The sequence below is a fragment of the Marinitoga piezophila KA3 genome, assembly GCF_000255135.1.
Lineage (GTDB): Bacteria > Thermotogota > Thermotogae > Petrotogales > Petrotogaceae > Marinitoga > Marinitoga piezophila.
In genome coordinates this window covers 634387-749729 of record NC_016751.1, presented here as the reverse complement: position 1 = coordinate 749729, position 115343 = coordinate 634387, and the positions used below count along the sequence as shown (strand labels likewise).

General features: G+C 30.5%; 99 protein-coding genes, 6 tRNA genes and 3 rRNA genes (2 of these 108 only partly in view). 59 read left to right on the top strand and 49 right to left on the bottom strand.

What is annotated here, in order from left to right; genetic code table 11:
• Positions 1-27, top strand: the 3' portion of a protein-coding gene (locus tag MARPI_RS03640; protein ID WP_014296242.1) for an NUDIX domain-containing protein. The gene continues 510 nt to the left of window position 1, outside the view; the window shows 27 of its 537 coding nt (coding positions 511-537); its start codon lies off the left edge, out of view; the stop codon is at positions 25-27.
• Positions 28-63: 36 nt separating this feature from the next.
• On the opposite strand, the gene MARPI_RS10665 is transcribed toward MARPI_RS03640, so the two are convergent.
• Positions 64-885: a thermonuclease family protein gene (locus MARPI_RS10665; RefSeq protein WP_014296241.1), complete on the bottom strand. Its 822-nt coding sequence runs from the start codon at positions 883-885 to the stop codon at positions 64-66.
• A 140-nt stretch (positions 886-1025) separates the two neighbouring features.
• Between MARPI_RS10665 and MARPI_RS03630 the strand changes: the two genes are divergently transcribed.
• The 7 genes from MARPI_RS03630 to rrf all read left to right on the top strand — a co-directional run bounded on the left by MARPI_RS03630 (position 1026) and on the right by rrf (position 8146).
• Positions 1026-2174, top strand: a complete 1149-nt coding sequence (locus MARPI_RS03630) for a hypothetical protein (protein ID WP_014296240.1) — start codon at positions 1026-1028, stop codon at positions 2172-2174.
• Between the two features lie 34 nt (positions 2175-2208).
• Positions 2209-2973 (top strand): hypothetical protein, encoded by a 765-nt coding sequence (locus tag MARPI_RS03625; RefSeq protein WP_014296239.1) that lies wholly within the window; start codon positions 2209-2211, stop codon positions 2971-2973.
• A gap of 29 nt (positions 2974-3002) precedes the next feature.
• On the top strand, positions 3003-3131 hold the full coding sequence (locus MARPI_RS11285) for a hypothetical protein (RefSeq protein WP_014296238.1): 129 nt from the start codon (positions 3003-3005) through the stop codon (positions 3129-3131).
• Positions 3132-3384: 253 nt separating this feature from the next.
• Positions 3385-4925 (top strand): 16S ribosomal RNA (locus tag MARPI_RS03620).
• Between the two features lie 48 nt (positions 4926-4973).
• Positions 4974-5049 (top strand) — tRNA-Ala (locus tag MARPI_RS03615).
• Positions 5050-5079: 30 nt separating this feature from the next.
• Positions 5080-7998: ribosomal RNA gene (locus MARPI_RS03610) — 23S ribosomal RNA — on the top strand.
• 34 nt (positions 7999-8032) lie between these two features.
• Positions 8033-8146, top strand: a 5S ribosomal RNA gene (gene rrf, locus MARPI_RS03605).
• The 16S, 23S and 5S rRNA genes sit together here with 1 tRNA gene alongside, the layout of an rRNA operon.
• 46 nt (positions 8147-8192) lie before the next feature.
• Here the strand turns inward: rrf and mfd are convergent.
• The 26 genes from mfd to MARPI_RS11080 all read right to left on the bottom strand — a co-directional run bounded on the left by mfd (position 8193) and on the right by MARPI_RS11080 (position 32005).
• Positions 8193-11108 (bottom strand): transcription-repair coupling factor, encoded by a 2916-nt coding sequence (gene mfd / locus MARPI_RS03600; RefSeq protein WP_014296237.1) that lies wholly within the window; start codon positions 11106-11108, stop codon positions 8193-8195.
• Positions 11109-11143: 35 nt separating this feature from the next.
• A complete protein-coding gene (locus tag MARPI_RS03595; protein ID WP_014296236.1) occupies positions 11144-11464 on the bottom strand; it encodes a hypothetical protein in 321 nt (106 codons plus the stop codon).
• Between the two features lies 1 nt (position 11465).
• Positions 11466-12152: a FliA/WhiG family RNA polymerase sigma factor gene (locus MARPI_RS03590; RefSeq protein WP_014296235.1), complete on the bottom strand. Its 687-nt coding sequence runs from the start codon at positions 12150-12152 to the stop codon at positions 11466-11468.
• Between the two features lie 153 nt (positions 12153-12305).
• Positions 12306-12779 (bottom strand): chemoreceptor glutamine deamidase/glutamate methylesterase CheD, encoded by a 474-nt coding sequence (gene cheD / locus MARPI_RS03585; protein WP_014296234.1) that lies wholly within the window; start codon positions 12777-12779, stop codon positions 12306-12308.
• Positions 12780-12783: 4 nt separating this feature from the next.
• Positions 12784-13410, bottom strand: a complete 627-nt coding sequence (locus MARPI_RS03580; RefSeq protein WP_014296233.1) for a chemotaxis protein CheC — start codon at positions 13408-13410, stop codon at positions 12784-12786.
• Positions 13407-14066 carry a hypothetical protein gene (locus MARPI_RS03575; protein WP_014296232.1) on the bottom strand — a complete coding sequence of 220 codons (660 nt, stop codon included), beginning with the start codon at positions 14064-14066 and terminating at the stop codon, positions 13407-13409. The genes MARPI_RS03580 and MARPI_RS03575 overlap by 4 nt, the downstream gene beginning before the upstream one ends.
• A gap of 5 nt (positions 14067-14071) precedes the next feature.
• Positions 14072-14938: a MinD/ParA family ATP-binding protein gene (locus MARPI_RS03570; protein ID WP_014296231.1), complete on the bottom strand. Its 867-nt coding sequence runs from the start codon at positions 14936-14938 to the stop codon at positions 14072-14074.
• Positions 14935-16404, bottom strand: coding sequence for a flagellar biosynthesis GTPase FlhF (gene flhF / locus MARPI_RS10660; protein ID WP_014296230.1), 1470 nt, complete (start codon positions 16402-16404; stop codon positions 14935-14937). The genes MARPI_RS03570 and flhF overlap by 4 nt, the downstream gene beginning before the upstream one ends.
• A 10-nt stretch (positions 16405-16414) precedes the next feature.
• Entirely contained in the window at positions 16415-18550 is a 2136-nt protein-coding gene (flhA, locus tag MARPI_RS03560; protein WP_014296229.1) for a flagellar biosynthesis protein FlhA, read from the bottom strand.
• Between the two features lie 13 nt (positions 18551-18563).
• Positions 18564-19652, bottom strand: a complete 1089-nt coding sequence (flhB, locus tag MARPI_RS03555) for a flagellar biosynthesis protein FlhB (RefSeq protein WP_014296228.1) — start codon at positions 19650-19652, stop codon at positions 18564-18566.
• The gene (gene fliR / locus MARPI_RS03550) at positions 19616-20389 is read right to left on the bottom strand and encodes a flagellar biosynthetic protein FliR (protein WP_014296227.1); all 774 of its coding nucleotides are present in this window, start codon (positions 20387-20389) and stop codon (positions 19616-19618) included. The genes flhB and fliR overlap by 37 nt, the downstream gene beginning before the upstream one ends.
• Before the next feature lies 1 nt (position 20390).
• Positions 20391-20657 carry a flagellar biosynthesis protein FliQ gene (fliQ, locus tag MARPI_RS03545; RefSeq protein ID WP_014296226.1) on the bottom strand — a complete coding sequence of 89 codons (267 nt, stop codon included), beginning with the start codon at positions 20655-20657 and terminating at the stop codon, positions 20391-20393.
• 2 nt (positions 20658-20659) lie between these two features.
• The gene (fliP, locus tag MARPI_RS03540; RefSeq protein WP_014296225.1) at positions 20660-21442 is read right to left on the bottom strand and encodes a flagellar type III secretion system pore protein FliP; all 783 of its coding nucleotides are present in this window, start codon (positions 21440-21442) and stop codon (positions 20660-20662) included.
• Positions 21423-21818, bottom strand: coding sequence for a hypothetical protein (locus tag MARPI_RS03535; RefSeq protein ID WP_014296224.1), 396 nt, complete (start codon positions 21816-21818; stop codon positions 21423-21425). The genes fliP and MARPI_RS03535 overlap by 20 nt, the downstream gene beginning before the upstream one ends.
• Complete coding sequence (locus MARPI_RS03530) at positions 21815-22180, bottom strand: response regulator (RefSeq protein ID WP_014296223.1); 366 nt, start codon at positions 22178-22180, stop codon at positions 21815-21817. Before MARPI_RS03530 ends, MARPI_RS03535 begins: the two co-directional genes overlap by 4 nt.
• Positions 22181-22211: 31 nt before the next feature.
• On the bottom strand, positions 22212-22640 hold the full coding sequence (locus MARPI_RS03525; RefSeq protein WP_014296222.1) for a chemotaxis protein CheW: 429 nt from the start codon (positions 22638-22640) through the stop codon (positions 22212-22214).
• Between the two features lie 12 nt (positions 22641-22652).
• Positions 22653-24728 carry a chemotaxis protein CheA gene (locus MARPI_RS03520; RefSeq protein ID WP_014296221.1) on the bottom strand — a complete coding sequence of 692 codons (2076 nt, stop codon included), beginning with the start codon at positions 24726-24728 and terminating at the stop codon, positions 22653-22655.
• An 11-nt stretch (positions 24729-24739) separates the two neighbouring features.
• Complete coding sequence (locus tag MARPI_RS03515) at positions 24740-25948, bottom strand: nicotinamide-nucleotide amidohydrolase family protein (RefSeq protein WP_014296220.1); 1209 nt, start codon at positions 25946-25948, stop codon at positions 24740-24742.
• 129 nt (positions 25949-26077) lie between these two features.
• Complete coding sequence (glgX, locus tag MARPI_RS03510; protein WP_014296219.1) at positions 26078-28246, bottom strand: glycogen debranching protein GlgX; 2169 nt, start codon at positions 28244-28246, stop codon at positions 26078-26080.
• Positions 28243-28485 carry a DUF3783 domain-containing protein gene (locus MARPI_RS03505; protein ID WP_014296218.1) on the bottom strand — a complete coding sequence of 81 codons (243 nt, stop codon included), beginning with the start codon at positions 28483-28485 and terminating at the stop codon, positions 28243-28245. Before MARPI_RS03505 ends, glgX begins: the two co-directional genes overlap by 4 nt.
• A gap of 72 nt (positions 28486-28557) precedes the next feature.
• Complete coding sequence (locus tag MARPI_RS03500; protein WP_014296217.1) at positions 28558-30006, bottom strand: NAD(P)/FAD-dependent oxidoreductase; 1449 nt, start codon at positions 30004-30006, stop codon at positions 28558-28560.
• A 716-nt stretch (positions 30007-30722) separates the two neighbouring features.
• Positions 30723-30799 (bottom strand) — tRNA-Met (locus tag MARPI_RS03495).
• Between the two features lie 10 nt (positions 30800-30809).
• A tRNA-Met gene (locus tag MARPI_RS03490) sits at positions 30810-30886 on the bottom strand.
• A gap of 29 nt (positions 30887-30915) precedes the next feature.
• Positions 30916-31004: transfer RNA gene (locus MARPI_RS03485), tRNA-Leu, on the bottom strand.
• A 67-nt stretch (positions 31005-31071) separates the two neighbouring features.
• Positions 31072-31827 (bottom strand): ATP-binding cassette domain-containing protein, encoded by a 756-nt coding sequence (locus MARPI_RS03480; protein ID WP_014296216.1) that lies wholly within the window; start codon positions 31825-31827, stop codon positions 31072-31074.
• Between the two features lie 4 nt (positions 31828-31831).
• Complete coding sequence (locus MARPI_RS11080) at positions 31832-32005, bottom strand: hypothetical protein (RefSeq protein WP_014296215.1); 174 nt, start codon at positions 32003-32005, stop codon at positions 31832-31834.
• A gap of 317 nt (positions 32006-32322) precedes the next feature.
• Here MARPI_RS11080 and MARPI_RS03475 point away from each other — a divergent pair.
• Positions 32323-32410: transfer RNA gene (locus MARPI_RS03475), tRNA-Leu, on the top strand.
• 13 nt (positions 32411-32423) lie between these two features.
• On the opposite strand, the gene MARPI_RS03470 is transcribed toward MARPI_RS03475, so the two are convergent.
• The 5 genes from MARPI_RS03470 to surE are packed head-to-tail and all read right to left on the bottom strand — an operon-like array spanning position 32424 to position 35899.
• Complete coding sequence (locus MARPI_RS03470) at positions 32424-33428, bottom strand: lysylphosphatidylglycerol synthase transmembrane domain-containing protein (RefSeq protein WP_014296214.1); 1005 nt, start codon at positions 33426-33428, stop codon at positions 32424-32426.
• A 15-nt stretch (positions 33429-33443) separates the two neighbouring features.
• Entirely contained in the window at positions 33444-33659 is a 216-nt protein-coding gene (locus MARPI_RS03465; protein WP_014296213.1) for a heavy-metal-associated domain-containing protein, read from the bottom strand.
• 4 nt (positions 33660-33663) lie between these two features.
• Positions 33664-34611: a methionyl-tRNA formyltransferase gene (gene fmt, locus MARPI_RS03460; RefSeq protein WP_014296212.1), complete on the bottom strand. Its 948-nt coding sequence runs from the start codon at positions 34609-34611 to the stop codon at positions 33664-33666.
• Positions 34608-35138: a peptide deformylase gene (gene def / locus MARPI_RS03455; protein WP_014296211.1), complete on the bottom strand. Its 531-nt coding sequence runs from the start codon at positions 35136-35138 to the stop codon at positions 34608-34610. Before def ends, fmt begins: the two co-directional genes overlap by 4 nt.
• A complete protein-coding gene (gene surE, locus MARPI_RS03450) occupies positions 35138-35899 on the bottom strand; it encodes a 5'/3'-nucleotidase SurE (RefSeq protein WP_014296210.1) in 762 nt (253 codons plus the stop codon). Before surE ends, def begins: the two co-directional genes overlap by 1 nt.
• A 268-nt stretch (positions 35900-36167) precedes the next feature.
• On the opposite strand from surE, the gene MARPI_RS03445 reads away from it, so the two are divergent.
• The 5 genes from MARPI_RS03445 (at position 36168) to MARPI_RS03425 (ending at position 42936) form a co-directional block, all read left to right on the top strand.
• Positions 36168-38105 carry a hypothetical protein gene (locus MARPI_RS03445; protein WP_014296209.1) on the top strand — a complete coding sequence of 646 codons (1938 nt, stop codon included), beginning with the start codon at positions 36168-36170 and terminating at the stop codon, positions 38103-38105.
• A 5-nt stretch (positions 38106-38110) separates the two neighbouring features.
• Positions 38111-39202 carry a BMP family lipoprotein gene (locus tag MARPI_RS03440; protein ID WP_014296208.1) on the top strand — a complete coding sequence of 364 codons (1092 nt, stop codon included), beginning with the start codon at positions 38111-38113 and terminating at the stop codon, positions 39200-39202.
• Between the two features lie 190 nt (positions 39203-39392).
• Positions 39393-40931 (top strand): ABC transporter ATP-binding protein, encoded by a 1539-nt coding sequence (locus MARPI_RS03435; RefSeq protein ID WP_050899175.1) that lies wholly within the window; start codon positions 39393-39395, stop codon positions 40929-40931.
• Positions 40932-40939: 8 nt separating this feature from the next.
• Positions 40940-41989 (top strand): ABC transporter permease, encoded by a 1050-nt coding sequence (locus MARPI_RS03430; protein ID WP_369804767.1) that lies wholly within the window; start codon positions 40940-40942, stop codon positions 41987-41989.
• A complete protein-coding gene (locus MARPI_RS03425; RefSeq protein ID WP_014296205.1) occupies positions 41986-42936 on the top strand; it encodes an ABC transporter permease in 951 nt (316 codons plus the stop codon). The genes MARPI_RS03430 and MARPI_RS03425 overlap by 4 nt, the downstream gene beginning before the upstream one ends.
• Positions 42937-42988: 52 nt before the next feature.
• Here MARPI_RS03425 and MARPI_RS03420 read toward each other — a convergent pair whose 3' ends face one another.
• The gene (locus tag MARPI_RS03420; RefSeq protein ID WP_014296204.1) at positions 42989-44122 is read right to left on the bottom strand and encodes an amidohydrolase; all 1134 of its coding nucleotides are present in this window, start codon (positions 44120-44122) and stop codon (positions 42989-42991) included.
• 222 nt (positions 44123-44344) lie between these two features.
• Here MARPI_RS03420 and MARPI_RS03415 point away from each other — a divergent pair, with 222 nt between their 5' ends.
• From MARPI_RS03415 to MARPI_RS03385, 7 genes are all read left to right on the top strand, one after another.
• Entirely contained in the window at positions 44345-46216 is a 1872-nt protein-coding gene (locus MARPI_RS03415; protein ID WP_014296203.1) for a ribonucleoside triphosphate reductase, read from the top strand.
• A gap of 4 nt (positions 46217-46220) precedes the next feature.
• Positions 46221-46865 (top strand): anaerobic ribonucleoside-triphosphate reductase activating protein, encoded by a 645-nt coding sequence (locus MARPI_RS03410; RefSeq protein WP_014296202.1) that lies wholly within the window; start codon positions 46221-46223, stop codon positions 46863-46865.
• 68 nt (positions 46866-46933) lie between these two features.
• The gene (locus MARPI_RS03405) at positions 46934-47854 is read left to right on the top strand and encodes a diacylglycerol/lipid kinase family protein (RefSeq protein ID WP_014296201.1); all 921 of its coding nucleotides are present in this window, start codon (positions 46934-46936) and stop codon (positions 47852-47854) included.
• Positions 47855-47876: 22 nt separating this feature from the next.
• The gene (locus tag MARPI_RS03400; protein WP_014296200.1) at positions 47877-48545 is read left to right on the top strand and encodes a DUF554 domain-containing protein; all 669 of its coding nucleotides are present in this window, start codon (positions 47877-47879) and stop codon (positions 48543-48545) included.
• Positions 48546-48555: 10 nt separating this feature from the next.
• Positions 48556-49185 (top strand): N-glycosylase/DNA lyase, encoded by a 630-nt coding sequence (locus tag MARPI_RS03395; protein WP_041638477.1) that lies wholly within the window; start codon positions 48556-48558, stop codon positions 49183-49185.
• Between the two features lie 22 nt (positions 49186-49207).
• Entirely contained in the window at positions 49208-50095 is an 888-nt protein-coding gene (locus tag MARPI_RS03390) for a GGDEF domain-containing response regulator (RefSeq protein WP_014296198.1), read from the top strand.
• A gap of 26 nt (positions 50096-50121) precedes the next feature.
• The gene (locus MARPI_RS03385) at positions 50122-51024 is read left to right on the top strand and encodes an MBL fold metallo-hydrolase (RefSeq protein ID WP_014296197.1); all 903 of its coding nucleotides are present in this window, start codon (positions 50122-50124) and stop codon (positions 51022-51024) included.
• 34 nt (positions 51025-51058) lie between these two features.
• On the opposite strand, the gene MARPI_RS03380 is transcribed toward MARPI_RS03385, so the two are convergent.
• A complete protein-coding gene (locus tag MARPI_RS03380) occupies positions 51059-51706 on the bottom strand; it encodes a 4Fe-4S binding protein (protein ID WP_014296196.1) in 648 nt (215 codons plus the stop codon).
• Positions 51707-51936: 230 nt separating this feature from the next.
• Here MARPI_RS03380 and MARPI_RS03375 point away from each other — a divergent pair, with 230 nt between their 5' ends.
• From MARPI_RS03375 to MARPI_RS03345, 7 genes are all read left to right on the top strand, one after another.
• Entirely contained in the window at positions 51937-53130 is a 1194-nt protein-coding gene (locus tag MARPI_RS03375; protein ID WP_014296195.1) for an FprA family A-type flavoprotein, read from the top strand.
• A gap of 153 nt (positions 53131-53283) precedes the next feature.
• Positions 53284-53991, top strand: a complete 708-nt coding sequence (locus MARPI_RS03370) for a nucleic acid-binding protein (protein ID WP_014296194.1) — start codon at positions 53284-53286, stop codon at positions 53989-53991.
• 483 nt (positions 53992-54474) lie between these two features.
• Positions 54475-56688, top strand: coding sequence for an AAA family ATPase (locus tag MARPI_RS10655; protein ID WP_014296193.1), 2214 nt, complete (start codon positions 54475-54477; stop codon positions 56686-56688).
• Between the two features lie 2 nt (positions 56689-56690).
• The gene (locus tag MARPI_RS03360; RefSeq protein ID WP_202945939.1) at positions 56691-57077 is read left to right on the top strand and encodes a hypothetical protein; all 387 of its coding nucleotides are present in this window, start codon (positions 56691-56693) and stop codon (positions 57075-57077) included.
• 93 nt (positions 57078-57170) lie between these two features.
• The gene (locus MARPI_RS03355; RefSeq protein ID WP_014296191.1) at positions 57171-57869 is read left to right on the top strand and encodes a metal ABC transporter solute-binding protein, Zn/Mn family; all 699 of its coding nucleotides are present in this window, start codon (positions 57171-57173) and stop codon (positions 57867-57869) included.
• Between the two features lie 54 nt (positions 57870-57923).
• The gene (locus MARPI_RS03350; protein WP_014296190.1) at positions 57924-59126 is read left to right on the top strand and encodes a BaiN/RdsA family NAD(P)/FAD-dependent oxidoreductase; all 1203 of its coding nucleotides are present in this window, start codon (positions 57924-57926) and stop codon (positions 59124-59126) included.
• A gap of 5 nt (positions 59127-59131) precedes the next feature.
• Entirely contained in the window at positions 59132-61201 is a 2070-nt protein-coding gene (locus tag MARPI_RS03345; protein WP_014296189.1) for a metallophosphoesterase, read from the top strand.
• Positions 61202-61316: 115 nt separating this feature from the next.
• On the opposite strand, the gene arcC is transcribed toward MARPI_RS03345, so the two are convergent.
• Both arcC and argF read right to left on the bottom strand, forming a co-directional pair.
• Positions 61317-62258, bottom strand: coding sequence for a carbamate kinase (gene arcC / locus MARPI_RS03340; RefSeq protein ID WP_014296188.1), 942 nt, complete (start codon positions 62256-62258; stop codon positions 61317-61319).
• A 24-nt stretch (positions 62259-62282) separates the two neighbouring features.
• Positions 62283-63263 carry an ornithine carbamoyltransferase gene (gene argF, locus MARPI_RS03335; protein ID WP_014296187.1) on the bottom strand — a complete coding sequence of 327 codons (981 nt, stop codon included), beginning with the start codon at positions 63261-63263 and terminating at the stop codon, positions 62283-62285.
• Between the two features lie 242 nt (positions 63264-63505).
• Here argF and MARPI_RS03330 point away from each other — a divergent pair, with 242 nt between their 5' ends.
• Together MARPI_RS03330 and rbsK are read left to right on the top strand one after the other, a co-directional pair.
• Positions 63506-64570 carry a hypothetical protein gene (locus tag MARPI_RS03330; RefSeq protein ID WP_014296186.1) on the top strand — a complete coding sequence of 355 codons (1065 nt, stop codon included), beginning with the start codon at positions 63506-63508 and terminating at the stop codon, positions 64568-64570.
• Positions 64567-65487 (top strand): ribokinase, encoded by a 921-nt coding sequence (gene rbsK, locus MARPI_RS03325; RefSeq protein ID WP_014296185.1) that lies wholly within the window; start codon positions 64567-64569, stop codon positions 65485-65487. The genes MARPI_RS03330 and rbsK overlap by 4 nt, the downstream gene beginning before the upstream one ends.
• A gap of 37 nt (positions 65488-65524) precedes the next feature.
• Here rbsK and glgB read toward each other — a convergent pair whose 3' ends face one another.
• The 4 genes from glgB to MARPI_RS03305 form a co-directional block, all read right to left on the bottom strand.
• Positions 65525-67723, bottom strand: coding sequence for a 1,4-alpha-glucan branching protein GlgB (gene glgB / locus MARPI_RS03320; RefSeq protein WP_014296184.1), 2199 nt, complete (start codon positions 67721-67723; stop codon positions 65525-65527).
• A gap of 388 nt (positions 67724-68111) precedes the next feature.
• Positions 68112-69362: a glycerate kinase type-2 family protein gene (locus MARPI_RS03315; protein WP_014296183.1), complete on the bottom strand. Its 1251-nt coding sequence runs from the start codon at positions 69360-69362 to the stop codon at positions 68112-68114.
• 68 nt (positions 69363-69430) lie between these two features.
• Entirely contained in the window at positions 69431-70021 is a 591-nt protein-coding gene (locus tag MARPI_RS03310; protein ID WP_014296182.1) for a transglycosylase SLT domain-containing protein, read from the bottom strand.
• A 9-nt stretch (positions 70022-70030) separates the two neighbouring features.
• Positions 70031-71482 carry an alpha-amylase family glycosyl hydrolase gene (locus MARPI_RS03305; protein WP_014296181.1) on the bottom strand — a complete coding sequence of 484 codons (1452 nt, stop codon included), beginning with the start codon at positions 71480-71482 and terminating at the stop codon, positions 70031-70033.
• A gap of 60 nt (positions 71483-71542) precedes the next feature.
• On the opposite strand from MARPI_RS03305, the gene MARPI_RS10650 reads away from it, so the two are divergent.
• A complete protein-coding gene (locus tag MARPI_RS10650; protein WP_014296180.1) occupies positions 71543-73288 on the top strand; it encodes an HD-GYP domain-containing protein in 1746 nt (581 codons plus the stop codon).
• A gap of 23 nt (positions 73289-73311) precedes the next feature.
• Here MARPI_RS10650 and MARPI_RS03295 read toward each other — a convergent pair whose 3' ends face one another.
• Entirely contained in the window at positions 73312-74493 is a 1182-nt protein-coding gene (locus MARPI_RS03295) for an S-layer homology domain-containing protein (protein WP_014296179.1), read from the bottom strand.
• Between the two features lie 209 nt (positions 74494-74702).
• Here MARPI_RS03295 and aspS point away from each other — a divergent pair, with 209 nt between their 5' ends.
• The 26 genes from aspS (at position 74703) to MARPI_RS03165 (ending at position 106899) form a co-directional block, all read left to right on the top strand.
• Entirely contained in the window at positions 74703-76463 is a 1761-nt protein-coding gene (gene aspS, locus MARPI_RS03290) for an aspartate--tRNA ligase (RefSeq protein ID WP_014296178.1), read from the top strand.
• 11 nt (positions 76464-76474) lie between these two features.
• Positions 76475-77143, top strand: coding sequence for a (d)CMP kinase (gene cmk / locus MARPI_RS03285; protein ID WP_014296177.1), 669 nt, complete (start codon positions 76475-76477; stop codon positions 77141-77143).
• A 5-nt stretch (positions 77144-77148) separates the two neighbouring features.
• Positions 77149-78000, top strand: coding sequence for a 4-hydroxy-3-methylbut-2-enyl diphosphate reductase (gene ispH, locus MARPI_RS03280; RefSeq protein ID WP_014296176.1), 852 nt, complete (start codon positions 77149-77151; stop codon positions 77998-78000).
• Positions 77993-79552, top strand: a complete 1560-nt coding sequence (locus tag MARPI_RS03275; RefSeq protein ID WP_014296175.1) for a S1 RNA-binding domain-containing protein — start codon at positions 77993-77995, stop codon at positions 79550-79552. Before ispH ends, MARPI_RS03275 begins: the two co-directional genes overlap by 8 nt.
• A gap of 15 nt (positions 79553-79567) precedes the next feature.
• Positions 79568-80899, top strand: a complete 1332-nt coding sequence (gene der / locus MARPI_RS03270; protein ID WP_014296174.1) for a ribosome biogenesis GTPase Der — start codon at positions 79568-79570, stop codon at positions 80897-80899.
• 13 nt (positions 80900-80912) lie between these two features.
• Positions 80913-81509, top strand: a complete 597-nt coding sequence (plsY, locus tag MARPI_RS03265; protein ID WP_014296173.1) for a glycerol-3-phosphate 1-O-acyltransferase PlsY — start codon at positions 80913-80915, stop codon at positions 81507-81509.
• Positions 81509-83263 carry a hypothetical protein gene (locus MARPI_RS03260; protein WP_014296172.1) on the top strand — a complete coding sequence of 585 codons (1755 nt, stop codon included), beginning with the start codon at positions 81509-81511 and terminating at the stop codon, positions 83261-83263. The genes plsY and MARPI_RS03260 overlap by 1 nt, the downstream gene beginning before the upstream one ends.
• On the top strand, positions 83253-83711 hold the full coding sequence (locus MARPI_RS03255) for a tetratricopeptide repeat protein (RefSeq protein WP_041638471.1): 459 nt from the start codon (positions 83253-83255) through the stop codon (positions 83709-83711). The genes MARPI_RS03260 and MARPI_RS03255 overlap by 11 nt, the downstream gene beginning before the upstream one ends.
• Positions 83712-83731: 20 nt before the next feature.
• Positions 83732-86623, top strand: a complete 2892-nt coding sequence (locus MARPI_RS10645; protein ID WP_014296170.1) for a polysaccharide biosynthesis/export family protein — start codon at positions 83732-83734, stop codon at positions 86621-86623.
• A 130-nt stretch (positions 86624-86753) separates the two neighbouring features.
• A complete protein-coding gene (hslU, locus tag MARPI_RS03245) occupies positions 86754-88148 on the top strand; it encodes an ATP-dependent protease ATPase subunit HslU (protein WP_014296169.1) in 1395 nt (464 codons plus the stop codon).
• A 26-nt stretch (positions 88149-88174) separates the two neighbouring features.
• Positions 88175-88861 (top strand): response regulator, encoded by a 687-nt coding sequence (locus MARPI_RS03240; protein ID WP_014296168.1) that lies wholly within the window; start codon positions 88175-88177, stop codon positions 88859-88861.
• Positions 88851-89282 (top strand): NAD(P)-binding protein, encoded by a 432-nt coding sequence (locus MARPI_RS03235; protein WP_014296167.1) that lies wholly within the window; start codon positions 88851-88853, stop codon positions 89280-89282. Before MARPI_RS03240 ends, MARPI_RS03235 begins: the two co-directional genes overlap by 11 nt.
• On the top strand, positions 89279-89962 hold the full coding sequence (locus MARPI_RS03230; protein WP_014296166.1) for a potassium channel family protein: 684 nt from the start codon (positions 89279-89281) through the stop codon (positions 89960-89962). Before MARPI_RS03235 ends, MARPI_RS03230 begins: the two co-directional genes overlap by 4 nt.
• A gap of 6 nt (positions 89963-89968) precedes the next feature.
• Complete coding sequence (locus tag MARPI_RS03225) at positions 89969-91474, top strand: TrkH family potassium uptake protein (protein ID WP_014296165.1); 1506 nt, start codon at positions 89969-89971, stop codon at positions 91472-91474.
• A gap of 10 nt (positions 91475-91484) precedes the next feature.
• The gene (gene hisS, locus MARPI_RS03220) at positions 91485-92750 is read left to right on the top strand and encodes a histidine--tRNA ligase (protein WP_014296164.1); all 1266 of its coding nucleotides are present in this window, start codon (positions 91485-91487) and stop codon (positions 92748-92750) included.
• 4 nt (positions 92751-92754) lie between these two features.
• Positions 92755-93609: a hypothetical protein gene (locus MARPI_RS03215; RefSeq protein WP_014296163.1), complete on the top strand. Its 855-nt coding sequence runs from the start codon at positions 92755-92757 to the stop codon at positions 93607-93609.
• 112 nt (positions 93610-93721) lie between these two features.
• A complete protein-coding gene (gene acpP, locus MARPI_RS03210) occupies positions 93722-93976 on the top strand; it encodes an acyl carrier protein (protein ID WP_014296162.1) in 255 nt (84 codons plus the stop codon).
• Between the two features lie 86 nt (positions 93977-94062).
• The gene (locus tag MARPI_RS03205; RefSeq protein ID WP_014296161.1) at positions 94063-95646 is read left to right on the top strand and encodes a CTP synthase; all 1584 of its coding nucleotides are present in this window, start codon (positions 94063-94065) and stop codon (positions 95644-95646) included.
• A 7-nt stretch (positions 95647-95653) separates the two neighbouring features.
• On the top strand, positions 95654-96256 hold the full coding sequence (locus MARPI_RS03200; RefSeq protein WP_014296160.1) for a CPBP family intramembrane glutamic endopeptidase: 603 nt from the start codon (positions 95654-95656) through the stop codon (positions 96254-96256).
• A 92-nt stretch (positions 96257-96348) separates the two neighbouring features.
• Positions 96349-96843: a J domain-containing protein gene (locus MARPI_RS10640; protein WP_014296159.1), complete on the top strand. Its 495-nt coding sequence runs from the start codon at positions 96349-96351 to the stop codon at positions 96841-96843.
• An 11-nt stretch (positions 96844-96854) separates the two neighbouring features.
• Complete coding sequence (locus MARPI_RS03190) at positions 96855-97532, top strand: DUF47 domain-containing protein (protein ID WP_014296158.1); 678 nt, start codon at positions 96855-96857, stop codon at positions 97530-97532.
• A gap of 56 nt (positions 97533-97588) precedes the next feature.
• The gene (locus MARPI_RS03185; protein ID WP_083635706.1) at positions 97589-98761 is read left to right on the top strand and encodes an inorganic phosphate transporter; all 1173 of its coding nucleotides are present in this window, start codon (positions 97589-97591) and stop codon (positions 98759-98761) included.
• A 127-nt stretch (positions 98762-98888) separates the two neighbouring features.
• A complete protein-coding gene (locus MARPI_RS03180; protein WP_014296156.1) occupies positions 98889-100100 on the top strand; it encodes a 6-phosphofructokinase in 1212 nt (403 codons plus the stop codon).
• Between the two features lie 105 nt (positions 100101-100205).
• Positions 100206-103571 carry an outer membrane protein assembly factor BamB family protein gene (locus tag MARPI_RS10635; RefSeq protein WP_014296155.1) on the top strand — a complete coding sequence of 1122 codons (3366 nt, stop codon included), beginning with the start codon at positions 100206-100208 and terminating at the stop codon, positions 103569-103571.
• Positions 103572-103657: 86 nt separating this feature from the next.
• On the top strand, positions 103658-105631 hold the full coding sequence (gene uvrB, locus MARPI_RS03170; protein ID WP_014296154.1) for an excinuclease ABC subunit UvrB: 1974 nt from the start codon (positions 103658-103660) through the stop codon (positions 105629-105631).
• 17 nt (positions 105632-105648) lie between these two features.
• Positions 105649-106899: an MFS transporter gene (locus tag MARPI_RS03165; RefSeq protein WP_014296153.1), complete on the top strand. Its 1251-nt coding sequence runs from the start codon at positions 105649-105651 to the stop codon at positions 106897-106899.
• A 33-nt stretch (positions 106900-106932) separates the two neighbouring features.
• Here the strand turns inward: MARPI_RS03165 and MARPI_RS03160 are convergent, their stop codons facing one another.
• From MARPI_RS03160 to MARPI_RS03140, 5 genes are all read right to left on the bottom strand, one after another.
• Positions 106933-107385, bottom strand: a complete 453-nt coding sequence (locus MARPI_RS03160; RefSeq protein WP_014296152.1) for a SoxR reducing system RseC family protein — start codon at positions 107383-107385, stop codon at positions 106933-106935.
• A 1-nt stretch (position 107386) separates the two neighbouring features.
• Positions 107387-107593, bottom strand: coding sequence for a hypothetical protein (locus tag MARPI_RS03155; RefSeq protein WP_014296151.1), 207 nt, complete (start codon positions 107591-107593; stop codon positions 107387-107389).
• On the bottom strand, positions 107590-108150 hold the full coding sequence (locus tag MARPI_RS03150) for an RNA polymerase sigma factor (protein WP_014296150.1): 561 nt from the start codon (positions 108148-108150) through the stop codon (positions 107590-107592). Before MARPI_RS03150 ends, MARPI_RS03155 begins: the two co-directional genes overlap by 4 nt.
• Before the next feature lie 105 nt (positions 108151-108255).
• Positions 108256-110271, bottom strand: a complete 2016-nt coding sequence (locus tag MARPI_RS03145; protein ID WP_014296149.1) for an LVIVD repeat-containing protein — start codon at positions 110269-110271, stop codon at positions 108256-108258.
• 107 nt (positions 110272-110378) lie between these two features.
• Positions 110379-110454: transfer RNA gene (locus MARPI_RS03140), tRNA-Pro, on the bottom strand.
• Between the two features lie 101 nt (positions 110455-110555).
• On the opposite strand from MARPI_RS03140, the gene MARPI_RS03135 reads away from it, so the two are divergent.
• Positions 110556-111662 (top strand): MFS transporter, encoded by a 1107-nt coding sequence (locus MARPI_RS03135; RefSeq protein ID WP_014296148.1) that lies wholly within the window; start codon positions 110556-110558, stop codon positions 111660-111662.
• Here MARPI_RS03135 and MARPI_RS03130 read toward each other — a convergent pair.
• The 3 genes from MARPI_RS03130 to MARPI_RS03120 are packed head-to-tail and all read right to left on the bottom strand — an operon-like array spanning position 111648 to position 114340.
• Positions 111648-112868: an alkaline phosphatase family protein gene (locus MARPI_RS03130; RefSeq protein ID WP_014296147.1), complete on the bottom strand. Its 1221-nt coding sequence runs from the start codon at positions 112866-112868 to the stop codon at positions 111648-111650. The two genes, MARPI_RS03135 and MARPI_RS03130, sit on opposite strands and share 15 nt — an antisense overlap.
• A 13-nt stretch (positions 112869-112881) precedes the next feature.
• Complete coding sequence (locus MARPI_RS03125) at positions 112882-113154, bottom strand: acylphosphatase (protein WP_014296146.1); 273 nt, start codon at positions 113152-113154, stop codon at positions 112882-112884.
• A gap of 19 nt (positions 113155-113173) precedes the next feature.
• Positions 113174-114340, bottom strand: coding sequence for a chromate transporter (locus tag MARPI_RS03120; protein WP_014296145.1), 1167 nt, complete (start codon positions 114338-114340; stop codon positions 113174-113176).
• Positions 114341-114470: 130 nt separating this feature from the next.
• On the opposite strand from MARPI_RS03120, the gene MARPI_RS03115 reads away from it, so the two are divergent.
• Positions 114471-115343, top strand: partial view of an LVIVD repeat-containing protein gene (locus MARPI_RS03115; protein WP_014296144.1) — the start only. The gene runs 1104 nt beyond the window's last position; the window shows 873 of its 1977 coding nt (coding positions 1-873); it begins with the start codon at positions 114471-114473; its stop codon lies off the right edge, out of view.

The following is a 115343-nucleotide window of genomic DNA, read 5'->3' as shown; positions in this document are numbered from 1 at the left end:
CGAGCTAAACTTTTAGGAGAAATATAATATAATAATAAAATAACCAGTGCTTAATTGCACTGGTTATTTTATTACGACAAATTCAAATTCGGCGCGTGCAAGGATTTCAAATTTTCCATATTTATCTTTCCAGACTTCTCCATAAACCTTTATTTTTTTATCTTTTAAATCATAAATATTTAAACTATCAAAAAAAGCATTGTATTCATTTCTTCTTATAGTTACATAAAAACTACTATCCTGGGATTCTATTTTTAAGAAACTTCCTGAACTACTTACATTTTTTACATTAAATATTACCCATCTAATTTTTCCAATATCCTCTCTTGATAATTGTGTGTCTAAAACCTCTCTATCTTTTGAATCGTAAAAAGAAAAAATACCTTTTCTATTTTCGAATGCACTTTTGTATGCTTTGATAAAATCTTCTTTATGTTTTGAGGTGTCGTCATAAAAAAGAGGTCTTGCATAGCCATTTTCCATTATTTCCTTATTTAAAAAATGCAAATTCCCTTCTTTATCTTTATAATACACATAAGCTAATAATCTTCCATAATATCCAGATTTATCAGAATCAAATTCAAGAAAAACACGTGATTTATTAAGGTTTTCAGTATTGATTTTATTTCTTGTAAACCAATAAGCCTTTTCACCTAATTCGCCAAGCGGTTTATCGCCACTGTGTGTTTCTGGTGTATCAATACCTATGAATCTAACAGATACTTCATCACCTTCATAAAATACTCTTATAGTATCTCCATCAATAATTCTTGAGACGTAATAACTTTTTTCAAAAGAAATTTCAGATGTGGATTGTTTGGAACAAGAGATAGTTACAAGTAATAATGACAGAATAACAGTAAATATAAGAAGCTTTTTTATCAATTTAACATTCCTCCTTTTAAAATTTTGTGGTATAATGTAATGTTAAATTCATGTTGCCTGAATATTATATCATAAAAATGATGAATGTCAATAAGGTAAATAAAGTAAATTAGCAACAACAAAATAGAGGAGGTTGTTCAATGAAAAAAAGTGTATTGTTTTTATTAATTGTTATTTCATTTATTACAATTTTCGGGGCGTTTAGTGGTACAAAGTTTTCTATGTTGGGGATATATACAATGAATCTTGATGATTCCAGGAATTTTGTTGATGTTTTTCCAATTGCATATTTTGATATTGGATTAACAGATAATCTTTCTTTGCGTTTCAATGATTATATTACTTTATCTTCTTCTACTATATCCATTGATTATAACGAAGATGAAACATTAGATTTTAAACTTCCAAGATATTATTATTTACAATATAAGGTTGGATATGATGCATTATTAATGTTTGGAAAGTTTAAATTTAAAGATTATCCTTACGATATGAGAAGATATTATTCTTTTAGAATTGGAGGGTTTAGAGACGATTTAGGAGATAGTAAATATGATTTAGATCCTATGAAAATGGCAATTGGGGGATATATAAAACCGATAGGCGATTTGAAGTTTGGAGGAGCATATAGTTTAGAAGATAAATCAATTTATGCATATTTGGGGTTAGATGAAAGATATAAAAAATATATGTTCTATCTTTCTCAGGATAATAAGCACGACAAACTTTCAGTATCATTAGCTGGATACAACTCAATTAGATGGAATAGAAAATTAATAACACAATTATTTTATAGTGCTGGATATGCTGTAAATTCAAGTGTTGAAAAATTTTCAGAAATTGTAAGCAACTTTGATAAAATAATTGAAATTTTACCAATACCAAAAGTTGTTGTAGGTGGTAAGGTAAATTATTATCCATATTATTTAAAGGGAATAGTATATTACAATATGGATGAAAATGGTGATAATCAATATTATTTAGATGTTGATGCAGCAACTAATAATCCTATAGGAAAAACATGGTTATATGAAGTAAGATTTGGATATTATTTACCAAAACCATGGAAAATGGAAGTCTTTGCGCAGGGAAATTCATTAGATGAAGGAATACTTACAGATTACATAGTAAATTATGGTGTGGAATTAATAGGAGAAAACATCTCATTAAAAATTGCCGCTGAAGATATAAATGGTAGAGCCGATGGAAATCAAAGAATAGTATTGGGTTTTACAACATGGACAGATTTTATTATTACAGAAAGATCTTTAATGAATATAATCTTTTAAAACTTTAAATTAATCTTACAAAGGGGGTAGAGGTATGAAGAAAACATTGGTATTTTTATTGGCAGGTATTCTTGGAATCTTTTTATTAACAGGTTGTTTGACAAAAGAGAAGGTTGTTGAAGATGAAGGAGAAAAAATTTCAAATGAAGCAACAACCACGGTATTTAGTCTTTCTAGTATAAAGGAAGAAATTAAAGAAAACTATGAGAAGAAAACAGAAGGTTGGGATACTGGAAGTCCAGATTTTGTACCTTTAAAAAAAGTTAGCGATGTTATAGTTGTATATGATGGATCAAAATATGGATATGTATATGGAGTTACTAATGATGGGACAGGTATGTATTTTAAAGTAGATAAAGCATTAGAAATATCATTAAAAGATACTTTTGAAGCAACTGGAAGACCATATTATACAGAAAGAGATAAAGATAATGGATATTTTGAGTATAGGTTTACAACTACGCAAGATGATGCAGAGATAAAAATTACTAAAAATAATGTTGAAATTCCGTGGGATAAAGCAGAAATTTTGACAGTTAACAATTTGCCTGGAATGAATAATATAGGTAATTTAGTAGTTTTTGAAGGTAAATATTTAAAAAAAGATGATCATGGAAATTTTGAATTTGATTTAAATGATGATGGAAAGAGTGATGTGCTAATAGTAAGTTATTGTTCTTCAATATTAGATGATGCAGGTGTTCAGGTGGGTAATAAATATGAAATAAAGGGAGTAATAGGATATAATTATGGGTTTAAAGTGTTTGTTGGTGATGCATCATTTATAACTAAGAAATAAAAAGAAAGCCCTTAAGGGCTTTCTTTTTTATGAGTAAAATGCGTTTTTTGCTTATAGTCAATGGTAGAGAAACTAAAGAAGATAAATTATATGATGGATATAGTTATGGTAATGATAGAATTTTGATGTTAAATATAATCAAATGGTTAATTGATTAAAGAGGCAATAAAAAAGTATTTTAGAAAATAAGATAAGTTATTATAAACTAAAAAATGGTATTGATTCACTGATGCTTAACGAAATTAACGAAACTGTAAGTTGACAAAAGAGGAAGAAGGTGGTAATATATATACTCGGACGCGGGTGAGAGCGTCTGGAAGAAAAAGAGAGAAGGAAGAGAAGCTCCTTGACAAGTGAACAGAGACACCCAGCGGAAGTAGATTCAAAGAGTTAAGATCGAACTCGAAATCTTGGATGGAGGGTTTGATCCTGGCTCAGGGCGAACGCTGGCGGCGTGCTTAACACATGCAAGTCGAACGAGGAGGCAGCCTTCGGGCTGTAGTACTAGTGGCGAACGGGTGAGTAACGCGTAGGAAGGTGTCCTCCAGACCGGGACAACCACTGGAAACGGTGGCTAATACCGGATGAGCCCGAGAGGGGAAAGCGAGCTAAGGCTTGGCTGGAGGAGCTGCCTGCGACCCATCAGGTAGTTGGTAGGGTAAAGGCCTACCAAGCCGACGACGGGTAGCCGGCGTGAGAGCGTGGCCGGCCACAGGGGCACTGAGACACGGGTCCCACTCCTACGGGAGGCAGCAGTGGGGAATATTGGACAATGGGGGGAACCCTGATCCAGCGACGCCGCGTGGAGGAAGAAGTCCTTCGGGACGTAAACTCCTGAACTTACCGAACAATAAGGATGGTAGGGAATGGCCATCTGATGAGGGTAGGTAAGGAAAAGCCCCGGCTAACTACGTGCCAGCAGCCGCGGTAATACGTAGGGGGCGAGCGTTGCCCGGAATCACTGGGCGTAAAGGGGGTGTAGGCGGTCTAATAAGTCAGATGTAAAAGGCCCTGGCTCAACCAGGGAAATGCGTCTGAAACTGTTAGACTTGAGGTTGCTAGAGGGAGACGGAATTACCTGTGTAGCGGTGAAATGCGTAGATACAGGTAAGAAGGCCGGTGGTGAAGACGGTCTCCTGGGGCAAACCTGACGCTGAGGCCCGAAAGCTAGGGGAGCAAACCGGATTAGATACCCGGGTAGTCCTAGCCGTAAACGATGCCCACTAGGTGTGAGCGGTAGTACCGTTCGTGCTGAAGCTAAGGCGATAAGTGGGCCGCCTGGGGAGTACGTCCGCAAGGATGAAACTCAAAGGAATTGACGGGGACCCGCACAAGCGGTGGAGCGTGTGGTTTAATTCGAAGCTAAGCGAAGGACCTTACCAGGGCTTGACATATAGGTGGTACTCTGCAGAGATGCAGGGGACCCGGTACTTCGGTACCGGGAGCCTATACAGGTGGTGCACGGCCGTCGTCAGCTCGTGCCGTGAGGTGTTGGGTTAAGTCCCGCAACGAGCGCAACCCTTGCCGTTAGTTGCCAGCACTTAGGGTGGGAACGCTAACGGGACAGCCGCCGACGAGGCGGAGGAAGGAGGGGATGACGTCAGGTAATCGTGCCCCTTATGTCCTGGGCGACACACGCGCTACAATGGTAGGGACAGAGGGCAGCGAGGCCGAGAGGTGGAGCGAATCCCAGAAACCCTACCCCAGTTCAGATTGCAGTCTGAAACCCGACTGCATGAAGCCGGAATCGCTAGTAATCGCAGGTCAGCCACACTGCGGTGAATACGTTCCCGGGTCTTGTACACACCGCCCGTCAAGCCACCCGAGTTGGAAACGCCCGAAGATGGTGAGGCTAACCGAAAGGAGGCCAGCTATCGAGGGTGGAGTCAGCGAGGGGGGCTAAGTCGTAACAAGGTAGGTGTACCGGAAGGTGCGCCTGGATCACCTCCTTTCTAAGGAGAAAAAAGGAATGGGTGTCTCTGTTCAGTAGTGAAGGAGTAGGGGTAGTAGCTCAACTGGGAGAGCGTCTGCCTTGCACGCAGAAGGTTAGGGGTTCAAGTCCCCTCTACTCCACCAGCTCATTGACAAGTGCATAGTGAAAGATAAGGTCAAGGTAAAAAGGGCTTACGGCGGATGCCTAGGCGACGGGAGGCGAAGAAGGACGTGGCAAGCTGCGAAAAGCCACGGGGAGCTGCAAGCGAGCGTAGATCCGTGGATGTCCGAATGGGGGAACCCAAAAGATCCCGAAAGGGAGGCGAACCCGGGGAAGGGAAACATCTTAGTACCCGGAGGAAAAGAAATCAAGAGAGATTCCCTGAGTAGTGGCGAGCGAAAGGGGAGGAGCCCAAACCATACTGGTGTAAAAGGGTGCTGCCGTTGCCAGTATGGGGTAGCGGGACATAATCGGAGCCGACAGCACGAGGCTCGGTCACGAAGCATGTATAGCCGAAATACCTGGGAAGGTATGCCGGAGAGGGTGAAAGCCCCGTAGGCGAAATACATGTGAGTGGCTGGATTATGATCCCAAGTAGCGTGGGACACGAGGAATCCTGCGTGAATCAGGGTGGACCACCATCCAAGGCTAAATACTACCCGTCGACCGATAGCGTAGAAGTACCGTGAGGGAAAGGTGAAAAGGACCCCGGGAGGGGAGTGAAAGAGAACCTGAAACCGTAAGCCTACAAGAAGTGGGAGCTCATAGGAGTGACCGCGTGCCTTTTGATTAATGTGCCCACGAATTGCATGTACTGGCGAGGTTAAGCCGGGAGAGGCGAAGCCGAAGTGAAAGCGAGCCTGAAGAGGGCGGATAGTCAGTATATGCAGACCCGAAGCCAGGTGAGCTATCCATGGGCAGGGTGAAGTTGCGGTGAAACGCAATGGAGGCCCGAACCGGTATGCAGTGAAACGCATTCGGATGACCTGTGGATAGGGGTGAAAAGCCAACCGAACCTGGTGATAGCTGGATCTCCCCGAAACGTGTGTAGGCACGGCCTCGTACAAGACTAACGGGGGTAGAGCACTGATAGGCGTAGGGGGGTAACCTCCGAAACTTGTCAAACTCCGAATACCGTTAGTTGATGTACGGGAGACAGACTGTGGGGGAAAAGCTCCATGGTCGAGAGGGAAACAGCCCAGACCGCCAGCTAAGGTCTCGAAGAGACGGCTAAGTGTGAAAGGTAGTGGACTGCCAGAGACAGCCGGGATGTTGGCTTAGAAGCAGCCATCATTAAAAGAGTGCGTAACAGCTCACCGGTTGAGGCGGACTGCGCCGAAAATGTAAGGAGGCTGAAGCCGTACGCCGAAGCTGCGGAATCTGCGGATTGGTAGGGGAGCATTGTGCAGTAGGGAGAAGGTAATTCGTGAGGATTACTGGACGAAGCACAAGAGCGGATGTGGGCATGAGTAACGAGAGGAGGGTGAGAATCCCTCCCCCCGAAAGCCCAAGGGTACCTGGGGAAGGGTCGTCCGCCCAGGGTAAGCCGGGACCTAAGGTGAATCCGAAAGGAGTAACCGATGGGAAACTGGTAAAGAATCCAGTGCCATGTATATACGAGATAAGAGGGGGGACGCAGAAGGCGAAGCCTCGTGAGCAAGTGGCACGCTCATCCAAGCGCAAAGGACAGAGAAGGTAGTAGGTAAATCCGCTACTGGAGTCTGAAGCGTGAAGGGGAGGACATAAGTCCAACGAGGTGGTAGCCCGGCTGCCAAGAAAAGCCTCGCTTATCGTTGAGTATATACATGCCCGTTCCGAAAACCGACACAGGTGGGTGAGCTGAGAAGGCTAAGGGGAGCAGGCTAACCTCCGCTAAGGAACTCGGCAAAATAGCCCCGTAACTTCGGGAGAAGGGGTGCTCCTTGGTGTGGGCAACTGCACCGGGGAGTCGCAGTGACAAGGCCCAGGCGACTGTTTACCAAAAACACAGGACTCTGCGAACTCGGAAAGAGGAAGTATAGGGTCTGACGCCTGCCCAGTGCCGGAAGGTTAAGGGGAGTTGTGAGAGCAACGAACCGAAGCCCCGGTAAACGGCGGCCGTAACTATAACGGTCCTAAGGTAGCGAAATTCCTTGTCGGGTAAGTTCCGACCTGCATGAATGGCGTAACGATTTGGGCACTGTCTCAGCGGAGGGCCTGGTGAAATTACAGACTGGGTGAAGATGCCCAGTACCCGCAGTTAGACGGAAAGACCCCGTGGAGTTTTACTGTAGCCTGACATTGTAACTTGTCATGTTGTGTACAGGATAGGTGGGAGGCAGAGAAACCTGCTCGCCAGGGTAGGTGGAGCCGCCGGTGGGATACCACCCTCAGCATGATGGGTTACTAACCATTGAGTGTGAAGAGCACTGATGGGACAGTGTTAGGTGGGCAGTTTGACTGGGGCGGTCGCCTCCTAAAGAGTAACGGAGGTGCGCGAAGGTAGGCTCATGTGGGTTGGAAATCCACAGGAGAGTGTAAAGGCAAAAGCCTGCCTGACTGCGAGACTGACAGGTCGAGCAGGGTGGAAACACGGTCTTAGTGACCCGGCGGATCCGAGTGGAAGGGCCGTCGATCAACGGATAAAAGTTACCCCGGGGATAACAGGCTTATCGCGCTCAAGAGTTCATATCGACGGCGCGGATTGGCACCTCGATGTCGACTCATCGCATCCTGGGGCTGAAGTAGGTCCCAAGGGTTGGGCTGTTCGCCCATTAAAGCGGTACGTGAGTTGGGTTCAGAACGTCGTGAGACAGTTCGGTCCCTATCTGCTGCGGGCGTAGGAAACTTGAGGGGGGTCACACCTAGTACGAGAGGACCGGTGTGAGGGTACCACTGGTAAATCAGCTGTTCCGCCAGGAGCAGGAGCTGAGTAGCCACGTACCTGACCGATAACCGCTGAAAGCATCTAAGCGGGAAACGGGCCCCGAGATGAGGTTTCCCACTCCATATGGAGGTAAGGGCAGTTCGAGACTAGGACGTAGATAGGCCGGAGGTGTAAGTACAGTGATGTATTGAGCCGACCGGTACTAATAGCCCGAGGCCTTGACCTTATTGAGTAACTATGCACATGTGAATGAGAGATTGAGGGGTGCAGATACCGGATATGGGAACACGCGGACCCATCCCGAACCCGACCGTTAAGCATATCCGGGCCGATGGTAGTATGGCTTGTCCATGCGAGAGTAGGTAGCGCCCCTCTTTTTATTTTTCCCCCAGTCTCATAGACTGGGGGTTTTTGTTTATGTTATTCAAATATTTTAAATAACGATTCTTCTGGATTTTTTGTATATATTACTAATTCTTTTTTGTTTTCAAAATGATTGAAGTGGTGTGAGTATTTTTTGAGTTTTAATATATCTATATCTAAATATTTTGAGTATTTTATTATAGCTGTATTGTCATATATTTCTATTTCTTTTGCGCCTTTTTTATATGCGTTTATTCTTAATATACTATATTTTATTAGATTGTTAAGTTCTTCAGGTATTTTTCCAAATTTATCTTCTATTTCTTCTTTTATTTTTTCAAAGTTTTCTATTTTTGTTTCATTTGCAATTGTTCTGTAGATTCTCATTCTTTCTATTGGGTTTTCTATATAATTTTCTGGAATTGTAATGGGCATGGTTATCCCTTTTATGTCAAGGTCTATTTTTTCTTTGATATTTTCTTTGTTTATTATTTTCTCTTTTGAATATATTTCTATTATGGCTTTATTTAGAATTTCTTTGTACATGTTTAAACCAATGTTGTTTATATGTCCTTTTTGTTCTATTCCAAGTAAATCTCCAAATCCTCTTATTTCTAAATCCTGTAATGCAAGTTTTAAACCGCTTCCAGGACCTACTATTTTTTTTATTGCTTCTAATCTTTTTTCTGTTTCTGGTTTTAATTTGTTTTTGTAAAGGAAATATGCAAATGCACGTTTTGAGGAACGACCTACCCTTCCTCGTAATTGGTATAATTGGGATATTCCGTACCGCTCCGCATCGTCAACTATTAATGTGTTCGCGTTTGGTATGTCTATTCCATTTTCTATTATTGTTGTTGCAATTAATACGTCTATTTCGCCATTATAATACATTTTTATTATTTTTGAAAGATAACGTTTTTGCATTTGACCATGTGCTGATACTACAGAAACTTCGGGAATTAATTCTGATAATTCTTTTTCTACCTCTTCAATATCATTAACTCTATTATGAATATATAATACCTGACCGCCTCTTGATTTTTCCCTTAATATAGCTGTTCTAATTATTTTTTTTGAGTATTTTGATACAAAGGTTTCTACTGGTAATCGTCCAATTGGCGGTGTGGATATTACAGACATATCTCTTAAACCGGAGATTGAGAAGTATAATGTTCTTGGAATTGGGGTTGCACTCATTGTTAATACGTTTATTCCATGAGATAATTCTTTTATTTTTTCTTTTTGGAATACTCCAAATCGTTGTTCTTCATCTATGACAAGTAATCCAAGTTTTTTGAATTTTATATTTTTGTTTAATAGTGCATGAGTACCTATTATTACATCTAATTTTCCGGAGTTTATTTTTTCTGTTATTATGTTTTTTTCTTTTTGAGTTTTGAATCTGTCGATTAATTCTACTGTTATTCCAATTTCATCAAATCTATATTTTACATTATCATAGTATTGTTGAGCAAGTATTGTTGTTGGAACGAGTATTGCTGCCTGATATCCAGAACTTACAGTTCTTACTACAGCTCTTAATGCAACTTCTGTTTTTCCAAATCCAGCATCTCCAGCAATTAGACGGTCCATTGGTTTTGTTGAAGCTAAATCGTTTAATACTTCTTCAATAGCTTTTTCCTGATCTGCTGTTTCTATGTATGGGAATGTTTTTTTGAATTTTTCTTCTATTTCTTCATCACCCTGTAATGATATACCTGTTGTATGTTCTCTTAAAGCATATAGTTTTATTAGTTCTTGGATTTTTGAACGTATATTTTCTTCTACTTTCTTTTTTCGTCTTTCCCATGATGATGAGCCGATTTTATCAAGTTTTACTATGTCTTTATCTCCAACGTATTTTGAAATTTTATCTATTCTTTCTATTGGAAGATATACTTTTGCATTGTTGGCATATTCAAGCATTATTAGTTCTTTTTTTCCGTATTGAGTTTCTATTTTTTTTAATCCTTTATATATACCTATTCCATAGTTTTCATGAACTATTAAATCTCCAATTTCTAAGTCTTCCCATTCTAATAATGGAATTTCTTTACTTTTCTTTTTTGAGGATATTTTTTTTATTATGAAATTTTGTTTATTTATTTCTATGTTTTTATAATTTATTTTTGAGATAAAATTTTCAAGAGAATCTCCAGAATAATTTTTGTACAATTTTTTTAGATTATCAGAATAAATGAATTCAAGGTTTTCTCTTTCTCGGGTAAATGATGAGGATATACTTTCTTTTTCATTTATTATGAATATTTCACTGTTTTTTATGTCTATATAATCTAATAATGTTTCTTTTTTTTCATAATATATTGCTGGTATTGTATCTATTATTTCTAATGTATTATTTGTGTTTGGATATTTTGAAAGTATTTTTTCTGCATTTTCCTGATATTTCATTAATATTTCTGAACCAGGTATAAATGTGAATGAGTTTAATGATTCTATACTTTTTTGAGTGTTTATATCGAAATAATTTATTCTTACAATTTCATCATCAAATAGTTCTATTCTTATTGGATTTTCATATATTGGAATGTACATGTCCAATACAAAACCTTTTTTGGAATATTCGCCATATTCATATACATTCCATTTTTTTTCATAGCCATAATAGAATGGATTTATGTTGAAGGTTGAATCTATGTTAAATGAAAATATATTTTTTTTCAGTATAGAATAAGGTATGGTGTATCTACTTAAAGAATGTAATGTGGTTAATATGATTATATCTTTATTTTTTAATAGATTATATAATGTTTGAATTCTTCTTGATAGGATTTTTTTAGAGGGTTTTATTGATTCAAATGGAAATACATCATAATCTGGATAGATAGATATATTTTTATCAAATAGGAAATTTTCCAGGTTCCATGTTTCTGGAAATATTATGATTTTTGTCTGTTTTTTTGATTTTTTTATTATGTTTAAGAGTTCGTTGTTGTTTATTTTTATCACCCCATATACAAAAAAATTACGGACTTAAAGTCCGTTTAAATTCTAATATCAAGGGTATGACCACGATATTCATCAACTACTATATGATGCTCTTCATTTGAAGAGTTTCCTTTTTTGTTTTTTTCTCTTTTTTGTGATTCCTGATGGAAGTTGTTTTTGTTCTGGTCTTTTATTTCTTTACTTTGAGCATATTCGTTGGCTGTGTTAACCTGTGATTGAGCTTCTTCATTTTTTCTTACCTGTTCTTCAAGATCTGTACTTTTTGCTGCAACCAATGCACTATTTAGATGTTGTATGTTGTTAGAAACATCTACATTTGCAATATAGGATATACCTAAATTGATTGGCTGTGGCATTTTAATCACCACCTAATTTTTTCTTTAATTTTGCGATTATTGCCGAATGAATTTGTGAGACCCTGGATTCAGATATTTCAAGAATTTTTCCAATTTCTTTAAAGGTTAGTTCTTTTTCATAGTATAATGATAGTATTAGTTGTTCTTTTTCGTTTAGACTTAAAATAGCTTTTTTTAGTTCTTGTTTTAACATATCTTTATACGCAAGAATTTCCGGGTCGTTTTCTTCATTATCTGATTCTACATTTAGTTCATTGTTTCCTATTAAGTATGAATCGAGACTTAAAATCTGACTTCTGTGTAATTCCGCTTTTAATTTTTTTACGTCTTTTACAGAGATTTCAAGTTGTTCTGCCAGTTCTTCATCACTAATATAATCGTCTATATTTTGTTCTGCTAAAATTTCTTCGAGTTTTTTTATTTTATGTCTTAAATCTTTTGGAAGCCAATCTATTTTTCTTAGATAGTCTAACATAGCCCCTCTAATTCTTTTTACTGCAAATGAATAGAAGGTTACTCCTTTATTTGGATTGTATTTGTCAAGTGATTGAAGCAAACCAATAATCCCTTCCTGTATTAAATCATCAAGTTCTACATTTTTGGGAAGGGTTGATAATAGGTTTAATGCTATATATTTTATTTTAGGAAGAAAATTTTTTATTATATCTTCTCTGTTGAGATTTTTCATGATTTATTAATCACTACCTTCACTATGGTGTTGAGTATTATTATGACAGCAGTGCTTATTATTGAGCGTAAAACAGAGGTTATGAAAAAGTTTTTTGAGATAAAAAGGTTTATAAATAGGAATATGAAAAATAAAGAAGTATAAAATATAAGTTCAGTATTTGAAAATTTCAACTTTTTCACCGCCACCTACCTTTTTAACGAGTACTTCTCCAGTTTCAAGGTTAAATTCTATACTTCTTGCTCTGTTTCCGCCTGTGTCTTCTGCAATTATTCTAATGCCATTTTTCTTTAGATGTTCTTTTACAGCTGCAACATTTTTGCTTCCAATGTCCATTGAAGAGCCTTTGAACATTGCAGAACCACCAAATATTTTTGCTGTTAGACTCCCTTTTGCGCCGAGTTTTTTTATATCTTCTAATAATAGTGGGATACCTAAGTCAGCATATTTTCCAGGTTTAGGTGCATTTGGAGAATTTGATTGAGGCAGCATAACATGAATTAATCCACCAACTTTTGTGGTTTTATCCCAAATACAAACCCCCACACATGAACCTAATCCTAAAGTTACAAGAACATCAGGTGTTTTTGAGGCTTTATATTCTCCAATTCCGATTATTTTTTTCATATGATTAACCTCCATAGAAAATCTTTTTTACGAATTCAAACAATTTGTTTCTGTTTTCTTCATTCATTAAGAATACGATTTTTCCTTTAATAATATTTTCCCAATCTTCAACCTGTATTTCTGTTTCTGTAAGTATAACTTCATCTTCAAATGTAATACTCATTACTATTGATTCTGCAATGAGAGCAGCAAATGTGTCAACTGCAACCTGTGGAGGGGTAACCTGAAGATTAAGTTGTAAAAATTGTGATATAGCACTGGTATATGAACCAAACATAATATTTCCCAATTCACCAATCATTGAGGTGGATAATTCGTCGAGATCCGTAATATCAGGAATTTCCATTCCAACACTTTCTTTTATAAGACGTTTTACAGAGTCTTTTTCAATTAAAAATACCAGTGATGAGTTTAATTCACCCTCCATTTTTACATATGAACATGCATAGATCTCGTCTGGATCTTCCATGTTTAAGAATATGTCCGATAATTTTATAACTTCAAGATTAGGGACCGATATATCAACCTTTTTATTTAACATCATTGAGAGTGAACTAACGGCATTTCCCATTCCAATATTTGTAATTTCTCTAAAAGCAGACATAAAAAATTCTAAGTTTTCTTCATTCATTGTTCAGCACCTCCGCTATTTTCCTCTTCTTCTATTTCTTTATTATGAAATACATTTTCTCCTATAATTTGATTTAAATATTGACCAAATAGTCCTGTAGGATCCTGCATAATTTTTATTTCAAAGATAAATTTACTTAGATTAAAGAATTCCTGTCTTATTTTTATTATTGTTCCGTGAAAGGTTATATTGAAATCAGGTATGGATAATTTAACGCTTACGTTTTTTTGAATTTCGTATATGTATTCATTTAAGGTTACTATGCCCAAAAACATTTCATTAAAATCCCATATTACGCCGTTGTATTTGTCTTCTATTAGTATTGGTATTGAAACATAATGTCTTTCCATTGAACGCTTGGTTTTTATTCTAAAATTACTTTTTAGATTTAGAATAATAAGGTTTTCAGTTTCACTAAAATCTCGTATGTCACTTATTTGAAAATCCGCCTGATAGTATGCCCCTTCAAATAATGATTCGAGCATTACTTCATCTCCGAGTTTCATATCTTCAAATTTCGGAGAAATAAGTGTTATTTCCTTTCCCTTGAAGGATTTTATTTTTGCTTTTAGGATGTTGTCTTTATGAAAGATTCTTATACCATTTCCCGGAAAAAAAACAAGGAATATTCTTTTTATAAAGTTTTTTTTATTCATTTTTTTCACCTGTTGTAAAATCCAAATAGTAACAATAATTTTTTTAATAGATTATCATTACTTTTAGAGGGTTCAGTATCACTCATGTTTTCAAGTTTTTCAGCTATTGAGAATAGATCATTTGCAACGTTTGAGGAAGGTTTAAAACTTGAAATTGGTACCTGTGATTTTACACTGTCGTGAACTACATGATCGAAATTTATATAAAATACATTTCTTATGTCAGTATATAAATATTCTTTTATGGTTTTTCTTAGAACCTGTTCTGCTGTATTTGCTTCAGATTTTTTTCTGATCATGTTTATTACCACATCAATTATACCATCTACTTCTAAAAGAGATAAAGCTTTTATAACTGTATATGCGTTTACAATTGCAGTTGGTTCAGGGGTTGTAACTAATAGTATATTGTCTGCAGCTATGTAAAATGGTTTTAAGTTTTCATTATAACCAGCACTTACATCAATTATAACATAATCATGTTCTTTTGCAATTTGAAAAAATTCTTCTATGGCTTTTCTGGTAAAATTTTTCTGGAATGAAAGCCAGTCTTTTATGTCCATACCTGTGCTTAATAGTTTAATGCCATAGGGAGTTTTTATTATACATTCTTCAAGGGTTAATTTTTTGTCAAAGTAGTCTTTTATACTAACAGCTGGAGTAACTCCTAAAAGTATGGATGCATTTGCAAAGCCAGCATCTGTATCAAATATTAAAACTTTTTTGTTTAGTTTGGCAAGATTTACTGCGGTATTAACAGCAACTATTGATTTTCCAACTCCACCTTTTCCACCGGTTACAAGAACTATTTTTGTTTTGTTTTTGGAAAAGGTTTTTCTTAAGTTTTCTGCCTGATCTTTTATTACGCTCATGATATCAACTCCTCGTAGAAGAGGGAGAATATTTTATTTACGTTTGGAATTTCAATATCATTTGGAACTGTTTGACCTGTTGTAATATATATTAAAGGTAATTTTGATGCGTTTAATATAGAGGGTATTTGCCCATATGAAGATGTTTCATCTAATTTTGAAATAATAAGATGAGTTGGATTGCATACAGAGAATTTATTGTATACGTCAATCATATCTTTTAATCGCATGTTAGCAGAGATTACAAGGAATATGTATTGCGGTTTTATTGAGTCTATATACATTTTTAATTCGCCAATTTGCATGTCATCTTTATGGCTTCTTCCAGCAGTATCAATTAATATTAAATTATTGTTTTTAAGGGTTTCTACAGTAGCTTTTAATTCAGTTGGTGTATAACATACAGAAGCAGGGATATCCATTATTTCTGCGTATGTTTTTAGTTGTTCTGTTGCAGCGATTCTATATAGGTCTATAGTGGCAATTGCAACACTTTTATTGCTGTGCAATTTATTTAAAGCAGCAATTTTAGCTAAAGTAGTGGTTTTCCCCACTCCTGTTGGTCCAATGAACATTATTGTGCCAGTGAGATCTGGAATATCTAAATTGAAATTGTTTTTAAATATATTGAAAAGTTGATTTTTAAATTTTTGATTGAATTTCCAGTTGTCTTTGTTTAAATCATTTGGGATGTTATTAATTATGTCTTCTATTAAGTCATCAGATAGATCCTGATGTTTTAAGGTTTCAACCAATTCGGAAATCAAAGGATTTGCACCATTTAAGATAACTCGTTTTGAGAGTTTTTCAATTAATGTTTTTATTTCATCTAATTCATTTTTTGTTGAACCAGAAGAAGTGGTTTTGGAATGAGATATGTGTTGTTTCCTGTTTTGCTGTAATGGATTTTGATTAAGATTGCGTTGATTTAATTGAGGGTTAGGAATGTTTGAATAGGTTATTTTTTTATAGTTTAAAGGTTCAAATGGTTCTTCATGTTCCATTCCTTTTTGTGAATAAAATCTATCGGCATCTTCATCTATAAGTCTTGATACTTCTCTTTGTTCTTCTATTAATTTTAATATTTCATTTTGCGCTGATTTAACAAATTTGTCTTTTCCAGGAGTTAATATTTCATCAATTGAGTCCATTTTTTTCATTTTGTTTATACGCTGTTCTAATCGTTTATTTCTTTCTACCAGTTCATTTATTTCTTTTACTTTTCCTTTTGTATTTCCACCAATTCCTGGTAGATCAGGTTTTTTCATGGTTTTTATTATATTTTGTGGTTCATCTTCATCGTCGAGAACAGCGGTTACTTCTAAATATTTTTTTCCTCCTATTCCCAGAAATCCGCCTTTACTAATTCTTTTTGTGTCAAGTATATAAGCATTATCGCCAAGTTCCTGGCGTATTTTTTCCATAGCTTCTGTAATTGTTGATACTACATATTTTTTTACTTTCATTTAACCACCTCTACGCTGTTATATTACCATCAGCGGAAATAGGAATTTCCTGGATGATTTCGTTATATGATATAACGCTAACATTTGGTATATTAGGCAAAAGCCATCGCGCAAAATAGAATCTTAAAGGAGAACTACATAATATTACAGGATTATATCCCTGCATAATCTGTGATTCTAATTGCTGACTTATATTGTTTAATAAATTATTTGACATTTGTGGAGATAGAGCCAATGTATAGTTTCCACCATATTCAATTGTATAATTGTTTAGATTGTTTTCAAGGTTTTTATCGAGAACTAATACGTGTAAAACACCATCTCCAGATTTTAAGTTTTCACAAATCTGTCTTCCTAATGCACTTCTTACACCTTCAACTAAAGAGACTAAATCTTTTATTTCATTGTTTCCAAGTTCTGTAAGTTTTTCAAATATAATAGGAAGATTTCTTATTGAAATTCTTTCATATAGTAATTCTTTTAATACATTTCTAATTTCAAATGTTTTAAATACAAGAGGTGTAAGCTCTTCAACAAGAGAAGGTTCTTTTATTCTTAGACCTTCAATGAGCATTTCTGTTTCTTTGTTTCCAAGAATTTCGTGTGCATATTTCTTGATTATTTCTGATAAATGAGTTGCAAATACACTTGGTGAATCAACAACGGTATAACCTGCATTAACAGCATCTTCTTTTTGTTCTTCATCTATCCAGTAAGCATCGAGATTAAATGATGGTTCTTTAGTATGAATTCCTGCTATTTCTTCAGTGGCCATACCAGAATTTATCGCTAAAAGCTTGTCAGGGAATAATTCAAACCTTCCTACTTCAACGCCTTTTAGTTTTATTACATATTCATTTGCACTTAATAATACACTATCTCTAACCCTAATAGGGCTTATTACAATACCAAGTTCGTAAGCGATTTGTTTTCTCACCATTGTTATTCTTTCTAATAGATCTCCACCCTGAGATGGATCGGCCAAAGGTATTAATCCATATCCAATATCTATTTCAAGCACGTCGCTTTGTATTATTTCGGACACTTCTTCTGGTGAAGTTAAAGGTGGTCCTGATGGTTTTGGGCCACTACCGCTACCGCCAGATGTTCCACCACCCGGTTCTCCGCCAGAAGGTGTAGCACCACTGCTTTCAAATGTTTCTCCAGATGGACCACCAGCGGTAACCGGTTGTTTGATATAGCCTTTGGTTGTTAAATAAGCAAGTAATAAAATACCTCCGCCAAGTATTAATGAAGGCGCAACAGGTAAAGGTGTTGCAATTCCTAATAACAGAATAACTCCACCGGTTAAATATAATACGCGTTTTTCTGAAGACAATTCTCTCATTAAATCTTTTCCAAGATTTTCTTTTGAAGCCGCTCTTGAAACTACTATACCTGTTGCTGTAGAGATTAATAAAGCAGGAATTTGTGCAACGAGTCCGTCACCTACGGTGAATAAGGTATATAATTGTGCGGCTTCTCCCATGCTCAATCCCTGTTGTAAAACACCTATTGTTAAACCACCGAGGATATTTATTATGGTTATAATAATGCCAGCTACTGCATCACCTCTAACGAATTTTGAAGCACCATCCATTGCACCGTAGAAATCTGCTTCACGTCTTATATCTTCCCTTTTTTGCTTTGCTTCTTCTTCGGTAATGATTCCAGCGCTTAAATCAGCATCTATACTCATTTGTTTACCAGGCATAGCATCAAGTGTAAATCTTGCTGCTACTTCTGCAATTCTTTCTGCACCACGTGTAATAACAACAAATTGAATTACTACGAGTATAAGGAATATAACAATACCAACAACATAATTACCTCCAACAACAAAATCACCAAAAGCTCTTATAACTTTACCTTCGAAATTTTTTCCTTGAAGAAGAATTAATCTTGTTGAGGTAACATTTAGAGATAATCTGAATAATGTTGTTATAAGCAATAAAGTTGGAAAAGCAGATATTTCAAGAGGATTTTTAATGTACATTGTAACTAATAACAGGATAATGGCTAAGGTGATATTAGCCATTTGCAAAAAGTCCAGCATAAATGCTGGTATAGGAATAACCATTAATATAACAATTCCAACTATTAATAATGGAACAGCTAAATCTATATTTTTAAGGAAATTACCCAATTTATTTCACCTTCTAAACATTTTTTAGAACAGCAGTTAGTATTTTTGCTACAATTGCGTACATTTCTTCAGGGATTTCATCACCTATCTCCACAGTTGCATATAATTGTCTTGCTACAGGAGGATTCCTGATAATAGGTACTTTACTTTTTATAGCTATATCTTTTATTCTAAACGCAATTTCATCAACACCTTTTGCAACTACAACTGGAGCTGAATGAGTTTCTTCATCATATTTTAATGCAACTGCGTAATGAGTAGGATTTGTAACAACTACAGTGGCTTTTGGAACTTCTTTCATCATGTTTTCGTTGATAATCTGTCTTAACATTCTCATACGCTGTCCTTTGATTAAAGGATCACCTTCGACGTCTTTCATTTCTTCTTTTACTTCCTGTTTTGTCATTCTTAAATTTTTTATGTAATCTCTTTTTTGGTACCAGTAGTCAAATCCACCAAGTATTAACATTAGAAATCCCAGTTTAAAAAATACTTCAAGTATAATGGAAACCAGTGTATTTAATGCAGTGGTTGTATCTGAAAAGGGTAATCCTATTAATACATTCCATTTACTTTTAATAATGCTATAGGAAACGTAAGCAACTAATGAGATCTTTACTATAGACTTTAAAAGTTCAAATAAAGTTTTCATTGAGAAAATACGTTTAAAACCGCTAATAGGGTTTAATTTGTTAATATCGAATTTTAAAGCACCAGGTGCAATTAAAAATTTTGTCTGCAACATACCGAGTATCAAACTTGTTAATGCAGCAGAAAAAAGGAATGTGGAAACTTTGAAAAATAGATCTTTTTGTTGAAGTATTAATGTAAGTAAAGCATTTTCATCCAAAAATGATGTATCAAGAGTTAAATATCTTTGAAAAGCTGCTTTTAGTCCAATATATAGTGATTTCGACATTACAAAAAATACGCTTGCCACAGCTAAAAATGAAAAAGCAGTAAGCAATTCCCTCGAAACAGGGACGTTCCCTTCTTTTCGAGCTTCCTGTAATCGCCTTGGTGTAGGCTCTTCTGTTTTACTTGGATCAGCGAATAATTGAAGATTTATTTCAAAATCATATTCATTAAGGAGTTTATCCATTTTACTATCTCCACCATGTTATTATTGAATATTTCAACCCATACGTCTATTATTGTTATTAATAGAATTGTTCCTACAATTATATTTAAAGGAATTCCAACTATAAATACATTTACCTGTGGAATCATTCTTGAAACTATTCCAAGACTTAAATTTACAAATAACATAAATGCACTCATTGGAATTGATAGTTGTAATCCAATTTCAAAAACTTTTCCAAACATGGATATTATTTCAGGGAAAAAATGTGTATTTATAGAAAAAACTAAAGGGATATTTGAAAAGGAATTTATTATTGTCTGGAATAATACAATATGCATTTTAAATGATAAGAAGGCAAATATTCCAATTAAAAAAGATAATTGCCCTATAATAGGAGATTCTTCTCCACTTATTGGATCAAATATACCAGCCATTGCAAATCCCATTTGAAATGCAAAGAATTGACCGGCGAATTGCAAAGCCGCAATGGGAATATATGAAATTAATCCTATTAATATTCCCAGTAACATATTGATTAATAATATTGTTATTAGATAGAATACAGGTAAATCTGTAATTGTTTCATTTACTAAAGGTAATGTAATCCAGGATAGAAATAAAGCTGAGAAAACCTTTAACTTTGCTGGTATAGTTCTTGATCCTATAACTGGAGCCGAAATTGTCATTCCGGCAATTCTAAAAAATATTATAGCCCATACCCAGAAACGGGTTTCTAAAAAGGTTACCACATCCATTTTAAATCATCCCAAAGTATGTTGTTAATATTCTAAATGTAAAATCCATGATTTTTTGAGCGATCCATCCAAATAAGAGGCCAACAACTAAGAAAGTAATAATAATTTTAGGAGCAAATGTCAGAGTTTGCTCATTTATAGAGGTTATTGTTTGAAATATACTTATAATTAACCCTACAGCAAGACTAACCAATAATATTGGAGTTATAACTGTTAAAAAAACAGATATACCATCTCTGAAAATGTCAATAAAAACTTCTATAGTCAAGATTATAGACCTCCTGATGTCTGGAAGCTTCTTATTAATCCGCCAATTAATAAGTCCCATCCATTTACAAGTATAAATAGTAATAGTTTAAATGGCATTGATATCATTATTGGAGGTATCATCATCATACCCATGGATAAAAGAATACTTGCAACTACCATATCAACTATTATGAAAGGTATATAAATTAAAACCCCCATTTTAAAGGAGATTTCCAGTTCACTTAAAGTAAATGCGGGGATTAATATTTCAGGTGGTGTATCGTTTATATTTTCAACTTTTTTATTTACGCTTGAAGCTAACATAAATATGTTATCCTGATTATGGTGAGCAACTATTTCATTGATCATAAATTTTTTTACTGGTTCCCAGGTTTTTTCAAAAAATTCTGTATATGAAATTTTTTCTTCGGTATATGGAATAACAGCATTTTGATATATGTCATTAAACACAGGTGTCATTATTAAAAATGTAAGTATTAAAGAGATCCCTATTAATACCTGATTTGGTGGTGCCTGACGACTTCCCATGGCTGTTCGTAAAAATGAGAGCACTATTACAATTCTCATAAATGATGTAAACATCATTATTAAAGATGGAGCAAGAGTTAATATTGATAATAATAACAAAATTTCCAGTGTTGGAATTAATGTGTCAGGGCCAGGAGTTCCGCCACCAATATCAATATTTATTTCAGGTATAGGAACTGGTTCTTGAGCAATACCTGTTACAAAAATTAGTAAAAATATAGCTATTATGAATTTTTTAGAAAGAAGTTTTCTCATTTTCTTTTTTCTCCCTTTTTAATGCTCCAACAAATGAATCCAGAAAATCTCTTTTTCCTTTTAGTATTTCAGAAAGTTTTTCATAATCTATTTTATCCAGATAAGCTATAGAATTATGATTGGATAATACTAAATAATAATCATCCAACACTTTTATAATATTAAGTGTCATATTATGGTCTATATAAAATTTTTTAACAACCCTAACCTTTGGTGTTGTGATTACCCCTTTGTTAATCAATTTTTTCTGGATGAATATTAATAGGAATATAAATATAACAAAAAAGAATAATAATAAAAAAGCCCAGATTGTCCAGTTGGTAAGATTAGTAGTTGTTGTTGCAGTAGATGAAAAAGTAAGGGGCGTTTTAATCACCCCCTAACAACTTTTTGTATTGCTTCTATAACCCTATTTGCCTGGAATGGTTTAACAATAAAATCCTTTGCACCAGCCTGTATAGCTTCTATAACCATTGCCTGTTGTCCCATAGCACTACATACAATTATTTTTGCAGCAGGGTCCTGTTTTTTTATTTCTTTTATTGCCTGAATTCCATCCATTACAGGCATTGTAATATCCATTGTAACTACGTCAGGTTTTAATTCCATGTATTTGGTTACTGCATCCTGACCATTTGCAGCTTCTCCTACAACTTCCATCCCCGCTTTAGTAACGATGTCTTTTAACAACATTCTCATAAATGCAGCATCATCTACAATTAAAACTTTAATAGCCATTTATAAAGCACCTCCACAATATGTTTAAATTTTATTTTGTTTCCAATGATTCAAATAACTTTTCAAGATTTAAATATACAATAAGTCGATTGTTTATTTTTAAAACACCATTTACTTTCCCAACGAATTTACCGCTTTTTGCAGGTAAAACATCAAGTTCCTCATCATCAAAAGAGATAACATTATTTACTTTGTTTACCAAAATACCAATTTCTTCTTTTTCGTGTTTCATTATTATAATACTATCAAAAACAATATCTTCTGGTACTTCTAAATCTAATATTTTTGTTAAGTCAAATACAGGAACTATACGCCCCCTTAAATTAACCACACCTTCAATAAAGACTCTTGAGTTAGGAACAGGTGTAATTTCTTCTTTTTCTATTACCATTTCAACATAATCTACGTCAATTCCAAATTCCTGATTAACAACTTCAAAAGAAAGTATTTCCTTTTGCATTATATCACCCCATTATTGTTCGTTTAAATTGGTTATATCGAGTATCAAAGCGATTCTACCGTCACCAAGTATAGCGCCACCACTGAATTCTTTTACACTATTAAGATATTTTCCAAGTGATTTTATAACAATGTCATCCTGTCCAAGTAAATTATCAACTACAACACCATATTTTCTATTTGCTGTTTTTACAATAACAATTTTTTCAACAAAATCTTCTTCTTTTGGAGGCATTTTGAATAATTCTCTTAATCTAATAAGAGGAATTATTTCGCCTCTTAATACAAATACTTCGTTACCCTGAACAATTCTTATTTCTCCATCTGTAATTTTTTGTGTTGTATCAATGTTTGCAATTGGAATTGCATATACATAATCGTCAAGTGTAACTAATAATACCTGAATAATAGATAATGTAAGAGGTAATCTTATGGTGATTTTTGTTCCAACATCTTTTTTGGATGATATTGTAACAGAACCATTTAATGATTCTACTACTGTTTTTACAACATCCATTCCAACGCCACGACCTGATAAATCAGTGGCCTGTTTTTTGGTTGAAAATCCTGGAAGGAATATAAATGAGAATACTTCTTCATCGCTCATTGTTGGTACCATTGCAGGGTCAACAAGTCCTTTTTCAATGGCTTTGTTTGCAATAAGGTCTCTGTCTAAACCTCTACCATCATCTTCAACGCTTATTACAACACCATCGCCTTCATGCCATGCTGAAAGTTTAATAGTTCCAACTTTAGGCTTTCCTTTTTTAATTCTTTCTTCTACAGGTTCTATACCATGGTCTATTGAGTTTCTTATTAAGTGTACTAATGGATCGCCAATTTCATCAACAACTGTTCTATCTAATTCTGTATCTTCACCTTCTATAATTAATTCAACATCTTTTCCTAATTTTTTAGATGTGTCTCTAACAAGTCTTGGGAATCTGTTGAATACAAATGCAATAGGTATCATTCTTATTTTCATAACAATGTTTTGTAAATCAAGGGTGATTCGGCTTAAATTAGCTAAACTTTCATCTACTTCTTTGATTTCGTATTTTCTTAAAGTTTCAGTAATTCTACTTCTTGAAATAACCAATTCAGCCATTAAGTTCATTAATTGGTCAAGTTTTTCTATGTCAACACGTACTGATTGTAATTGAATTTTCTTCTTTTCGTGTGTGGTTGAAGATGTTTTTTGAGTAGAAGAACCTGAATTTTTTGCCTGTTTGCTGTCTTCTTTTTTATCCTCACTTTTTACCTGTTTTTCAAAATCGGAGTCTTCAAATTCATTTACGGCAACGCTGGCAATTTCAGAGATTTGCATTATGCTTTCTCTTATTTCGTCAGCTGTTTTATTTACAATAATTCCAAGTTGAATTTCAAGATCGAATTTTTCATCTTCAATATCCTGAGATGAAGGATGTGTATAGACAACTTCTCCACCAAGATCATCAATTTTATGCAATACCATAAATGCTCTTGCTGATTTTAACTGAACATCTTTATCAAATACAACAGTAATGAGATAGAATTTTAAACCTTTTTCTTTAGCATTTTCATATAGATGTTTAAGTGATTCTCTTGTAATATCATCTAAATGAGATAATTTTGATTCTGAATCTTCAGAATCCTCAGAAGTGGAAGTTGTTTCACTAACTTCTTCTGATTTTGTTTCAGAGCTTTCTCCACCACCAATTTCTGCTTTTTCTGCATATTCTGTTAATGCATTTATAAGTTCGTCAAGAGAAGAGAGATCACCTTTACCGCCATTTGATATGTCGGCAATACTTTCTGTTAATGCATCTAATGTTTTAAATAGTAAATCAATTAAATCTTCAGATACTTTTGTTTTTCCTTTTCTTATTTCGTCAAGAAGGTTTTCCATTTTATGAGAAACCTTTGCAATCTTATCAAAGCCCATAGTTCCAGCCATACCTTTAAAGGTATGCATAACTCTAAAGATTTCATTGATTTTTTCCATATCTTCAGGGTTGTTTTCTAAGTCTAACAATTCGTCATTAAGACGTTGTAAGTTTTCATTCGCTTCATCAATAAATACGCTTAAATAAACGTCCATATCTCCCATAATAAAACCTCCTAAAGGAATATTTTAATAAATCTTATTATCGAGTAGTATACAGCTTTTTCGCGGATAGTTTCTCTATCTCCTGAGAAAAAATGTTTTTCAGATAGGATCAGATCTTTATTCTTTGAATAAAAGCCAAACCACACGGTACCTACTGGCTTTTCTGGCGTTCCGCCGCCTGGCCCTGCAATTCCGCTAATTGATATAGCGTAATCGGTGTTAAATTTAGAGCTAACATTTTTTGCCATTTGTTCCACTGTTTCTTTACTTACAGCACCATATTTTTCAAGTGAATTTATATCAAGAATATTTTCTTTAATTTCATTTGAATATGCGATAATAGCACCTTTAAAAACCATAGATGATCCTGGAATATCGGTAATTATTTTGGATAAAAGACCACCTGTACATGATTCAGCAAAAGATATAGTCTGTTTCAATTCTTTTAGTTTATTATATAAATGTAGAGCAGGATTTTCGGGTATAATATAATCCTTAATTTTTTTGTTTTTATGAATTTTATCTATAATCGCTTCATTATCTTCTTTTATTATAACAGAAGGTCCTATTGATAAATTTAGTTTTGTAGAATATTTTATATCTTTTAGTTCTTTTTCGAGAATAGACATTAAATTTGATTCGGTAATTCCGTGAAATTGGATTTTGGTAAAATTTCTGGGTGTTGTCTTAAATTGTAAAAAAAAGTTTATTAGATGATTGTTAAATATATTAATAGCTTCTTTTGGAGGACCTGGTAATATTATATAATATATATCTTTTTCTTTAATCAATTGCCCTGGGGCACTTCCTAATTCATTAGGTAAAATTTTTGCATTATCAATTATATAGGCCTGTTTTTTTAGTAAAGGATTAATAGATTTCCCTGCTTTTTTATATCTTTCCTGAATTGTTGTACAGAGTTTTTCATCATATTTTAAATCTTTATTTAAAAATTTTGCAACAGCTTCCCTGGTTAAATCGTCTTCAGTGGAACCTAAGCCACCAGTAATGATAATGATATTGTTTTTTTGTTGAACAAGGAATTTAAGGCCATTTATAATATTTTCAATATTATCTGCAACATTTATATGGTAAGTTATATTATATCCTAACTGATTGAGTTTTTGAGATAGTTCTTTAACGGTAATATTGGTAATATCACCTTCTATTAGTTCATCGCCTGTACTTAAAAAGCCTATTTTAATATATATCACTCCCATATAATTCTTACTTATATTTTACCACAAAAATCGAAAAAATTGACAATAAAATTTAATTGGAATATGTAAATAGGTATGATTTTGTTATATGTGAAAAGTATCGGTAATTTTTAAAAGAAAAAACTCAGATTAATCTTTTTGTGAAATTAATACAATTATGCTTTTTGGTGAAACTGGATAAAACTGTTCGTTGTAAATTTCCGGTATTTCTAAAAAGTCATCAGGACTATTCAGGTTTGTATCGATTATTCTATACCACTGTTTATTTTGAAGTTTTGGAAGTTCAAAGTTTAATGTATCGGTGTAAAAATTCATGGCTACATATATATCATTGTCTTCAGGGGTATCTGGATCATTATAATCAGAACCGCTAATCATAAAAGCAAGAGTTCTGGAAAAGTATGAAAAGTCAGGATTAAATAATTTTACACCATGCCATGTTATATCTGGAATTCCATCACCTGTGTAATCTCTACCTGTGAAGAAATGTTCTCTTCTAAGTGTATGATGTTTTTTTCTAAAAGTTATTAATAATTTTAGAAATCGATATATATCATTAAATTTTTCTTTTCTACTCCAATCAACCCAGTTTTTTATTGTATCCTGACAATAGGCATTATTATTTCCGTATTGGGTTCTACAGAATTCATCACCCATATATATCATAGGTGTTCCCTGAGAGAGCATTAATATGGTGAAAAAATTTTTAATTTGCTTTTTTCGTAAATTTATGATATTGATATCATCTGTTTCGCCTTCTACACCATAATTATAACTATAATTGTCGTTGGCTCCATCTCTGTTATTTTCGCCATTTTCTTCATTGTGTTTTTCATTATAAGAAACAAGATCCCATAATGTAAAACCGTCATGTGATGTAATGAAATTAACACTTACTACAGGGGATTTGTTTCCATATAAATCCTCACTTCCTGCAATTCTACAGGCTATTTCTCCGACCTGGCCTTCATCACCTCGCACAAATTTTCTTACTACATCTCTGAATTTTCCATTCCATTCAGCCCAACCCTCAGGAAATGCGCCTAAAAAGTATCCTCCTGCGGCATCCCAGCCTTCTGCAATAAGTTTTGTTCCTGAAATAATCGGATCTTCTGCAATATCTTTTAATAATGAGAGATCACCAATCCAATTGCCGTTTTGGTCTCTTCCCAATATTGCAGCCAGGTCAAATCTAAATCCGTCTATATGCATTTCTGTAACCCAATATCTTAAACTATCTATAATTAGATTTTTTACAGCTGGATGATTGCAATTTAATGTGTTTCCACAACCGGAATAATTTTCATAATACCTTTTATTATTTTTATTTAGAACATAATATATTTCATTATCAATTCCACGAAATGAAAGAGTTGGTCCCTGTTCATTTCCTTCTCCTGTGTGATTATAAACAACATCAAGAATAATTTCAAAGCCTTCTTTATGAAGTTTTTTTACAAAATCTTTGAATTCAAAAACCTGTTCTCCTATTTTTATTCCTGTGGAATAATTTCCAGTTACTGCAAAAAAAGCAAGAGGATTATATCCCCACACATCTTTTAATCTTTCACCAGTTATTGGATTGGTTCTGGCGATGGAATCTGGATTAAATTCAAAAACAGGCATTAATTCAATAGCATTAACTCCCAATTCTTTTAAATGATCTAATTTTTCAAGAATACCTTTAAATGTTCCTGGGTTTTTAACTTTTGAATTTGGATTCATTGTAAATAATCTAACGTTCATTTCGTATATTATTAAATCTTTAAAGGGTATATTTGGGCGTATATCATCATCCCAATTATATTTTGTATCGTTTATAACAATTGATTTTGTAGGACTTACAGCAGAATCTAAAGTGGAAAAAGAAAGATCGAGTAATGGAGAAATTCTATCGTATCCGTATACACTTTCTTCATCCCAGTTATATGAACTTGAAATGGCTTTTGCATAGGGATCAGATAAAAGTTTATATTTATTGAAGCGTTTTCCATTTTTAGGATCATATATGCCATCAATTCTCCAACCATAGAATTGACCATGTTTTATTCCATGTATATAAATATGCCATGTATTTCCTGTTTTGTTTTTTTGTGGATCAAGAATGAAGATGTGAGAAGGTTTTTCATCATAAAAATTTTGATATAATTCTAAAGTTACAGATTCTCCATTTTTTGAAAAAATAGCAAAATTAACTCCTCCTGGATCAACTGTTGCACCAGGTTTTGGATATCCTCTTGAAGTTTTTAATTTTACAGAAGAATCTGGATTGTCGTAATAAAAATCATTGTTTTTCATGTTTTATTATTTTTATCCTCCATAGCTTTTTTTAAGGCTTTTTTTACTTCAATATCCTCGTTTTTTAATTCTTTGATTAAATCACCTATTGTCCAGTTAACATTTACCTTTGTTGTTGTTGCAAAGATTATTCTTGGTAATCCTTCAGTGTTTTTTATTGCTTTCATTATTTTATTTATTTCCTCGCTGGAAAAACCATTTAATATTATAGTTGGCGTGTCTTTTATTTCATCATACATTTTATATTCCTCCTGTTCAATCTTGATAACATTATAATTATATCATAAATACAACATAAAGATAAATTTTTATTAAATTTCAAGTTCTTTGAAAAATTTAAGGTTTACCTTTTTAGGTAAAAATCCGGATTTTTTATCGTTTTTTTCTATTTTGCCTTCGTTGATTTTGAGAACTTCTGCCATTATTTTCTTTATTCTTTGAGTACAAAATTCACCCTGACAAAAACCCATAGTTGCTCTTGTTCGACGTTTAACAGCATCGACAGTTTTTATAGGGATTTCCCGTGTTAATGCATCTATAATTTCTTTTTTGCTTACCATTTCACATCTACAAATTATTTGATCAGGAGAATCAATATTAAGCATATTATTTACTTCTTTATATGAAAGGTTCTTTTTTATTATAATAGGAGGTCTATATGGATCAAAATCATTTTTCTTTAATAATTTTAGACCAGAATTTTTCAATATATTTATCACCATTTTTGCAATAGCTGGTGAGGATGTCAAGCCAGGTGATTCTATTCCAGCAACGTTTATAAAACGTTCTTTTGTTTCTTCTATAATAAAGTCTCCAGTTGAAGGTGTAGGCCTTATTCCGGAAAAAGAAGTTAAAACTTTTCGTAAATCTATTTCAGGAACAGATTTTCTTGCGGTTTTTATTATATATTTTAATGTTTCAATATCTGTACCTGTATCGTCTTTATCGGTATTTTCATCAGCATTTGGCCCAATTAGAAGATTTCCATGATATGTTGGTGTAACAAGAATTCCTTTTCCTTTTTCTGTAGGGGTTTGAAAAATAACTCTATTTACTATTTTTCCATATCCTTTATGAAAAAGTATATATTGACCTTTTCGAGGTTTTATATAAAAATTTAGAATGCCAACCATATAAGCGATTTTATCGCTATACACTCCTGCTGCATTTATAATATATTTTGCTTTATAAGAATCTTTAGAGGTTTTTATGTAAAAGTGATCTGTGCTTTCTGATATATCCAGAACTTCGTTTTCCAGTTTTAATTCAACACCATTTTTTATTGCGTTTTCAGCTAATGCTATTGTAAACTCATATGGTGAGGTTATACCAACATCTTCAGCTAATAAGGCGATTTTTGCATTTCCGTTTATGTTTGGTTCTAAAGATAAAATTTCATCTGTATAGATAATTTTCATGTCATTAACTCCGTTTTTTAATCCATTTTCGTATAATTTTTGAATATTTTTTTCATCGTTTTCATCAAATCCTAATACTAAAGCTCCAGTTTTTTTATAACCGAAATTTAATTCGTCATTTAATTTTTCATATAATTTATTTCCTTCAACGCATAATTTTCCTTTTAATGTTCCGTGTTTTGCAGCATATCCTCCATGAATAATACCGCTATTCGCTTTTGAAGCACCATTGCTTACATCGTCGCTTTTTTCGAGTAATAAGATTTTTAAGTGGTATTTTGATAACTCTCTTGCAATAGCGCAACCTACTACTCCTGCACCAATAATGGCTATATCATACATAATTATCCCCCCGTAAATATATATTCAATTTGAAGTTTCATTGTATTGGAAAAAATAAAAGCTTGTTCAAGCAACTTGAGTGCTAATCTTCAAAAATTCTCTTTGAAAGTAGAAAAATAATATTCTCTCATACGGCAAGAATTTTTGATCCTTGTTCTATAAAAAACACTCCTAAAAAGGTTCCTTCAGGCGGTGAAATTTCTTATAATTGTGAAAAATAAAAACTCTTTCAGACAACTCGAACGCTGATCCTCAAAAACTGCTCATATTCGCGGGGTCGCTTAGATTCTGCATCCCTGCAGAAGCTGCGCTCAAAAAAACATCCTGTTTTTTTGACCCTCTCCATTCGCAGTTTTTTCGGGCGTTCTTCGAGTCTTCATTCGTTTTTATTTTTCACAATATTTTTGTTGTTCCGGCTCAAGCAATATCTTCGTTTGGGAAATTCTTAGTCTTTGTTCGTATTATTTTTTTACTTTCATCTTTTCATTTATATTTAAGAAAATAGTTAGAATAATGTGAGCGAAAACTTGAAAATTTTTGAGGATTAGAATTTTCTACCGTTTGAGCGAACATTATTCGTACTATTTTCTTCACCAGTTATTTTTATTTTTTACAACTGTCCTATAATGCCTGTTGTAAAAAATCTTCGTTCTGGTTAGTTTTATTACTTCTATTATACAACAAAAAAGCGCAGGATTTTAATCCTGCGCTTTTTCTGGTGGCGGCGAAGAGACTCGAACTCTTGACACTGCGGGTATGAACCGCATGCTCTAGCCAACTGAGCTACGCCGCCATATAAAAAATGGTAGCGGGGGTAGGATTTGAACCTACGACCTTCGGGTTATGAGCCCGACGAGCTACCAGGCTGCTCCACCCCGCACCACGTAATTTCCTTCTCTATAAATAAAATGGTGCCGAGGGAGGGACTTGAACCCTCACGGGTGTCTCCACCCAACGGATTTTAAGTCCGCAGCGTCTGCCAATTCCGCCACCTCGGCAACCTTTCTGGTTGAAAAACCATGATTATTCTACCATCTTTTTCCCTTTTTGTCAATACTTTTTTCGTTACAAGTTTTTGAATTTGTTTTTTTCGAAGTTTATTATTAATTCGTTTGGGGTGGTATCTGCAACTATTTTTCCATTATTTAAGATAATAACTCTGTTGCATATGTCTAAATATCTAAAGAGATTTCTTGTTGCAAATATTAGAATTCTATTTTGTTTTATTTCATTAATCACATCTTTTATACGTTTTAATAACGAATCATCTATATGATCTAAAATTGAATCAAACATGAAAACATTTGGATTTCTTGCAAGTGAGATAAATAAAAGCAAAGATAATTTATCCGCTGATGACCAATTTGATAGATTATCATAATATTTTAAATTACTTAAATCGAGGAATTTATCAACAAGATCCAATCTTTTTAATAAAGAAATGTGTTCATAGGATAAATTTTGTGGACTTACTCCTAAAGATAACTTCAGGAGTTCTTTTAAAGTTATGTAATTTAGATTTTGTAAATATTGCGGTTCAACATATGTAATATTACTTCTTAAATATTTTTTATCCTGTTCTCTAACGTCTTTTTCACCAAATTTTATTTCACCTTTTCCGTAAACGTTTTCAAATAATTCCTCATTTAAATGTACAAAAGCTCTTAAAAGAGAGGATTTTCCAGAATTTCTCTCGCCATATATTAAAACAGAATCATTTGGATATAATTCAATATCTATAGCTTTTAGCACTTCTTTATTATTCATATATAATGAAAAGTTTTTTGCGGTTATTAATGGGGTATCTATATCATAAATCACGTTTTCACCCTTTTGATTTTATTTTATCTGATTCTGACTCCTTATTTGCATTTTCTATGGAATTAAAGAATCTTTTTTTAGTAAAATCCTTTAAAACTTCTTCATTTTCAATATCTTTTAATGTTTTAAGAAAATCGTATTGAGATAAGATGTTTATGTTCTTCTTCTGATAGTCCATATATACACCTCCCATTAGTAGGTCTATATATATAATAATACAAAAATATATACATTATTTTGAAGTTATATTTATTTTACAAATACAAAATGTAAAAATTTCTTTTTATGCTTCTATGTAAAATATAATACAGGCATAATTTATCAATAGTAATTTACTTTTGAATAAGTAGAATAATGTTAGGTTAATAAACCAATACTAAATTATTAATTTCGAAAAATAGGTGTTTGAAAGAATAAGGTAAAAGAATTTTAATAAAAAAGTGCTTGACAAATTCTATAAGTTATTGTATAATCTATACGGTTTTGCTGACGCCTGCCGAGGTGGTGGAATCGGCAGACACGCATGGTTGAGGGCCATGTGGGAGTTTATCCCGTGCGGGTTCAAGTCCCGCCCTCGGCACCAAAAAACCGGCTGATTACTCAGCCGGTTTTTTTATTTTTTTCATTATGCTGTTTTTGTGATTTAATAGAACGACTATTCCACCAATTAATAAAACGAAATAATAAATACTAAATCGCCATAATACAATTGTGGCATTTAATTTATGAATATTAAGTATATCTTTGAATAATAATAAGAATATTCCTTCTGCACCACCAGCGGTTCCCGGTGTTGGGATTATTGATGAACTAATCTGTGTGATAATAGAACGCGAGATTGTATTTAAAGAGATGTTTATTCCGTATCCTTGGAGTATAATTGGTAAAACCATGAAAGAACAGGAAAATTGGAGAATACTTAAGAATACAATTAAAGTTATTTTTTTGAAGTTTTTAGCTTCTTCTTTGAATATTAGTATGAATGTTTTAACCTTTTCTATTATTGTATCTATATATTTTTCTGGATTTTTTAATAAACCAATTTTTTTAAGAAGGTTTGCAAAGTATAGTGTTGTTTTTATTGAAGCGTTTTGGTTAATTATATAAAATATTATTAAAAATACAGCCAGTAAATTTAATAACGTCCCAATTATAGAGGCAATTATAACATCTATATTTAAATAGAGTATGGAGTATATGGTTGAAAAAACTCCAAAAGAGGCCAGAATAATTTGAAATAAAAATGTTTTGAATAATATAATAGCTGTAGCTCTTGCAGGATCTATTCCGAATCTTGAGATGTATAAAATTTGAATAGGTTGGCCTCCAGTATAAAATGGAGTTAAATAGCTATAAAATTGACCTATCAATGTAAAATTTAAAGCATGTTTTATTGAAATATCTTTTAATAATATTTTTATTATAAAGCTTTCAATAAACCATTTTAATATAATAACTAACAATGCGATTAATAAAAATTTCCAGTTAAAAAAAGCAAAGGCTTTTATATTTTCATAAAAGCCTGTAAAACCTGAGATTAATATATATAATGTAATAGATGTAATGAAAGCAAATAAAAATCCATATAAATACTTTTTCATGATTAACAGCTTATTTTAATATTTTAGTTCGAAACCTTTTGTTTTTAATTTTTGGCTGATTTGCTCTCTTGTAACAATTTCATCATCATATGTGAGTTCAACTGCTCCAAATGCAGGTTCAATTTTGAATTTCTTTATTCCATCAATACTTTCGAGAATTTCCTTTATAACTTCTGCATCTTTTTCATTTCTAAAACCTTTTATCATGTACATGTTAAATGTTTCTGCCATGTTATCACTCTCCTTTTGTTATATTTTTTAGTGTATCCCCTATATTTATTTTTCTTCCATTATATGCATCATAGAAATTTATGGGTTTTTTTCCGGGAAATTGAATTTTTTTTACATAAATTGTTCCTGAACCGGTAGCAATTTCAGCACCGTTTTTGTCGATGTTAAGAATTTTTCCGGGTAAATCATTTTTGTTGTTATTATGTGGTAATACATTAAATAATTTTATTATTTCATCATTAAATAAAGTTTTTGCTCCTGGAATGGGATCATACGCTCTTATTTTGTTGAAAACAATCATATTATTTTCATACCAATTTATATATGTATCTTCATTGGTGATTTTATGTGCATATGTTGCTTCTGCATCGTTTTGAGGTGTAAGGTTTTGTGTATAATTTTCGAAATTATTTAAAAAATCAATTAAAGCATCAATACCAAGCTTTTCCAATTTTTCATAAACACTTTCAAGATTATCTTCAAGTAATATAGGTATTTCTCTCATTAGAGCAATTGGTCCAGCATCTAAAGCTTCTACAATTTTGAATATTGTAATGCCTGTTTTTGTTTCTCCGTTTTCTATAGCTCTTTGAATAGGTGCCGCACCTCTATATTTTGGTAATAAAGAAGCATGAACGTTCCAGCAACCATATTCTGGCAATTCAATTACATTGCTTTTTAATATTTTGCCAAATGCAACTGTAATAATTATATCAGGTTTTAATGATTTTAATGCTTCAAATCCCTTGCCTTTATTAACACTTTTTGGTTGAAAGATAGGAATATTATATTTTTCTGCGACTTTTTTTACAGGTGTTGGCTGAAGTTTTTTGCCACGTCCTTTTGGTTTATCCGGTTGTGAAAAAACTCCAACAACATTAAAATTGTTTTTTATTAATCCTTCTAAATGTGATGCTGCAAAATCAGGTGTTCCCATAAATACTATTCTCATGGCAGATCAACTTCCCCTAATTCTTTAGCAATTTTTCTTCCTTCTTTCATTAATTCGTTTATTTTTGACTTAACTTTTGCTTTTGCAGCTAACCCAACTCTGTCGATAAACAGTTTCCCTTCAAGATGATCATATTCATGCTGGAAAATTCTTGCTGTATATTCATGCAATTCTTCTTCAACTATTTCGCCATTTTCATTTGTATATTTTACAATAATACCTTCTGGTCTTTTTACATTTAAAAATATTTTTGGAATACTTAAACAGCCTTCTTCAAATGAAACTTCTTCACCAAGAAATTTTATTATTTCAGGATTAATAACTTTTCTTAATTTATTTCCATCATCCATCACGAAAAATCTTCTACTAATACCTATTTGTGGTGCTGCAAGGCCAACACCATCTTCTCTGTACATCATTTCTGCCATTTCTTCAAGAAATTCTCTAAATTTATCATCTATTTTCTCCACTGGTTTTGCTTTTTTTCTTAAAACAGGGTCTCCAATTAATCTAACCTTGAAATCCATTATTCTCCTCCTTCAAATTTTTCTTTTAAAGAATTTAAAAATTCAAAATCTGTTAAGAAAGATTTTATAGGTGTGATTGACACATAATTTTCTTTTAAAACATAATAATCAGAATCGGGTTCATTGTCATCTTCAATTATTTCTCCAAGCATCCAGTAATATGTATTTCCAAAAGGATCTTTTCGTGCTTCAAAATAGTCTTTATATCTTCTTCTACTCTGTCGCGTTATTTTAAAACCCTTTAATTCTGAATATTCTACGCTTGGAACATTAATGTTAAGTGCTGTGAATTCGGGAATATCAAGAGAACATTTGTCAAGAAAGTCAAGGATAAATTTAGCTGCTGTTTCATAATTTGGATTTTGATAGTCTGATGTGGAAATTGCAATAGAAGGAATTTCATTCATAGCTCCTTCTAAAGCACCTGAGACTGTTCCTGAATAGAGTAAATCAGTTCCAAGATTAGGTCCTTTATTTATACCACTAATTACCATATCAATTTTTACATCTTTAAATATAGCATCTAAACCTAATTTTACACAATCTGCTGGTGTTCCGTTTACAGCATATCCTAAGAATTCATCATTGGAATATATTTTTTTTGCCCATAGAGGGTTTCTTATAGTGATAGCGTGTCCTGTGGCACTTCTTTCAACGTCAGGTGCAACAACATATACGTTATGTTTTTTTTCAAGATGTTTTTTTAATATATATATTCCCGGTGCCATTATACCATCATCATTTGTTACAAGAATATTCATTATATCACCTCAAAATTACAATTTTTATAAAACTTCATTCACAAACTACTGTAATAATGATTATACCATGTGTACTTTAAAAAAAATGGATTAGTTGCTTTAAACTTTAAAGAAGTCTGTTCAGGTTAAATTAAAATAATATATTTAATAAAAACGCTTTAGTATAGTTCTTGAAATAAAAAGAAAAATATGATAATATGCATGTGCAATTTTCTAAGGATTGTGATATAATTATGTTGAAAATGAAAATTCTTGAGGAGGTGCTTTTGTGAAAAAATATATCTGGCTAATTATTTTTTCAATACTTGTTGTTAACGTTTTCTCGTTGAATTTAAATGAGATAAAGACCTATTATGTGGAATATATAGATAAGTATAACAGCCATTCTGAGGATTTAAACTGGTTTTTTACTGAAATGAAAAATATGGGGCTTTATAAATTCTATAAATCCCAGATGGTAGGAAGTGCTGAGTATACAGATAGACCTTCATATATTTCAAAACATCTTTCTTCAATTGCAAGTCAGCACAAATTTGATTCTTTAGAGCAGGAAATAGCATTTTCAGGATTTTTAAGTTATGTTCAAAATGTTCTTGCAGGAAAGGATATGTCTGAAGAAAGTATTAGATCATTACCTGCATTTTATCTTGCAATGGAAGAATATTCTTCATATTTACAGGATACAGGATTTTTGTATATAAAGAATACAATTGCATATTCATTAGGGCTTGTAAAAGATTCGCCAAATAAAACGTTGACTAAAAGAAGAATGAAAAATAGAAATGCAGAATTAGAATTTCCTGAATATTATACATATGAAGGAAAACCTGATGCATTTTTTGATAAAATTATTGAAGAAAATAAAGATGTACTAAATGAAGGAATTTTAGAGATATCCAAAACAAGATTAACAGGAGAAGATCTTGAAATAGAAATAGATGATCTTGCCTCAAAGGTTTTATCTTTTGTTCCAGAAACAATAAAAAATGATACAAAAGCTGTTATAGATATATTCCTCGATAATGCAAAGATTGAAAGAAGCAATGATTGGATAAGGTTTGCTGTTTATGCTGGGTTAATTATATTAATTTTATTGCTTAAAAAGAAGGATCTTTTCCAGTGGTTATTCCTCGGTATAGTTCTTGTTGAAAGTGTATATATAATAAAATATTTTGATTTTACAAAAGATATAACAACTGCATTTATTTATGGTTCATTCTTCGTGGTATTCTTTGCCATGATTTTAATTACAATGTTCTTCCAGGCTTTTGGAAGAAATATGCACTGGTTAAGGAGAGTTATAAATGTATCTTTACTTGTGTTAATATTGCTTATTGTTAATGTTCCTCTTGTAAAAGATGTAAAAGAGGTAAGAATGGATGAAAACCCAGATTTTCATAATTCTATTATGCAGAAGGCTTTATTAAATGATGTTTTATTATTCCCTCATGCTTTTGTTAATAAAGATATAGCATTTATTGGCTCACAATTGTCCGCAGAGTATTCTGAAGCAAGAAATATATATACAATATCTTTAAAGAAATTTTTAGTGGATTCAGGAAAAAAGAAGATTTTAGATTATGTTAATTTTGAAGATGGAAAGGCTTCTATTGATATTTTAAAACAGGGATTGTATTATGATAATAAAGATGTATATAATGAAATATTCAGTAATTATAAAAAAGCATTAGAAGAATTTGAGAGAAATTCAAAAATTCGACAAAAAGATATAGATTCAAGATTAAAAGAGTATAATGCACATATGAAAAATATTTTGATTTATTCTGATGATGTTTTTGCCAATACTTTAAAATCAAACATTGAAAGTAAAATGATAAAAACCAATGTTTTAAAGGACTATAAAGCTAACCTGTTAAATGTATTTTCGGAAGAAAAGGCAATTCCAATTGATTTAAAAGCTTTGATTTCAGACTGGGGAACAAAGGTAATGTTATTGTTGATACTTGGTTTTATATACTTCTTTGTAAATGAAAAGATAATGTTTAAGTTAGTAGGATTGGGTATTATGACAGTTGCTTCAATTCTTGCATTTATAAAACCTGGTACAATTGAAGTATTATCAGAATTTAAATATCCAGTTTTAAATGCCACAATGTTTAGTGTTAATACTACATTTGGTATATTAATGTTATTATTCACCGCACTTAGCGGATTATTAATCCTAAATTTTCATAAAGGGAGGTAAGGTATATGAAGAAAGCAGTTCTTTTCTTATTGGTATTGGCATTTGTAGTTTCTTCATTTGCATTTAAGGTTATTATGGTAACAGACGTTGGGGGATTAGGTGACAAGTCATTTAATGATGGTGCTTGGGCAGGAGTTTTAAGAGCAAGAGATAAATACGGAATTGATGTTCAGGTAATTCAGTCAAAGGAACAGAGTGACTATGTAGATAACCTTTCAAACGCTGCAAAAGAAGCAGATGTTGTTATTGCTGTAGGATTTATGATGAGTAATGCATTATTTGACGTTGCTCCACAATACCCAGCAACAAAGTTCATAGGTATTGATATTGCTCCACCAGAAGGAGGAAATGTTCCAAAGAACATTCAATTATACTTATTTAAAGAACAGGAATCAGCATTCTTTGTAGGTTACTTAGCAGCTGCTATGACAAAAACAGGAAAAGTAGGATTTATTGGTGGTATCGCTATTCCACCAGTTGAAAGATTTAGATATGGTTATGTAGCAGGTGTTAAAGCATACAACGATATTTATGGAGAAAATGTAGAAGTTATTGTTGGTTATACAGATTCATTTACAGATGCTGCAAAAGGTAAATCAATGGCATTAGCACAATTTGACCAGGGTGCAGATATCATCTTCGCAGCAGCAGGTGCTTGTGGAAATGGTGTTATTGATGCTGCAAAAGAAAAATCATTAAAAGTATACGGTTTAGATGCAAATGCTGATTTAGCAAAAATTGTTGATGCTTACTATGAAAAAGGCGAAGGATACTTTGCAATTGGTGTTGACTCAGACCAGGATTACATGGCACCAGGTTATGTTTTAGCAAGTGCTTTAAAGAGAGTTGACAATGCATCATATTATGGTGTAAGAGATGCATACAGAAACAGATTTAAAGGTGGATTAGAAGTATTAGGTGCACAGGAAGATGGTGTTGGATTATCACCAATGAAATACACAAAAGGTATGGTTCCTTCAAGAATCTTAGCAGAAGTTGAATACTTAAATTATGCAATTAAAACAGGTATGTTAGTAGTTCCTGATAATGAAAATGATTTAAACAACTTCACAACAGATATCGAATTTCCATTTTAATTGAATTTTATTGATAGTAATACAGGGGGCGGGTTATTCCCGCCTCATTTATAAATTTAATTGTTAATACTTTATGAATATTGTGAGATATTCATAAAGTATTAACAATAACTAATAGCAGCTTGTTCAGGAGGTGTAAAAGTTGAGTATAGATCTTTCTTCTATTAATAAAAAGGAATACGCTGTAATAATGAAAGATATTGTTAAGCGTTTCCCTAAAGTTCTCGCAAACGATCATGTTAATTTTTTAGTGAAAAAGGGAGAGGTTCATTCTATAATCGGTGAAAACGGTGCAGGAAAATCAACATTGATGAACCAGCTTTATGGACTTTATACACCAACATCCGGAGATATTTATATTTTTGGTGAAAAAAAGGTGTTTAAAGGTCCAGGTGATGCCATAAAAGCTGGTATTGGTATGGTTCACCAGCATTTTATGCTTGTGGATACATTAACAGTTGCAGAAAATATAGTTCTTGGTTCTGAACCAAAAAGAGGAATGACATTTGATTTAAAAAAGGCCAGAAAGGAAGTTAAAGAACTTTCAGAAAAATACGGTTTGTTTGTAGATGTTGATGCAAAAATCGAGGATATACCAGTAGGTATGCAACAGAGAGTTGAGATTTTAAAAACCATTTATAGAGGTGCTGAAATCTTAATTCTTGATGAACCTACAGCAGTTTTGACTCCACAGGAAACAAAAGAATTATTTGAAATTATCAATAAACTTCGTGAAGATGGAAAAACAATTATTTTTATTTCTCATAAATTACACGAAGTTATGGAAATTAGTGATAATATTACTGTTATGAGATTGGGTAAAGTTACAGGGCATGTTGCAGCTAAAGATACAAATGCAAGAGAACTTGCTAATATGATGGTTGGTAGAGAAGTTGTTTTAAGAGTAGAAAAATCTGAAAAGGAACCTGGAGACACCATTGTTGAAGTTGAAGATTTATGGATAAAGGATAATAGAGGTTTAGATGCAGTTAGAGGTGTATCATTTAAAATAAGAAAAGGTGAAGTTCTTGGAGTTGCTGGTGTTGCAGGTAATGGTCAAACAGAGCTTGTAGAAGCTTTAACAGGGCTTAGAAAAATAGAAAATGGAAAATACTTATATAAAGGTGAGGAGGTTTCAAAGAAAACCGTTAGAGAATTAAGAGAAAGAAATATTGGTCATATTCCAGAAGATAGATTTAAATATGCTATGGTTAAGGAATTTCCAAATTATTACAATATGATTCTTGGGAAGCATTATAAAGAACCATTTGCAAAGAATGGATTTTTAAACCATGATGTAATTTATAAGAATGCAGATATTCTTGTAAAAAGATTTGACGTAAGGCCACCAGATAGAACAATACCAACAGGAAATCTTTCAGGAGGTAATCAGCAAAAGGTTGTTATTGCAAGAGAGGTTAGCTTTAATCCGGAATTTATAGTTATTGCTCAACCTACAAGAGGTCTTGATGTTGGAGCTATTGAATATGTTCATAAAGAAATCTTGAATCTCAGAGAAAAAGATGTTGCTGTATTACTTGTTTCAATGGAACTTGAAGAAGTATTATCTCTTTCTGATAGAATAATTGTTATGTATGAAGGAGAAATAATGGGTGAAGTTAAACCAGATGAGGTAACAATAGAAGAAATAGGGTTAATGATGGCTGGTCATAAATTAGAAGATATAAAGCTTGAAGAAAAGCTGTCACATGGAGGGGATTCAAATTGAAAAATAAAATCTCTAAAAATGCAATGAGTATTCTCGTTCCAGTAGTATCTGTTATAATTGCGTTATTTATAGCAGCAATTGTTATTTTATTAATAGGTAAAAATCCTATAAGTGCATATTGGGTTATGTTGAAAGGGGCATTTGGAGATAAGGCAGCATGGGCAGCAAATATCTCAAAAATGATGTCGCTTGTATTAACAGGTCTTGCTGTAGGATTTGGTTTTAAAGCAGGTATATTTAATATAGGTGCTGAAGGACAAATGATGATGGGAGCTATAACGGCTACTTTTGTTGGAATAAATTTAGGTAATGTTTCACCTGTATTTGCTATTCCGATAACAATGCTTGCAGGAATTTTAGGTGGCGCATTCTGGGCATCAATAGCGGGTTACTTAAAGGCAGCAACAGGTGCACATGAAGTTATTACAACAATAATGCTTAACTGGATAGCTGTGTATTTAACAAATTACTTTGTTGTTGGTCCTTTAGCTGTTGGTCAGGGAGTTCCAAAGTCACCTGAAATTGCTCAAAGTGCTCAACTTCCACCTTTAATGACAGTTCAGGCGAATACATTACCATCAGGTATAATTATTTCAATAGTAATGGCATTTCTGGTTTATATATTACTTGAAAAAACAACAACAGGTTATGAAGTAAAAGCGGTAGGTTATAATCTTTATGCAGCAGAAGCAGGAGCAATTTCTTTAAAGAAAAATATAGTGTTAACAATGGCTATTAGTGGTGCTTTAGCAGGATTAGCAGGTGCTTTGGAAGTAATGGCTATTCATCATAGGATTTTTGCTGATTTCAGCGGTGGTAAAGGTTTTGATGGTATATCAATTGCATTGATTGGTCAGAATAATCCAATTGGAATCATCTTTGCAGCATTCCTTATATCTTCATTAAGAACAGGTTCAAATGCCATGCAATTTGCAAGGGTTCCAGATGATATAGTTACAATAATTCAAGGTATTATTATATTCTTTGTTGCAGCAGATAGAATTGTTAGAACATGGATTTTGAAATTTTCATCCCCAAAAGGTGGTGAATCTAAATGAATGTATTTGAAGCTATAATTGCAAGTTTAACAAGTCCGGTATTTTATAAATTGATGTTAATGAGTGCAACTCCTTTAATATTTGCAGCTTTAGGTGGTGTTTTTAGTGAAGTTACCGGTGTTACAAATATTGCTCTTGAAGGTATTATGAAATTAGGAGCATTTACAGCTGTTGTTTTTACATTTTACACAGGTAACCCATGGATAGGATTAGCAGGAGCTTTAATTGCTGGAGTTCTATTTTCATGGCTTCATGCATATGTTTCAATTAGATGGAGTGCAGATCAGATTGTTAGTGCTACAGCTTTAATCCTTATTGCTACAGGTTTAACAGCATTTTTAATGGAACCAATATTTGGACATTCAGGACAAACAGACTTTGTTGCAAAGATTCCAAAAGTAAAATTTGAAGCTATACAAAATGTACCTTTTATCGGTGAAATATTCGATGAAATGAGTATTTTTGTATATCTCGCATTTATAGCAGTTGCTTTAAGCTGGTTCTTAATTTATAAAACACCTTTGGGATTAAGAATGAGAGCAGTTGGTGAAAATCCAAAAGCAGCAGATACATTGGGTGTAAATGTATTTGGAATTAGATATTTTGGTGTTTTAATGAGTGGATTGTTAGCTGCATTTGGTGGAGCATATTTAAGTATAGGTGAATTAGGACAATTCCAGGAAAATATGCCAAGTGGTAAAGGGTTTATTGCATTAGCAGCTATGATTCTTGGTAACTGGAATCCTGTTGGTGCAATGTGGGCAGCGTTGCTTTTCGGAGCTTCTGATGCTTTAAATATTCAATTGCAATCTATTCTTGATATACCACCAGAAATGAAAGCTTTACTTAATTTATTACCATTCTTGGTAACAATAATTGTTGTTAGCGGATTTGTTGGAAAGACAAGACCACCAGCAGCAGATGGTATCCCATACGAAAAGGAATAATTTTAATATAATAAAAGCGGAATCCAGATTTGGATTCCGCTTTTATTATTGGTTATAATACTTTTTTTCCTTCAATATAAACACTTTCAGCTTTAGCTCTAATATCAAATGGATGATAATTCCAGATTGCAATATCGGCATCTTTTCCAGGTTCTAATGAACCAACTCTATCATCGATTTTTAAAATTTTTGCACCATTTATGGTAAGCATTTTTAATAAATCCTCTTCTTTAGCTCCGTATCTCATCCCGAGAGCAGCCTGAACATTCGCATGTTCTAAATGCAATACAGGATGATCACACATTAAACCTGCTAAAATACCTTTTTCATTTACTATTCTTAATAAGTCGAAAGACATATCTTTTAATTCTAATTTTGTTCTAAAGCCAAATAATGGTCCTACAACAAGAGGAATATTCTTTTCTTTTATATAATCTGCTATCTTATATGCTTCAGTTGCATGTTCAATTACCACGTCAAATCCAAATTCTTCAGATAATCTAATAGCTGTTAATATATCATCAGCCCTATGAGCGTGAATTCTTGCAGGAATTTCTCTTTTTAACACTTTTTCACCAATTTCCATCTTTAAATCATATTCATTAAAATCTTCTTTTTCTTTCTTTTTCATATAGTTTTTAACTTTTAAAAAGAATTCCCTTATTACAGCAACGCTTCCAAGTCTTGTTGCTGGCATTTTGTTTTGATTTCCATAAACTCTTTTAGGATTTTCCCCCATTGCCATTTTTAATCCTGCAGGTTCTTTTACTATCATTTCATCTACTATATTTGATCTAAACTTTAAAATTGCTCCCTGTCCTCCGATTGGATTTGCACTTCCAGGTAAAACCATTACTGTAGTTACACCGCCTTCTAAAGCCCTTTTAATAGCAGCATCTTCTGGATAGAAAGCGTCAATTACCCTTACCTGTGCGGTGTTTGGATCTGTCATTTCATTTCCGTCCTGATATGACATTCCCACACCTTCCTCGAATACACCAATATGTGAATGAGCATCTACAAATCCTGGAAACAAAAATTTTCCAGAAACATCTACAATTTCATCTGCTTTTTCATCTATTTTTTCTGCAATTTTTTTGATTTTTCCATTTTCAACAAGTAAATCACCTTTAAGTGGTTTTGAAGTAATAGGATAGATAGTTGCACCTTTAAATAAAATCTTCATAAAAATCCCTCCTGTTTGAATAAGATATTTATATTGATTATATCATATTTTAATTCGTAAAGCAAATTAATTTCTTACAAAAAATTAACATTCACACCTAATATATATCTATATTGATTTTGAATTTTTTCTACCCGAATTATCGGAAATGCATACATATTGTATTTTAACATATAATATGATACAATATATCGTGCTATAGAGAAAAATGGAGGTGGGGAAATGAATTTGATTTATGATTATCTTGAAAACAGGGATTGGAAGGTTAGGGAAAATTCCAATATGCAGTATTCGCTTCAAGGATTGAATAATCATATACATCAGGAAATAACAAAGGAATTCTGGCTTAATGAAGTATATGATAAATACAACAAAAAAATTAGTGAGTATCATAAAAGGGGATTTATGCATATACATGATTTAGGTGCTTTATCCGCATATTGTGTTGGATGGGATTTGGAAGACTTATTGAGGCGAGGATTTAATGGGGTTCCTGGCAAAGTTGCATCAGGGCCAGCAAGACATTTTAGAACAGCATTGGGACAGATAGTTAATTTTTTATATACAATGCAGGGTGAAGCTGCTGGAGCAGTCGCCTTCTCGAATTTTGATACCTTATTGGCACCATTTATAAAATACGATAATCTTTCATATGAACAGGTAAAACAGGCAATGCAGGAATTTATATTTAACATGAATGTGCCTACAAGGGTTGGATTTCAATCTCCATTTAGCAATATAACAATGGATTTAACAGTTCCGTCTACTCATAAGGATAAACATGTAATTATTGGTGGGAAGGAAAGAGAAGAAACATATAGCGAGTTCCAGATTGAAATGGATATGATAAATAAAGCTTTTATAGAGGTAATGCTTGAGGGAGATTATGATGGAAGACCATTTTCATTTCCTATTCCAACATATAATATCACAAAGGATTTTAATTGGGATAGTGAAGTTGCAACAATGATAATGACAATGACAATGAAATATGGAACGCCATATTTCGCCAATTATATTAATTCCGACATGAATCCAGAAGACGCACGTTCAATGTGCTGTAGGTTAAAACTTGATAATAGACAGGTAATCAATCATATGAAAGAATTGTCTTTTGGTTTTGTTAATGCAGATAAAGGAGAAAAAGAAGAAACAGAGGTTAAGAGAAGAGGAGGGTTATTTGGTTCTAATCCATTAACAGGTTCTATAGGTGTTGTTACTGTAAACATGCCAAGGTTGATGTATTTGTCTAACGGAAATAAAGAAAAATTTTATTCATTACTTGATGATGTAATGAATATAGCAAAGGAAAGTCTGGAAATAAAGAGGCAATATGTTGAAGAATGGACGAAACAGGGATTGTATCCATATACAAAGGTTTATCTTGATAATGTATATCAATTGACAGGTCAATATTGGGCAAATCACTTTTCCACAATAGGGTTTGTTGGTATGCATGAAGGATTGCTTAATTTTGGAATAGAAGATGGCATAGTAAATCCAGAAGGAAAGAAATTTGCTGAAGAGATAATGAATTACATGCTTGATAGATTAAATGAATTTAATAAAGAGACAGGTAATTTGTATAATCTTGAAGCTTCACCAGCTGAAGGAACAACATATAGACTTGCAAAAATAGATTTAAATGAATTTAAGGATATAAAACATGCCGGAACTGAAGAAAATCCATATTATACAAATTCTGTGCATCCTCCTGTGAATTATTTTGAAGATCCATTTGACTTACTTGAACATCAGGAAGGGTTGCAAAACAAGTGGACTGGTGGAACGGTAATACATATATTTGTTGGGGAAAAAATTACAGATGGCGAAGCATTGAAGGAATTTATAAGGATAGCTTTTGAAAACCATTCATTGCCATATATGAGTATTACGCCAACATTTTCAATATGTCCTGATCACGGATATATTGCAGGAGAACATTTTGAATGTCCATATTGTGGAAAGAAAACAGAGGTATATTCACGTGTAGTGGGATATTATAGACCAGTGCAAAATTGGAATGACGGTAAACAACAGGAATATATGGAAAGAATACAGTTCAGATTGAATAAAGAGATTATCAGGGGATGATAAAATGATTATTGCCGGTATTAGAACGTTTAGTTTTGTGGATTATCCGGGAAAGATTTCAGCTGTTTTATATACAGGTGGTTGCAATTTCAGATGTTCATGGTGCCATAATTGGAAAATAGCATATGCCGATGATTATAAAAAATTAAACGAGGAAGAAGTATTAAATAAATTAAAGGGTTTGAGAAAAAGATTAAACGCAATATGTATTACAGGTGGTGAGCCTACAATACATAAGGATTTGCCAGATTTAATACGTAAAATAAAAAATCTTGGATATAGTGTTAAATTGGATACTAATGGGACCAATCCAGAAATGTTAAGAAAACTTGTAGAAAGTAATTTAATTGATTATGTGGCAATGGATATAAAAGCAGATTTTAAGAATTATACAAAGTTAATTAGCAGGAATTATTCATTTGAAAAAGAAATAAAAGAAAGTATAGACATTTTAAGAAATTTAAATATAAATTATGAATTCAGGATGACATATGTTCCTGGTTTATCGAAGGAAGAAGATGTTGAATTTTTTGAAGAATTTTTATTGTCAGATGAAAAAGGATATATAACAATAGCCAATTCAACAGAGATATTTGAAATAAATAAAAAAGGAATAGATCTTAATGTAAAAAAATTAATTTTAAGGTAATCCGTTGTGGGTTACCTTATTTTTTTATGATATAATATAATGTGAATAAAATTTCGTAGGAGGAAAATATGAAGAAATATTATATAATAGTAAATCCACATTCTTCTGGCGGAAAAGCAAAAGAAAAATGGAAAGTAATTGAAAAAAAATTAAAAGAATTAAAGATAGATTTTGAGAAAGTTTTTACCAGTAGAAGAATGCATGCATATTCTTTAACAATTGAAGCAATAAAAGATGGATATAAACGCTTTTTAATAGTAGGTGGAGATGGGACGGTAAATGAAGTTGTTAACGGTTTTTTTTCTCAAGAATTTGAAAAAACAGAAAATTTATTAATAGGTTTAATTCCAACGGGAACTGGAAATGATTGGGGGAAAACAGTAGGAATTCCAGTGGATATATATGAAGCAATAGATGTTTTAAAACATGAAAAGGTATATACGCAGGATGTTGGGTTTGTAAAATATTATAATGATGAAAAGGAAGAAAAAAGATTTTTTGTGAATATTGCCGGCATGTTTTTTGATGCTGAAGTTACCAGAAGAACCAATAATTCTAAGGATAAAAATAAAAGTTCTTCCTTTTCATATCTTTTAAATTTATTATCTTCTTTATTTAAATATACATCGCAAAATGCAATTATTTCATATGAAAATAAAAGTTTAAATAAAAAGATTTTTTCAATGGCGGTTGGTATATGTAAATATAGTGGCGGGGGAATGAAAATGGTTCCAGAAGCAATTCCGGATGACGGTAAGTTAGATGTAACAATAGTAAATGATTTACCAAAATGGGTAGTCGTTCAAAAAATTAAAAAATTATTTGATGGAAGTTTTATAAAGGAACCATGGGTGGATTATTTTAGAACGGAAAAATTATCAATAAATTCTCAGGAAAAAATATATCTTGAAGTTGATGGCGAAAGTCTGGGGCATTCGCCATTTGAATTTGGTATTATAAAGAAAGCATTAAATGTTTTGGTAAAATAAAAAAGATAGGGGTGGAAATGTTATGATACCAACATTGGTAAATGCTATAGCCGTTGTTATAGGAAGCTTAATTGGATTATTCGCAAAAAAGAATATTCCTGATAGATTAAAGACTATTCTCTTTTATGGTGTTGGTTTGACTACTCTTGGAATTGGTATTAAAATGACAATGGAAGTAAATAATTTTCTTATAGTGTTGGGTTCAATGGCAATAGGAGGGTTAATAGGCGAAATTTTAGATATAGAAGGTTGGTTGAAAAGAATAGGAGATTCTATGCATGAAGGAGATTTTTCAACTGGATTTGTAATGTCCTCTATATTATTTTTAGTTGGACCTTTAACAATTATAGGTTCTATAACAGCAGGCTTAACTGGAGATGGAACGTTAATCTATACCAAATCTTTATTAGACGGAATCTCGTCAATGGTATTGGCATCAATTTATGGTTTAGGGGTTATGATTTCTGCCGGCTCTGTTTTAGTAGTTCAGGGAAGTATAGTGTTATTAGCCTCTACTTTATCTTTTTTAACAAATGAAATATATTTAAATGATCTTGTAGCAGTTGGTGGATTAATGGTATTAGGGCTTGGATTTAAAATATTGGAAATAAAAGATGCCAGAATAGGTAATTTTTTACCGGCATTAATTGTTTCGCCAATTCTTGTGTGGATTGTAACCTTATTTAAATGAGTGAGGTGTAATAATGAAATTAGTTGAGGATATTAAAAATATATATGATGAAGCAAAACCACTTGTGGAAAAACGATGGAGTGAATTTGTTGAACTTGGGAAAAATGGAAGTGAAGAAGAATTATTTTCTGAATTATGTTTTTGTATTCTTACAGCCAATTGGAGCGCCAAAGGAGGTATAAAAGCTCAAAAAGAAATAGGAATAAATGGTTTTATAGAACTTCCTCTTGATGAATTGGAATTAGCTTTAAGAAAGGTTGGACATAGATTTCCAAGAGCGAGGGCCCAATATATTGTTTCTAATAGATGGATTATTGGAAAGATAAAACCTTTGTTTTTCCTTCCTTATTATCATTTTAGAGAATTTATAGTTAATAATATAAAAGGAATAGGTTGGAAGGAAGCAAGTCATTTTTTAAGAAATATTGGGTATGGAGATGTTGCTATTTTAGATAAGCATATTATGAGATTAATGCTTGAAAATCAATTAATTGATGAAATTCCAAAAGGTGGATGGACTAAGAAAAGATATCTGGAATACGAAAAACGCTTAAAGGTTTTAGAAGAATATTTTAACGAACCAATAGGGAAATTAGATCTATATTTATGGTATCTTGTAAAAAAGGATGTAGATAAATAAACGAGAGGTAGGGGGATTAACCATGAATATTCTCGTTGTAGAAGATTCAAAGCTTGAAAGACTTTATTTAAAGGATTTCTTTAAGAAATTTAATTATAATGTGTTGGTGGCATCAGATGGATACGAGGCACTGGAAATACATAATAACCAGAATATCGATTTAATGGTGCTGGATTTAATTATGCCAGGCATTAGCGGGTTTGAAGTGTGTGAAGAAATAAGGAAAAAAGAAAATGATTCAGATCATTATACATATATAATCATGCTAACAGGAAGAACCGATAAAGAAGATATAATAAAAGGACTGGAAATAGGTGCAGATGATTATGTAATTAAACCTTTTGATGAAAATGAATTAAGAGTACGTATTTCTGTTGGTGAGAGAATAGTATCAATGTATAAAAAAATATTGGAATTAAATAAAAAACTTGAATATGAATCTACTCATGATGATTTAACAAAAATCTATAATAGAAAAGAGATTTATTCCAGATTGAAAAACGAATTATCAAATAATCCAATTATTGCAATTCTTGATCTCGATTTTTTTAAAAAAATAAATGATACATATGGACATTTAGCCGGTAATTATGTATTAAGTGAATTTGCGAAAATTGTAAAAGAGATTGTAGGTGATTTTGGAGAATTTGGAAGATTTGGTGGAGAAGAGTTTTTAATATTTTTTAAAGGAAATATTTTAGAATCACAGGCTCTTGAAATATTGGAAAAAATTAGAAATATAATATATATGTATGATTTTAACTTTGAAGGACAATCAATAAAAGTTACTGTAAGTATAGGAGCAACCAGAAATAATGGTCAATATAACATAGATCAGATTCTTGCAATTGCAGATGATAATTTATATGAAGCTAAAAAAGAAGGAAGAAATAGAATTATATATAAATAATTCTATATATAAGAAAGGTGGGAATTATGGAATTTCATAAAATAACGGAAAATGTATATTACATTAGCGATACAACAAATATTGGTGTAATAAGGATAAACGATAATAATGATGTGTTAATTGTAGATAGTGGTAGTGATGATTCAAAAGGAAGACGAATAGTAAAAATATTAAAGGAAAATGGTTTTCAGGTAAAATACATTATTAATACACATATGCACGCGGATCACATAGGTGGTAATCACTTTATACAAAAGCACAATCCAGAAGTAAGAATAATTTCAACAAGAGCTGAAATGAGCATAATAGAAAATCCAATATTTTTGCCTTATTTTCTCTATTCGGGAGCATATCCTGTAAGAGATTTAAGAAATAAATTCTTATTGGCAAAACCATCTAAAATAACGGATATTATTGGAATGGATGATAATACTGTGAAAGTAGAAGATGCTGAAATAGGAATAATTCGTCTTGATGGTCATACAGAATTTCAAAAGGGAATAGTTTATGAAGATGTATTATTCTGTGGAGATGCATTAATTTCAGAAGAATTATTGGAAAAACATAAAATACCCGTTAATGTAAATATAGAAAATGCAAAAAAAACATTATTAAAACTGAAAGAAACAAATTATAAATATTATCTTCCGGCTCATGGAACTTTAATAGAAGATATAGAATCATTAGCAGAGAAAAATTATGAAAGAATAAAAGAAATAGAAAATAAAATCCTTGAATTTGTGGATACAGAAAAGAGCACAGAAAAAATAGTATCTTACTTATTATATAGTTATGATTTAAATATAACAAATGCAACATTATATTATTTATATAATACTACAATAATGGGGTATCTTGGACATTTAAGAGATAATAAAAAAATAGACTTAATAGTAAAAAATAATACAGTTTACTGGAAAATAAAATAGCTACGGTTTAACCGTAGCTATTTTATTTATTGCATTATTGTTTAAAACTTTTAAGAGAAATAGCATTAACAGGACAAACAGATTGACATTGAAAACACATTAAACATTCTCTTGCTTCTATTTTCCTTTTTTTACTATCAAGGGTTATAATTGTATTTGTTGGACAAACCTGCTGACACAATCCACAGCCAATACATTTTTCTTCATCGATTTTCAATTTTGTGAAGGATTTTTGGGATAAGAAGCTAAGCATTGTTCCATAAGGACAGAGGTGTTTATGCCATAATTCTTCTTCAAAGAATAAAGTAATTAATGTAGCTGTCCCTATAATATACAATAAAATATTTACTTTGATTTTAAGCATTTTTGTAACCGCAAAAGCGCCTATAAACAATGCTAACATAAAATACCTTACAATCTTTGATTTTAAAAATGCAGGAGCTTTAAAACGTTTAATTTTAAGTTTTTTAAATATAAAATCTATAGGTTTAAATACAGTATTTATAGGACATACCCACCCACAATAAAAGCGGCCAAAAAATGGAGAAATTAATAAACCAGCTACAAATACAAACATCCATTTTACAAGCTTATGATTCTTTAAAAGCATAAAAAATAATATAAAAAACGCAATTTGTGAAATATACATCAAAATAATTGTTAAACTAAGCTTTTTTTTCATAAAAAACGCTCCTTTCTGCATATTATAAATTTTCCTATATATATTATATATGTTCACATATATATAAATGTGTGATTAAAATCACGGTTAGAATGAATATAATCAGATATTTTTTGTCTAAATTAAAACATAAAATTAACGATTACTTATACACAACTATCTTAAATATATGATATAATTTCTATAGAATATGTTTAAATTTAAAATCAATTCAATTAGGAGGGGTTATTATGGATACAATTCTAAAAATAACAGATGGAATTTATTATGTAGGTGTAAATGATAGAGACACACATTTATTTGAAAATATGTGGCCATTGCCAAAAGGTGTAACTTATAACTCATATATAATAAAAGATGAAAAAAATGTATTAATTGATACTGTAAAAATTTCAAAGGTAAATGCATTTATTGAAAAGATTTATGATATTCTTGATGGTGGAAAACTTGATTATCTTGTTATTAATCATATGGAACCTGACCATTCAGGAGCAATTGAAACAATAATGCATGAATTTCCTGAAATGAAAATAGTTGGTAACAAAAAAACATTTGAATTTTTAAAGGCATTATATGATATTGAAGATAATCTATATGAAATTAAAGATGGAGATGAAATAGATTTAGGAAAACATAAATTGAAATTCTTTTTAACTCCTATGGTACACTGGCCAGAAACAATGATGACATATGAAATAACAGATAAAATAATATTTACAGGTGACGCATTTGGAGGTTTTGGTTCACTTGATGGTGGGGTATTTGATGATGAAGTTGATATTGAATATTATGAAAATGAAATAAGAAGATATTATTCTAATATAGTTGGAAAATTTGGTCCAATGGTTCAAAGAGCAATGAAAAAGGTTGGAGGACTTGATATTGAAATAGTTGCACCAACACATGGTCCTGTATGGAGAAGTAACCCTGGCCGAATATTGGAATTATACGACAAATGGAGTAAATATGAAACAGAAGAAGGTGTTGTAATAGTATACGGAACTATGTATGGAAATACAGAAAAAATGGCAGACTATATTGCACGTTGCCTTGCTGATGAAGGAATTAAAAATATCAGAGTTATGAATTCGTCAAATACTCATGAATCATATATTATAAATGAAATATGGAGATTTAAAGGTGTAATCTTAGGAACAAATACATATAATAATGATATCTTTCCACCAATGGAAAAGGTAATTATAAATTTAGCCCATAAAGGTATTAAAAACAGGGTATTTGGAGTATTTGGAACATATGGATGGAGTGGCGGTGGAGTAAAAGGTATTGTAGAATACATTAATAAAAACAAATGGGAAATGGTTGCAGATCCAGTTGAAGTCCAATTTTCAGCTAAAGAAGAAAGTTATGAAAAATTAAGAGAATTGGCTAAAGCAATGGCAAAAAGAATAAAAGAAAATTGAATAAGTTGAATTTAAATCCTCTGCATTTTTTGCAGAGGATTTTTTTTAAGTTTTTTCTAAGTAAGTTCTAAGTTTTCTTTAAGGTTTATAAGGTATTATAATGGTGTCGAAAATAAATAAAATAAAGAACCAAAATTATGGAGGTGAATTACTATGAAAAAGTTTTTAACAACATTATTGATTGGCGGATTGATGGCAGGTTCAATCTTTGCATTTGGAGGTGCAGCATTGCCAGGAGCATATCAACCACTAAATGCTCCAGTTTATCAACGTTACCAGCAGGTGAAAGGTGGATATTGGCTTAATGATGAAAATCTTATTGAAGTAAAAGGAACAGTTGAAAGTATTTCAACAGAAGAAGATTTTCCAGGAATATTGTTTGTAACTGTAAAAACAGAAGATGGAAATAGCTACATAGTACATGTAAATGCAAGATATGCTGTAGATCTAAAAGAAGGTGACAGTGTAGAATTAAAAGGTTGGATTGCAGAATTTAAAGATGAAAAAATATTCAGACCTGTTGAAGCAAAGGTAAATGGAGAAGAAGTATATAATAGAAATCAGTTTTTCAGAAGAACTGCTGTAAGGGCAAATGTTAGACCATATGCAGGAAAACCATTTGGATATAATCCAATACCAAATAAACCACCAGTTAGAAGACCATATAATAATAATTTTAGAAGACCTGGTAGCAGAATACCTATGAATTATTATGGAAGAACACCTATGGGTGCATGGGAAAGACCCATGATGAATTATAATTATCCAGGTTCAGGATATTACAATGAAATACCAGGATATACACCAAAATACCCTCACGATGATTGGAACTATTATGGACCAAGAGCTCCAAGATGGTGAAGGAAGTCCCGGGAAACCGGGACTTTTTTATGTTATAATTAAGATAGTTGGATTTTACGATTATAAAAATAGATATATATGATGTCCAATAATTAAAAAAAGCGAAAACTCGCAGATTGCATGAGGCAAAATTACAAACGATTGAAAAAAATAAAAGTGAATGAATACTCGCAGAGCACCCGAAAAAAACTGCGAATGAAGTGGGACAAAAAAACAGGATGTTTTTTTGAGCGAAGCTTCCCCAGGGATGGGGAATCTGAGCGCCCCAGCGAATATGAGCAGTTTTTGAGGATTAGTGCTCAAGTCGTATGAATGAACTTTTATTTTTTTCAATCTACAACGAAAATGACGAACATGGACGTGAGTCTGCAGCGACCGGTGAGAATGAGCTATTTTTGAAGATTTGCAATCAAGGTTTGAGCGTTTTTAATTATTGGACAACCTAATAGATATACTAAAAAAATATAAAAACAGGTGATAATAATGTTTATAGATTTTTTATATGATTTTGACTTAACAAAAGACCAGAGTTTTGTTGCAGAAGAATTGGATAAATTTTTATATAATCAAAAGGATTTTCTTATTGTTCAGGGAAGTGCCGGAACAGGTAAGACATTTTTAATCTCTCAATTTGCACGATATTTAAAAAGAAAGAATAAAGATTTTGTTTTTTTGGCGCCAACTGGAAGGGCTGCTGATATATTATCGAATAAATCAGGCTTTCAATCATATACTATTCATAGTGTTATATATGATTTTAGTCATGAAAGAATTAATTTTGAAGAAGATATATTTCAGGTGTTTTTTAATTTAAAGGAAGATTGGAAAGAAGATATGATTTTTATAGTAGATGAAAGTTCTATGATTTCTGATTCAAAAGGAATAGATGATGGGCATTTAGTTTTTGGAAGCGGAAAATTATTAACAGACTTAATATCTTATGTGTTTAATTACGGTTCAAATAACAAAATTATTTTTTTAGGTGATGAAAATCAACTACCTCCAGTCAATTCATCATTTTCTCCAGCTTTAAATAGAGTATATTTAGAAAAACAATTTAATTTGAAAGGAAATAAGGTATTCCTTGAAGATGTTGTTAGGCAGGAAAAAGAGAGTGGAATTTTAAAGAATTCAAATATATTAAAGGAAAAAATAAAAAGAAAAAACTATTATTTTTTAGATTTTGTATTTGAAAATGACTTTCTTAGAGAAGATAATATAATAGAAAATTATATGGAAAATAATGGAAATTTAAAGGATAAAATTATCTTATGTTCAACTAATAAAATAGCGCTTGAATATAATAAAATAATTAGAAAAAAATTGGGATATTTCAGAGATATTGAAATTGGTGATATTCTATTAAATACAAAGAATTCAAAATTTTTTGGCAAGGTTTTTAATGGCGAGTTTTTTGAAGTTGTTAAGATATATGATTATATTTCTGAGAATGTGGAGATAAAGAATAAATTTGTGATACCAATTGAATTGTATAAGCTTTCTCTAAAAAAAATAAACTCAAAAGAAAAAACATATGATGTCTGGATTTTAGGAAATGCATTAAAAGCAAAAGAATTAAGCGTTGATAATTTAACGTATTATGCATTATATAAATATATATTGGGTGATGATGTAAAGAATATTAATTTTGATATCATTGAAAAATTGAAAAGCAATCCTTACTTTAATGCCCTGCATATGAAGTATGGATATGCTGTTACAGTTCATAAAGCTCAGGGAGGAGAATGGGATACAGTATATGTAGATTGCCGCTATTATAATAATTATAAAACTGAAGAATACTTTAGATGGTTATATACTTCAATAACGCGTTCAAAAAAGAAGGTATATTTAAAGAATATCCCTGCATTTAGAAGTGGATACTGGAATAAAATAAAGGTTTTAACGGATTATAAAATTTCGAAAAATATAAAAATTGAATATACTTTATATTTTAAAGACGAAGGAACAAAGCATATATACGAAGAATTTAGAAATATGATATCAAATGAGGGATTTCAGATAATTGGGGTAAAACATTTTCAATATCAGGAAGTCTATTATTTAAAAAAGGAAAATGACTTTTTAATTGTTCAATTATATTACAACAAAAAATATGAAGCAACCACTTTGAAAATAATTGAAAGCACCAATGAAAATGTTGCAAATGAATTTCTTAATTTGTTCAATAAAGGTGAAATACAAATAAAAGAGATAAATAACGAAATTAAAAGTAACAATAAATGTATTAAAGCATATGTTGATGGAAGTTATGATAATAAAATTAAAAGATATGGTTCAGGAATTGTGATTATAGACGATAATAACATAGGTGAATATTATTGTTATGGTGAAAATGAAGAATTATTAAAATATAGAAATATTTCCGGAGAGATTATAGCAACATTAATAGCTCTGGAATATGCTAAACAAAATCATGTTGAATGTATGGAAATATATTATGATTATTCCGGGATTGAAAATTGGGCTTTGGGATATTGGAAGACAAATAATTATTTAACAAAAAGATATAAGGAATTATTTGATAAATATATAAATGATTATACTTTAAAAGTTATATTTAGGAAGGTTAAAGCACATAGCGGGAACAACTATAATGAAATTGCTGATAAACTTGCAAAAAAAGCACTATTTGAAAGAAAATGCAACGTTGAAAAGTTTTTTGTAAATGTTTAGCAATGGAAAAGTATTTAAATTCTATTATAATTAAAAAAAATAAGTGGAGTGATTTTATGTTTTTTGATGATTTTGAAATTTTTGATGATTTTGATGATTTTGAGGAAGTATTTGACAAAATGCAGCATACAGAAGTATGTCCCCCCTGTGTACAATGTGGATACTGTTGTAAACACACACCATGTTTTTATGGAGAGTGGGATGAAGAAAAACAACAATGCAAATTTTTAACAGAAGATAATAAATGTAGTAAATATGATGAAATTGTAAAATACGAAGAAAGTATAAATGCAGAGGTTAGAATGTTTGGTTCTGGTTGCTGTTTAAATTATCTTAATCCAGATAGAATAGCGAAAATAAGAAAAATTAATAATCATAAGTCTGAATAATCCCTCTATAAAGAGGGATTATTTAGTTTCTTTATTTTGAGGTTTTATGATATAATAAAATTCTGTGGATAGAAAATTTATGGAGGTTTGTATATGAAGAAAATTCTGTTTTTATTTATTGTTTCAGTAAACATTATAATTTATGGATTAAACATAGTTACATCGATAAAACCACTCGAATTAATTACAAAAGAACTGGCTCCTGATTCAACTATTACCAGTTTATTTAAAACCAATTCTGATTTTTCTAAAAAATATAGTATAACAGATAATGTTGATCTCGTAATACTTTTAAATGATGAAATAAAAACGCCTGAAAATATTCAAAAAGTGGTATTATCAGAAGGTGTATTATTTTATCCATATAATGAAAACCCTTTTTTATGGACAGATCCATTATATTCTGTTGTAATTGCGTATAAGATAGAAAAGAAATTAGAAAAAATAGATCCGGAAAATGCGATGAATTATAGAAATAACCTTCTTGAAATGACACAGAAATTAATATCGATGTCAGATAATTTTGCCAAAATAGTCGATAAAAAACAATTGAAGGTTATAGATCTTAACGGATTGTTGATACATTTCTACAAGAGATATAAAATTCAATATGAAACTCCTAAGGAAGATTATATAATAACCGCTTCAGATACACTGGTGACAAATGTTGATTACCATAATTTAAATTTAAAAGCATTGCCTAATTTAAAGATAAAAATAGATGTATTTGCAACGAATTACTCCACATTAATTGATTTTTATGAATCAATATTTAAAGAATTTGAAAAATAAAAATTGGACAGTCAAATGACTGTCCAATTTTTAAAAATATGGAGGTAATTATAAATGGAAATATATGATGTAATCATTATTGGAGCAGGACCCGCTGGATTATTTGCAGGAATAAATTTAAAAAATAAAAAAGTACTTATATTAGAAAAAAAGGATAAACCTGGAAGAAAATTATTAATTTCAGGTGGAGGAAAATGTAATATAACAAATACAGGTAAAATTACAGAATTTATTACACATTACGGTGAGAAAAAGAATTTTGTAAAAAAAGCCATATATGCCTTTTCAAATGATGATTTAATTAATTTTTTTGAAATAAATTTTTATATTGACGATTCTGGAAAGGTATTTCCAGAATCAATGAGAGCAAAAGAAATTTTAAATTATCTTTTAGATGAATATCTTGAAGATAAAAAACATGAAATTATATATAACTCAAAGGTTGAAAAGGTTATTAAATCTGATGAATATTTTAAGGTATATACAGAATCCGGGATATTCAATGCAAAAAATTTAATAGTAGCCACAGGTGGAAAATCCTTCCCAATGACTGGAAGTACGGGAGATGGATATAAAATTGCAAAGAGTTTTGGGCATACAATAATTTCTCCCAGACCAGCGTTAACCCCGATTGAGATAGAGAATTATCCATTTGTAGATCTTGCGGGAATTTCTATTAATGTATGGATAAAAAAAGCAAAAAATAAGATGTATGGCAGTTTATTATTTACTCATAAAGGTTTTTCAGGTCCGGTAGTATTGAATTTTTCCAGATATTTAAATGATGGAGATAAAATTCAGATTTCCTTTGTTGATTTTGATAATGAAGAAAAGTTTCGTAAATATTTTGTTGAAAAATCCAATCAAAATAAAAATATGTTATTATACGATTTTTTGAAAAAAGAGTTTCGTTTTCCCAGAAGATTTATTGCTGTGATGTTTAGAATATTAAATATCGATAAAAATAAAAGATTAAATAATCTCTCTAGACATGAAAGGAATAATGTGATACAATATCTTGTTAATCATGAATTTAAAGTGAAAAAAATAGGTGATTTTAACATTGCAATGGTAACTAAAGGGGGAATTGACACCAGAGAGATTAATTCAAAAAGTATGGAATCAAAATTGGTAGAAAATTTATATTTTATAGGAGAGGTTGTTGATGTTGATGGCTACACAGGAGGATATAACCTGCAATGGGCATTTTCATCAGCATATATTGCAGCTAAGAATATTATTGAAAAGGGAGGCTGAAAAAATTGAGAAAATTAAAGTTTTTAATTATGTTATTGTTAATTATTTCGGTAAGTATATTTGCCAGAGTTAATATTTATGTGATTTCAGATATTAATATCTATGATTTACCGTTTTTCTCAAAAGCAAAAACAGGTGATTATATAATAGCAAATGATTATATATCTGTTGTAATTGGTTCAAAGGATAGAGATGATGGATTGGCTGGAAAGATTATAGAAGCTTATGACAATGAAACAAAAAGAACATTAATAGATGAATATAAGATATTTATTCAAAATAAAATATCCTCTCCATTAAAAATAAAATTATATAAAACAAACAAATATGCAAAAATAGAATTTGAAATGAATGATGGAAATATTCAGGAATACTACCTTGGAGATAATAAAAAGTATATAGAGATAAAAAATTATATATACAATAAATCTTCTAAGAAAATAAAAATAATGTTAAAGGACATAGTCTCTTTTAAAGAATTATTCCCAATAATAATTAAAACAAATGAAAGTGGAAAAAAGGTATTGGAAATTCAGGAAAATTTTATATCTTATAGTATATCTTCGGAAAATACGAAAATATTTAGAACATTATTTACTAAAAATTTCGGAGCAGTTATATATAAGCCAGTATATATAAATCCAGATGAAGAAAAGGTATTTTCAAGAAGATTATATATCAGTAAAAATATAGAAGATACAAGAAAAGAAATTTTAAATGCTGAGGAAACATTTAAAGGAAAAATCATTCCATTTGAGAAGATAAGTACATTAGCAAATTTGCCAGTTGTATTATATGACTCAGATGAAAATATGATTTCATTGACTTATACAAATTCCAAAGGCGAATTTTCATTTAGCAATGTAGAGTCAGGATATTATATTTCCATTCAAAATTCCGGTTTTTCAAATAAAAAGATCAAAATAGAAAATCCTGAAAAATTTCTTGAATTGAAAACGTCCCCAATTTATAATAAAAACATATATATATGGCCAGTTTATTTGACAAATCACACAGAAAATTCTGTAATTCTAAACTGGAAAACTATGATTGCAGCAACGGCAGATATTAAAGTTTATAATCGTGGCGAATTAATAAAAACCATTTATGTGAAAAATCCAATGACAATACAACATGTTCCAATAACAGGATTAGTTCCAGGGGAAAAATATGTTTATGAGGTGAATATTAATAATTATTTTGTACCTGCAAATATAAAAACCGTTGGTGAATTTAAAACAAAATCATTAAATGAAGATAATTTAATCTTTGCAGTTTATGGAGATACCAGAACATATCATGAACTACATAAAATGGTGTGTGATGAAATAGCTAAAGAAAATCCAGAATTTGTAATAAATGTTGGAGATCTTGTTGAAAAAGGAGATTACTTACCTGATTGGGATCATTTCTTTAATGAAATATCTAATCTGGCTGAAAAATCAGTATATTATCCACTATTGGGAAATCATGAGAGAAATTCAACATATTATTATGAAGCATTTTATCTTCCACAAGGCAGTGGAGATTATGATAAAAGATGGTATTCTTTTAAATATGGAAAATTATTATTTGTATTTCTTGATTCAAATGCAATTGGTACAAAGCAACTGGAAGACGCCCAATTAAAATGGTTAAAAGAACTTTTTGAAAAGAATAAAAATACGACAAAGTTGGTGTTTTTCCATCATCCATTCTGGAATAATGCAGTAGATTATTATAGCACTTCAGAAAGACATTTAGAAGAAATATGGAGAACGTTGTTTGAAAAATATGATGTTAAAGCTGTATTTAACGGTCATGTTCACAGTTATGAAAGACATGAAAAGAATGGAATAATATATGTTATTACCGGTGGTGGGGGAGCTCCTTTGGAGGTTGAACATAAAAAAGATATAGAGCCAACAACGGTAAAACTTGATTATGGAGAATATCATTATATAATTGCAAAAGTGGAAAAGGATAAAATTATATTTAAAGTTATTGGTGTTGGCCATATTGTCGATAAACTTAATACTGAAAAAATTACAAAACACCATAAAATTATCGATACTTTTGAAATAAAAATAAAATAAAAAACCGGCAAGCTTTGAGCTTGCCGGATATTGTTTTAAAAGGGCCTGGATTGTGGGGAGAGGGAGAGATTCACAATCCAGACAATGGTTTTAGTTTATATCTCTCGCTTTTTTATTATGGTACAATTTTTGTTCCTGTTTTTCCTTCAAGAGCTTCTTTTAATTTTTCCATATCTGTAATTAATGCAGGTTTTCCTGTGTCCTTTACAAAGGAAATACATGATTCTACTTTTGGTAACATGCTTCCTTTAGCAAAGTGCCCTTCTTCAATATATTTTTCAGCTTCTGCAATTGTTAATGTGTCTAATGCTTTTTGATCAGGTTTGTTGAAGTTAATATATACCTTTTCAACAGCTGTTAAGATAATAAATTCATCAGCTCCTAATTCCTTTGCCAATAATGCAGATGCTCTATCTTTATCAATAACAGCTTCAACACCTTTTAATTCACCATTTTCATCATAAATTACAGGAATTCCTCCACCGCCACCAGCTACAACAATAACATCTTTTTCTATTAATTCTTTTATCGTGTTCTTTTCAACAGCGTCAAGAGGAATTGGTGATGGAACAACTCTTCTCCATCCTCTTCCTGCATCTTCTTTAAAGATCCAGCCTTTTTCTTCCATCATTTTTTTAGCTTCTTCTTCACTATAGAATGGACCAACTGGTTTTGAAGGATTCTGGAATCCAGGATCATTTTTATCTACAACAATTTGAGTAACAACTGCTGCAACATCTCTTTCAACGTTTCTTTCCTTTAATATGTTTTTCAATTCCTGTACAATCATATAACCGAGATATCCCTGTGTCATAGCCCCCAATACATCCATAGGAAATGGTGGGATAGTATCTTTAGCAATATCCTGTTGTAATAACAAATTTCCAACCTGTGGACCATTTCCATGTGTAATTACCAGGTCATAACCCATTTCAATCATGTCTGCCAGATAGGATGCAGTTGTTCTGATGTTTTTAAACATGTTTTCTGCTGTTGGCTTTTCACCAGGTCTGTTAACTGCATTACCTCCTATGGCTACAACTGCGAGTCTTTTCATGTAAATTCCCCCTTTTGCGGTGTTTTATAATGTAGCTACCATAATAGCCTTTATTGTGTGCATTCTGTTTTCTGCCTGATCGAATACCTTTGAATGTCTGCTTCTAAATACTTCATCTGTAACTTCTCTAATATCAAGACCTCTTTCTTTAGCTTCTCTTGCAACCTTTGTTTCAAAATCGTGGAATGAAGGGAGACAGTGTAAGAAAATTACATTTGGATTTTCTGTTCTCTTAATTAAGTCCATGTCAACTCTATATGGAGTTAATAATTCAACTCTTTCAGGCATTTTATCTTCTTCACCCATTGATACCCAAACATCTGTGTAAATTACATCTGCTCCTTTTACTCCATCAAGACCTGAAGTATATTCAATAACAGCTCCTGTTTCTTTTGCTGTTTCTAAAGCTTCATTCATCATTTCATCAGATGGTTTTAAAGCTTCAGGTCCTACTGCTACATAATGCATTCCCATTTTCGCAGAAATTCTCATTAATGTATTTGCAACATTATTTCTTGTATCTCCAATAAATACAACTTTCATTTCATTTAATGGTTTGTGGATGAATTCCATCATTGTCATAACATCTGCCAATCCCTGTGTTGGATGTGCTTCATCAGTTAAACCATTCCATACAGGAACACCTGAATATTTAGCTAAATCTTCAACAACCTTTTGTTCAAATCCTCTGTATTCAATACCATCATACATTCTTCCTAAAACCTTTGCAGTGTCTTCGATAGATTCTTTTTTACCCATTTGACTGTTTGTAAGGAATGTAACGTGTGCTCCTTCGTCTAATGCAGCTACTTCAAAAGCTGTTCTTGTTCTTGTTGATGTTTTATCAAAAATTAAAACAATGTTTTTTCCTTTTAATGTTTCTGTTCTAATACCTGCTCTTTTCTTTGATTTTAAATCAAAAGCTAAATCTAATAAATATTTTATTTCTTCTGGTGTATAATCCTTTAATGATAATAAGCTTCTTCCTTTTAAATTTACTGGCATTTTAAATCTCCTCCTTTATGTTTAAAAGTATTTAACCTTTCAGATGTATTATACATCTTGAAGAGATTTTCTCAAAACGAAAAATCTTTTTAAATTTAACCAGTATGAAGAAAATTTCATGATTATAATTTATTATTTTGAGTATGCGTAAGTATGATTGAGTATGCGTGAGTATGCGTGAGTATGCTTAATTTCGAAAAAATATATGATATAATAAAATAGAAAAAGTGAGGTGTAAAGCTATGTGGAAAAATTATATCATAATATTACTGATTTTTGTATTATTTTTTTCATCTTGTATAAAAAAAGCTGAACCGATTGTTGACACCAATTTTTCTGATTTGTCTGATAATCAAAAAGAAATCCTGATAAGAGTAATGGCTGCAGCATATAATGCTGGGGAAAATAGGGATTTTAAAGATATTTTAAATAATTATGTTTATAGTACTTCATATACTTATGATGAAAATATATGGGGCAATTATAAATATTTCACTGGATTAAGCAATATTATGCCAACGAAGAATTTAACCTTAAAAGATATAGATTCAGAAGATAAAAGGATAGAAATTTATGTTGGAAATATTATGAATAATTATATAAATAACAGTAATTCTGTTAAACTTATAGATGCATTTGATGAAAAGATTCCTGTAAATCCTCAAAAAACAGATAGGGATTTTTCCAATTTAAATCCAGAATTATTATCCAGTTATGAGAAAAGAGATTTTCTTGTTGAAAGAGTCTATAATCTTATTTCAAGAGATTATAATGATAAATATTTATTCAGAACATGGTATGATAAATATTTTAGTGAAGAATTAACCAACGAAGAAATACGAAAATATGCAGAATATATTGTTGATGTTGCATATACATATACGCATTCAAATATAATTCTGGAAAACAAAACATCTTATGACTCTCCAAAAGTATATCTAAACCATATACCTGTTGAATTGGCTCTTGCAATAATATATCAGGAGTCAAAATTCTTTCCTGGAACATTTAGGGCAGAAATTAGGGATAATAAAATATATGCCATTTCATTTGGATTAAGCCATATATTAATAGACGCAGACTTTTTATATATCGCTTCATCTAATGATGATATTGGTGATGGAATAATAAAACAATATAAATTTAATCAAATTTCAAGTTATTATCTTGGCAATAATTTAAATGAAGAAACATATTTTTCAGATTGGGATTTAATTACAATTCGTGGGTCGATATTATATGAATTAATATTTTTAGACTCGCTTTATCAAAAATTTATAGTAGATGTGAAGGAGGCTATAAAATGATAGGAGTTATAGGTAGTTCAAATATGGATATTGTTTTAACTGTAGAACATTTCACCAATCCCGGGGAAACTCAAAAAGCAAAAGAATTGGAATACTTTCCAGGAGGAAAAGGAGCAAATCAGGCTGTTGCTGCAGCAAAACTTTCAAATAAAGAAGTATACTTTTTTACAGCGCTTGGAAATGATGAATTTGGGAAAAAGCTTGCCAGGAATTTTGACGAATTAAATATAAAAGGATATGTTTATACAGATTTGCCAACAGGAAGAGCATATATCGAAGTAACAAAAAAAGGAGAAAATAGAATAGTTATATTTGAAGGAGCAAATGGTTTTATTACGCCTGAAATTGTTGAAAAAAAGATAGGGATTTTGCAGGAATATAAATATTTTTTGTTGCAAAATGAAATACCTTTTGAAACAACATTGCATGTAGCAAAAATATTAAAATCTAAAAAGAAGATAGTTATATTTGATCCGGCACCAGCTCCCAACATAACAGATGAAATTTTTAAGTATGTTGATTATTTTACACCAAATGAGGAAGAATTTAAGTATCTTTCAAATAAATTTTTTAACCTTGATCCAGAAAAAAATTTAAAAGAGATATTAAGAAAGTTCTTTAATCTCGGAATAAAAAATATTATATTAAAACGCGGGCCAGAAGACGTAATATTATATAATAGAAATTATATATTGAAAATTCCTGCATTTAAGTTTGAAAATGTAATTGATACCACAGCGGCTGGAGATGTTTTTAATGGGGCATTGGCTACTGCATTAGAAGAGGGTAAAAATATTAAAGAGGCAATAGTTTTTGCATGTGCAGCAGCAGGATTGTCTGTTACAAGAAAGGGTGCTCAATCATCAATACCTGCTCGTAAAGAGGTTGATGAATTTCTGGAAACAATAGATAGATAAAAAAAGCCAGAGTTTTTAAAAACTCTGGCTTTTAAAATTATTGTTTCTTCCATTTAAAATATATTCCTGCAAGAGGAGGTAAGGTAATATTAATTGAGTATTCTCTTCCGTGGAATGGAATATGCTCTGCATATATTCCGCCCTGGTTTCCTACATTACTTCCCCAATATATTTCAGAATCTGTATTTAATATTTCTTTATAAAATCCGGGTTTTGGAACACCTATTCTATAATCATATCTTACAACAGGTGTGAAATTAAATACTGCAACAATAAATTCATCAGGATTTTTACCCTTTCTAATAAATGAAATAACACTATTTTCAGCATCATTATAATCTATCCATTCAAATCCTTCAGGCGAATAATCAACTTCATATAATTCGGGGTTTTCTTTATACAACCTATTAAGATCATCGATTAATTTTAACATCTTTTTATGAGAATCAAATTCTAACAAATTCCAATCAAGTGCTTTTTTACAATTCCATTCATTAAATTGAGCTATATCATTGCCCATAAACAATAATTTTTTTCCTGGATGTGCGAACATATAAGAATAGAATAACCTTAAATTAGCAAATTTTTGCCAGTAATCCCCGGGCATTTTATTTATCATAGAACCTTTTCCGTGAACAACTTCATCATGAGATAAAACGAGTATATAATTTTCCGAAAATGCATATACCAGTGAAAAAGTCAATTCATTTTGATGATGTTTTCTAAATAATGGATCTCTGGCCATATATCTCAATGAATCATTCATCCATCCCATATTCCATTTCATGGAAAAACCGAGACCGCCAAGATCTACAGGTTTAGATACTCCTGGCCATGCAGTTGATTCTTCAGCGATAGTCAATATTCCAGGGAAGTATTTATGAGTAATTGAATTAAAGTATTTTAAAAATTCTATAGCTTCAAGGTTTTCTCTACCGCCATAAATATTTGGTATCCATTCTCCTTCTTTTCTACTAAAATCAAGATATAACATAGAAGCCACAGCGTCAACTCTTAAGCCATCTATATGAAATTTATCGAGCCAATAAAGTGCATTGGATATAAGGAAATTCTTAACTTCATTTCTTCCATAATTGAATATATATGTTCCCCAATCTGGATGTTCTCCTAATCGAGGATCCATATGTTCATATAAGGCTGTTCCATCAAATTTTCCTAAGCCATGTGCGTCTTTTGGAAAATGCCCTGGAACCCAATCAAGTATAACTCCAATATTATGTTGATGCATATAATCAACAAAGTACATAAAATCTTCAGGTGTTCCATAACGACTTGTTGGTGAAAAGTAACCTGTTACCTGATATCCCCACGATTCATCAAGAGGGTGTTCTAAAACTGGCATAATTTCAATATGAGTGTATCCGTGTTTTTTTACGTATTCAACCAACTGATGTGCCAGTTCTCTATAATTTAAGAATTCATCATTATTTTTTTTCTTCCATGAACCAAGATGAACTTCGTAAATAGAAATAGGTTTTTCAAACCAATTTGTTTCTCTTCTTTTATCCATCCATTTTTTGTCATTCCATCTGTGTTTATTATTTAAATCATAAACAATGGAAGCATTTTTAGGACGCAATTCAGTATATGTTGCATATGGATCGGCCTTTAATAATAATTCCCCGGTTTGTGTTTTTATTTCAAATTTATAAATATCTCCTTCTTGAACCAATGGAATAAAAATTTCCCAGACTCCAGAACTTCCGAGAACTCTCATTTGATGAACTCTGCCATCCCAATTATTAAAATTACCAACTACGCTTACTCTCTTAGCATTTGGTGCCCATACTGCAAAATATGTTCCTTTTGCACCATCTATTTCCATTGGATGAGCACCAAGCTTTTCATAAATCTTATGATTATTTCCTTCATTAAAAAGATACAGATCATAGTCTGTAAGAACAGGTAGAAAACTGTATGGATCCCGTGACTTCCAGCTATTTCCAATTGAATCAGTGTATAAAAATTCATATTTAAAGAATGTTTTTCTTTTTAAAACCTTTTCAAATAATCCATCTGGATGTATTTTTTCCATTTTGTATTTTCTTTTTGTTTTTGTATCTAAATTGATTATTTCTATTTTTTCAGCAAAAGGGTGAAATGTTCTTATAACAATTTCCTTTTCATTTAATTTATGAATTCCTAAAACTGAAAACGGGTCATGATGCTCAGCTTTTACTATTTTTAACATTTCATCATTAAGCATGCTTCCCATATTAATACCCCCTTACACGGTTAGCTTTTGAGAAAATCAAAGAAAAAAGAAGATTTTTCCTTTTACTTGTCTTTCTTTAATTATAACACATTTTTTTGCGCTGTCAATAGAAAGTATAAAAAATATTAAAAAAAATATAAAATCCTCTGAAAATAATATTTGAGTGTCCAATAATTAAAAACGCTCAAACCTTGATTGCAAATCTTCAAAAATAGCTCATTCCCACCGGTCGTTGCAGACTCACGTCCATGTTCGTCTTCACTCAAAATCACATCCATGTGATTTTGACCGGTTCCATTCGCTATTTTTTCAGGCAATCTGCGAGTTTTCGCTTTTTTAAATTATTGGACACTGTAAAAATAATATATTCTTCAGAGGATTTTATATTTCAATCAACAAGTAATATCATTATATCATTGACATTGGTTCCTGTTGGACCGGTTTTTAAAAGAGCCTCACCTTCACTTAACCCATTATAGGTATCGTTATTCTCTAAATAAATTTCAGGATCAAGCCCTTTTTTTCGAATTTTAGTTATTGTTTTTCCGTTTACAATTCCTCCTGCTGCATCTGTAGGACCATCTGTTCCATCTGTTCCAAAGGAAGAAAAATAAACATTTTCAAAACCTTCTATATCAATAGCAAAAGAATATGATAATTCCTGATTTCTTCCGCCATAACCAGTTCCTTTAACATAAACTATGGTTTCTCCTCCAGCGATTATTGCAGCAGGAGGTTTTAAGGGATTTCCCGTTGTAATTATTTCCTTGGCAATTCCAGCAAAGATTTTTCCAGCTTCCTTTGCTTCGGCATTTAATATGGAAGTAAGCAATAATGTATTATATCCCAATTCTTTAGCTTTTTTTATAGCTTCTTCACAGGCGAGTCTTACACTTCCAATTATTATATGTTTGGCATTTTGAATATTTTTTGGTGTTTCTTTTTTCAGGAGTGAAAGTATTTTATCATTAATATTTAACTCATATTTTTTTATTACATTTAACACGTCATTGTATGTATATTTATCAGGATAGGCTGGACCGGAAGCAATACTTTCAAGATTATCGCCAAGTACATCGGACAATACAAGAGCATATATATTTTTTGGATAAATTAAATTAGCAAATTTTCCACCTTTTACCCTGGAAAGTCTTTTTCTTATCATGTTTATTTCATTAATTTCAGCACCAGATTTTAAAAGTTGATCGGTAATATTCTGTATGTCATGTAATGTAATATTATCTTCTGGCATTTCAAATAACGCTGAACCACCACCGGATATTAAAAATAAAATAATATAATCATCTGGTAACTTTTTAATTCTTTCAATTGCGATTTTTGTGGCATTTAAACTGTTTTCATCTGGTATTGGGTGTCCTGCTTCAAAGATTTCAAGTGAATCGATTTTTCCCAGGCTATGCTTATATTTTGTAATAACTATACCATCTTTTATTTTATCTTTTAATATTTCTTTAGCAGCATTAGCCATTCTCCATGCAGCCTTTCCAATTGATAATAAGAATATTTTATTATTGTTTTGAATTTCTGAAAATTTACTTATATGTTTTTTTACGGCATTTTCGGGTAATACAGAATTAATGGTATGGGAAATAATTTCTCTTAGTTCTTTCTCGGCCATAGCAATTCCCCCTTTCATCTTTATTATAACATAATAATAAAAAACCCTGCATTTTTGCAGGGTTTTGTTTAAATAATTGGATATTCTATTGTAATTTGTGCAATTTTAAATACTACCTTTTCTAAGTAATAGGAATTACCTCCGCCATTATACCATCCTACAGCATGGGTTATATCACCGTGTATTTCCTGTAAATAAGATAAATAAGCAGTTCCTACAAGAATATTATATTTAGGATCAAATAATAATCTATCCTTTATCCATTTTAAATCTGTGGATTTGTAGCCGTATTTTTCAAATCTATCATAATACATTTCAATAATATATTTAGCTGTTTCAGCACGAATTTGCATGTATCCAATCTCTCCATATTTTCCTATAACGTTTCTAAAACTCGTTTCAATATCGATAATAGAGGCTATGAGAATTGGTGAAATGTTAAATTCCTTTGATGCTAATAAAATGCCTTCTGCTAATGCTACTTTTCTTTCTGGTTTTAATTCTTTTCCTGTAGTAAGTTTGTATTCTCGGTTCATAAAGTCCATTAAAAAGATTTTTAAATTTGTTTCGTTTGTAAGGTTATAATTCTTATCATTTCCAAAATTGAGAATACTTACTACAAGTATTAAGATGATAATAAGATGTTTTTTTATAAACATCACCTCCGTTTAATTTTTTATATTTTTTATAATTATTGTAGAATGTCCATTGAGTTTTATAATGTTTTTGTTTTTTACAAAAGAACCATTTAATAGCTGTATTTCGGTATTTTTGATGTTTATATTTATAGGTTGATTTTTAAAATTATGATAAACATCAAATTTGTTGTTTTTACCTATTAATGAATACGAAATAAAGTATCTGTTGTTTCTTATATTATCTATTCTGGCATTAGAAAGCCAGATATTGTCTTTTCTAAATTTAATTAATGTTTTTATATAATTGAGAAGACTGTCTATATCATTTCTTTCTGATTCGTATGAAATATTTGAATATGGCGGGTTATATTTACAACCTTTCCATTCCGTTTGACCGGGTCCAAATCCGTTTTCATACCATTGAAATGGTTCTTGAGAATCTTCTGTAAAGTTTACATCTAAGTTTAATCCTTTCATTCCTAGCTCTTCGCCATAGTATATAAATTGATATCCTGGAAGCGTGAATAATATTGAATAAGCTAATTTAACTTTATTGATGTCGTTATTTAATTCTGAAACAAGGCGATTCATATCATGATTTGTTAAAAAGTTGCCCGAAACAGATTCAACATTCCCCTTTATATAATGGGATAATGTATTTTTAATGCCTTTTACCAATAAATGGGGATCTTGAAACTTTACAGCATCTTTTATTTCATAGGATAATGGAAAATTAAATTCGATATCAAATAGTCCATGATATTTTTTAACCACCTCTGGTGAATCCCAGATTTCACTAACAATAATGGAATTTTCATTTATAGATTTTATATAATCCACCATTTCCTTCCAGAATTTAATGGTTTTTTCATGTTGATATTCAAATTTTCCTTTTTCTATATTGTAATCAAAGATATGTTTTGCTGCATCCAGTCTGAATCCATCAATTCCAAGATCTAACCAGAATTTAAAAATACCTTTCATTTCTTCCCATAACTCAGGATTTTCGAAATTTAAATCTGGCGAGGAAGAGCCAAATAAACCATAGAAATATTTATCTTTGTATTTAAACCATATTGGACTGTTGTCCCAATGTCTCTTTTCGTTTATATCTGTTTTTTCATTTTGCCATACATAATAGTCGACATATTTTTTATCTCCATTAATAGCTTTTTGAAACCACTGGCATTTTACAGAAGTGTGATTAATTGGGATATCTAAAATAATTTTTATATTTTTTTCATGTGCTATTTTTATTAATTTTTTTAAATCATCAAAATTACCGTATAAAGGATTTATCGAATAGAAGTCAATAATAGTATAGCCATGAAAAGAAGCTGATTTCATAATTGGTAATAACCATATTCCATCTATTCCTAGTGTTTGTAAATAATCCAATTTTTGAGTTATACCATTTAAATCTCCAATTCCGTCATCATTTGAATCAAAAAATGAACGAACAAATAATTCATAGAAAATCATTTAAATCCCCTTTCATAATTTATGATATAATACATATTGAGACTATTATGAGGTGATAATATGAAACAAAAATTGACCATGTATAAAATAACGATTATATATATTCTCGCATTATTAATTTTAATTTTCTCCTCTTTCCTTATCATATCATCTTTTTTGAAACAAAAGGAGCAAATAGATAAATTTTATGAAAATATCAAATTAACAATAGAAGTGGTAGATTCCATAATTATAAATGATTTTGAAAATGAAATAATTGATTTTGTTTATTCACAAGAGAATACAAATATTATTGAAGAAGTGGAAAAACCAGAAAGAATAGAAAAAACAAAATTCCTTAAAAATATATATGATGTTAATTTATATTATATAGTTTCTGAAAACCCTAAACCTATATTTCTTTTAATATATAAAAATACATATAAGTATATTAGTTTAAATTTTGAAACGTTATTTGATAACAGATTTCTCAATATAAATCTGTTTTTTGATTATTATATAGTTGATAATTATGGAAATTTTATATATGGAAACAGAGATTTATATGAAAAAAATAAAAAAGAAATTTGTGTAAAAAAAATTTGTAGAAGAGATGGAACTTATTTGAGTGATTTTGAATTTTTTAATTTAAAAAATGAAAATTTATTAAAGATTTATACGTTTTATAAACCGAATATTTTTGGGTTTATAAGAGATTATGCACAAACTATTTTGTATACTTTTATTCTGGCATTTTTATTTGCACTTGTGTTTCATTATATTATTTATAAATATATTACAGGAGTTTTTAAGGATAATGTAAAAAAAATAAGTGAGATACATATAAATTATAATACGGGTAAAATTTTAAAAAATGAATTTGAACCATCAAAAGTAAAAGAATTTGATGAAATATTTAATTTATTTAACGAGAAGATTTATTTGCTTGAGAAACCTATTGAAAATCTTTTAAAAGAGAATAAGTATTTAAGAAATGAAAATGAAAAATTATATAAAGAAAATGCAGGGATAATAAACTTTTTATCGGCATTTAAAAAATTTTCATATGGAAAGATTACATATCAAAATTTTAAATTTGAAGTAAAAAAGATAATTGAAGATATGACATTTGAATCTGAACCTTTAAAAGAATCATTAAATTTTCTTTTTAATGATTTAAGTATAAAAACAATTGAAAATGAAAATTTAAAAAGAAATTATTTTGAACAACTGGAAATTTTGTTTAGCGTTCTTGGTGTTTTGGCTGAAATAAAAGAATATAATTATAAGCATGTGGAATTAATGGGAGAAATTTCTATTTTAATAGGAAAAAAAATAAAAATGAAAGAGCCACAATTAAAAAATCTGTATTTAGGTGCAAAAATACATGATCTTGGAAAAAGCTATATTCCAGATAGCATTTTATTAAAAAAAGAAAAACTAACAGATGAAGAATGGGAAATAATAAAAAAACATCCTAAAATAGGATTTTTATTGATAAAAGAAATTTCTTTAAAGCCTTTTTCAACAGCTGCAATGATTATTATTTCTCATCATGAAAGATGGGATGGAAAGGGATATCCATATGGAATAGAAGGAGAGAGTATTCCAATAGAAAGTAGAATAGTGAGTATAATAGATACATTTGTTGCGTTAATTACAGAAAAACCGTATAGAAAAGCATATACATATTCTGAAGCATTTAAAATAATAGAGTATGAAAAAGGAAAGAAATTTGATCCGGAATTGGTTGATGTGTTTCTTGAATCAAAAGAAGAAATAATAAATATAATCCAGAAAATAAAAAATGAAAAAGCCGTGTTGTGAAACACGGCTTTTTTATTTTTTTATTACAATGTAAAAGCGATAACAACAGCTCCAATTGAAATTAATACAGAGATAATTCCTAATGTCTTGGCAAATCCAGCGTCTTTCTTTAATTGATCATTATTGCTTGTGCTATCTGAAATATCTGCTTTTAATTCTTCGATTTTTTCGTTAAATGTTTTTGCAGTTACATAATTTGATAATTTTGTATCTAAAGCAGAAACTTCAAGATATCTTGTTAAATCTGTTTTTAATGCATAATCTTTTAAGTCTCCTAAAGTTGCATATTTTTTAAGATCAGAAAGCATAGCATAATCTTTCAATGTATCTTTAGTAACATAATTATCCAATTTTGTATTAAATGCATTTATTGAATTAGCATTTTCATCAACTTTTGATTTTAAAGAAGATAATTCCATTTCTAAAGCTTTGAAATCTTCTGATTTTACAAATCTGGTTTCTAAATCAGAAATTTTTGCGTAATCGGAAAGATATTCTTTTACTGTTGCTTCAACATCATCTTTCGTTGCAAATTTGTCATTTAAATTCATTATTTCATTATTATATTTTTCTTCTAAAGCAGCAACTTTATTAGCGAGAACTCCTAAAGTTTCCATTGCTGACTTATTTGCTGATAAATCTTTTTTAACGCTTTCAACTGAAGAATAAAGAGCTTTTAATTCTGCAACCTGTGATTCTAAAGATTTAATTCTTGCATCGTAAGTTGAAACTTCTTTTTCTACAGCATCTGTTTTTGAACTTAAAAAGCTTAATACGTCATACGCACTTTTTAATTCATTTACGGAATTTTCGAGTTGTGTAATTTTTGAGTTGAATTCTTTTGTATCCATATTTAACAATTGAGCTTTTATCATTGCATTGATTTCATCTTTTGATAATCCCTGTTGTTTTGATAATTCGTTAACCTTTTTATCTAATTCAACAACCTTTTCAGCAAGAGTTGCAAATAACTGTTGTTCAACATACTTTAATGCTCTATCTAAAGCAACAGTTAACTGATATCTGTTTACCTGAGATAATCCCTGATATGTTCCATCTGGAAAGCCTTCTATAATTCCAAGTGAAGATAACCTTTCAATTGAATCGTATGCCCAGTGATTTACAGGGACATCTTTATATGTTGTTGCAGCAAATGATGCTACTGCCAATGCTAACGCCATAAGAATGATTAATAGTTTTTTCATCCTATACACCTCCAAAAAATTTTATTATTTTCTTAAGTCTCATATCTTATTTTACCACAAAAATCAAAAAAAATGGTAAAATAAATTGGTATTTTTAGACATATTTTTATGATATACTTATAAAGAAAAATTTCTTCACTGTTATTTTCCCTGTAAATATAAGAAAAATCCTAAATTTATTATATAAAAATCTATCTGGAGGTGTTTAAATGAAATTAAAAAGAACACATAAGTGTGGGAATTTAAATTCATCAAATATAGGTCAGGAAGTTATCCTGAATGGTTGGGTTGAAAGAATAAGGGATCTTGGAGGAATTAAATTTGGATTGTTGAGAGATATTTCTGGAAAGGTTCAATTTGTTATAGATCCTGAAAATAAAGAAATTTATGAAATTGCAAAAACAATAGGAAATGAATATGTAATAGCTATAAAAGGTGTTGTAAGAAAAAGACCTGACGATGCGATTAATAAAAATATGCCAACTGGTGAAATTGAAATTGACGTAAATGATATGGAAGTATTGTCAGAATCAGAAACTCCGCCTATTTATGTAAATAAAGATGAGGAAATTTCAGAAAATCTAAGATTAAAATATAGATATCTTGATTTAAGAAAGGATAGAATGAAAAAAAATCTTGTAATGAGGCATAAGGCTTTACAAATTGTAAGGCAATACCTTTCTGAAAATGACTTTTTGGAAATAGAAACACCATATTTAACTAAAAGTACCCCTGAAGGTGCAAGAGACTTTTTAGTGCCATCAAGATTAAAACCAGGTAATTTCTATGCATTACCTCAGTCACCACAATTGTTTAAACAATTGTTAATGGTTTCTGGATTTGATAGATACTTCCAGATTGCACGATGTTTTAGAGATGAAGACTTTAGAGCAGATAGACAGCCTGAATTTTCACAAATAGACTTTGAAATGTCATTTGTTGAAATGGATGATATTTTAACACTTACAGAAGGGTTATTAAAAAAATTATTTAAAGAATTATTAGATTATGATCTTGAAACACCTTTAAGAAGATTTACATACGATGAAGTGATGAATAAATATGGCAGTGATAAACCAGACACAAGATATGGCCTTGAAATTAATGATTTTAGCGAAGACTTTAAAGAAACAAAAGCAGATTTCATAAGAAAAGTGATAGAAAATGGTGGAAAAATCAAAGGAATAGTTTTATCTGAAAAAGCAGATAAATTCTCAAGAAAAAGAATAGATGAATATACAGAATTTGCAAAATCAGTTGGTGCAGGTGGACTTATCTGGATAAAAAATGAAAAAGGAGAAGTAAAATCTTCAATTAAGAAAATAGCTGAAAATGAAATCAAAAATATATTTGATAAAGGTCTTATAAAAGATAACGATATAGCTTTCTTAATTGTTGGAGAAAATGAAGAAGTGAATAAGATTTTAGGTCATATAAGGGTTAAATTAATAAAAGAAGAGATGGAAAAGAAAGATGGATTTGATGTATTATGGGTTGTAGACTTTCCAATGTTTGCATGGGATGAAGAAGAAAACAGACTTGTTGCGGAGCATCATCCTTTCACAATGCCAAAACTTGATGATTTTGAAAAATATGCAGATTCAGATCCATTGAAAATAAGAGCTCAATGTTATGATCTTGTTATAAATGGGTATGAAATGGCAAGTGGTAGTATAAGAATTCACAGAAAAGATCTTCAGAATAAAATCTTTGAAATGATAGGTTTAAGTGATGAAGAAATAAATGAAAAATTCGGATTCTTGATTGAAGCATTTAAATATGGTCCTCCACCACATGGAGGAGCCGCAATAGGATTTGATAGATTAATTGCTGTAATGGCAGGAGAGGATTCAATAAAAGAGGTTATAGCCTTCCCGAAAACAGCAAGTGGTTCAGATCCTATGACAGAAGCTCCATCGGAAGTTTCTGAAAAACAATTAAACGAATTAAAGATAAAATTAGATTTATGAGGTGACATGGAATGAGCAAAACATTCAAAGTGGCAATTGATGGACCAGCGGGTTCAGGAAAAAGTACTATAGCAAAGGAAATAGCAAAGATATTTAATTTATATTATCTTGATAGCGGTGCATTATATAGAGCTTTTGGGTATTTCGTAAAAAAAATGAATTTTGATTTATTTAATGAAGATGATATAATAAAAGCATTGAAAGACTTTGATATAAAAATAATTGATGGTGAATATTATCTTGGTGACGAAAAGCTTGGAATGCAGATTCGAACGCCTGAAATTGGAAAAGCAGCTTCTATAGTAGCTAAAAATGAAAAAGTAAGAAATAAGGTTAATGAAATATTAAAATCACTTTCGAAAATACATAATGTTGTTATTGATGGAAGAGATATTGGAACAGTGGTATTACCTGATGCTGACGTGAAAATCTTTCTTACAGCATCAATTGAAGAAAGAGCCAGAAGAAGATATAAAGAATTACTTGAAAAAGGGAAAAATGTAAATTATGAGGAAATTTATAAAGAAATAGAAAAAAGAGATATTGCTGATTCCACAAGAGATATAGCTCCATTAAAACCTGCTGAAGATGCAATAACCGTTGATACTACTGGGAAAGATATTAAAACCGTAGTTGATGAAATTAGTAAAATAATAAATAAAAAAATAAATCAGGAGTGAATTTTGTGGAAATAAAATTAGCCTCAAAAATAGGTTTTTGTTATGGTGTTCAAAGAGCATACGAAAAAGCAGTAGAGCTTTCAAAAAGTGGTGAAAAGGTATATTTATATGGAGATCTTGTTCATAATAATGAAGTAAAAAAAGATTTGTTAAATAGGGGAATTTTATCTTTTGAATCTTTGGATGTTTTACCGGAAGATTCCGGAGAAGCAATTTGTATTATCAGGGCTCATGGTGTTCCCAAAAAAGATAAAGAATATTTAGAAAAGAATTTTAAAAAAATAGTTGATTTAACCTGCCCTATTGTTGAAAATGTTTTTAAATATGCATATGAAATGCAGAAAAAAGGATATTTTATAGTTGCATATGGCAAAAAAGAACATGCTGAAATGATAGGATTAAAAGGAAACATAGATGAAGAAAAAGTTATTATTTTAAGAGAACCTACATATGTTAAAAGCGATAAAATATGTATAATTACTCAAACAACCATGGATTATAATAATTTCAAAAATTTTTCCTCAGAAATGGTAAAATTATGCGATTATAATGAGATTTTAATTAAAGATACAATTTGTTATGAAACGAAAATCAGAGAAAATGAAGCAAAAGATATTGCAATTTGGGCAGAATTTGTTATAATAATAGGCGGAAAGCATAGTTCCAATACGCGAAAGTTATATGAAATTTCAAAAAAATATAATGAAAATACGGTTCATATTGATTCGGTTAATGAGTTAAAAGAAATGCAGATTACAAAACAATATAATAGGGTGGGAATTCTTACAGGGACTTCCACACCAAATAAATCATTAGAAGAAGTCATTGAATATCTAAGGAGGGGTTTTGATGGTTGAAGACAAAAACGAGTTTGAGAAGATGCTTGATGAAGTAAGTGAATTTCATATAAAAAAGGGGGAAACATTAACTGGTGAGATTATTTCCATTAGTTCTGATGGAGTATACGTTTCTGCGCCAGGGAAAGCATTTGATGTTTATGTGGGAAAGGATTATTTATTAAAAAATATTGATGAATATAAAAAAGGTGAAAAAATAAAGGTAAAGCTTTTAAAAATTAATGATGCAGAAGGACAGGCTTTTGGTTCTGAAAAAGCTGCAAAGAAAGACGAAATAATTGATGAAATTGTAGAAGGTAAAGTAGTAAAGGGAAAAATCAAAGAAAGAGTTGAAAAAGGATATATAGTAGAACTTGAAAATGTTGTAAGAGCATTTTTGCCAGGCTCTCTTGCAATGTTAAATCCAAATGAACCATTTCCAAGAGAAGAAATGGATTTTCTTGTAATTAAAAGAGAAGAAAGAAGAAGAAGATTAAATATTGTAGTTTCAAGAAAAGGATTGGTAGATAAATATATCGAGGAATTTTTCAATACACATAATTTAAATACACTTGTTGAAGGTGTAGTTACGGGAATAAAAGAATTTGGATTATTTATAAGTTTAAATCCATACATTACAGCATTGGTTCCAAAAAGCGAAATTTCCTGGGATAAAAAAGTTGATATAAATGAAATGTATAAAATAGGAGACAAAGTAAAAGGTATAATTATAAAACTTGATAAAGAAAATAGAAAAATTTCTGTATCAGTAAAAAGATTAAAAGACGATCCATGGGAAACAGTAGAAAAAGATTATCCAGTTGATTCAATTGTAGAAGGGGAAGTTATAGAAATATTCCCATTTGGATTTGCTGTAAAATTAGGTGAAGGTATTGAAGGATTGGTACATGAATCAGAAATTTTCTGGTCAGGTAAAAGGAAAATTGAGGATGTTGTATCAGTTGGAGATAAAGTGAAAGTAAAAGTTCTCTCAATTGATAAAGACAAAAAGAAAATCACATTAAGCTATAAACAGGTTTTAGGAGATCCATGGAAAGATATTGATGAAAAATTGCATGAAGGCGATATTGTAGATGGAGTGGTAGAAAAAATATTACCAAATGGTTTGATAATAAAACTCGATAATGAATTAACAGGATTTTCCCATGTTTCAGAATTATCCTGGAATTTTGTAGATAATGTTGAAGATTTATTTAAAGAAGGAGATAAAGTAAAAGTAAAGGTTTTACATGTAGATAAAGAAAATAGGAAAATAAAATTAAGTGTAAAACAGGCAAAAGAAAATCCATGGAAAAAGGTATCAAATGAATTAAAAAATGGTGATGAAATTTCAGGTAAAGTGGTAAAATATGTTGGAAAAGGTGCTGTAATTATCGTTGATGAATATGAAGTAGAAGCATTTATTCCAAAATCAAAGATAAATCTTGAAGAAAATCAGGATATAAAAGATGTATTGGAAATTGGAAGTACAGTAAATGGTAAAATAATTAAAATAGAATTTGAAGCTGAAGATCAAAAAGGAAGTATGGTTGTTAGCTTATTAGAAGAATAAGAGGTGATTAAATAAATGAAACCAGTTGTACTAATCATTGGGAAACCAAATGTAGGCAAATCAACTTTATTTAACAGGTTGATAAAAGAAAAAAAAGCAATAGTAATGGATATGCCAGGTGTAACAAGAGATCAAATATTTAGTGAGGCACGCTACGATGGGCGTGCCTTCACCTTAGTTGATACATGCGGTATTTTTGAAGAGCCTACCAATGAATTAGAAGCTATTGCAAAAGAAAAAGTTATGAATTCGCTTGAAGAAGCGGATTCAATAATATTTGTAATTGATGGAAGAAATGGATTAACCGCAGAAGACTATTATCTTGCAAACACACTTAGAAAAATAAAGGATAAAGTAATTCTTGTTGCAAATAAGGTTGAATCATATGAAAAGTTTGAATTAAACGTATTGCCAGAAATTTATAAATTAGGATTTGGAGAGCCAATTCCAATATCTGCTGAACATAATAAAAATCTGGATGAATTAATAGAAAAATTATTTGAAAAAATTCCAGAGCATATGGAAGAGTTAGAAGAAAATGATGAAGATATTATAAAGGTTGCTCTAATTGGGAGAGCAAATGCCGGTAAATCCTCATTATTTAATGCAATTACAGGTATTGAAAGAGCAATAGTTTCAAATGTTCCGGGGACAACAAGGGATACAATAGATGAATTAGTGGAAATAAATGGACAGAAATATCTTTTTGTTGACACAGCAGGATTAAAGAGAAAATCAAAAACCAAATACGGCAGTGTGGAAATGTATAGTACTGTTAGGACTATACGTGCAATTGAAAACTCAGATGTGGTGGTTCTTTTAATTGATGCAACAGAGGGAATTACTCAACAGGATAAAAAAGTAATAGGAACTGCTGAAAATAGAGGTAAGGCTACAGTTATAGCATTTAATAAATGGGATTTAGTAAAGTATCACGATAAAAGAGTGGAAGAATATTTAAAAATGTTTGAAAAAGAATTATATTTTGTAAATTATAGTCCTGTTGTATTCACTTCTACAGTAAAACATTGGGGAATAGAAAAACTTATGGATGCAATTAACACCGCATATGAATCATATACAAGAAGAATACCAACAAGCGCTTTAAATGCGGCATTGGAAAGATTTATGATGGTTTCTCCACCACCAGTTAGAAAAGGAAAAAGAATAAAGATATATTATGGAACTCAGGTTGATGTAAAACCACCGGTATTTACATTTTTCAGCAATATGCCTCATGAAATACCAAAATCATATCAAAGAGCTATTCAAAATATGATACGTAGATATATAGATCCATTTATTGGATCCCCTGTATTTATAAAATTTAAAAACCGTAAGAAATAATGAGGTGATTAAATTGTCTTTGATATTATGGATAATTTTTGGATATTTATGTGGTTCTATACCTTTTAGTTATATTATGGCAAAAATAAAAGGTATAGATATCACCAAAGTTGGAAGTGGAAATGTTGGAGGAACAAATGTTTTAAGAAGTGCAGGGGCTTTGCCTGGAATATTAAGCATGGTTCTTGATGCAGCTAAGGCATTTTGTCCAACATTTTTAGCCTTTAAATTTTCTGGAAGTATAGCTTATTTAGTGGCATTAGCTGCTGTATTAGGGCATTTGTTTCCGATATGGTTAAGATTTAAAGGTGGTAAAGGAGTGGCTTCCACTGTTGGTACGTATTTTGCATTAAATCCTACAATTGGATGGTTGTTTTTTATGATATGGCTTCCTATAACGTTAATTACAAAATATGTATCGCTGGCCTCTATAGTTACATTAACAATACTTGGATTTGTTAGTTTCCTTTTTTCAAAAGAATTGGGAATATTAAATCTTACCCTTGCAGGGTTAAGTGTATATATGCATAAAGCTAATATTCAGAGATTAATTAATGGAAATGAAAGAAAAACAGATATCATAGAGATAATTAAGAAATCGGTAAGATAATGAAAAATAAGTTTATTGTTCTGGTATTTCTTATTGTACTAACTATTTTTGCATATTCTCAAAATTTAACAGAAAGCGAAAAAATGGCTCGAAAATTATTTTCGGAGAGCCTTCAGGCTTTTTTTTCTGGTAATAGATATGAAGCAAGATTAAAGTTATCTGAAGCAATGACCAATGAAATTTATTTAAATGATGTTCCATATTTCTGGTATTACGCAGCAAAATTAGATTTATTGCTTGGACAGATTGATAAAGCACAGGAAGATTTAAACAATATTTTGTTTTTTGCTCCCTCCAATAGCGAAACAATATCGCTTAACAAATTTATATCGTCTCTTAAAACATTTGGCGTAGCAGAGCATCCTGAATTAAAAGTAAAAGAATTATTTAAGGTAAAAAATATAATTAATTCGAACGAAAAGTTTTATATTATAAACGATTTTGAAATAATAAATGAGTATATATATCTTCTTGATGTTCAAAATAAATTGATATATTATACAAATGCCAATAATACAGTTGAAGGCTGGATAAAATTAAATGAAATAATTTCCGATGATTTTGAAGCGATAAATATATATTATGATGATAGAACAGATTATTTTTATATTTCAGGAAATACAGGATTATATTTAATGAAGAATTTTTCCAAATCGAATAAATATGTGTTTACAAAAATTAGTTCCTTAAAGAATCTATTATTGTTTGGAATTGATAAAGTGGGAAGGTTCTGGGTATTTTCAAATGAGAAAAATAGTGTTTTAGAGTTAGATTATACTGGAAAAGTTATTGAAGAGTTCAAAATGTCTCATGATGAATTTATTACTTCAGGTTCATTATTTGATGGTGAGATTAAGCTTTTAGATATAAAAAACAAAAAATTGCTATATTTTTCTATTTTTGAAAAAAAGATTGTAAAACAATATATTTTAAAAAACAAGCACCTTCCATATAGTATAGCCTCTTTGCCGTTTAATATAACTTTGATATCTTTTATGAATGATAAGACATATTTATTTGAAGATGGAAAATTAAAAGAATTCTATAAATTTCCATATCTATTAAAATATAAAAATGGTGTAATAACCAAATTTGACTATACCAAATTTCAGGCTTCGCTTGATATGGTGGATTTTGAAAGTGAAACATTACCGTTTTACATATTTATATATAGCATAGCATTTAATACAGAAAAAATGAAAATAGACTTAAAAATTAATACTGTTTATCCAGGAAATAACTTTATAGAATTTATAAGTAAAAAGATTTATATTACCGATTCAGAGGGAAGGTATGCGTTTAATTACAATAAAAGTTTAGAGAAACCGAATTTTTATTATTTTGATAATACAGAACATCTATTTCTTGAAATGTTACCAAAAATAAAAAATGATTCTGTGGTAATTTTAAATGATGAAGAAAATTCAGACATAAATAAATATGTTAATATAACAAGTATAATACCGTTTATATTTACAAATACATCGTTATATATAGTAAAAAATCAATATATAACAGAACAAACTCAAAATTTGGTAAAATTAACAGGTGGAGCAATTATTCCTAAAGAAGATTTTGGTTTATTTGAAAAATACATAAAAGACTCAAAAAAGATTATTCAAAAAATAAATTATAAAATATTCCCTCCAATTGCACCGGGTATTAGACCGGTAAGAATCTTTTTACATATTGGGAATAAAGTGATAACAGATACTATGTATTATTATTCGGAAGGTGTTGGAATTGCAGAATAAAAAAGAAATCAATTATTATATCAGTATAGCCAATATGGCATTAAAAGAAAGTAATGTGGATTTTGCCATTGAAAATTATGAAATGGTGTTAAAAGATGAACCGAATAATATAATAGCCTTACATAATCTGGGTGTATGTTATTTAATGAAAAATGAATATTCCAAAGCGGCCGATTTTTTTAGAAAAGCTATAAATAATGGTTTTAACTCTGAAGAGACAAATTTTTATTTAATGAAAGCATTATTTGAATCTGGAAAATATGAAGAATGCATTAAAATAAAGGTTAATGAAATGTATTTTATGGAAATGAACATGTTATTATTAAGATCATATTTAAAATTAAAGGAATTTTCTAAAGCCAGTGAAATATTGAATTTGTTAAAATTAAATGGTTTTTCCAATCAGGAATTAAATCTTATAGAGCAAATAATTAAAATAAAAAAATAAATATAGCGGGAGGTTTTTTTATGAAGAAGAAACTCGTTCTTTTATTGACTGTATTATTGGTTATAGTTGCATTTTCAGAATATACTATCAGAAAAGGAGATGTTCTTGGAATATGGGTTTTTGGATATCCAGAATATTCCAATCAACAAATACTTGTTGGTCCTGATGGCATGATAACAGTTCCACCAATAGGAAGAATGAAAGCAGAAGGTAAAGATATATCACAGCTCGAAAATGAAATTAAAGAAAAAATGGCCATTTATATAAAATCACCTAATATAACTTTGGGTATTACCAATTACGCTCCATTTAGAGTTCAAATAATTGGTAATGTAAAAGAACAGGGAATTGTTGAAATGCCTTTACCTCAGTTAAGTCTTTCAAAGGTATTGGCGTTAGCTGGTGGATTTGCTGTAGAATGGAAAAGTTCTAAAGTTATTGTAAAATATCCTGATGGAAAGATAGAAAAATATGATATAACAAATTTATTCAAAGGTTTATTACTTGAGGACGATCCAATGATTCCAGAGAATTCTACAATTCTTGTTCCTTTTGAATATAATAACGATATAACTGTTTATACAGATTTTGGAATAAAAACATTGCAATTTTATGATGGAATAACTTTAAATGATATTATTTCTGAAGCAATATCTGTAACAGAAGTAAATTTACAAATGCTTGATAATAATATAATGATTTTAAGAGGAAATAATATCTTAAACATAACATTTGATGAGCTAAAAACGAAAAAAATAATGCTTGAAAAAGGCGATACAGTTGTTATAAAAAAGCTTGATAAATATGTATATGTTTTTGGAATTGATGAAAAAGGTGGAAAAGTATTATTTGAAAAAGATGAAAGTTTTGATTTGAAAACATTAATGGCAAAATTAGGAATAGATCCAAAAAAGGTTTTATATAAAGTTTATGATAAAAAAACCGGAAAACCAATAGAAGTTACAGAAAATTATGAATTTGCACCTGGACAATTTGTAGAATTTACTCCTATTGAAAATTATGTTTTTGTAAATGGAAGAGGAAAAATAATATTTGAACCAAATGAATCATTTGATTTAAATACATTAATTGGAAAATTAGGTATTGATAAAGATACAACAAAGGTTAAAATATACGATCCAGAAACAAAAGAAACCTTTGAAGCTACAACAAATATAAATTTAAAAAATAATATGTCCATAGAATTTATTTCTCAGGAAAAATATATTTATATGACTGGAAGAGGAAAAATAGTATTTAGAAAAAATGAAAAATTTGATTTAGATACATTAATAGGTAAATATGGAATAGATAAAGATTCAGCTATAATAAAAATATTTGACCCTGAAACAAAAGAAACTATTGAAGCTACAAAAAATATAGATTTTAAACCAGGAATGTTTGTGGATGTAACAACAATAGATAAAGTTGTATATATAACAGGTGATATTGCAAGAACAATGAGATTTTCAAAAAACGAAAAAATAGATAAACAAACAATCTTAGCAAAACTTGGTATTTTAGAGGATAACGTAAAAACATTTGAAGTTGAAAATGGAGAATTAAAAGCAGGAGCAATTATAAAAATAAAGATAAAAAAGAATTATGTATATTTATTTGGTGCATTTAATTATAATGGAAAATTGGATTTCAACCTTTCAGAGCCAATGACTTTATCAGCTATTATAGCAAGGGCAAGGGGTTTTAGAAGCGATTTTAGCGGAAGAATAATAGTATTGGGAGATAATTATTCTAAAACATATTATATTGAAGAAAATAAAGTATATAACGATATTATAGATTCTGGAATGACCTTATTAGCTGAAACTTCTAAGAGAAATGTATATATATTAGGTGAAGGTGTAGTTCCAGGAACATATGTTGCAAAATACAGTGAATCAATATGGGATATCTTGTTAAAATCAGGATTTATTCCATCTAAAAAATATGAAATTGTGATAAAGGATGAAAATGGTGTATACAAATTAAATGGAGCAGAAGCTCAAGAAAAGTTAAGTATAATTCCTGTTATTAAACCTATTTATATAAACGTGGTAAAAACACAAAACGATAACATAATTGTATATAAAAATGGTATGATAAAAACATTAACCCCTAAGAATCAAGATTATGTAACGCTAATTAATTTATATAGTGCTGTAGATGGGTTCTCACCTTCAAGAACTGGTACTATAACAATATATCAAAACAATGAAAAAATAGCTGAATATACAAATTCTGACGTAATTAACAATCCAATGGCAAAAATTCCAATGGGAACATATGTAACTGTTGAAACAGATGTTAATCTAAATTATATAACTATTCTTGGTAATACATCACCAAGAAGTATAAAAACAGAGGTCTCAATACCTTTAACAGAATTATTGGGTCAAATTTCTATTGATTGGAGAAGTCAAGAAGTCATTAAATTGTATTTGAAATCTGGAGAAGTTAAAGAAATTAATTTAGATTCCGTAGAAAATTTAAATAAAATATTAGTGGAACCAGGAACAGTAGTATATATTCCAAGTACACACAATCAGGTAGTATATATCTTTGGTGAGGTTCTAAAACCTGGAATGATACCATATACAAAAGGATTAAATGTTATAGAAGCTTTATTTAAAGCTGGGGTTAATAAACAAACAGCAGAACTTTCAAATGTATATTTATTTACAGATGGTCCAGATCAACCACCGATTGTATTAAATCTTAAAGATTTTTATAATGGATCAAACGTTCCAGAAGAAATGAATAAATTATTAGAACCAGGAGACATCATCTTTGTTCCAAAAAATGCAATGACAAATGTTTTAGGTGTAATGAGTATAGTAAACAACTTTATGAGCTTCTTTAATAATGGTTATGCAACATATTCAAATATCAATAATATAATCCAAGGAAAGTAAAAATGATTTTAATGCCCGCGTTTTGCGGGCATTTTTTTCATCCACTTTCATATTTTCTTTACCATTAATACAATATATTTATGGTATAATTATCTTGATTAATTTTAATTTAAGGAAAGAGGTGGATTAAATGGCAGTTGAATTAACCCCAAAACAAATTGTAAAAGAATTAGATAAATATATTATAGGGCAAAATGAAGCGAAAAAATCAGTAGCTATTGCTTTAAGAAACAGATATAGAAGATTAAAATTAGAAGAAAATATGAGAAAAGAAATTATGCCTAAAAATATACTTATGATAGGTCCAACAGGTGTTGGTAAAACAGAAATAGCCAGAAGATTAGCTCAAATAGCAAATGCGCCATTTATAAAAGTTGAAGCCACAAGATTTACAGAAGTTGGATATGTAGGAAAAAATGTTGAATCAATGATAAGGGAACTTGTTGATGTTTCAATAAATATGGTCAGAAATGAAATGATGGAAAATGTTCAGGATAAAGCAGAAAAAATGGTTGAAGAAATTATTCTTGACTCTATTATGGGTGTAAAAAAGAAGAAAAATATGAATGCAGGTAATTTTATGGACTTACTTAATATGTTTGGTCAAAATCAGCCAAGAAGAGAAGAGCCAGAAGAACCAGTAGATAATTTTGAAAGAAGGGAAGCATTAAGACAAAAATTAAGAAATGGTGAATTAGAAGATATAGAAATAGAAATAGAGGTTGAAGAAGCTCCAGCTCCTATGTTTGCTGGATTGGGGCCTGAATTTGAAGATATGGGAATTCAAATTGGCGAAATGTTCTCAAATATGATGCCTAAAAAAATCAAAAGAAAAAAAGTAAAAATAAGAGACGCAAGAAAATTATTATTACCTCTTGAAGCAGAAAAATTAATAGATAAAGAAAAAATGATTCAGGAAGCAATAGATAGAGCTCAAAATAGAGGTATAATATTTATTGATGAAATGGATAAAATAGCGGCAAGATCAGGTGGATCAGGACCCGATGTTTCAAGAGAAGGTGTTCAAAGAGATTTATTGCCTATAGTAGAAGGTACTACAGTTATTACAAAACATGGCCCAATAAAAACAGATTATATGTTATTTATAGCAGCAGGTGCTTTCCATGTTGCAAAACCATCTGATTTAATACCGGAAATACAGGGAAGATTTCCAATAAGAGTAGAACTTGAAGCTTTAACAGAAAAAGACTTTATAAGAATATTAGTAGAACCGGAAAATGCAATTACAAAACAGTACAAAGCATTGCTTGAAACAGATGGAGTGAACCTTGTATTTACAGAAGAAGGAATTGAAGAAATTGCAAAAATTGCCTTTGATTTAAACGAAAGAATTGAAAATATTGGCGCGAGAAGACTATATACAGTAGTTGAAAAAGTGCTTGAAGAAGTATCATTTGAAGCTCCACTTGAAACAGAAGTTGAAATTCAGATAACCAAAGAATATGTAAGGCAGAGAATAGGAGAATTAGCAGATAACAAGGATTTAAGCGAATTTGTTTTATAGTTTTATGATTCCAGAGGAGGAATATTATGCATAAAATTCTTATTATTGACGACTCGCCAGAAATTGTTATGTTGTATGAAAAAATGATACATAGCTTCTTAAGCGATGATGAATATATTAATACGATAATTTACACCACAGAAGAATTAAACAAATTTATTAATGAAGAAGAAAATTTCAAAGAAAGATTTTCACTTATAATTAGCGAAATAGAATTACACGGTGAAAATATTGTCAATTCCCTTGAAATATTAAGGGCATATCAACCTAAAACGCCATTATATGTTGTAAGTAATAAAATGAATCTTAATTATATTAAATCGGCATTTAAAATAGGGGTTGTTGATTGGATAGAAAAGCCTATAGTACCCGAAGAATTTTCAATAATGCTGGCAGAATCTATCTTTCAAGGAGAAACATTTGAATCGAAATACAGAAAATTAAGAGGAGAAATAATGAAGTTTTCTCCAGAAAACAGTAATCTTGAATTTTTTATCCTTGAAGATAAAATAAGTAAATTAATGGGAGATAATCCCAATAGATATGAAAGTCATATGTTATTGGGTTTTTTGTACTGGAAGAAATTGAAAAACATAACTCTTTTAAGAAAACATTATAAAGCAGCATTGGCATTATCAGATGGGGTTATTAAGGATAAAGATTTGCAAAATACTATAGAAAGTGTTTTGGAGGATTTTGAAAATGAAAAATAAAATGAAATATATAATAATAATAGGCTGTGGAAGATTGGGATCCGAATTAGCGAGAAAGTTTTCTAAAGAACACAATGTAATAGTTGTTGACAAAGATCCAGAAGCATTGGAAAGATTAAAAAAATACAACTTTACAGGATTTTCAATGGTTGTAGATAGTTCTGATATAGTTATTTTAGAACAGGTAAAAGCAGAAAAAGCAGATTTGATATATATAGTAACTCCTGATGATAATTTAAACTTTATGCTTGCCAATGCATGTAATACATTATACAAATCAAAAAATGCAAATCTTCAAATAATAGCAAGGGTTAATGATCCGCAGAAAAAAAATCTTTTTGAAAAAGCAGGACTCAATATATTCTGTCCTATAGAACATGCTGTTGATGAATTAATAGGAAATGAAGGTGTTGCATTATGAAAAACAAAATCTTTTATATAATTGAAGGAAATACGATAGCCTATTCTATTGTTAGAAATCTTTTATATCAGGGACATAACGTTTATTATATATCCTCAAAACCTCAAAATGTTAATAGAATATTATCTTTAAAAGCCTATTATGCCAATCTTGAAGGTATTTTGCACGATCCAACAGAAGTTAGCTTTCTGGAAAGCCTTGATATGGCGCCAAATAGGGTTGGAGGCGTAATATCCTTATCTGATGATGATGCGCTTAATTTTGTTGTTTCGTGGGTAATAAAAAACCTATATGAAGATATCAGAGTAATATCTCTTGTAAATTATCCAGAAAATGAAAAACTATTTTTAAATAATCATATTGAAACGGTAAGTATTACAAATTGGATTGAAAAATTAATAGAGGCATCAATTGAGTATCAAACAAATTTAAGCTTCTTCAATCCATATGCAGATAAACTGGCAATAATAGAAGTTAGAATAAAAAAGCAGGATTATATAGCCAATAAAAAATTAAAAGATGTTCATTTGCCAGAGAACTCAATTGTAAGTATGCTAATAAGAAATGAAGAAATATTCGTTCCTCAGGGAAATACAGAAATATTACCTGGAGATAAGCTTGTTATATTCTCATTAAAACACAAAGTTCCAGAAGTAAAATTAAAACTCTTGAAGGGATGAAAGTAAATGCCAAAATACCTTTCAAATCTAAAACATAGATATAAATTAATATTTAAAAACACAGGCACTATGCTAATATACTTTGGGATAGCCTTGATGTTATTTGGAACATTAGCGATAATCTTATATAAAGATCTTCCATCATTTTATAGTTTTTTTGAAACAGGGTTAATAACTGTTTTTACAGGTGCATTCTTTATATTGCTTAGCTGGGGAACAGAAAACGCACCAATAAACATTCAGGATGCAATAGTAATAATATTTCTTGTGTGGACATTATCAATATTCTTTTCAGCATTGCCATTTGTATTTTCTGGAATATTAAATATACATCATGCAATATTTGAATCTACGAGCGGATGGACCACAACAGGTTTAACCCTTGTAGATGTGACAAAAATTCCCAAAATATTTCTTATCTGGCGAAGTTTAATGCAATATTTTGGTGGTGCAGGTTTTGCATTGATAATGGTTATAGCAACTGGAGCACTTGGCGTCGGTTTATACCAGGCGGAAGGAAGAACGGATAACGTTGTTCCGAATTTGCGAGATTCAGCAAAGATAATTTTTGGAATTTATCTTTCATGGGCTGGAATAGGAATAATATTATTAACAATTTTAGCTCATATGAGTTTCTTTGATGCATTTAATCATACATTAACAGCTTTAGCAACAGGAGGATTTTCGACAAAAATAGATAGTGTAGGAGAGTTTAATAATCCTGTTGCAGAAATAATAATAATGGTATTAATGATAGCTGGTGGAACAGGCTTTGGTGTTCATTATGCAGCATTAAGAAGAGGAGATTTATTTAAAAAGAATCCGGAACCCAAAACAATGTTTTTTATTTTATTATTTTCAATTCCCATGATAGCCTATTTTACAACAGATAAATTATACGGCCCTTTAAATGGTATAAGACATTCTGCGTTTCAGGCTATTTCGGCATTAACGGGAACAGGTTTTTCAACTGTGACCTTTAATAACTGGAATAATATGGGATTATTGATTATGACAATATTAATGATACTTGGTGGTATGATGGATTCAACTTCAGGTGGATTGAAATTATTCAGGGTATTTGTTATATGGAAGATAATAGTACATCAAATTAAAACATACTTTAAACCTGAAGGAAGCATATTTCATATAGAAGTTTACAAAGGAATATCCAAAAAAAGAATCTCCTATGACACATTAAAAGATGTTATAGCGGTTGTATTTATGTATTTTATTGTTTATACAATAGGTGTAATGGTATTATTGGGATACGGCTATTCAATGGAAGATTCTCTTTTTGAATATGCATCAGCATTATCAGCAGTTGGACTATCAATTGGAATAACAACTCCAGATTCTCCGCTTGGAGTTATCTGGATTGAGACAATAGGTATGTATTTAGGTAGACTTGAGTTCTTTGTAATATATTTTGCAATTATAAAAATGATAAGAGATATTAAAGATATAATAGAAATAAAGATACAGGAATTTCGAGGAGGTGAATCCTTTTAAAGGGTAGTTTATGGCGAAGTATAAGCGGTTTAAAGGAACACAGGATATATTTGGTGATGAAACAAAGTACTGGTATTATATAGAAAAGATTGCAAGGGATACATTTATAAAGTATGGATTTAAAGAAATTAGAACACCTATAATAGAGCCAACAGAATTATTTACAAGGAGTGTAGGTGAAACTTCAGATATAGTAAAAAAAGAAATGTATACATTTGAAGATAAAGGAAAAAGGTCAGTTACATTAAGGCCAGAAGGCACAGCTTCTGTTGTAAGAGCATATATAGAAAATTCCATGATAAATCTTGGTTCACCGATAAAACTATATTATATGGGGCCAATGTTTAGATATGAAAAACCTCAAGCAGGACGTCAAAGACAATTTCATCAAATAGGGGTAGAAATTTTTGGTACAGACACACCAATTTCTGATGCGGAAACAATAATATTGGCTGATGAATTGTTAAAAGCATTTGGGTTGAAAAATTATAAAATAAAAATAAACAGTATAGGATGTCCAAAATGCCGTCCAAAATATAGGGAAGCATTAAAAAAATATTTTAAACCACATCTTGAAAATATGTGTAAGGATTGTCAGACTAGATACGATACCAATATAATGAGGTTGTTAGATTGTAAAGTAGATAGAGAAATATCAAAAGATGCCCCATCTATTTTAGATTATCTATGCGATGAATGTAAATCACATTTTGAAAGTGTAGTAAAATACCTTGATGAAATGGGAATTAGTTATGAAATAGATCCAAAAATCGTTAGAGGATTGGATTATTATTCAAGAACAGCATTTGAAATTGTTCATTATGGATTAGGAGCTCAATCTGCTATACTTGGTGGTGGAAGATACAATTCTCTTGTTGAAGAATTAGGAGGAAAAGAAACTCCAGCAATAGGATTTGCCCTGGGAGTTGAAAGAATAATACTTGCATTAAAAAGCGAAGAAGTTGAAGTCGAAAATCCAGAAGAAATCGATGTATATGTTGCATATTCCGGAGAAAATACAGATATTGAAGCATTGAAACTTTCAAGAAACTTAAAAAAAGAAGGCTTGAGGGTTTTCCTTAATATTTCAGATAGAAGTTTAAGAAATCAATTAAAACATGCAAATAAGATGGGAGCAACATTTGTAGCAATAATAGGAGAAAAAGAAAGAGATGAAGAAACAGTTTCAATAAAAAATATGAAAACCGGGGAACAATTTGAAGTTGAAAGGTATTGGGTTCCTCAAATATTAAAAGAAAAAAATACTATGGAGTGATTCAATGATACTTTTAAACCCAATGATAGTTTTTTTAGGGATGATAATGTATATCATTCCATACTTATGGCCATTAAGCTTTGCCATAACAATGTTTATATATCATATACTTTTAAAAAACAGGGATGTACATGTAAAAAGAATAAAAGCATATTTTAAAAACTCAAATATAGATAATGAAGATATAAAAAGAATAAAAACAAACAATTCTATATCTTATCTAATTGCATATCTACTGTCTTATCTTGGATTTACACTGATCTTTATAAAAATATCAAATAGGTTTGAGAAATTGTATGCAAGCGTTCATAATATTGAAGAGTTAAAAAATATAGATGTATATATTCCTGATAGCGAAATATTTTTATTTGTTTTATTTCTGTTATTATTATGGCTAACCTATATAAAAATAATTAACAGATTAATAAGAGATCAGTTTATATTGCAGAACTTTGAGATTCAGCATAACTTAATTGATAAAGCTCCATTAAAATATAGAGATGCCAATGCCGTTGTAATATTAAGAATAGTAACCTTTAATCTTTATGAATGGTTTTTATTATTGTCCTTAATAAAAGAAACAAACACATTATATATATTAAGTGAAACATATAAAAAAGAATCATTCGAAAATAAAACAATTGAAGATAATAATTATGAAAAAACAACAGGTAAAAAAGAGGATATAGTTTCAGAAATAAAGAAGATTAAATTTGAAAATAAAAATGAATTATTAAGCTATATCTTTTCAAAAATCTCAAAACTTGATATAACAGAGAAATTTAAAATATTATCAGAATTAAAAAATCAGGATATTATAGATGATGAAGATATTAAAAAGATAAAAAAATTATTTTAAAATTATATTTACAAAAAATTTACTTGACATGTTTTGAAATTATTAATATAATAATACCGATTTAGTCTTAAAAAAATGGCTGTCTTGTGAAAACAATCAAGGAGGTATAAAAATGACAAGAGATGAACTTTTTGAAAAGGTAAAAGAAATTATAGTTGAAACACTTAATGTTGATGAAGAAGACGTAACTCTCGATGCATCTTTTACAGACGACTTAGATACAGATTCATTAGAACTTGTTGACTTAACAATGGCATTTGAATCTGAACTTGGAGTATCTATCGAAGACGAAGAACTTGAAAATATAAGAACTGTAGAAGATGTTGTTAACTCACTTGCAGAAAAATTAAATATAGACGAAGAATAATACCTCACAGGGGAAGCAGTCGCTTCCCCTGTTCTTTTTTGTAAAAGAAAATTTAAATTAATATAAAATTTTGAAGGAGGTTTAAAATGGCGAAAAAGTATATTGTAGTAACAGGTGGAGTTCTTAGTGGAATAGGTAAAGGAATTGTTTCGGCATCCATAGGAAGAATTTTAAAAGATGCTGGAATAAAGGTTAATTCCTTAAAAATTGATCCATATTTAAACGTTGATGCTGGAACAATGAATCCAAATCAGCACGGAGAAGTTTTTGTAACTGAAGATGGATATGAAGCAGATCTTGATCTTGGACATTATGAAAGATTTTTAGGAATTGATATGAAACGTTTTAATAACATTACAGCAGGACAGATATTTAAATCAATAATAGAAAAAGAGCGTGAAGGTAAATATCTTGGTGCAACAGTACAGATGGTACCTCACGTAACTGAAGAAATAAAAAATAGAATAAAAAGCATAGATGCTGATTTGTTAATGATAGAGATAGGCGGAACAGTTGGGGATATTGAAGGAGAAATATTCCTTGAATCAGTGAGAGAATTATCTCTTGAAGAAGGAATAGAAAACTTTTTCTTTATTCATGTAACCTTTGTACCATATTTGAGAGTTACCAATGAATTTAAAACGAAGCCAACACAACAATCAGTTCAATTATTAAGAAAAATAGGTATTCATCCAAACATGCTAATAATCAGAACTGAAAAAACAATAGATTCACCGAGTTTAGATAAAATAGCATTATTTGCTGGAATAGATAGAAAGTATGTTATAAACCTTCCAGATGCAGATAACGTATATGAAGTACCGGAAAAATTATATTACATGGGAATTCAAAAAATAATAGCAGAGAAATTAAATTTAAAAATAAAAGACACATTAAACTGGAATTATCCAAAAACATTTGCACCAATAAAAATAGCCATGGTTGGTAAGTATCTTGGTACAGATGATGCATATAAAAGCATAATAGAAAGTATATTCTTAAGCGGAGCAGAAAAACCTGAACTTATAGATTCACAAATACTCGAAGAATTATCAGAAGAAGAAGCAAAGGAATTATTATTAAAATATGATGGTATAATAATACCGGGTGGATTTGGAAAAAGAGGAATAGAAGGAAAGATAAAAGCGGTAAAAATTGCAAGAGAAAACAAAATACCATTATTTGGAATATGTCTTGGAATGCAGATTATTGTAATTGAGTTTGCAAGAAATGTGGGAAATTTAGAAAACGCAAATTCTTCTGAATTTAATCCTGAAACCCCATATCCTGTAATAGACATAATGGAAGAACAGAAAAAAGTATTAAAATTAGGCGGGACAATGAGATTGGGAGCTCAGGATACAAAAGTATTTAAAAATACCAGATTATATGAAATTTATAAAAAAGAAAATATCAGCGAAAGACATAGACATAGATATGAAGTTAATTTAGAAAAATTCAAAGAATTATTTGCATATCCAGACGAAGAAAACAAAGAAAACAAATTAATAATATCCTCAAAATCTGAATTTGTTGAAGCTGTTGAAATAGAAAATCATCCATTCTTTATAGGCGTTCAATATCATCCAGAATTAAAATCAAAAGTTGGGGTGCCTCACCCAATATTTAAATCATTTGTTGAAACAATAATAAAATTGAAGGAGAAATAATTCATACATGCAAATACTAATTCTTGCAATAATATTAGCAGCATACTTTTTATTTATATACTTAATAGAAAAAAAGTATCCGTTAGAAAGAGCTTCGACTATAAAAATAATATTTTCATTAATTTTAATTCCTATTGCGGGATTAAAATTATATACTTTTAATCTGCAATATTTAAAATTGCTTAGTGTGTTCGTGGTTTATGGAATAGCGATTATAACTTTGCCAGAAAAAATAATAAAAAGTGATGGACTTAGAATATATTTAAACAAAAATCTTGTCTTTTTAATTCCTTTATCAGCAGCCATTACAGAAGAGGTTTTATTTAGAGGAATATTAAATACATATTTAATAAAAATATTAAATATGGAATTTTATAGCGTCTTAATCTCTTCTTTCTTATTTGCAATGGTTCATATATTTAATGTAATAAATGGTATGGAAAAGAAAAAATATTTTTTTATTTCTTTTCCTTTGCGTTTTGGTTTTGGATTGTTTTTTTCCTATATTTATTTTGAATACGGAATTATAAATGCTATATTATTACATTTTTTAATAGATTTTCCGGCATTATACAGAATATATAATAAAAGGCATCAGAGATTTTTCTGATGCCTTTTTCTCTTTGAAAAATAAAAGCAATAAACTTTCAAAAATTATATGTTATTATCTTGTTGTAAAAGAACTATGAAAGAAGGGTAAAAATGGACAGAATACTGCTTATATTGGGAATATTATTAATAATAGGCTTTTTCTCTGTAATTTCAATTTTTTTCAAACTTTTCATATCAATTCTTGTATTAATACTGAGAAATCCTATATTATTGCTTTTTGTTGTTTTGGGGATCTATATTTTATCAAAAAATGTAAGAGTTAGATACTATAGATATGGGCCGTATAGGAGAAATACATATGGCGGAAATTACAGGCAATATAGACAAACCAGCAATTCTTCTGATTCAGGACAATATTATGGTTCTCAAAATTATTATGAATTAAGACAAAAATTTGATTATTATAGAAATATATTTGGATTATCGGAAAACTTCACAAAAGATGAATTGAAAAAAAGATTCAGGGATTTAACAAAGCAATATCATCCGGATAGATGTAAAGATGGAAAAGAAATATGCGAAGAAAAGTTTAAACAGATTAACGAAGCATATGAATTCCTGTCTAAATATGCAAGAGATAATTAATCATACAGGAGGTGATTCCCATTACTATCTGGGGAAAGGTATTTCAACGTTTTAATCCTATTGATGAGATCATAAAACATGCCCGTATTGTAGAAGAGGCATCGGATTATCTTCCTGAACTTTTTAAAAGATATTTAAATCAGGAAAATATCGAAGATCTCGTCGAAAAAATTGATAAACTTGAGGACGATGCAGACGACATTAAAAGAAATTTCAGGCAATTATTAAAAAAAGGGCATCTTTACAGATTTGAACGTATTGAACTCCTGGAATTTATAGATTTACAGGATTCAATAATCGATCTCATTGAAGATGTAGCGAAAAAAATGACATTTAATCAAATAGAATTAGAAGAAGAACATAAAGAAATTATTTTTTCTGTTGTAAATGAAATAGAAAAAATGCTTGATCATTTCAAAAAAACCATAAAATATCTAAAAATAATCTTAAGTTCTGACTTTTCTAAAGAAACAGTTTCAATAGAAGAGCAGGATATAAAAGAAATGAAATGGTTTGAAAAAGATGTAGATAATAAATTATTTAAATTTGGGAAATGGCTTTATTCCCAGAAAAATACAATGAATCCTATTGATTTCCTTTACTTAAGGGAATTAATATTATTACTTGCTCGTATAGCTGATGTTACTCAAAACGTATGTGATAGAGTACATATATTAATAAATGAGTAAAGGAGGATAAATCCGTGACTACAATATTAATTATAGGATTATTAATAGGATTTGGAATGGCACTTGCAATTGGTGCCAATGATGTTGCTAATTCGATGGCTACTGCTGTTGGTGCAAAGGCTATTACACCAAAACAGGCTGTATTAATTGCAGGGGTTTTAGAATTTGTTGGCGCTACATTTTTTGGGAAACAGGTTACTGAAACAATAAGAAAGGGAATATTGCACCTTGATTTACTTGCTGATCCAAAAGTGGTTATCTGGGGGTCAATGGCTGCTTTAATAGGGGCTACAATATGGTTAATGATAGCAACCTATTTCTCATGGCCAGTTTCAACCACTCATTCCATTGTTGGAGGTATGGTGGGTTATGGAATTGCCGCAGGTGGTCTAGCAGTTGTAAATTGGGGTAAAATAGTAACCATTACATTGAGCTGGATTATCTCACCTCTTGTTGGTTTGCTGGTTTCCTTCTTTATGTTTAAAGCTATCTCTGCAACTATTCTCCACAGTAAAGACATAAAAAGAAATTCGAAAATCTGGATACCTTTCTTTCTTGGCCTTGCCGCATTTATAATAGGACTTTCATTTATTGTAAAAACCCTTCATATGTCAATTACTTTAAAAACTATAATATGGGCCGCATTATTTGGTGCATTTATTTCTGTAATAATAATGATTTATATAATAGCCAAAATGAAAAACGTTACAGATGATCCATATCAGTATGTCGAAGAAATATTTAGAAAATCTCAGGTTGTAACTTCATGTTATGTTGCTTTAGCTCATGGCGCAAATGATGTTGCAAATGCAATAGGGCCAGTAGCTGCAATATATGCAGCTGTTGTAACAGGAACAGTAGGTGCAAAAGCAGAAATTCCAAGATATATACTTGCAATGGGAGGGCTTGGTATAGCAATTGGTGTTGCAATCTGGGGCCAGAGGGTTATGAAAACAGTAGGTACAGAAATTACAGAATTAAATAATTCAAGAGGGTTTACAATAGACTTTTCTACAGCAACAACAGTATTAATAGCGTCAAACATGGGAATGCCAATTTCCACAACACATACTGTAGTTGGTTCTGTTATAGGTAATGGACTTGCAAGGGGTGTTGGTTCAATAAATCTTGGAGTTATAAAAGATATATTTGTTTCATGGTTCCTTACAGTTCCAGCGGCAGCAGTAGTTTCATTTTTGATGTATAAATTATTTGCGATGTTTATGTAAATACATAATAAATATGACGTCAAATTTTAATACTGTTTAAAAATTTTGAATTATAGATGTGATAAAATAGGCTTACCATTAAAGGTGAGCCTATTATTTTTATTGACATAGAGAGGGAGGTTTTAGTATGAAAAATGCTATATATGCACAATCAGGAGGAGTTACCAGTGTAATAAATGCATCAGCATATGGTGTAATAAAAGCTGCATTAAATGCAGAAGAAATTGATAATATCTATGTTGCAATCAATGGAATTAATGGTGTGTTTAATGAAGAGTTAGCAGATATGGGGAAAGAAGATCCAGAACAAATAGAATTATTAAAGTTTACTCCATCAAGTGCTTTTGGTTCATGTAGAAGAAAATTAAAAGAAGAAAGTGAATTTGAGGAAATATTTAGAATATTTGACAGGTATAACATAAAGTACTTCTTTTATAATGGTGGAAATGATTCAATGGATACAGCAAATAAAATCCATCAATACGCACAGAAAATAGGATATGATATCAAAGTAATGGGAGTACCAAAAACGGTAGATAATGATTTACCTGAAACAGATCATACACCAGGATTTGGTTCTATTGCAAAATATCTTTCTGTTGCTATTTTAGAAGGAACATTAGATGTAAAAAGCATGGCTGCAGATTCCACAAAAGTATTTATTTTAGAAACAATGGGAAGGCATGCAGGATGGGTTGCGGCTTCTACAGCGCTTGCCAAAAGGCATGAAAGTGACGGACCACACATTATATTATTGCCAGAAGTTCCTTTTAATAAAGAAAAGTTTTTTGAAAAAGTGGAAAAAACAATTGAAAAATACGGCTATTGTTCAATTGCAGCTTCAGAAGGAATAAAATATGCAGATGGAACATTCGTTGCAGCTCGAGGATATAAAGATAATTTTGGAAATGTTCAATTAGGTGGAATTGGTTCAACGCTTGCTAATCTTATAAGAAGCGAATTGGGTATTAAAACACATTATGCAGTGCCTGATTATTTACAGAGAAGTGGAAGACACATTTCAAGTCAGGTAGATGTAAATGAAGCAATTGAAGTTGGAGCAATGGCCGTTAAATATGCATTAGAAGGCAAAAGTGGATATATGGTTGGAATTGAAAGATTAATGAATTCTCCATATATGAGCACAACAAAGTTAATTCCTTTAGATAATGTGGCAAATGAAACAAAACTTGTTCCACCAGAATTTATAACAGAAGATGGAATGTTTGTAAATGAAAAATTCATTGAATATGCGTTACCTTTAATAGAAGGAGAATATTATCCACCATATTTAAATGGTATTCCATTATATGCACGATTAAAATTAAATAGGATTTAAAAAATAATAAATAAAAAATGGTCGATTATAAAAAATCGACCATTTTTTTAATTTTGTGATATAATTGAATTAAAGATGTATTAATAATTTTTAGGGGGCGGTATTATGAAACGATTGTATAAAATTGTATGGCTGGGTATGATATTGATATTATTAGCAGGATGTTTTTTAAGAAATACAGCACCGTTAAAACCGTATGAACCATTTCCTGCAAATAATTCAACAAATGTTGCAACGGAAATAACATTAAAATGGAATTGCCAGGATTCAGATAACGATAAATTACTATATAACGTATATCTGTCAGAATCCAATGGAAATTTAACTCCAGTAGAAGTGGATTATCCAAAAACTGAAATAAAATACACAAATTTACATCCAGATACATTATATAAATGGAAAGTTGTTGCAAAGGATAATAGAGGAGGGATTACAGAAGGACCAATATGGTATTTTAAAACAATAAGCGAAAAGGAAAAAGAAAATGATGTTTATAAAAACTTAGAAATCGTTTTCTTGACGCCAGAAAATGGTCAAACAATATCTCAAACAGATGAAGCAACCTTGGAATGGAAAATGAATAAAGATGATTTTAAGGTTAAAGAATATAGCATATATTTTGGAGATAATCCCATTCCACCGTTAGTAAAAGAACATTATAAAGAAAAATATTTTTATTTAAGTCATTTAAAATCTGGAAAGAGATATTATTGGAAAATAATATCTTATGGTGAAGATGGTGGATTTGTGGAATCAAAAACGCAATATTTTTATACAAAACAGGTAGAAATTCCGGGTAATCATTCACCGGCTATAGACTTAATATCTCCGGAAAATAATATAACATTAGAAAGTACAAATACAGTAAAAATAATCTGGGACAGTAAAGATCCGGATAATGATAAATTAACATATAATGTATATTTTGGAGATTTTCCTTTACCCTCTTTAATAAAAGTGGATTATGATTCAACAAGCTTAATAATATCAGATCTTAAAGAAAATAAAAAATACTATTGGAGAATTCAGGTAAAAGATTCCAGAGGTGCATTAACAGAGTCTGACACTTACTATTTTATTATAGAACATAGTGGGGATAATCCGGAAAATACTGATCCAGCTATAGATATAATAAGTCCTTTAAACAGTGAAACATTGATTAGCACTGATACAGTAGTACTGGAATGGAAAGGATCAGATATAGATGGTGACCAGATTAAATATGATGTATATTTTGGAGATATATCAAGCCCTCCATTAATAGAAAGTGGATATGAAAAAACAACAATTACAATACCAAATTTAGAAGAAGATAAAATATATTATTGGAGAGTAATAGCAAAGGATAATAATGATGGTGAAACAGATAGTGGAGTATATAAATTTAAAACCAATAAAGAAATGGAAGAAAATAATCATATTCCGGTAGTAACAAAGGAAAGTCCTGATGATGGGGAAGAATATAGTTATGAAACAACAGAAATAGAATTAAAATGGGAAATAAGTGATGAAGATGGAGATGAAGTAAAATCAGATATATATTATGGAGAACAAAAGAATCCACCGTTAGTACAGGTGAGCAGTGAAAGTACAGGTTACATAATTCCAGTAGAAAGAGGTAAAACATATTATTGGAAAATAAGAGTGAATGATGGACGAGGCGGCATAAGCGAAACAGGAATAAGTTCAGTAACAGTTGCCGAAAAACCAAACAATGTACCATCAATAAGTATAGTAAATCCAATGAATAATGAAACAGTAGAAAGTACTGATACAGTAGTATTGGTATGGAATGGATTGGATATAGATGGAGATCAGATAAAATATGATATATATTTTGGAGATATATCAAGTCCACCATTGGTAGAAAGTAGTTATGAAAGCACAACAATAACTATATCAAATTTAGAAGAAGATAAAACATATTACTGGAAAGTAATAGCAAATGATGGAAATCGTGGAGAAACAGAAAGTGCGATTTATAAATTTAAAACAAATTCACCACCAGAAGATCCTGTATTAACTTCTCCTGATAACCTGGAAAAAGTATATGAAAATTCTGTTATTTTAAACTGGAATGAAGTAGTAGATAAAGACAACGATACTGTAGTTTATGATTTATATACAAGTACTGTATCTACAAATACTCTTGCAATTACTGCATCGGATTTAACAACAAATTCCTATACTATTTCATTGACTACAGATGTTCTATACTGGCAAATAGTTGCAAAAGACGAACACGGAGCTAAAAGCTTCAGTGAAATATATACTATAAGACATATAGTTCCAGGAACATTAAAGTTCAAAATAGATACAGGTGGGAATTATATTGCAGCAAATCCTGTAATAGACGATGAAGGAAATATATATATAACCTATTCATCCTCAAGTACTGAAAATACAAAAACATATGTTTCAAAGTATAATTCAAATGGTAATTTGGAATGGAATACAATGCTTGTTTATTTTGTAGTACAAGGGAGTATGATAGACGATTTTCTGGCGGGGTATAGTTTAATGAAAGGTTATGATGGGAATATTTATACTACATTACGAGGAAACGGTTCCTCTATGGTTGCAATTGATTCAGATTTGGGATTTGTGAAATGGTCTATTCCAGATATTGCCTCTAATTTATTCCCATATTTTACAAGTATAGAAGATGGTAATTTGTATTTTATAGGCAAAGATGAAACAGCAGGGAATCTTATTGATGCAACATTATTTGTAACATATGAAAGTGGTTCCTGTTCTACTACAACTATTAATGCCAATACATCGGATGTTTCAGGGATAATCTCAGCTAAAATAGAAGGAGTAGATTATTTGTTTATACCATTTGGAGGTTCTAACCCAGGTGTAATAAAGTTGGATGCTTATTTTGGTGAAAAAACAACTGAAGGATTTAAAGCAGCATATGGAGTGATATATAGTAATTATAACAATGAAAACTATCTTATAACTAGTTTTACTACTGGAGATGATTATTCGATTGCTTATTATAATATAGATACAGAATTTTCTACAGATACAATTATGTCTGATCCGCCATCATCAGTTGGATTTAATCCGGGAATGCCGGTTGTAGGAAGTGATGGAACAATTTATGCAGTTTATTATGATAAATTATATGCAGTAAATCCGGATCTTACTGAAAAATGGTCAATAACCTTACCAAATGGTGATCATATATTTTCACGTTCTCCAGCAGTAGGAAGTGATGGAACAATTTATGTTTTAACTGACACAAAATTATATGCATTTAATCCAGGAGATGGAAGTGAAAAATGGGTATTTACACTTGATTCTGGAGACTATACATATTTTCAAAGTCCAATAATATCAAATGATGGAACAATTTATTTTTCTACTTATAATGGTTATATTTATGCAATATATGATAATATAACAGGACCGGATTCGTCAAGCTGGCCAATGATAGGCAAAAATTCAATGGGTGTTTATTGAAAATAACAGGGACTTTTCAGGTCCCTGTTATTTTTTCATGTTATAATAATAATATAAGTAAAATTTTAAAATAAAAAGGTGATATAATGCCAGACTTTAAATTATATTCAAAATATAAACCTCAGGGTGATCAACCAGAAGCAATAGATAAATTAGTTAAAGGAATAAAAAAAGGATATAGATTTCAAACGTTATTAGGGGTCACCGGTTCAGGCAAAACATTTACCATGGCCAATGTAATAGAGAGATTAAACAGGCCTACTTTAATATTATCCCCAAATAAAATACTTGCTGTTCAATTATACAGAGAATTTAAGGAGTTTTTCCCTGAAAATAAAGTTGAATTCTTTATAAGTTATTACGATTATTATCAGCCAGAAGCATATATACCAACAAGAGACATGTATATAGAAAAAGATGCAAGTATAAATGAAATTCTTCAAAAAATGCGATTATCCACATTAAAATCTGTATTAACCAGAAGGGATGTTATAGTGGTATCCAGTGTTTCGGCTATATATGCATCTGGAAATCCTGAAGATTTTGCCAATATAAATTTAAAAATAAAAGTAGGAGAAGAATATAATAGACGATTTATTTTAGAATCACTTGCAAAAATGCTTTATAATCGCTCAGAAGATAAACATACAGGCGGTAATTTTAGATTTAAAGGGGATATACTCGAAATATATCCACCATATGAAGATTTTGGAATTAGAATAGAATTTTTTGATGATGAAGTTGAAAAAATATACTCATTTGATATATTAAACAGAACTAAGATTGAAAGTTTTGATAAAATTACCATTTATCCTGCAAGCGAATTTGTTACCACTGAAGAAAAGATAATGAGAGCAACTCAGTCTATTCGCGAAGAACTGGAAGAAAGACTGAAAGAATTACAAAAAGCAGGTAAATTACTTGAAGCACAAAGATTAAAACAAAGAACATTAATGGATATAGAATTACTGGAAACATTGGGGCATTGTAAAGGAATAGAAAATTATTCAAGGCATTTTGATATGAGGAAACCTGGAGAACCGCCCTGGACATTACTTGATTACTTTGACGATGATTTTATTACATTTATAGATGAAACGCATATAGCTATTCCTCAGCTTAGAGCAATGTGGGCAGGAGATCATTCCAGAAAAAGAAATCTTATAGAATACGGTTTTAGACTTCCGTCAGCATTTGACAATAGACCGCTGAAATTTGATGAATTTATATCGAAAATTCGCCAGACAATTTTTGTTTCTGCAACACCGGGATCATTTGAATTTGAGCATTCTGAACAAGTAGTAGAGCAAATAATCAGGCCTACAGGCCTTATTGATCCAGAAGTAATTGTTCGTCCTACAATGGGTCAGGTGGACGATTTTATTGCAGAATTAAAGAAAATAATATCTCGAAATGAAAGAGCAATAGCTGTTGTATTAACCAAAAAAGATGCAGAAATGCTTTCTGATCATTTAAATTTGCTTGGAATAAAAGCTACCTACCTTCATTCTGAATTAGATGCAATAGAAAGAGCTGAAGTTATTAGAAAACTAAGAAGTGGTGAAATTGATGCGGTAATAGGTGTTAATCTTTTAAGAGAAGGTCTTGACTTACCAGAAGTTTCGCTAGTTGCTATAATGGATTCTGATAGAGAAGGTTTTTTACGTTCAGAAACTACATTAATTCAGACTATAGGACGTGCAGCAAGAAATATAAATGGAAAGGTAATATTATATGCAGATAAAATTACTGAAGCAATGCAAAAGGCAATATATGAAACAAATAGAAGAAGAAAGATTCAGATGTATTATAATGAAAAAAATAATATAATTCCTAAAAGTATTATTAAGGAATTACCTAAAAATATTTTTGAACAATTCATGGAAAAAACAGAAAAACCGGAATTTATCTTTGAAGTAGCAGAAGGAACAACACCGGAAGAATATATTCAATTATTAGAAGCAGAAATGTTTAAAGCGGCTTCAGAATTAAGATATGAAGATGCTGCAAAATATAGAGATGAAATAAAAAGGGTAAAGAAAAAATATAGAATAAAATAAAAGATAGGAGGTTAAAGATGGATAAAAAGTACAAGGATTTACAGTTTTATAAGTTTTGTGCTTATGGATTTTTGAAAAATTTGCGATTTTTTGAGCCTTTTCTTGTTTTGTTTTTTCTTGAAAAAGGGCTTAACTTCTTTCAAATAGGTACGCTTTATTCAATAATGAAAATTGCGACAAATATTCTTGAAATTCCAACTGGGATTATTGCTGATTCTGTTGGTAGAAGGCGATCTATGGTATTTTCTTTTTCAAGTTATATAATTTCTTTCATTATTTTTTATTTTTCTAAAAGTTATACTATTTTTGCATTTGCGATGATCCTTTATGCTTTTGGTGAGGCATTTAGAACAGGAACGCATAAAGCTATGATTTTTGAATATTTAAAAATCAAAGGCTGGGAAAAGATGAAGGTTCATTATTATGGTAATACAAGATCATGTTCACAGCTGGGATCTGCTATTTCATCTTTAATAGCTGGTGGTATTGTATTTTATTCTGGAAAGTATCAAACTATATTTTTATTTACGATAATTCCGTATATTTTCGATTTAATTCTAATGCTCACTTATCCAAAGGAATTAGATGGAACGCTTGAAAGATTTGATTTTAAAGAGTTTACCAATTCATTTAAAAAGGTAATTAAAGAATTTGCTGTGGCATTTAAAAGTGCAAGATTATTTGGAAGCATTTTAATAAGTTCATCATATACAGGTTATTATTCTGCAGTAAAAGACTTTTTGCAACCTATGTTGAAATCATTTGCAATATCTTTACCAATATTTATGAGTTTAAGTGAAGATAAACGCTCTTCGCTGGTAATTGGTATAGTATATTCGGTAATATATTTTCTTACATCTTTTGTATCAAGACGTTCTGGTAAGTTTGCTGAAAAGTTTAAAACATATTTGAAGCCGCTGGTATTAACAATGAGTCTTGGGTTTGTTTTTGGAATATTAAGTGGAATAACCTATGAATTTAAATTATTTACAATTTCTATTATCTTTTACCTTGGAATATATTTAATAGAAAATTTAAGGAAGCCTATAAGCGTAGCCTATATTTCAAATAATATAGATAATAATATTCTTGCTTCTGTACTTTCAGTTGAATCGCAATTTAAAACTCTTTTAACAGCGATATTAACTCCTGTTATAGGATATTTAGCAGATTTGATAGGAATAGGTTATGCATTAAGTATAGTCTCTATTGGTTTAATAGTTTTGACTCTTATTTCTTTAAAGTTTGCAGCTCATAATGAGATTTAATAATAAAATAGCGAGCTTGAATAAACAAGCTCGCTATTTTATTATACCAACAGATAAATTGATATTATTTCTTTTTGGAAGTATTTCAATAACTTTTGGTTGATATTTCTTTTTAAAGACGGTTCTATCAAGATAGGCAATTACTCCATATGAAATTGATATTCCAATTATCCCTGATACAAAAGCATAAGTATCGCTTTTTGTAATAAAATATGCAATAACTAAAAATAGAATAAACATTATAAGAGGAAAGCCATATATAATGAATGAAATTTTGGATACAGAAAATTCCGGTAATTCTATTACAACATAATCTCCAATTGAAGGCATTTTTTCAAATTGAGATTTATTAATTTTCATGGTTCTTTGTGAACTTCCAGCACTACATGCTCCATTTAGAGTACATGTTTCACATGCGGAACTCATGTTGCTAATAAGATATACATTATTGTCTTCTATGTTTCCAACCATAAATACTTCTCGCATATTATTCCTCCGCGTCAATGCTTACTATTATTTTTGAAATAATAGTACTTTTATATTTTTCTGTAATAATATAACTTTCCTGAGTTAAAAAATAAGCTCTTACATATGATTTGTATTTTGCAATATCCTCTTCTAAGTTTTCATCAAAGTCCACATTTTCTCCATCTAATATCATATTAATTAATTCTAATTTCTTTTCGTCTATCATAAGAGGCCTTCCTCCTTGAGAAGTTTTTGGAATTTCTTCCTTGCATAATGCAAACGGCTCTTTACACTTCCAAGCGGTTTATTTAATTTCTTGGCAATTTCATCATAACTAAGACCGTCAATATCTCTTAATTTAATAAGGGTTTTATCTTCCTCAGATAATTTATCCATGATTTTAATGATTTTGTCCATTTCCATTTCATCAAAAACTTCATTTGAGACGTTTACATCAGAATGTGGTTGGATTCCAACGCCTTCTGTATAATTTTCAGTAAGATCAATATTTTCCACAGGGTTTTTAATTTTCTTTCTTATGAAATCCTTTCCAACATTAATAGTGATTTGATAAATCCATGTCGAAAGCTTTGAATCCCCTCTAAATGTATGGATTCCTTTAAATATCTTGTAAAATACCTCTTGAAGAGCATCTTCAATCTCATTTGGTCCAACATAATTTTTGAGGGTTACATATATTTTGGGTGCATATTGATTGTATAACTCTTCAAAAGCTTCTTTATCTTTAGCTTTTAATCTTTCAATTAATTTTTTTTCTGTCAAAAAAGATCACCTCTTTGTGGTTTTTAAATATTATACCACAAAAGAGGTTTATTCCTTATTATTAGACTTTTAATTTTTTATTTTGTTCAAAAAGTTTAATATAATTTATTTTCTGATTTCCAATATTACGTTTTGAAGATATAAATTACCAAGATGAGATAAAAATACAGGTTTTTCAGGATCTGAAATATCATAAATTAATAATCCATTTTCTCCGTCTGCAACGTATAAATAATTTTTATAAATATATCCTCCATAGCAGAATCCTTTTGTGTCTATTTGAGATAATAATACAGGTTTTTCAGGATTGGATACATCTATTAAAGCAAACCCTTTTTCTCCTTTGGCATAGAATACAATGTTATTATCATAAAATACTCTTCCCCATTCTGATTTTATAGTTAGTTTTGAAATTAATTTTGGATGTATTTTATCTTTTACATTTATAATCTTTAACCCGTGATCGCCATCAGCAAGATAAGCTATGTTATTATGAACTACAATATTATATGCAAAACCATCAGCGTCAAAGAAGCTTACTAATTTTGGGATTCTTGGATCAGAAACATCAACAATTACAAATCCATCATATCCCATTGAAATATATGCATAATTATCCTCTACAAAAATTCTTCCAGAAGTTCCTTTTAAATCGAGATAACTTAATGATTCTAAAGAATAATCTTTATTTATTTTTACAACTTCCATTCCAGAGTTTCCTTCAAGAATATATGCAATATCTCCTTTTACAAATATTGAATATACCTTTCCAAAGGTTTTTAGTTTAGCAACTTTTTTCGGATGTTTTAAATCGGTGATATCTGCAACAACAAAACCATTTATCCAATCTGCTATATATGCATGTGTTTCTTTTACATAAAGTCCTACAGCCCAGCCTTCTGTATAAACATGATTTATAATTTTTGGATTTTTAGGATCTGTTACATCTATAATAAACATTCCCATTCCGCTACCTGTTGTATGAATATATTTCTTTTCAATTATTTCTTTTTGTATTTCTTTTTGTGGAATAGTTTCTAATTTTTCTGTTGCTTCTGTTGTTTCTATTACTTCTAATGTAGAGGTGGGTTCATTGGTTATAATAGTGGTGCTTTCAATGGTAATATCTTCTTCACTTTGTGTTTCTGTAGCGTTTTCGGTAATTATTTCAGAGTTTTCCAGAGGTTTGGTTGTAAAATTCCAGATAGAGCTTTCTTTTTCTTCATTATCAGATTTTGCAATAACTTTCCAGTAATATGTTTTTCCTGGATCTAAAGATAATTCATAGAATTGGTATCCTAAGTTTTGAGCTACTGGTGTAAAATCGTCTGGGTTTAATCCCATATAAACGTCAAATAAAGCTTCTTTACCTGCGTATTGCCATTCTAATTTTACATTTGTTTCTATATTAGTTGCGTTATTTGTTGGTTTTGGGTTGAAAGGTGTTCCTAATTCTTTTAAAGATTTTGTCTGGAAAGCCCATACTTCCCCATAGGTAATTCCGCCATGTTCATCTTTGGCGACAACCTTCCAGTAATATCTTGCATCTTCTTTTAAGTTAACTTCTAAAGAATTTTCTGTAGTGTTTGAAGCTAAAAGTTTTAAAGTATCAATTGATCTGCCAAGATATACGTCATAATATATTTTATCCCCATCAAGATCTTCGCATTGCCAGGATAAAGTGGTAATCACAGGAACATTAGAACTTCCATCTTTTGGTGTGGGATTATATGGTTTTAAAGGAATAGAATTTTCTGTTGAAAAAAACCATATATCACTTTCTGTGGAATCTTTTTTATCTTTTGCAACAACTTTCCAATAATATGTTTTGTTATAATTTAATACTCTGGAGAATGAAGTTTCAACTAAATCTGTTGCAATGGGTGTGAGATTATCCTTTTCTGTTGATAAATATAAATCATATTTTAAGGAATCACCATCAGGATCATTCCCGGCCCATGAAAAAACAATATTTACAGGCAGATCAATGGATCCGTTTTTTGGTGTGAATAATTCAGGTATAGATGGTGGTTCGTTTTTCATTATTATAGGAATAACAACAATTGCGGTCATCAATATTACAAATGCTGAAGCGGCAGCTATAATCAATTTTAGTTTCAAGTTCCTCACCCCTGGATTTTAATTTTTTTTTCAATGAATTATTCTATAAACAACTGATTATTCCCTAAAAAATAAGAACTCCGGCAGTATTTACTACCGGAGTTCTATGGTCGGGGCGACTGGACTTGAACCAGCGACCTTTTGCGCCCCATGCAAACGCGCTCCCATCTGCGCCACGCCCCGAAATCCGCACATAATTATAACATATTTTATTAAATGAGTCAATAATAGAAGGTTTAAAAGATTTAAAATTCTGGTATAATTATTCAAAAGGAGGAGGTAAAATGGAAAATAAGAATATATTTTTGAATTCTAAATTAAATATATCTCTGGCTTTTATATTTTTTTCTATGCTATATATATCTTATAGTCTAGTATTGCCTAACTTCATATCTTTTGAGATCCTTGGTGAGTATAATATTGAAATGAAAAAATTTTATGTAATTAATTTTACTACTTTTTTTGGTTTTAATTTTGGAATTTTGCTGTTTAGAATTATTTTAAATATGAATAAAGTAGTTAGAAGGTTCTTTTTTACACTGGTTGTGTTATTAAATGCATTTTCTTTTTTTGCTCCTGATTACGATTATTTTCTATTTTTAAGATTTTTAGCAGGTATGGGATTGGGGGTTTTCTGGATTTATGTCAGAATAAAAACATCATTTTTATCTGAGTATTCAAAAATAAAATTTTATTTTGGAACACTTGGACTTGTTCTTGGATATGTATTTGCTGCAATGATAAACTTAATTGTTGTTCCGCAACTGGGTTGGAGTGCAGGATTTTTAGTTCTTTTTTCTGGTTTTTTGTTATTTCCATTTAATAAGTATCTTGATACAAATATTAGCTATTTTGATAACAATAAAGAATGTAAAATATGTTTAAATTTCTTTTTCTTTTTGTCCGGCTTTGATTTTTATATATTAATTTCCAATATAAAATTAATATATTTTAATGTGTTTTCTGATTTGTATCTAACAAATCTTCATATTTTTATATTGACAGTATTATTATTAATAGGTATAAAACTTTCAAAGTATATATTTCGTTTTTTTAGCGTCTTTAAGATTATTATTACGTTGAATCTTTTGCTTATCTTTTTTTCTATTATAGGATTTTATACATCTGATAAATTGCTTATAATACTTGTAACCTTTTTGATTTTTGTTTTTCAGAGTATCTCATGGAGTTTTATTTCTCAATTTGAAAGTATAAAAGACGATGTGGAAAATTATTTGTATGCCTTTCATATGAGTATTTTTGGTGGATTATTTGCTTCATTTGTTTCATATCTTTTATATCCTCAAATAGAAAGATATATGTTTGTTTTTATTATGATTATTTCTATGGTTTTTATAATAGCTTTTAAATTCAGTTTAAAAAGCAATTAGAGGAACTATCATTTCTCTATACGATAAACCACCGTGTTTCCCTTTTAGATGAACAAAAGAATTTCCATATTTAAAAACAAAGCTATAATTATCTTTAGCAATCATTGTAAAATCGCCAATTCTTTTTTTAAAATCATTATTAAGAGAACCGCCAAAAAGATTAATTTTTTCGCTTTCTTCAATAGATAAAAGATTTCCATAATCTTTATAATTTGAATTAAAATATTCCATAAATTCTTTTTTGCTTTTGGTATAAAAATACATCATTCGCATTTCTCCACCAGGTGGAGCCCATAAATAATTGGAAATTTCATCTTCGTTGGAGAATCTTATTTCTTTTTGTAAGGGAGATTCTAGCATTCCATGATCTGCAGTTATTAATATAACAGTATCCTCTCTTATTTCTGGAGATAATTTTTTTAGCAACTCTTCTTGAAGCATTTTCAAAAACCAGAAAATTTGTGATTTATATTTATGATCTCTTGCTCCATATTTATGTCCAATACTATCCACATATGCATAATATGCAAATTGAAACGAAGTATCGTTGTTTTTTCTGTATTCCTGTAACTTATCATATATCATCCCAAATAATTCAATAGGCGATTTATATCCTTTTATGTTGCTTCCTTTATTATGAATTTTACTTAATCCACTACCGACTATATCTGAATGTGTATGTGTAAAGGTTTTAACGCCTAATTTATTTAACTCTTCATATATAGTTGAAACATTAAGCAAATTGTTTATGAAATATGGTTCATATACGCTATTTCCACCATATAAAGGAGAAAAATCAATCATATTTACCAAAGAACCCAATTCTTTAAAGTATAAAATATATCCTAAAATACCGTGTTCAGCAGGTGTTTTGCCTGTGACAATGGAGGTTATGGCGTTTGCTGTTGTTGATGGAAAAACAGAAGTTGCAGGAAAAAAATGGCTTTTATTAATTAAAGAAAGTTCATGCTTTTTTTCTTTTAATACCAGTTTAAAGGTATCATAACTCATAGCGTCAATTAAAATTAAAATTACGTGTTTTTTTGGTGAAATTGGTATAGGATAAGGTTTGTGAAAAGGTTTTCCGTCAAAATTTTTAATAATCCAATTTGAAATATTAACTATTGAATAATTATTATAATGAGGCAAAATGCCTAAACCTTCTATTTTATTATTGTATATTTCCTTTAAAATATCTCTCCACATAATAGTCTCCTTTTTAATATTTTATTGAAAAATCAGGGTAATTTTCAACAGGAATGTTTTCTTCTTCTATATCTTCTACATCGGAAAAGCCGTTTCCTTTAATTATATAGTCTTTGAAGGTTTCTAATGATTCTTCTGAAGTTCCTTCAGCAATAATTTCAACGCTTCCATCTGGCATGTTCATTACATAGCCTTTTATGCCTAACGATTCTGCTGTGTGATTTACAAACCATCGAAATCCAACACCCTGCACTCTTCCATATACTTTGAATTTTTTAGCTATCACTTTAATACCTCCTTGGAATTTAAATAAAATAAGCTATGGTTCCCAGAGCGATGGTACTAAAAACAGCATAAAGAGGTTTGTTTAATTTAATAATAAAGATTATAGACGATATTAATATTAAAATAGAAAATATATTTAAAGGTAATATCATAGAATATTTTACTATAAGCCTCAATAAAATTGCAACTAAAGCAGGATTAACTCCTTTTACAAATCCAACAAACCATTTTTTATCACGGATTTTTGATTGATATTTGCTTAAAACAAACGCCAATGTCATGGGAGTTAGAAAAATTCCTAATGTTCCATATAACGCTCCAAGAAAGCCTTTTAAATAATAACTGACAAAAGTTGCTGTAATCATTACAGGTCCTGGAGTTATTTGTCCAACAATTAGAGCTGTTGTGAATTCCTTTACATTTAGCCATTGTAATTTCCTAACAATTAATTCGTCCATGACAGCTATTACAGAGTAACCACTTCCAAATCCTGTTGCACCTAAAAGGAAAAAATTATAGAACATTTTAAATATAAATGGATTTTTATAAAATACATATATGCTTATTATTGCAATGGAAATTAAAAACAAAGTCACATATAGTTTATTGCTTTTTGGGACACGTCTTAAATGAATATCTTCTACATGTCCTTCTTCTTTATTTAAAATCATACCCAATAATCCAAATAATAAGATTACGTATATAACATTTATCTTTAAAAACAATAACATTAAAAATGCTGAGATGGTGAAAACATATGAGATTTTTTCTTTAAAAACACCTTTAGAGATTTTAAAAAGTGCATTGGTAATAAATACAAGAATTAAAGGAATAAACATATTTGTTAGAAATTCAATATATGGCGTATTTCCGTATTTGATATACCATTTTGCAAGTAAAATCATTAAAAGAAATGAGGGGGTTATAAAGGTTATTACACCAAGTATTGCGCCCCAGAAACCGTATAACTCAGCTCCAACAAAAGTTATCATGTTCACGGCCATAGCTCCTGGTAAAGGAGAGATAGAAGCAACTGCATTTAAATAAAATTTTTGTGTGATATATTTTTTTTCTTCAACAAGAAGTTTTTTTACATAAGCTAAAACAGAAAAACCACCAAAACCAATTATTCCAAGATATAATGTGATTTTCATCCATTCTAAAATCTCTTTGTGATGTTTTTTCATAAATACCTCCTGAAATTAATATATATTTTGCCATAGTATTTTACCATTTTTAAAATAAAATCGTCAAATTTTAGCTTTTTTCTGGTATACTATATAATAAGAAATAAAAATTTTGAAAGGGGGAAGTTTAGTGAAAATAAAAAAACTAACATTCTCAATGGCGTTAATGCTATTATTATCTATACTGGTAATAGCAAATCCAACAAAACCGCTGTTTATAAACAGTTTTGAAGAAGGGGTAAGTGTAATAAACTTTGAAAATCCAATGGCTCCACAATTAATAGCTTCATACCCAAGTATTATAAAGTCAAAAAATATTCCTGTTTTCTTTGATTCTAAAGTAACTACGTTTTATAAAAATGACGAATATATAATCATTGGGTTAAAATCCGGAAAAGTTTATTTTATTAATTTAACCAATGGAAATTCAGAAGTATTTTCTTTAAAGGATTATCCAACACAAATTAAGGAGTATAATGGAAAAATATATGTTTCTGTATATAAAAATGAGATTATACCTTTTGAAATAAAAGAAAATAAAGTGGTTAAGGAATTAAGAATAAATTCAATTGGTGAAACATATGATTTTGCATTTGCAGGAAATTATTTATATGTTGCTGATGGAATAAAAGGGTTGGCAATATATTCAAAGAGTAATGGTATATATAAATATATGAGGCATTTAAAAACAGGTGGAGATGTTCAAAAGATCTACATAGATGGTGAGCACTTGTATACTCTTGATGGTGCAAGTGGTATTTCAATATTTGATATATCCTTTAAATTGTTACCATTTTTAGTAAAGAGTGTTGATACAGGTGGAGGAGCTAATGCAATATTAAAACATGGAAATTATTTATACGTTACTGACAGATGGTATGGTCTTGAAGTATACAATCTAAACGATATAAACAGTCCAGCAGTTAATAAAAATAAGAAAGATAAAATTCAACCTATATATAGGCATTATACACTTGATACACCTATAGATCTTAAAATTGTT

Excerpts from the sequence above, each read along its gene's own strand:
- MARPI_RS03630 (WP_014296240.1), top strand. The coding sequence starts at position 1,026 with ATGAAAAAAAGTGTATTGTTTTTATTAATTGTTATTTCATTTATTACA.
- MARPI_RS03625 (WP_014296239.1), top strand. The coding sequence starts at position 2,209 with ATGAAGAAAACATTGGTATTTTTATTGGCAGGTATTCTTGGAATCTTT.
- MARPI_RS11285 (WP_014296238.1), top strand. The coding sequence starts at position 3,003 with ATGAGTAAAATGCGTTTTTTGCTTATAGTCAATGGTAGAGAAACTAAA.
- MARPI_RS03595 (WP_014296236.1), bottom strand. The coding sequence starts at position 11,464 with ATGCCACAGCCAATCAATTTAGGTATATCCTATATTGCAAATGTAGAT.
- MARPI_RS03590 (WP_014296235.1), bottom strand. The coding sequence starts at position 12,152 with ATGAAAAATCTCAACAGAGAAGATATAATAAAAAATTTTCTTCCTAAA.
- cheD (WP_014296234.1), bottom strand. The coding sequence starts at position 12,779 with ATGAAAAAAATAATCGGAATTGGAGAATATAAAGCCTCAAAAACACCT.
- MARPI_RS03580 (WP_014296233.1), bottom strand. The coding sequence starts at position 13,410 with ATGAATGAAGAAAACTTAGAATTTTTTATGTCTGCTTTTAGAGAAATT.
- MARPI_RS03575 (WP_014296232.1), bottom strand. The coding sequence starts at position 14,066 with ATGAATAAAAAAAACTTTATAAAAAGAATATTCCTTGTTTTTTTTCCG.
- MARPI_RS03570 (WP_014296231.1), bottom strand. The coding sequence starts at position 14,938 with ATGAGCGTAATAAAAGATCAGGCAGAAAACTTAAGAAAAACCTTTTCC.
- flhF (WP_014296230.1), bottom strand. The coding sequence starts at position 16,404 with ATGAAAGTAAAAAAATATGTAGTATCAACAATTACAGAAGCTATGGAA.
- flhB (WP_014296228.1), bottom strand. The coding sequence starts at position 19,652 with ATGGATAAACTCCTTAATGAATATGATTTTGAAATAAATCTTCAATTA.
- fliR (WP_014296227.1), bottom strand. The coding sequence starts at position 20,389 with ATGGATGTGGTAACCTTTTTAGAAACCCGTTTCTGGGTATGGGCTATA.
- fliP (WP_014296225.1), bottom strand. The coding sequence starts at position 21,442 with ATGAGAAAACTTCTTTCTAAAAAATTCATAATAGCTATATTTTTACTA.
- MARPI_RS03530 (WP_014296223.1), bottom strand. The coding sequence starts at position 22,180 with ATGGCTATTAAAGTTTTAATTGTAGATGATGCTGCATTTATGAGAATG.
- MARPI_RS03525 (WP_014296222.1), bottom strand. The coding sequence starts at position 22,640 with ATGCAAAAGGAAATACTTTCTTTTGAAGTTGTTAATCAGGAATTTGGA.
- MARPI_RS03520 (WP_014296221.1), bottom strand. The coding sequence starts at position 24,728 with ATGGGAGATATGGACGTTTATTTAAGCGTATTTATTGATGAAGCGAAT.
- MARPI_RS03515 (WP_014296220.1), bottom strand. The coding sequence starts at position 25,948 with ATGGGAGTGATATATATTAAAATAGGCTTTTTAAGTACAGGCGATGAA.
- glgX (WP_014296219.1), bottom strand. The coding sequence starts at position 28,246 with ATGAAAAACAATGATTTTTATTACGACAATCCAGATTCTTCTGTAAAA.
- MARPI_RS03505 (WP_014296218.1), bottom strand. The coding sequence starts at position 28,485 with ATGTATGATGAAATAAAAGACACGCCAACTATAATATTAAATGGTTTT.
- MARPI_RS03500 (WP_014296217.1), bottom strand. The coding sequence starts at position 30,006 with ATGTATGATATAGCCATTATTGGTGCAGGAGTAGTAGGTTGCGCTATT.
- MARPI_RS11080 (WP_014296215.1), bottom strand. The coding sequence starts at position 32,005 with ATGGACTATCAGAAGAAGAACATAAACATCTTATCTCAATACGATTTT.
- MARPI_RS03470 (WP_014296214.1), bottom strand. The coding sequence starts at position 33,428 with ATGAAAAAGTATTTATATGGATTTTTATTTGCTTTCATTACATCTATT.
- MARPI_RS03465 (WP_014296213.1), bottom strand. The coding sequence starts at position 33,659 with ATGGCAGAAACATTTAACATGTACATGATAAAAGGTTTTAGAAATGAA.
- fmt (WP_014296212.1), bottom strand. The coding sequence starts at position 34,611 with ATGAGAATAGTATTTATGGGAACACCTGATTTTGCAGCATCACATTTA.
- def (WP_014296211.1), bottom strand. The coding sequence starts at position 35,138 with ATGGATTTCAAGGTTAGATTAATTGGAGACCCTGTTTTAAGAAAAAAA.
- surE (WP_014296210.1), bottom strand. The coding sequence starts at position 35,899 with ATGAATATTCTTGTAACAAATGATGATGGTATAATGGCACCGGGAATA.
- MARPI_RS03440 (WP_014296208.1), top strand. The coding sequence starts at position 38,111 with ATGAAGAAAGCAGTTCTTTTCTTATTGGTATTGGCATTTGTAGTTTCT.
- MARPI_RS03435 (WP_050899175.1), top strand. The coding sequence starts at position 39,393 with ATGAAAGATATTGTTAAGCGTTTCCCTAAAGTTCTCGCAAACGATCAT.
- MARPI_RS03425 (WP_014296205.1), top strand. The coding sequence starts at position 41,986 with ATGAATGTATTTGAAGCTATAATTGCAAGTTTAACAAGTCCGGTATTT.
- MARPI_RS03420 (WP_014296204.1), bottom strand. The coding sequence starts at position 44,122 with ATGAAGATTTTATTTAAAGGTGCAACTATCTATCCTATTACTTCAAAA.
- MARPI_RS03415 (WP_014296203.1), top strand. The coding sequence starts at position 44,345 with ATGAATTTGATTTATGATTATCTTGAAAACAGGGATTGGAAGGTTAGG.
- MARPI_RS03410 (WP_014296202.1), top strand. The coding sequence starts at position 46,221 with ATGATTATTGCCGGTATTAGAACGTTTAGTTTTGTGGATTATCCGGGA.
- MARPI_RS03405 (WP_014296201.1), top strand. The coding sequence starts at position 46,934 with ATGAAGAAATATTATATAATAGTAAATCCACATTCTTCTGGCGGAAAA.
- MARPI_RS03400 (WP_014296200.1), top strand. The coding sequence starts at position 47,877 with ATGATACCAACATTGGTAAATGCTATAGCCGTTGTTATAGGAAGCTTA.
- MARPI_RS03390 (WP_014296198.1), top strand. The coding sequence starts at position 49,208 with ATGAATATTCTCGTTGTAGAAGATTCAAAGCTTGAAAGACTTTATTTA.
- MARPI_RS03385 (WP_014296197.1), top strand. The coding sequence starts at position 50,122 with ATGGAATTTCATAAAATAACGGAAAATGTATATTACATTAGCGATACA.
- MARPI_RS03380 (WP_014296196.1), bottom strand. The coding sequence starts at position 51,706 with ATGAAAAAAAAGCTTAGTTTAACAATTATTTTGATGTATATTTCACAA.
- MARPI_RS03375 (WP_014296195.1), top strand. The coding sequence starts at position 51,937 with ATGGATACAATTCTAAAAATAACAGATGGAATTTATTATGTAGGTGTA.
- MARPI_RS03370 (WP_014296194.1), top strand. The coding sequence starts at position 53,284 with ATGAAAAAGTTTTTAACAACATTATTGATTGGCGGATTGATGGCAGGT.
- MARPI_RS10655 (WP_014296193.1), top strand. The coding sequence starts at position 54,475 with ATGTTTATAGATTTTTTATATGATTTTGACTTAACAAAAGACCAGAGT.
- MARPI_RS03360 (WP_202945939.1), top strand. The coding sequence starts at position 56,691 with ATGGAAAAGTATTTAAATTCTATTATAATTAAAAAAAATAAGTGGAGT.
- MARPI_RS03355 (WP_014296191.1), top strand. The coding sequence starts at position 57,171 with ATGAAGAAAATTCTGTTTTTATTTATTGTTTCAGTAAACATTATAATT.
- MARPI_RS03350 (WP_014296190.1), top strand. The coding sequence starts at position 57,924 with ATGGAAATATATGATGTAATCATTATTGGAGCAGGACCCGCTGGATTA.
- arcC (WP_014296188.1), bottom strand. The coding sequence starts at position 62,258 with ATGAAAAGACTCGCAGTTGTAGCCATAGGAGGTAATGCAGTTAACAGA.
- argF (WP_014296187.1), bottom strand. The coding sequence starts at position 63,263 with ATGCCAGTAAATTTAAAAGGAAGAAGCTTATTATCATTAAAGGATTAT.
- MARPI_RS03330 (WP_014296186.1), top strand. The coding sequence starts at position 63,506 with ATGTGGAAAAATTATATCATAATATTACTGATTTTTGTATTATTTTTT.
- rbsK (WP_014296185.1), top strand. The coding sequence starts at position 64,567 with ATGATAGGAGTTATAGGTAGTTCAAATATGGATATTGTTTTAACTGTA.
- glgB (WP_014296184.1), bottom strand. The coding sequence starts at position 67,723 with ATGGGAAGCATGCTTAATGATGAAATGTTAAAAATAGTAAAAGCTGAG.
- MARPI_RS03315 (WP_014296183.1), bottom strand. The coding sequence starts at position 69,362 with ATGGCCGAGAAAGAACTAAGAGAAATTATTTCCCATACCATTAATTCT.
- MARPI_RS03310 (WP_014296182.1), bottom strand. The coding sequence starts at position 70,021 with ATGTTTATAAAAAAACATCTTATTATCATCTTAATACTTGTAGTAAGT.
- MARPI_RS03305 (WP_014296181.1), bottom strand. The coding sequence starts at position 71,482 with ATGATTTTCTATGAATTATTTGTTCGTTCATTTTTTGATTCAAATGAT.
- MARPI_RS10650 (WP_014296180.1), top strand. The coding sequence starts at position 71,543 with ATGAAACAAAAATTGACCATGTATAAAATAACGATTATATATATTCTC.
- MARPI_RS03295 (WP_014296179.1), bottom strand. The coding sequence starts at position 74,493 with ATGAAAAAACTATTAATCATTCTTATGGCGTTAGCATTGGCAGTAGCA.
- aspS (WP_014296178.1), top strand. The coding sequence starts at position 74,703 with ATGAAATTAAAAAGAACACATAAGTGTGGGAATTTAAATTCATCAAAT.
- cmk (WP_014296177.1), top strand. The coding sequence starts at position 76,475 with ATGAGCAAAACATTCAAAGTGGCAATTGATGGACCAGCGGGTTCAGGA.
- MARPI_RS03275 (WP_014296175.1), top strand. The coding sequence starts at position 77,993 with ATGGTTGAAGACAAAAACGAGTTTGAGAAGATGCTTGATGAAGTAAGT.
- der (WP_014296174.1), top strand. The coding sequence starts at position 79,568 with ATGAAACCAGTTGTACTAATCATTGGGAAACCAAATGTAGGCAAATCA.
- MARPI_RS03260 (WP_014296172.1), top strand. The coding sequence starts at position 81,509 with ATGAAAAATAAGTTTATTGTTCTGGTATTTCTTATTGTACTAACTATT.
- MARPI_RS10645 (WP_014296170.1), top strand. The coding sequence starts at position 83,732 with ATGAAGAAGAAACTCGTTCTTTTATTGACTGTATTATTGGTTATAGTT.
- hslU (WP_014296169.1), top strand. The coding sequence starts at position 86,754 with ATGGCAGTTGAATTAACCCCAAAACAAATTGTAAAAGAATTAGATAAA.
- MARPI_RS03240 (WP_014296168.1), top strand. The coding sequence starts at position 88,175 with ATGCATAAAATTCTTATTATTGACGACTCGCCAGAAATTGTTATGTTG.
- MARPI_RS03235 (WP_014296167.1), top strand. The coding sequence starts at position 88,851 with ATGAAAAATAAAATGAAATATATAATAATAATAGGCTGTGGAAGATTG.
- MARPI_RS03230 (WP_014296166.1), top strand. The coding sequence starts at position 89,279 with ATGAAAAACAAAATCTTTTATATAATTGAAGGAAATACGATAGCCTAT.
- MARPI_RS03225 (WP_014296165.1), top strand. The coding sequence starts at position 89,969 with ATGCCAAAATACCTTTCAAATCTAAAACATAGATATAAATTAATATTT.
- hisS (WP_014296164.1), top strand. The coding sequence starts at position 91,485 with ATGGCGAAGTATAAGCGGTTTAAAGGAACACAGGATATATTTGGTGAT.
- MARPI_RS03215 (WP_014296163.1), top strand. The coding sequence starts at position 92,755 with ATGATACTTTTAAACCCAATGATAGTTTTTTTAGGGATGATAATGTAT.
- acpP (WP_014296162.1), top strand. The coding sequence starts at position 93,722 with ATGACAAGAGATGAACTTTTTGAAAAGGTAAAAGAAATTATAGTTGAA.
- MARPI_RS03205 (WP_014296161.1), top strand. The coding sequence starts at position 94,063 with ATGGCGAAAAAGTATATTGTAGTAACAGGTGGAGTTCTTAGTGGAATA.
- MARPI_RS03200 (WP_014296160.1), top strand. The coding sequence starts at position 95,654 with ATGCAAATACTAATTCTTGCAATAATATTAGCAGCATACTTTTTATTT.
- MARPI_RS10640 (WP_014296159.1), top strand. The coding sequence starts at position 96,349 with ATGGACAGAATACTGCTTATATTGGGAATATTATTAATAATAGGCTTT.
- MARPI_RS03185 (WP_083635706.1), top strand. The coding sequence starts at position 97,589 with ATGGCACTTGCAATTGGTGCCAATGATGTTGCTAATTCGATGGCTACT.
- MARPI_RS03180 (WP_014296156.1), top strand. The coding sequence starts at position 98,889 with ATGAAAAATGCTATATATGCACAATCAGGAGGAGTTACCAGTGTAATA.
- MARPI_RS10635 (WP_014296155.1), top strand. The coding sequence starts at position 100,206 with ATGAAACGATTGTATAAAATTGTATGGCTGGGTATGATATTGATATTA.
- uvrB (WP_014296154.1), top strand. The coding sequence starts at position 103,658 with ATGCCAGACTTTAAATTATATTCAAAATATAAACCTCAGGGTGATCAA.
- MARPI_RS03165 (WP_014296153.1), top strand. The coding sequence starts at position 105,649 with ATGGATAAAAAGTACAAGGATTTACAGTTTTATAAGTTTTGTGCTTAT.
- MARPI_RS03160 (WP_014296152.1), bottom strand. The coding sequence starts at position 107,385 with ATGCGAGAAGTATTTATGGTTGGAAACATAGAAGACAATAATGTATAT.
- MARPI_RS03155 (WP_014296151.1), bottom strand. The coding sequence starts at position 107,593 with ATGATAGACGAAAAGAAATTAGAATTAATTAATATGATATTAGATGGA.
- MARPI_RS03135 (WP_014296148.1), top strand. The coding sequence starts at position 110,556 with ATGGAAAATAAGAATATATTTTTGAATTCTAAATTAAATATATCTCTG.
- MARPI_RS03130 (WP_014296147.1), bottom strand. The coding sequence starts at position 112,868 with ATGTGGAGAGATATTTTAAAGGAAATATACAATAATAAAATAGAAGGT.
- MARPI_RS03120 (WP_014296145.1), bottom strand. The coding sequence starts at position 114,340 with ATGAAAAAACATCACAAAGAGATTTTAGAATGGATGAAAATCACATTA.